This window comes from Phocaeicola coprocola DSM 17136, assembly GCF_000154845.1.
Taxonomy (GTDB): domain Bacteria; phylum Bacteroidota; class Bacteroidia; order Bacteroidales; family Bacteroidaceae; genus Phocaeicola; species Phocaeicola coprocola.
The window spans coordinates 1-90,983 of record NZ_DS981430.1; the positions used below are offsets into that span (position 1 = coordinate 1).

A 90,983-nucleotide genomic window follows, 5' to 3' on the forward strand; every position below is an offset into this window, starting at 1 on the left:
TCAGACAGAACTGCGATGGATATAATAGACCCTATCGGTGATATGTTCAGAAATGAAGACTTGTTCCGCACAATGAAACTCAGCGGTGAGCAGATTAAGGAAAAAAGACTTAAGCTTACGAGACCTATTCTTGAACGTATCCATCATAAGGTGGTCATGATGATGCAGGATACCAAACTCATGGCAAACGAACTGATGAGAAAGGCTGTGAACTATACGATAAACCAGTGGAAATCCCTGAAAAATATCCTCAAGGACGGTTCTGCGGAAATATCGAACAACCTCTGTGAGCAAAGGATGAAACCTGTAAAGCTGCTGCTCAAGAACTGTATGAACATAGGCAGTGAGGATGCAGCAGGAAACTCGGCATTCATCTTTTCTCTGATAGAAAGCTGCAAGCTTAATGATATAGCCCCTCAGGATTACCTGAAGCACTTGTTTGAATGTATTCTTCATGGTAAGGACTGCGACAAGAAGGTCCTTCTGCCATGTTTTTATAAATCGGAATGTTAAAACTAAACTATTTTCTTGCGGACATTTTTATTTTATCGGCTGAAAAACAGCCGATAAAATTGTCGTGGCGGAAAATAGAATGGTTACCCTTTCAATTGCAAAATCAATAGTATTCTTACATCTTCTACTAACTTCATCAGCATAGTTTTCTCTACTGTTTATGTGGGCATTTATGGTGTCGTTTACAGCATTTACAATCGTTTCCTTTATCAATGAATTTAATTCTTGATTGTTCTCTGATTGCTGGGGCTGTTGAATATTCAAATGCTGAATATCTGTCCGTATGGCCTTTATTTCATCTTTAAGTTCATTATATATGGATAGGAGAGCTGCTCCTTCAATTTCTTTCTTGATCATCTTCTTCTACTTCTAATATGTTCACGATTTTTCCTTTTTCTTTCATCATCATCCAACTGGTTACTGTTTCCTCCACCACCTCCTGAAGAAATTACTGCATTAGGCTGAAGGAGTAAATCTGCAACAGCATTTATGATTGAATTATCAGTAGGAGAGGTAACATCATTTTCATATATTTCCTCATGTTCTGTTAGTGTGACTGTATCCTTTTCTTGCTCCTGGATTTTGTCTTGCTGGGTATTTCCTAAGCTGTCCGATGTATCCAGACTGTTCTCATATTTGTTTAGCATATTAGATATTTTAAAATAACTCAGACTACGGTCTATCCTGGAACCGCTGAATGTATATTCGCCACGTGAAAAGACTATACCACATGGCTTACCTTTGCTGTCTGTTCTTATGGTAAAATGAATTTTGTCTCTGCTCAGTTTCTTTTGAAACTCGTTCCAATTATTACTTTTTTCTAAAGCCTTGCGTATGGCAAACATCATTTCATACTTATGCTTGTCTTTGCCACGAAGCCTATTATACTTGACATTCTCTTTACCTTTCGGCATATACAGGCCATATTTTATTGTCAGTTCCCTGCATACTTTGTTGTTTCTTATGCGGTCATTGCTGTCGCTTATGGTTTTCCCGTCATTGTCCACACGGTTTATCACAAGATGTATATGAGGATGTTCTCTGTCGTAATGCCTTACAACAATATATTGTGTGTTTTTGATATTCATCTTTTCCATATATTCCCCGGCAATCTTTACCATAAGGTCGTCAGTCAGTTTCCCCGAATCCTGATTCGAAAAGCTCAATGATATATGATAGACCGGAGTCCTGATTCTTGTATTTAAACTTGCCTGACAACTGAAACTTTCAGCTATATGCTGTTTGCTGTCTGAACGTACTCCTTCGGTAGCAAGTAGCTTGGATTTATTGTTGCCTTTCATCGTATAATTTACAATCTTACCGAAGTCATTCCTTTTCATAATCTTTCCCATCATGCCTTTATCAGTTTAATGATTTTGTCTATTTCATCAGCCAGTTCAGATACGGATTCTGACACTGAAGCATATCCGAAAGTATTTGCATTTTTAGCAAGCTGGTTTAGGTTGTTTGCCATGCCTGAAAGACTCCTTATCAGTTTTACATCTTCAGGTGTAAGGCGTGCTGTTATGTTTCCGTTTATGGCCGTATTTCTTATATACTCACCTAATGTAACACCGGCTGTCATGGCCTTACCGTTTATGATATGCCTCTCCAATACGGTACATTTGAATGATAATATCTCTGTACGTTTTTCCATCTTGTCCAGTGGAGGTCTGCCACCGATAGCCTTATTTTTGTTGTTGTTTTTTTGTTCCATTCTGTTGATTATTTTTTTTCGGTTTATAATTGATTTCTGTTAGGTACTTCTCGGATGGATTCAGAGGTTTTGGTATTACCAAAACATAAACTTGCCAACCGAAAAAACTACATTCCTTTTGTCATTCCGTTTTTTCCTGAATATTGTTGGATATGGGTAACGTAGTTTTATTGAGTACCGAAACCTGACAGCTCCAGGTCGAAAGTCTCGATCAAAAGTTTTAAGGCAGGATTCTTTCTTGTCATGGATTGGAGAACGGCTTCACCTGATTTTACCCTTATAAGATAGTCGGCAATGTCGTATCCGTTCACCCTTTCAACATCATTTGCATTTTCTTCAAGATACTCGGAAATCTCAGTACGGATGTTTCTTTTTCTCATCTGCATACACTTTTCTTTCCATTCCTGTGTCATTCCGATATCAGGGAACAGAACAATATTCCGGCCTTTTAGTACGTCAAAATTCTGCTCGTTAAAGCATCCGTTTTTACCGCCCGTTGCAAGCCAGATATATTCCGGTATATAGAATGAAGCAATGATAGCGGTCTTTTCGCTTTCCACTATGGCAACGGGTTTTCTGCTGTTGTATAATAGATGTTCTCCAAAGTAGCATTGTTGTAAGTGGAATTCCGGTATATCAAGCTCTGTATGTACCCATGAAACATGGGCATATGGTTCTTTTATACGTTTTCCTGTCTCTGCATTATACTGCATGATTTTCCCGGTTCTTATTTTTCCGGATATGTCTGTTTGCCAGAATACCGTAGCATTTTCCCATTTCCTGGCGGTACCTACATGGTAAGTCTTCATCAGACGCAGTGCTGACTCATATCCCAGATGATTGGCAAGATACAGAAACAGGTTATTCTGTTCATAGCATTTCATTGTCTGCTGCATAATTTCATCTGGTATAAAAGATGTGTCGGTAAGCCGCCGTACAGGAGGGAGTCTTGGATGACATACAACAGGGTTCTTGTCTTTTACAACAGGGAATGATTTATTGTACTCTTTACATTCCGGATGTTCATCAAAATACATTGCAGGAGTATAGTGATAACCACAATTATTGATTCTGTTACATTTTCCTACATATTCGGGAAAGGAGATAGCCCCTTGGGTATCGATATAACGGGTGAACTCACGATGCTTTCCGCACGAGGGGCAGGTGTATCTGTTCCTCTGGTGCCTGTTGTACGGCTCCAATATAAATCTGAAGTTTTCCATAATTTTCTGTTTTTAGTGATTGACAAAGTGACAAAGTGATAAAGTCAGCCTTAGTTTGTCACTTTATCACTTTGTCATTGTGCTTTTTTATAATTTCCATATTCGTGATAAAGGTAAGTTCCTGTTGCTTTTTTCAGGAAACGGTCATACGTGCTGGTACTCCAGTTCATTGAGACGGCTACTTCCAATCCTTCAGAACGTGTAAACTTATCCGGCAGCTTTTCCAACAGTTCTGCCTGCTTGGGAGTGAGCATCACACCTTCAATCATGGAGCATATCTGCAGGGCAGTATTTTTAAAATAGGATACCAGACGTATGGATTTCAGTACACTGTCAAGATCGATGCAGTTTTTATCACCTTCATTACATACCCATTTGCACAGTTGTATAATCAGACAGAATCTATGAATGTAAGTCTCAAATTTGCTGTATATACTGCGTCTTTTATCCGATTCCTCCATGTTCAACATATCTGCCCATTGATGCTGCCATTCCATAATCTTTCGTCTGGCTCCAGGTTCATATTCCAGTCTTGTAGGATTTATGTTTCCGTGCTCATCATGTTCTATTTTCATCCTGATGAACGATTGCATAATCGTGTTCCATTCATTGAAATGGCTCATGTCAATATCATCATCTTTCCAGTATAGCTTATCCTGAATTTCAGGTATGGCAAAAAGAATACGGTCAAGGAAACCATTATTGCTTTTACTTCCTTTGAATGTATCGATAAGTATTTCCGGCTGGATTGTACCTATCACATTGGAAAACGGAGAGTCAATCATGATATTGTTTGTATTCATTTTGCGGTCGGAAATATACATGTACCCATTGAACAGTGAAATGTAGAACTGTTCTTCCGAACCTTTGTTATAGCGTGTGAAATTATTGATCCATCCTTGCAGTTCATCCATGTAAAGACAAATGCCGCGCGGATTCTCTGATATAGACTTTGCCATAGCTTCCTGTGTGATATCAGAAACCAGAAATCTGGTGCGCACAGGTTCCTTGGGAAACATATCAAATCCCTGTTCCAGACGTTCCTTTTTACTCAAGCTCATTATTGATTCATACTTTCTGTACTCTTCGTTATATATTTCCTTCTGCTCCTTATCAAATCTGAACAGAGGTTCGAAGGCCGTTTTCAGAGGATGGCTTTTATTAGCACCCGGCCTTCCGACGAGAGCCATATATATGATACACTTGATATCCCATCCCGTTTTGAAATGAAGGATATGTGTATTGCCTATACAAGTGGAAATGGCTGTCATCATGCTGCACGCAGTGTAGTCGATAGGAAATGCCAGGTACTCATACATATTCAGAATGATGTTTCTTATCTTATTGGGGAAAACATCAATAGGAAATGAAGAGTCGTTCATTTTGCCTATCATGCTGACAGCATCATTTATTATACCACTTGGAGTTATTCTACTTTCTCCCATACCTGTTAATCACGGTTTAATACCCTGAAAGACTCAATATGTGCTTCATCAGAGAGTTCATTAATACATTTCTTCTTGTGCATCTTCATCCATTCGAGAATCTCAGACCGGTAGAAATGGAGTGTATTGCCCTGCTTAGAATGAGGAATACTGTTTTGACAAGTATACCGGTAAATGGTACTCACGCTTTTCTTTATAAGAGAACTTACTTCTTCGATGGATATCTCATCATCTTCCACCGATATGTTATTTTTAGAATTCTGAGCCTGTTCCTCCATCATTTTTATGAGGTGCTCTACAGCCTGCGGCAAGTTATCATGTGTAACTTTGCCAAAAACATTGTTTTCGTTTTTCATCATTTGTAAAAATTTGATTTCTCTGCAAAAGAATGGCAAATGATGGATAAAAAAGCATGTCCTCATGAATTCCTCATGCGGTCCTCATGCTTTCCTCAAACTTTTAACAACTACAATGTAATATACTGTAATTCTGCGTGTTTATACTATGATTTATATGTATCCGGCTGACATAAAAAAGATTCCCATAAAACTTTAAATTCAGTTTTACAGGAATCTTCAGTAATAAGGATTTTATTTGTTTCTACTGGATTTCTTTCAGATATTCGCTGAAGAAATTGCTTTTTTTCATATTTATGGCCTCAATACGGGAATTGGTTGCCAATCTTGTACTGTTCTTGAATAATACATTGGCAGTGCAGAAAGAAGCTGATATGAACTTCTGGCACCCATTGAAGAAATCGGTTTTCTTTAGGTCTGTTCTACAATAGTGGCACATTATATAGAGGTTATGAATGAAAGCTCCCAAGTCAGTCTTTGACATTCTGTAGATTTCAGAAATCGGGTATTGTATATCTTCCTCTATTGGCATACCTGTAATTTGAGCAAAGGCATACTTTTTAAAGTATTCAATCTCATAAGGCTTGAGACAATCGTCCAATTCCGTACTGATATAATTATAAATAAAGGAAAACAGTTTGCATAATCTTGTAGATCTGTCATCGGCCGGATTATCATTGCCGTTATTCTCTATTGCATCCAGATAATACTGTAATGGTTTCTGGTCATTTACAAGAAGTTCCTCTATCTTTTCGATTTGCTGTTGATGGCGGTTTTCCTGTTCTTTAAGTCGTACCATCAGCTCTTCGGCTACACTTTCATTGCCTACCTCATTTTTGTATTCTTCCAGCAGTTTTTTCTTGCACCGGTATAGATGTCCGTTTGTCTTGTTATATATCCTCAGATTGACATAGGTAAGTTCTTTATGTAACCATTCCTGATCATCCTTATGCTCATTCAGCACAAGAATGTATTTGTCCAGTTCACTTTGAATCTTCATATCGGAGATTTTCCGCACTATCATAATAATTATCGCTATAAGGCTGATAGCGGCCAAAGAGTAGGAGACAACCGAGAGTATGGGACTGTATTTATACACCTTTGCTCCTGAACAGATAACACCAACGACTAATAGCAGAAGTACTGCTATTAGCCAGATATAACCGATATGCAACTTTTTTGCATATCGGAATGGATTGATTTTAGAAATTGCCTTTTTCATATTGTTCCGTGTTTTGACTGATTGTATTAATGCTTAATCGTTTTGCAGCTTGTTCCTTTAATGGGTTCACGACTTTGGTATATCGCATTGTGGTACTTTCCTGTTTATGTCCGAGTACATTCTTGATAGTAATAATATCTGTACCGAGGGCCAGTGACAGGGTAGCGTATGTATGACGTGTACAATGGAAGTGCAAGTCTTTCTTTATACCTATGCTTTTGAACCATCTTTTCATCGGATAGGTCAGCATATATGTGGTAAGTCCGTTAAATACGAGTCCTTCACCACGTGGGCCGATAACTTCCATGAGATCGTCCCCAATAGGAACGTTTGCCATGTTCTTAGTTTTCTGCATACGTTTGAATACACACCATCCGCCTTTGGGCAATTCTTTGATGTCCTCCCATTTCAAGGCAAGTATGTCACTTCTTCTGAAGCCTGTTATACAGGCGAAAATGATAGCCTTTCGCAATACCGGAATAGGGCATTCATTATTTATGATCAGTCCTAATTCATGTTCTGTCAGATAATTGATTTCTGTTTCCTCTTCCGGAATCCTGTCAAGAAAATCATTAATATTCTCTTTGAGCATTCGTTTCTTATAGGCCTCTTTCAACATTCCTCTGAATGTAGAAAAATATCCGGCAGCCGAGTTCTGTTTCAGCTTTTTACTGTCGTCTCTCAGCTTGGCAGTATTCAGCAGATAGGAACGGAATCTCTGGCAGAGAGCGACATTGATATCTGCAAAAGTACATTTGTTGTTTGTGAAGGCAGCAAAGTGCTGATACACATAAATCCACTTCTTATTGTGCTTGAGTGATTCATTTTTGAAATAATCAAGAAAATCTGTTTTCTCAACAATCTTATCGTAAAAATCGAATTTCTCGTTTATTATCTGCTCCAGTACTCTCAGACGGAATATTTCCATCTTCTGCATAATACTTTTTACATGTTCACGTTCCGCAAATGATTTGGGCTTTTCCGGAAGATGTACATTGAGAAAATAGCGGCGTGTTGTTCTGTTAGTTCCAGGAATGAGAATAGGAGGGTAGAAGTCAAGATATAATGAAACTCTTCCCTTACTTATTTTCTTTTTTCTAAGATATACTTTTGAAATCATGATAATTCGGATCTGATAGGTGATACATTAGCGTTGTTTGTCATAGATTGCCGTTTACTCATGTGCGGCTATGGCAGGCTCATTAACATTATTTATGGCAATGTTTCCTGTACCAAACACCTTTCTGAGTCCTTCAATGCTTATAATGACATTCTTTCCCTTTGTCTTCTTGGGAATGTTGTACCATTTGCATCTGTTGTAGATAGTGTCACGATCTACATTGAACAATGCACAAGCTTCGGGGACGGTTATATATCCGTCCTCTCCAATCCGGGCATTTTTGATTTCATCAACATGTTTCTTGGAATACAAGGTAGTATTCCCGGTCTTTTCCTTTTTCTTGGGAATTTTATACCTTGAGGTAAAGCTGTGTACGGCCTTTACCGTCATCTTGTAGATTTTCTGGATCTGTTCGATTGTGTACCACTCCGTTATTTCTTCAGCCTCCTTATATCCCAACTTCCTGAAATAGCGGTCAATATGTTCCATACTGAACAGCCTCTTTCCTGAAAGAGTGGCTGAAGGAATGTTGTTTTCTTTAGCAATCACATAAAGTCTGCTATAAGAAATCTGGTACTTTTCTTCTATCTCTTTTGCAGAGTAGAAATCAGTAATTGTTTTTGTAGACTTAATAGGTCTCTCTTGCATTGTTTTTACGCTTTTTAAATTCATCATAACCATTTCAACCTCTTTGCGTTTAACAATAATTCTACTACCAATTTGTGAAAAAGGAATTTCATAAATCCGCATGTAAGTATAAATACTTTTTCTGCTTACCCCCAGATAAATGGCGAGTTGTTTCAGGCTGATAAATTCTCTCGCCTGTATAACTTCCAGTTCATCTACAGCCAGACGGATTCTTTTCTTCTTTTCCTCTTTCACTTCTTTTGTGACTGCATTATAGCGGTCACTTCTAATTAACTCCTTGTAATACTTGTCGTTACAAGCCTTACAACAGAAACGTGTCTTGCAGGTCTTTGCTATGAAAGTTTTCCCGCAAAATTCACAGATTCTTTCAATTCTTACCTTGTTACCCATATTTTACTCTCCAAAACTCGCTGCGAAATAGTGTGTAAAGGTGTGTAATGATGTGTAAATACCTTTTGTACTTCGCACACGTTGTTAGTGAAAAATTACTCTAATGAGTCAACAGGTACTTTCGGGGTACAAAAATATGCAAAACCGTGAAAATAAACAATGTTAGCGTAGATTGCTAACATTGTTTAATATATTGATTATTAGACTTTTATTTGTTATTGTTTGCTGGCGTTTTTCATCGTTTTTCAGTCCTTATTTCCCGATGCAAAATGTTCTTTATTTGATGTAATCTATTGGTTTATAAGATGTTTGTAGTTGTGAACGTGAGTGAGAGCAACAAATTAGCAACAAATTTGTAAAAGCACATCTTTTTTTGTGTTGTTCTCAGGTCTCAAAGATACGGATTTTGTTGCTCTCCGCAAAATCATTAATCAAGGTTGGTTTATTCCCGATAACGTGTGTCATAAAGTCGCCCGTTATCTCTGCAAGAAAGAAGATGACTTCACGAAAACAGGGTGTCCGTAACCCGTGAACACCCTGCCTTGCTATCTGAAAGTTATTTTCATCGAATTTTCTGTATGTGCCGCCTAAATCTTTTATCGGTGTAAATTATCGTTGCCGGAATCATCGGGGCACATAGAACGCCATTCGGCGTTGGCTGACTTCTTGATGTTATTTCCGTATGTGTCTTTATTTGATAAATTCAGAAGCAACCCATAAATCTATTTCTTTATCCCAATCAACTTTTACTCGAATTTTATATTTGCCAAATTTAGCCTCAATCAATTTACAATCATTTGTTGGCTTTATTATAAAAACCTTTTCTGATAATATCATTTCTTTCAATCTGCTTTCGTCTTTTCTATTGCATACCTTGTTTAATTCTGCAAAATCATCTTCACTGACAGCGGAAAGACATTCTTGAGCCACATAGACCTTATCTCCAATATTGGGAAGTTTCTTGCCGTTCCCACAAGAAAGGAACAGCCCCATAGATATAATTGATAAAATAATTAACTTCATAATAAATATTTGTTTGCTGCCTCAATCAAAGTGTCGGCATAGTTATAAATGTCATTGATTGAATTTAACTTATACATCTTCTCGCTTTTGTTTTCATCAATGATTGCAAGCCGTTTTCTTGTAGGAGGGTCAAAATAAAAGCGGCAGACGGTCTTCCGAACATTATTGTCTATGGAAACCCCGAAATAAGAACGTGTGTCTTTATAAGTGATTCGTTCAACCGGGAAAACGTTTCTCAGAAGTGATTTCACGATATAGAACGCTTCCAGTTCTTCCGCTGTGGTTACAATGCCGTTGTCGGGTTGTTCTTCATCTGTCGGCTGTTGAACTGTTGTGATGTTATGTTCTGCTGGTTGTTCTTCGTCTTTTATGGCGGCTTTCAATCGGTCTGATATTATATCGCTAACATAGTTGTTGATTGTGCGTTTTACAAGCGTTGAGAACTGTTCAAGCACTTTAGGGGTAAATACCCCATCATATACTTGTTTCCCGAAGAACCGAACAAAATCAGGGGATGGGTTCGTGAACTCTTTCCCGATGACGGTTCTCAGTTCCCCCATATATTTAAGTTCACTCGCTGAACTCAAAATCATATCAACATCAAAATACGATTTGTGGAACTTTTTCAACTCTTCTATTTGCGTGTCTTTCAGGTCAAGCATATTGATTTCCAAAAACGGCTTTTCATCCATAATATTAGGTTCTGAAAGGTCTGTGTAGAATCTATATGTTATACCGTTTGTCAGGACACCGAATTTAGCCTTTGAGACGTTGAAGTAACGCAACAGTTGATTGTCATGCAGGTTCAGGTCTTGCTCCCAATGTTTGCATTCAATAAGTATTATCGGCTCGCCGTCTCTCATTATGGCGTAGTCAATTTTCTCGCCTTTCTTTGTGCCGATGTCACAACACATTTCAGGCAACACCTCCAAAGGGTTGAAGACATCATAACCCAATGCGTTTATAAAAGGCATAATCAAAGCTGTCTTTGTCGCTTCTTCTGTCGGAAGATTGGCTTTGAGGGTATCAATGCGCTCCGAGATTTGTTTAATTGAATCTTTGAAATCCATATATCTGTTATTTAACGGTTCTCTTTATAGTGGTTGCCGTTGTTCACAGATACACACAAAAAACGTGGGCATTCCTCGTAGGTCAGAGGCATCGCCAAACGCCCGAAATCTCACAAGGAAATGCCCACGTATATGACGTGGGCATCTACCATTGCTTTTGAGATTTCTGAATATTGGCGATTTTCTGACCTCAACGGCAATAGCAAACGCTATTTATCTTTTTCAAATGTCGGTTCAAAGATAATCATAATTGCCAAAATTCCGATATAATTTCCGATTTTATTTCTTTATAAGATAATCAGATAAGCCATTTTACAAGGGATAAAATCTTTTTCCTGTAAATAATCACAAGAATGAAAAGAATGACCCAAAAGCCGTAAATCTGTGTTTTCTGCCACCAAGTAAGGTCTCGGGGAACTTTCACGATTTCCGTCTCTGTTACGGTCTTTTTCTTATAAATAACGCTGTCTTTGCGTTCAACGGGCTTTTCAAACTCTACTGGTTTTTTCTGCGGCTTAGTCTTCAAGTTATGGTATAAAGTTCCGTCAGGGTTTATCCGTGCGTCAGACGTTGCGTAATCGTTTTCAAGATGCGATGTACTATCGGCTGTTTCACGTTCTGACGTTTGTGCCGGTATTTCAATAAAGACAGTATCGGGTACGTATTCAATACGGGTTTCAACCCTAATACCAACGCTGTCTTGTTGATGAACGTTTTCAGAAAGGCGGCGGCTTGAAGCACAGCCGCCTATAATGAATGTCAATAGTAAGAGCAAGGGAAGATGTTTCATTTTTCAGATTGTCTTTAAGTAGTTGATAATACCTTTGACATGAAGACAGACAATCGTTTCTTTTCCCGCTTCTGACAGAAGAAACGCCACGTCTTCTTTATTGTCTTGAAAAAGGTTTTCAGTCAGAACGGTGGGGCATTTTGTGTGTTTCAAGATATACAAATGCCCCTCTTTGTCGGGGTCTCCGTCCGTTGTGTCCTTTCTAATTTTGAAGTCTGTTTCCTCTGCCGCCTTATACAGACAGTCTGCCATTTTATCGGCGGCTGTCTGACCGACAGAAGTCCACGCTTCCCATCCACGTGCGTTCATCCATTGAGAACCGTTTCCCGCTGCATTACAATGAATAGAAACGAGAATGACGTTCTTCGTTCCTATTCTGTCACAAATGGAATTTACACGCCGACACCGTTCGGATAGGCTGATGTCGTTTTCTTCTGTGACGATACGTTCAGCGTCAAAGCCTCGTTTCTTCAACTCTGATACAACTTTTTCGGCGATTTCTCTTGTGTATTTGTACTCTCTCAAAGAGCCGTCAGGGGAACGCTTGCCCGCCGTGTCAACCCCGTGACCGTTGTCAATTAGAATTTTCATACTCGTTCTTATTTATATTCGGGTAATAGGTATTGAATATTCATCGCACATCGGTGCATAATCTCTCTCGCTTCATCTTCTGATACATGAATCGGGCGTGTAAACTCACAGAAAATAGAACCGACCCAATCATACTTGTTATCATTTAAACGCTTTACCACAGCCGCCTCGCATCCGTAACTTGATAGGATTGATTTTGCGTATTTGTCTTGAACCTGTGTGTCTATATCCGTGATATACATAAACATGTTTTTAACCATATCAGAACTGAATTTAGCCACGTCTGCGATACGAAGATTTTGTACATGTGGTTTCATTGGCTCAACACCTTTACGCTTTACTTCATAATAGATTGATAACAGACTTTCATTGCCCAACGGGTGGGGCTGAACAATATAAACTCTGTCAGCGTCAAGTTCGTAAAGAATGTTCCATAATTCCCCGTAAACGATAGAAGAATTATCGGCTCGGCGAATGCTTTTGATTTCTTCATCCTTTCTGAACTTCTCAATTTTTAAGTCCGTGAGCTTGTTTTTCGTGTACTGATTATAAGCAAACCATGCGGCGATGATTGTGCCTATTGCGCTGATAATAGCTGGTAAATATTCCATAAGTCTTTGATTTTTATTTGCAAATATATATAAAATGATTATAATGTAATCACTTTTAGAGTTGTTTAATTGTAATCTCTTTTAATTCTGTCTATTGATTACTCTCGCTGTATAGGTCAGGGGATAACCGCCTTTGCTGCCACCTTTACTTGAATCATATATAAGTAACACCGTGAGACTGTCACCTGCTCCCATTGCCAAACTATCCCAATGATCGTTGTCCCAATGTACCAGATTGGGATATTCAGACGTATTCCACGGATAGGTGTTATCACTACTTTCCTTGCTGTTTCTTCCGTATATATCAAAAGTCTTTGAATCAAGGTCTGCGATAATTGTGAATTCCACACAGAACTTAGTGCTGCTTCCTATACTAAGAGCGTCCCTTACCTCTGAAAGTTTCGGCAGAGTGATGCCTGAATTATCCACGCTGCTATAAATTACCCATCGGTTATTATCTTTAAGATTTGAATAACCACTATAAATAGTATTGGCACTTGTCAGATTATATTTGCTGTATTTGTAACCTCCTATCCATCCGTCCAAATTCCCGTTTCCGCTTCCTAAAAAAGCATGGTTATAACGCCCGTTTTTTGCGGAGAACAAAGTTGCTATGTTCCTGTTCAATCCCCACCAATCGGACGTGTCCTCATTCTCAAATCTTGCTACGGCTCTCAATCCTGATGATGTCGGCAGCACGTTTCCTCCGATACCCGCAAAACATTTATGTGCGTCATTACGGAATATCACATACGCATCATTGTTAAACGGGGTATTTGTAAGCCCGTTTCCGCTGACACTGAACCCGGCTATCTTTGAACTCCCGGTAACTGTCAGGTGTTCCGCAACAAGTTCGGTCACTTTGACCAATTTGGCAAGCAAAGCCGCCGTGACAATAAGTTCAGCATTAATCAATGTCGTGTTGATTTTACCTCCTACAATGATGGTTTCATTAGCGGCGGCTTTCTTTTCCAAGTCAGCGAAATTTGTATATCCCAAGTCTTTCGCTATGGCGTTCTTTGCGCTCTCAACGGCGGCGTTGGCGGTGTTGAGAACCGAATCTGAATACCCCTTCAGCGTGTCTTGAATAGCTTTATTGGCGGCTTCTACGGCTGTGTTAAAGTCGGCATACGCACTGTTGAAAGTGGCATATTTGTTATCAACATTGTTTTTTTCGGTTACAGTGGTTCTACCATCGGCGATAGCGGAATTGATTGCGCTGATAAGGTTTTCAATACTGCCCATAAGCGTAACCTTGGCATTCAGAAGCCCGGTTTTTGCCGTTCCCGTAAGATAGGCGTTTGTGTACAGTTTGTTATACGCAGCTTCCACGGCGGCTTTCGTGTTGTTCACTGTGTTGATGTACTTCTCAATCGCTTTCGCTTCCGCTTCCGTAATAATGCCGTCGGCGAACGCACCGTCCACATAGTCGTTTAAATCTCCAACGGCGGTATTGGCGTTCTTTGCGCTCTCAACGGCGGCGTTGGCGGTGTTGAGAACCGAATCTGAATACCCCTTCAGCGTGTCTTGAATAGCTTTATTGGCGGCTTCTACGGCTGTGTTAAAGTCGGCATACGCACTGTTGAAAGTGGCATATTTGTTATCAACATTGTTTTTTTCGGTTACAGTGGTTCTACCATCGGCGATAGCGGAATTGATTGCGCTGATAAGGTTTTCAATACTGCCCATAAGCGTAACCTTGGCATTCAGAAGCCCGGTTTTTGCCGTTCCCGTAAGATAGGCGTTTGTGTACAGTTTGTTATACGCAGCTTCCACGGCGGCTTTCGTGTTGTTCACTGTGTTGATGTACTTCTCAATCGCTTTCGCTTCCGCTTCCGTAATAATGCCGTCGGCGAACGCACCGTCCACATAGTCGTTTAAATCTCCAACGGCGGTATTGGCGTTCTTTGCGCTCTCAACGGCGGCGTTGGCGGTGTTCTGAGCCTGAGTTATCAAACCGTTCACGGCTTCCCATTCATCAAGTTCATATAAGCCCGATGAACCTGATTTGAACTTTATTTGCCCGGATATGATACCTTTCAATAAATCAAAATAAGTGTTCCCGTCTGTGGAAACAATCTTGTCTGTCGTGATACGCCCCGGAAGGATTTCTGTAAAACCGTACAGAGTGACAAAACTCCGTTCTTCATTGTATTCAGAGTTCAGGACACCGACAAGAAGATGATAGAAACCTGAAACACCCTCTAATTTGATTGCGTTTTCAGACAGAATGAAAACACCTGTTTGTGCCGTCTTTGAAACTTTGGCATATAAATAATACTTCTTCTTCCCGTCATCAAGCACTGCGCTTGTGTAGGCTGTCATATCCCAAAATTTGTATTCCGAAACCTTGTGTGATGCACTGACCGTATTGATGCCGAGGGTCATGTGTTGTATGATACCCGCTTCCGCTGTCAGTTGCTTCGTCTCATTGTCATAGACTATTCTGTGCGTAACCGGGACGGGGCTTGTCTTTGAGTTCACAAAACGGAATTGAAGACTTTCATCGCCTACAAGCATTGACATCGTTTGAACGGCAATCGGGTTGATTGAGTTCGTGAAGTTATCGAGCAGGGCTTCTTCCAACATGCTGATTGTTTCCTTTGCATCCCTGAACCGTCTTTTTGTGAATTGAATAGCGTCACGGTGTAGGTCATCAACGATGACTTCCTCACTTTTCAGGTCATTCAATGTTGATGAAACACTGCCGCTTACCGTTGTGTTTGAAAGTTCAATCACGGGGCTATGTGGTTTGTTGATATAATCTTTTATCCCCGTTATACGCACGAGAACACCGTCTTTCTGAAACTGATCGTCAGAGAAACGGATATATCCTCCGAGTTTGATGCGCCCCCCGATGTTTACCCAATCTTTTTTCGACCATATCCCGTCAAGTTCCCCCGTGAAAGTGAATTTCAGGTCTTCATTATCAAACAGGTGTTTTACAGCCGCCCGGAACATATCCCATGATGCGCCTGTTTTCGTGGCGTTATCACAAATGTAAGCCGTGGGAAGCATACATTTGAATACGGCATATTTATCGCCCGATTTAGGGGCGAATGTGGTATTTGGCATGGTTTGCCCGTCTATGTCTGCGGGAACAATCTCAAAACGGCGTGCCGCCTTTCCTTTAACGGCATTATGATAATATTTAACCTCAAACTCCCGTCCGGCAAGCATACCCGTCTGAAAAACAACGGTCATAGTTTCCCCCTCTATCAAGCATTCTTCATAATTCAGTGAAGACGGGATTGACGTGTCAACAATGTCATAAAAGTTGTTTTTCTCATCAACAACTACAACCGTGTTGACCGTACCGACACGTTTCGGGTAAATCTCAGAACAGTCAAGACTATCTTCGGCGAGTGATGACAGTTGTTTGTCATCACGGCGTATTGAAAGCCCTGCTTCATCAACGACATAACGGCGGGCGTTCTTGGCTATGAAGCCGTCTTCATCTTCAAAATGTTCGCCGTCATAAGCGAGTGTTTGGTTCTTGGGAAGAAGAAGCTCGGAAGAACCGTATTTTGACGGGTCTATATTGTCCGTACCGCCTTGAACGAACAAAATTTCCGTTGGCGGGTTGTCTCCCGTATTTGAACGTCCGACACCCGGCTTGAACCCGTTGCCACATCCATAAGACAGCGGGAGGGGGTTACTTTTGTTGTATTCAATCTTACGTAATGACACACGTTTTCCCGTAAACTCGTATTCTGTCTTGAACGTTGAAGCCATGCGGGTTAGAGCGTCAATACAAAAATCATGGTCATAGGCAATCAGGGTTTCAACACCGTCAATACATTCGCCAACCGTCCATCCTTTGTCACGGCGGTTCATATTGTCAACAAACATTTGAAGATGTTCATGCGGCTTTGCAGTCAACGAAAATTTCAAACGTCCGTCAACCGGGTTTCTGAATTTCCAAACTTTTGCGTTTGCTTCGGGCGGGTCAAAAAGCACCGTGTATTCAAACAGTCTTTTATGTTTCATCTTGAAATTCTCCGGGCGTTTGAGCGTGAACGTTTCGCCTTGAAACTCACAGTAAGAGCCTACTGGGATTTCAACGTGTTCAGGGAGCGAATAGTACAACGTTAAACTATGGTCTCCCATGACAGCCCTATTACGATAACTGTTATCGTCAACCTCGATTTCAAGAACCTTGTTCCCGACATTATTGTAAATTATCATATTTCTAAACTTTGAGTTATTTTTCCCGAATTTCCCCGTGGTTGAACTTTCTTTTTAAAATAGTATGATTATATTGTAATCACTTTTTAGGCGTTCTACGGGGCTAAAAAAGGCTTTTTTAAGAATAATAATTCTTCCCGTCACATCTTATGCTTGAATAACGTGACGGGAAGAGGTTTTTACAAGTTACAGAATACCGTATTCAAGACAATCTGCATCCACTTGTGCTTTCAGGGTGGCACGCTCGGAAAGATAGGCTTTGTATGCCTCAATCTTTGCCTTGGCTTCCTCACTTGACTTCGCGCCTCCAATCATACCGAGGTTCGCTGCGTTGAACTCATTCACAAGTTTTTGTTCCCGGTTGTTGTCCCACTTCTCCGTGATAACTGTTTCAGTTATCTTGTTTGAAGAAAGCGGAGCCCACACGGTAACTTCTTCACATTTCCATTGTTCCTGAACTGGGGCTTCATCATCAGAAGCGAGTTCGCTTGGTTCAACGGTGGCGGGTTTTTCAACTTTCTGAATGTTGAAGCGGTAAACGTAACTTCCGTTTCCGACAGCCTCCAATTTGGTCGGCTGATTGTCATAAAATGCTATCATAATAACACGGTTTAATGATTGTTTTTAATAAATGTTTGCTATCACTATGTTTCGCCCAACCGAGCCACGGGGCGACAGCCTGCTTATAAGCCTTTGCGTCAAGCGGAGGTTTGCGGCGGTTCAGCCGTGCTGTGGCGTGGCAAAAATTCTTCTTAATGTTCTTTCGGATAAGTTTCTGTTCACGGAAGAACATATAACCGACATAATCAAGCGCACGCCCGTTTCTATCATAACGGTTCTTTGCGATAGGAAATATCTGATAATTTCCCTTTATTTTCAGCCTCAGTTCTTCTTCAAGTATTCTTTTTATCTCTTTGAACGCTTCCCGCAATTGTTCTTTTGATGTGGCGAAAAATGTGATGTCATCAGCGTATTCGGCTGCGTCAAGTTTCAATACTTCATTCACACGGTGCATGAAATAGCACAAGAACAGGTTTGCGAGATATTGTGAGAGATAGTTCCCGATTGGAAGACCTTGTGCGCTGTCTATGATTTCGTCAAGAAGCCATAAAAGGTCTTTGTCCTTTATCTTCCTGCGCACAATCTTTTTCAAGGTTTCATGGTCTATGGAGGGATAATATTTTGTTATGTCAATTTTGAGACAGTACATGGGCTTTCCTCTGTATTTCTCAATGATTTTATCTATATGACGGGCACATCCCTCAATCCCACGCCCTTTAACGCATGAAAATGTATTGTGCGTGAAAGTCCTGACCCATATCGGTTCAAGAACATTCATAATTGCGTGATGTACTATTCTGTCGGGATAGTACGGAAGACGGAAAATAAGCCTTTCCTTTGGTTCAAAAATCGTGAAGACATCATAAGGAGAGGTTTTGAACGTCTTTGTCAGCAAGGCTTCATGTAAGGCAAGAATATTCGCTTCACGGTTCTTGTCGTGAACCCTGACCCCGTATGTGTGCGTTTTACCCTTGCGAGCCTTTCTGTCAGCTTCCCGCAAGTTCTCAACGGAGATTATGGTCTTATATAAGTTTCCTATTCTTTTCATGCTTCTGCTTTGCTTTTCTTAGTCAGAGTTTTCGGTAGCCCATACAACAGGCGTTCCTACCAACACTTTTAGGAGGTTTGCTTGAATTTTTTTGCCAAGTGGCAAGGCTGTCATTCTTTTATTTTGTTTCATATTGTCAAAACCAATTTTAAAGCATAGGTGAGAACCGATGTTCGCATTCGTATTCGAGGGGGTGTTATTCGAATTCGCATAAGCGAGACCTGCATTCGCACTGTTATTCGCGTTACCGCCGAACAGGACACCACAAGAATGACCCACCTTTTTATTTTGTTATTTCATTGTTTTCTTATTCAAAATAATATCTGTTACCGTTACCCCTCAAAGTAACTTTTCGGGGAAACTTATTCATTTCTTTGATTTTCTTCAAAACATAAAGAATGTCGGATGAACCAGTGAAAAATTTCTTGGCATCTGATTCCAAACTGTCTTTTGATGGCTTGATTTTTACAAGCGTCTGACCTTTTACTCCTTTAGCCTTGCTGAATCTTGTCGGAACTTCTTCAATGAAATCAACCACCCAAAACGTGGTGTTTACGAGTTTTGATTGTGTCGTTTCATCACAATTGAAACTCCTGCTGTTTTCATCTCTCGGGATATTCAGGAAAGCGAGGCTTCCGTCATCTTCTTTTGGTATGTTGTTCATTTCTTCAATCATCGTTTTATACTGTTATTATTTGAACCCTGCCCCACAAAGAGGCAGGGAAAAGGTTATCACTCAAAGCGTGTTACGCTGACGTGGGTATAAAGCAAAGGCGAGAACCGATGTTCGCATTCGCAGCCGAGGGGGCGTTAGTCGAATGCGCACAAGCGAGACCCGCAGACGCACCGTTAGCCGCGCTACCGCCGAACAGGACACCACGTAACACTTCGCCTGAACTTGGTATGTTGGTATAGTGGTAATCACAGAAATAAGTCGTAGAACCGCCTCCGACAACATCAGGGATGATTTCGCCTCCCTCTCCGAAAATGACTGACTTCACATAAGACTCCGTGCGGGCTTCATTGCCGACATGGGAATAACCCGTATAATTGCTGTCATTGAACTTCTCGGGGTCATCTGTGACGAAAACCTTACTCAGCCCTCCTGCGGCGGCTGACTGTATTTGAATGTTGATACCGTCCGTCCACTGCCAAATATGCCCAAACGGGTTTTCAATACCACGATAACGGCACACTTTGACTTTCTTTGAAGAAGCGTCATATTCAGCGGGCATGGTGTATTCTTTTTCGCCTGTTCTGTTACCGAGTTCATCTGTATAGCCACAAGGGATAAAAGGATAATAACCGTTGAACGTGTTCCATTTGCCGCTGTCAAGTGTTGTAACCCCGTCTCCGAGACCGCCTTGTGCGTAGCCGTTGCTGTCTTTTGCGGCGTTGTACGCCTTTTGTGAGTTGAGTGTGGCGTATTCAACGGCAAACAGCCAATAAATGTCTTTCTGAATGTCGTATGTCATACAGTTCCATTCTTTTGTTGACAGCTTTCTTTTCCGGGCGTAGGCACGGAAGTTGGTACGTGAAATAGACGTTGCGGGTCTTCCAAGTACGGAACGGTATGTGTTGTCCCAATCTGACTGATTGCCACCGCCCCTGTAATCCGCACCGTCATTCACAACTGAACATAGTTTGGTTGTTGAACGCTGTACGGAAGCCTCATAAGCCGAAACGTATTTCTTCTTCACTTGATGATAGCCGGGCAGAGGGTATTCAGAGAACTTCACACGGCGTTTGTTACCCTCTGTTTCAAACTTGCGATAATACATCGGAAGTTCAACCATGACTTGCCCACGTGAGCCGTCACGGGTCTGACCCGTCCAATCCGATGGGTTGAGATATTCAACCACGTTCCCGTTGTCATCAAGAAGACAACCTTTCATGCGGTTGTGTACGGGCAGGGATTTATGAAGTGACATATTACCGATACGGGTAACGTCAGGGGATGATACCGTGACATCATATTCAATGCCGTACATACAGTTTTCTTCCATGTAGGGCAACATGGCTGCGAGAGCCGCTTTCTTGCTTTCCCCGTCTTCCAATACTTCACATAACAGTTTGAACGGGTTGTTGCCTGAAACGTCAGGCAGGTCACTCAATCGTTTTCCGTTTGTGAACGCTTCAATGATTTCCCTTACTTTGTTTTCTTCATCTGTTGATAGTGCCATAATTTAAAAGTTTTATTTGTTGAAAAATTATTTTAATTGAACCTGAATTTGCCATTTGCGGTTAGGCGCAAAGTTGATTTCGTGCAAAGCCTGACAGACTGCGGAACGACTTCAATATCAATGGTTCGATAAATGCTTGTGTTTTCTGTCGGAATGACGTGTATTTTGCTTATGCCGACACTGTTCACGGTCAGAAAACCGTCAGGGGCAACGGAAACCGCTTTGTCATCGCCCAAGAAAAGGACATTGTTACCCGTTCCCGCCGGGGATAGGGTAGCTATTACTCTCAGAATGTCTTTGTTCCCTTTTGTTATTTTTTTAGGAAACTCTAATGTCATTCCCGTTGGCTGTTTACGGTCTTTAGCCGTGATTGTCTGTTCCAATTCTTCCAAACGGGCGAGGGCGGCGTTCATTTCAGCCACACTTACCGTTGCTTCTGCCGCCGCTTCTCCTGCGGCTGACGCTTGTTGTTGAGCGTTTGTGGCAGCGGTATTGGCTTGCGTTATTGCGGCATTCACACGCCCAGCCGCCGTATCTGCCGCCACAGCTTTTTCGTTTGCCAATGCAGCCGCATCGTTGGCTTTTTTTGCGGCTTCTGTGGCTTTTGTGCCCCGTGCGAGGCATTTCCACCAAGCGGTTTCAGTGACGGCGTGTCCCTTGTTATTGTCTTGTAACGACAAATAGGAACTGTCTTCCGTGTCAACAAAGTCAAACCGCTTGTAAGTCTTTCCGGCGTTATAAGAACCTGCGTCCGTAAACGCCACTTTTCCTAAAGGTATCTTTGTCATATTCGTGTAACTTTAAGTTATCCAACATTCAAATAAAGTTCTCCCGTCTGTTCATCAAACTTGATAAGTTTGTCGCTTACTTCATCTTCAAATTCCATGTATAGAATCATGTCATCATCGTCTATGCTGAATGTCGGGTACAGCACGCCGCCTTTTGCGAGCACACCTGTATCGACATACTTTTTCTGAGCTTCATCCCATTTCCACCAATTTCCATTGTCTCCCATTTTGGGCGGGTTGTCAGCCTGCTCCTTTGCCCGGTCAGCTTGCGTGTCAGCGTTTCCCGCCGCCGTGTTTGCTTTCGTAGCCGCACTGTTGGCAGAGGAAGCGGCACTGTTGGCTGAGTTGGTGGCGGTCACGGCGGCTTCCTTTATCTCTTCTAAATCTTCACGGGCATTGTCCGCATTGGAAGCGGCGGTATTTGCCTTTGTTGCCGCATTGTTTGCGTTGGTTGTGGCGGTATTTGCTGCTGCGGTTGCCTTGTCAGCGTTTCCCGCCGCCGTGTTTGCTTTCGTAGCCGCACTGTTGGCAGAGGAAGCGGCACTGTTGGCTGAACCCGCTGCGGTGTTCGCACTATTGGCGGCTGTCTCGGCTTTTTTCGTTGCGGCTACGGCATTTTCATAGGCGGTCTGAATGTGTTCCAGACTGACCTTGACGCTCGTTTGAACCCCATTTATCAGCTTAACGCCGATAGTGTATAATCCTTTCAGATTGTCGGAAAGGGTTAATTCGCTGATTTTAATTCTTTTCAATCCCATAATGTCATATTATTTTTCGTAAGTCAATCGCAAACTCCCCGTCTTCTGTCACAACCAAATCCCGTGTTTCCGTGGCAAGCACAAATTCATCGTCTTCAAGCCTGAATGAAATGAAGCATACGGTAACGGTAAATTTGAGCCATATTTTATCAGAGGCGTAAAACTCGGACACGGAACAGCTTTTATAATGGCAGGGGTATTCATATCCCGTTTCATCAGAGTATAACAGCCGTTGTTCAGGACGCACAAGGTCATACAGCAGAGCGTTATAGTTGCGCCACAGTTCAGTCAGTGAGGCGGCTTTCATAAGGCAGTTTATCTTTACGTCCTTTGCCTTATAGGTCACTTTTTCCCCGTCATACAAAGCCCCGTTCAATTTGTTGATATTGCGCAGGAGGCTGGTCTTGACATTCGGCGATTTCTCTATTTCATTAAGCGTTCCCTCCAACACATGAACCCCATAAACAGAGAACGGCTTCCCGTCAAGTTCATAATAATCAGAACCGGGAACAGTGCTTTCAGGTTCTTTGTAGGTGTACCCGTCCAAAGGGAAATCATCGGCAAGCTTTATCGTGATGAAACCGAGATGCGTTGCCAAATCCGTGTTAGGGTTTGACACAAGACGAAGACGGTAAGTACGTCCTATCTCCCTGAAATCAAACGTATGATAGGCTTTGTCTGACAATCGTTCTATGAAGCCTCCCCAACGGTAATCCATGCCTGAGAGAACAATTTTTAAGGAAAATTCCTTCGTGTTCAAGGTAGGTTCTGACAAGTCAGGTTCTATGCCGTCTTCTTCCTGCCAGTCGTTGCTTGTGACCGCTTTCAGAGGCGGGAACGCCACAAGTTCGTTGTAGCCCCCCTCCTGAACATAGATGCCGTACTCTGTGAACGCATCCTTACCGTCTATGTAAAATCGTCCTGACATCATAATATTACCGCATTTCCTGACACGTTACGAATTTGTTGGCAACCCGTTGACCCCTTGACGGAAACAACCGCCCAGCCCGAGGCGTTGATGAACGCTTTAGCCCCGTGAAGAAGAAAAATTTCATGGCGTTCAAGCGTGTCACAGTTTATCGTTGCGTTTGTACGCCCGATAAGAACCGCTTTTCCCGGGTTTCTCAGCGTGATTATACCCGCATCAATGTAAACACCGTACTTCTCGGGGTTGAACGGCTTGAACAGCCTGAAAGTCGCTATATTCGGGAAACGGTGTTTGATACAGAACTCCATACCTTGTGGGCTTGTGAACAGCCGTATAAGGCTCTGTAAATCTTCCGTGCCTTTGAACATATCACACATACGGTATTTCTCTGCCATATTTGGCAGGGAACGGCTATCGCACTCCTGCCGGGCTTGCTCTTTGGCAACCCTCCATTGGGCGTAAACTTGTCTAATAATGTCTTCCATACTTATATCATTTTTATGCCTTTCAAGGCGAAATCGTTAACTGTATCTTTTGTCTCTTTGACTGAGCTTTCAATGCGTTCAATGCGTCCTGCCATGTTTTCGGTGTGTTTCTCAATGTTCAATACTGACTGTAAAATCATGTTCACGACAGAAAGAATGATTTTCGTGTTCTCAGCGATTGAATACGTGTGCCCCTGAATGGCTGTCGCACGTCCGTTCAATTCATCAACACTTTCTTGCGAAGCTGTGGCGATTCCTTTCTGAGAGGCTTCACGGGTTGCGTCTGCTGTTACCTCAAACATTGATTTGACGTTCTCAGGCAGGTTTTCCCATATCTTGGCGAAATCTGTTCCGACAGCGTTCAAGTCAGAAGCGAAACCACTCATGGATTGGATAACAGCGTCAAGACCGATAAACTGACCGTCCTTGAACCATTTAGCCTTGTACTTGTCGAATATCTCCCCAAGAGGTTCTTCAAGAAACTTGGAAACCAACATTCTTTTCATCACGTCAGCCACGATGTCTTTGACCTTATCGCCCCATGCCTCGGCGTAATCTTCGCCAGCCTGAAACGCTTCAAAAAAAGCGTCTCCGAGTTCTTTGGCAATATCGGAACTTGAACCGCCGATGATGTCCTCAACCATGTCATTGATGATGGCGACAGCCTGTGCGCCGAGTTCTTCAATTTTTCTGTTCCATTCATCAATCTTACCGTGGTCTGTTTTTTTCTTGTCTTCTTCATTCCTGATTTGTTCTTGAATAAGAAGTTGCTGCTGGGCGAGGTTTTTAAGCTGTTCTTGGGCGTTGCTGTATTTCTCACCCCCGAGAGCCTTGTCAGCCGTGTAAGCGATATTTGCATACGCCGTGGCGAGTTTTTCTGCGGTCTTTTGAAGCAGTGCTGCGTTGTTTGAAACGTTGCTGAACAGAAGTCGCCAAGCCCCTGCTACGTCATTGACAGCGATTTTATTTCTCAGGAGTTCTTTGTAAGTCTCAGATAAAGCCCGTTTCACACGTTCAACCGCTTTTCCGCTATTTTCTTGTAACCGCACAATATCTGCGTTGTCAAGTTCCCATTGGAGTTGGTCTATTCTATCCTGCAGGGCTTCAATTTCTTCTTGCTTCTTGTCATCATTGTTGAACAGGTTCACAATCTGCATGGCTATTGACATGGCAGCCGATATGATAGTCAGGATGACAGAAGCCTTTTCAACCGTTTGAATGGCTGTTGCTGCCGCTGTCGCTGTTCCCTGAATACCGGTGGCAGACATATTCACAAGCTGAACAATACCGTTTATCATTGACAGAGAAGCGGTCATGATGCTGCCAGCCGTTGAAATGATTTCGCCTGCCACGCCGCCGACCGTGTCGCCAATGCTCTCAAACTCCCGTTCACATTCTTGAAGCGTCTTGTACAAGTCCTCCCATTCTTTGATTGAGCGTTTGCCGGGATTTATATCATTTTTAGCCTGTGCTTTCTCAACATTCTTTTTGGCTGTTGCGACTTTGGCACGGGCAACAGCGATTTTATCAGAAGACCCGCCGTTCTTTTCAAGTTCGGCAAGTTCCTTTTCTGCCTCCGCTAATACATTCTTCAACTGTTTAAGGGTTAGTTCCGCTATTTCATCGCACCATGCCTGATACGTTTCTTCACGTTGTGCGAACTGTTCGTCTATGCCTTTATAGGCTTCCTGTTCAGCACGGTTCAGTTCGTCCACGTTTCCTTGTGTGACACCCTTACGGAGCTTCTTGTTGCCGTCTTTATCTGTTTCATAGAGGCTTTCACGTTTTTTCTCGTATTCCTCTGTTATTTTTAGACGTTGCTGTTCATAGGTCAGAATGTCTTTCATCATATCGTCAAGGGCTTGTTTGTTACCTTTGACTTGAATCTGCCTTGCAACTTCGGCATAAGACTTTAACATTGCTTGCTGCTCGGAAGAAAGGTCAGAGGTTGTCAGGTTCAAGGAAGCCCGGTATTCAAGCTGTTGTTCCTTTGTCGCTTTCGGGTTCTGATTGAGCCATTCAAGCACTTTTTTGTCTTTCAGGTCTTCAATCATTTTCTGCGCCCGTTTATCGTTCTCGGCGATAAGGCGGTCATAGTTCAACTGCACCTGCGCAACGGTCTTTTCATAACCGTCTTCAAGTTCGTTGATTTGAGCCTGACGGATGTCTATCTCGGCTTGTGAAACTGCTTCTGAAACCTTTGCTGAATACTCCTTGATTTTAGCCGTGCGTTGGGCTGTTTCATCGGCGATTTTTTGCTGTTCTTTAGCGAGTCTCTTTTCCTCGTTCTTTTCCTGCGTTGTCTTCTGGCTTGTACCCGCTTGTTCAAACAGTTTTTGAAAGTCAGATGAAACAGAGGTCATTTTCTCGGAATACTTGTTTATACGAGCGTCTATTTCGTTCAGAACAGGGTCATTGGCGATTGTCTGTTTGAACGCTTCGCGGGCTTTTCTCGCACCTGCCTCGGTGTAAACCCATGCTCCGTTGCGGTCAACGTATTCATAGCCTCCTTGTGTCGTGTGTGAATATCCCGGCACTTTGCTTCCCGCCTGAATCTTATCCATTTGGTCTTCAAGAGCCATTTGGCGTTCAACCCTCTTTGCGTAGGCTTCATCAAGACGGGATTGCCATGCGGCGGCTTCCGCACGTTTCTGAAATGCTTTCATCATCAAGGAAGTGTTCTTGACAAAGATGTTTTCAGCATCATTGACGCTGTTGACGGCAATTCCCAATTCTTTGAACTTCGTCTGACTTTCTTTTATCCACTCACGCTTTTCATGGGCTGACTTGCATTTCTTGTATTCGTCTTGAAGACGTTTATACGTTGAAATGGCTTTGCCCGCTGATTCGCTAACCTGTTTGTTGAACGCTTCGGCTTCCTCACGTTCCTTTTTCAGAGCGTCAGCGGCTTCGTCCGTTGATTTTCTGAAAGCAAGGAAAGCTGTCACGGCGGCTGCAAGAACAGACAGAACCAAACCAAGCGGATTTGCTTTTACAGCCATGTTGAAAAGCAACATAGCGTCTTTGGCTGAACGTATAGAGGTTGTTAGAGACAGAAAAGCACTAACAGTTCCCCAAATGTTCATCAATTTATGTGCGGCTGCGACAGCGATAACGGCGGCTTTATATGCCCCGTATGTAGCGATGATTGTCAAAAGGATGTTACCGACTGTTTCCCAGTTCTCAATCAGGGTTGAGACAAGACCAAGAGAGGTGTTTATTACCCCCTCCTGTGACTGACCTATGGCATTGAACATTGTGTCGATTGCGTCCTCAATGTTTGAAATCTGCCCTGTGATTGTTTTTGACTGAGCTTCCATAAGACCGCCGAACTTACCGCCCTCGTTGGTCAGGTTCTCAATGGCTTTCTGAACTTCGGGGAATCCGACTTTTCCGTCTTCTACAAGTTGTTTGACCTGATTTTCAGCTACGCCGAACTGTTTTGCGAGTTCTTCCATAAGAGGAATACCACGCCCCAAGAATTGGTTCAGGTCTTGTGTGTACAAACGTCCTTGAACCATTGTCGTTCCGTACAGATAGGCAAGGTCGTTGATAGGGATTGAAAGCCCGGCGGCGATGTCCCCGAGGCGTATCAAAGTGCTGTTCACGTCATTTGCGGCGACACCGTATGCAAGAAGCTGTTTTGCGGCTTGACCGATGTCTTTCAGACCGAACGGAGTTGTGGCGGCTGTCTTGACAAGCTGGGTCATCAAAACATCTGCCTGACCCGCAGAGCCGAGCATGGTTTTGAAAGCGATTTCAAGCTGTTGGAATTCTCCACGGACAGTCGCAACGTGCGTGATGAAATCTTTTATCTGAGACACGGCAAACACGCCTGCGACAGTCCTGCCGATTCTTTTGAATGAATCGTCAATCCTTGCGCCTTCGTCAACCGCTGTCTGCCCTATGCCTTGGAGCAAACGCCGTGATTCGGCTACTCCTACCCTTAACTGGGAGTTGTCAAGCCCGACACCGTAATTCAGTCTTCCTTTATCGTTGTTCATTGTTTCTGCCTTTAATCACAGGTTTCAAAAAATTTCCTTACTTCTTCTTTGTTTCTTGGGTCATCTGCCTTGATAACTTTTTGTCCTTCATCCTTTTTTCCGTCATTTTTCTTTTTATCGTATGTCGGGAGAATAGCCCCGTACATTATCATGTTCGTATAGCTGATATTGTACAAAACATAGTCAAAGGTCAGATTGTAGCCTTTTGCAAAACCGCCTACGACAGCCCAAATGCTGTCATTTAGTTCTCCACTTTCCTCGGATGAAGAAGATTGAGTTCTGCAAGGAAAGTGGTAAGCCCGAAAAAATCGGCTATCTGCATTCTTGATAAGATTTGGCTTACAATCAGGTTCAGTTCCCTCGGGGAGACATCTTCAAGAAGCTCTTTTGCGAGTTCCGCTTTCTTGTCAATGGTAATTTCAACTTCAACCGTGTATGGTCGGCGAATAAGCCCGCACAGATACCGTTTTTCTTTGATTTGCGGAACTTTTTTCTTTTCTGTGATGTTCTTTGCACCAAGAATGAGAATAGCCGCTATATCTCCGAGAATACGGCAGTCTTTCGCTACGGATAATGTTTCTTCAACGACCTTCTCCGTGTCAAGCGCAATATGTGGAAGTTGTGAAATCGCTTCTGAGACAAGTATGAGGGTTGCCGTGCTTGCGGAGGCAACCTGATATGACTTTTCGCCTACCTTGACTTCAAAAGGTTGTTCAAGGATGGTTTCAGCAACCGTTTGTTCTATTGTCTTATTCATATCTGACGAATTTCTAAGTTATGATTAGAGACGGGGGTCGGAATCGAACCGACATGCAACCGGGAAATGCGTTCAGGCTTCACGGTGGATAAACCAGTGTATCAACCCCGCTGAAAATTCTTACTCACTCCCTTTTGTGTAAGGCTTAACGGTTTTGCCCGTCTTGGGTTTCAGGCAACGTGCAACGTAATGAAGCATTTTACCGTCAGCGGTTGAATAGCTTTCATCACAACGAACCACGGAACGGTCAATCTGTGCGCCCTCGCATTCTTCGTCTTCGGGAGTTATGCGGAAAGCGTGTTCTCCTGCGATTAACCCGTCATTGTCTTCAAACGGGCGTTCCGTACCTTTTTTGACAAACATGTCAAATTCGAGTGTATAAGTATTCTTTCCGTAACGGACATCAACAAGTTCGCCGCCCTCCTCTGTGGCGGTCTTCTCGGTTCCCGCCGTGGGGGTGATTTTCGTTGTGTCTTCTTTCGGCGTGTCAAGGGCTTTCCAAGCCTCCGGGGAAGTGGGTGCGCCATTTGTTGACGGGGTTGTTTCAATCTTACATTTACCCCATGATAAAACTGCCATAACTTCTTCGTTTTTAATGTTCTACAATTTATTTGATATTTAGAGGCGCATCATCGCTGCCGAAGAACTCGTAATGAAGTTTCACAACGATGAAATGCTGATTGATGTCAGGTTCAGCCTCCGTGTAAATGGTTTGTTGAAGCCTGAATTTATAACAGGACTTATCGGCGGTCAGGCTGTTGACCCAATCATTGGCGAGACGCTCAATTTCTTCTGTCCGTTGACCATCTTCAACGAGAACTCCGTTTCCGTACAAGTCAGTATCGGGTACATAGATATTCACGGTAACGACACCTGTCTGAACTTCGTCAGGCAAGCCCGTTGTGAAGATTACCACCGCATCTTCTCTGTTACTGTCACGTGGGCGGTAACCGCTTCTGTAAACCTCGCCTGAAATCATTCCCGAAAGAACGCTGTCTTGCAGTAGTCGGTACACATCCCCTTGAATCTGTTTTGAAGTCTTAGCCATATAAATTCTGTTTAATGAAATCCGAGTTGCTTCAACATTTGCGGTACAAGACGCTCGGCAAGAAGTTCTGAACTGTCAAGAACGTCAAGCCCTTTTGCGGACACATAAGAAGCGTAGTTCATACCAGCCACGACAATAAGGCAAATCCCCTGCGGGAATTTTCTTGCGAGGCTTTTCACATACGCTGCCCCCTTTGAAGAACCGTCCTTGCCTTGTTTCACGGTTTGGAAGCTGGATGAATGGATTATTCGCCCGTCAACCGTGATAACGTAGCCGATTGAACTTCTCAGGTTGCCCGTGCGGTCTTTGTAAGAATTGGTTGAACGTGCCCTGTTCAAGACTGTCTCCCCGATATACATCAGGTTTCGGATAAGAACTTGTTTCAGCCTTTCAAGCTGCTGTTCCGTGTATCTGTCAATCTCCGACATCGGTGTTAGTTGTGTGATAGGCATATTCTTCTCAGTTATTTTTTGCGAAATCGGCGCATGTGGCGTTTACTTTTCTTATTGGTATGTTTGACCGGGTTGAAAAAGAAAAGCCGACATACAGCCGCACATCGCTTTAGACCAAAATTCTTACTTCGCACACGGCTTCAAGCGGTTCTGCCTGAATGATTGAAAACGTGCCAATCTCTTTTCCTGACAAGTCTTTCAAGCGTAGCTGTTCCGATGGAACGGGCTGTTCTTCAATCAGGATTTCATAGGAAGCCACTGTGAAGTGTTCCCCCTTGATAATTCCGAGTTGGTTGAACTTCTTCGCCTTGAATTGACATGGAACAGGTTCGCCCCATGCCACGGAAGACGGTTTGACGGGATAACCCGTTTCAGGGTCAATCCCGCCCGCTGTCTTTGTCTTGAATTCGATTGTTCCGTTTTGAATAATCATAGCCGAGAACCTTTATATCCGTAAATAGGTTTGTTTGCGCTGCCGCTGTCATCGTCAAAGTCTTTGTACAAGGCTTTAGCGTGATTGCGGAGTTGCGTTCTTTGTTCGTCCGTGAATGAATAGGACTGACCGCCCTGAGACACGTCAGGGGCGAAAGACAGCCACAGAAAGATGTCAGCGGCGGCAAGGTTGTATGCCTTTCCTTTCAGGATTTCCGCTGTCGTTTCCGTGTCAAGGTTCAGCCCCCGTTTCTCCGCTGTTTCAACGAGCGTGCGGAGAGGAACGGGGTACGAGTTCAGCCCTTTCAATGCTTCGATAACTTTTGCCATAGGTCAACCGTCTTTAATCCCAATCTTGTGCGTCCGTTCTCACGTAGATGTTACGGTAAGCCGTATCAAATACGGGAATAGCGTCAGCCTGACCGATTGTAACCTCGCTCTTAGGCTCAATCGTGCCGTACTTCTTCACGACTGTATGGGCACGCACGGCTCTCAGAATTGTTTCTTCATTTTCCTGAAGAATGTCATACTGCGTGGAACCGAGTATTTCACTTTCTGACAAAATCATACGGCTGTTCTCAAACGGGTTGCCAGAAGTCTGTGAACCGTCTGAAAATTCACGGGTGATGGTTTGGTCGATAACACGCAGTTGAATACCGTTCAGCCATGCTTGTTTTGCGAGCATGGTATTTACAGCAGCCAAGTCAGGTGTTTGAGAGATACCGAGGGCGTTGGCGGCGAAAGAAGCGCACTGTTTAATAATTTGTTCCGCAGAACAGATTTTGTACAGTTCATCCAAATTGATGAAAGCGTACTTCAAGTTCAGGTTATGCTCCTTACCCAACTTCACGAATTTAGCAAGGTCGCCGATAATGTCAGCAGTTGACTTGCTGTTCCAATCAACGGATGATTTGGTTTTCATCTCATCATCCACGTCATAGTCAAGGTCAAATTCATTGGCATAGGTTGCGTTCGTGGTGGTTGTGAATTTAAGCACGCCAGCGTTTGAAGCAAGTTTCCATGCAATGTATTCTTCCTCAGACTGAACGCCGTTGAAACAGAAGTCAACATCATTGCCCCAATATTCAACAAGTTTGGTCGCATCTTCATCCTGAGCGAAAGCCAAAGCCGTTTGATAATCTTTGATTTCAGAACGTGAAAGTTCACGGCTGATAGAGATAAACGGAATATCTCCACGTGCGCTCTCGAATATCGGGCGGCGTTTACGCATGATAGTTCCGTTATCGGTATGCAGGTCGGCGGCGACATTCTTCTTTTCAAGCTGGTTCGTTAAGGTTTTCCAGTTGAAGCCGTTGACTTTCTTAACGGGGAAGTGTTTCCCGAAAAGGAAGCCCGAAGCGTCAGCCGAGTTCAGACGGGCTTGAACCATTTGTTCGGTCAAACCCTGAATCATTGTATTTACAATAGTTCCCATAAATTACTTACGATTAATAGTTTATGATACCTTTGAGGTGTTTCATCACGCATTCAGGAAGCGGGTTGCCCTTTGTCACGCCAATAAGCCAAGCGTCCGTGTCAAGGTTTGAGTTTTGCACGATGGGCTTGCCTGTTCCGACAAGTGAAAGCGGGGTGTATTTCAGTTTTGAGGTTTTCTCTGCCGATTCCGCTGCGGCTTCAATGATAAAGCCGCCTTTCTCAATCTTCACGCCGAGAGTGGTTCCGACCTTGATTGTGTCATGGGTTTTCTCTGTGGTTGTAATAGATGTGATAGCGTAAGCCTTGCCGCCCTCATCAGCCATGACGAAATCGCCTACTTTGAAATTGTGACCTTTATTTACTTTGATGTCAGTTGCGGTATCTGTCGCTTCTGCCGACAGAACGGCAATCTTCACAGCGTGGCAAATGCCGTTGTCGGGTGCGCTTAGTACTGCGCCCTCATTCAGAAAATCGCCGCCGAGTTCAGAAACCTTGACCGAAACACCGCCACGAATATCCGCTACTTTGTGCATAAAGACACGGGGGGTGCGGGTGTCCTTACGTCTTTGAACTGTCATTCCCATTTTGGTAAATTTTGAATGTTAAATATTAGAACGGCTGACCGTCAGCGGGCTTGTTATCACGGTGTGATATAGCCTCTATTTGCTCTTTTGTCAGTTCGTTCCCTTGACTTGATGAACCGCCGTTCTGTGCGGCAGGTCTTCCGAAAACAGCCCCTTTTGCCCGTGTGTCATTGACAATGCCGTCCACTTCGGTAGTGATTTCGCCGACGAGCGTGTTGAACTGTTCATCGGTCAGACCGTCAACAGGTGTACGCTCGTAAGCCTTGCGTAGATTTTCAGGCAGTTTTTCAATGATTGTGGAAAGTTGTTGCTTGCGGGTTGCAGTTGTACGGTCACCATCCATTTTGTTCAAACGCTCGGTTATCGTCTTGTTGCTTTCGATAAGAGCCTGTGCCCAAGCCGGAACTTGCTCGACCCCTGCGGATTGTGTCTGAACGGTTTGCGTTCCTCCTTGCTGACCGCCCTGAGAGCCGCCACCGTTATCAATCTTTTGCCCGTCTTTCAGACCGTATTTGGTTTCATAGGTTTGTACGGCTGTCTGTTGGGCTTCTGTCGCACGGCTGTCGCCGTAGCTTTCAATGATTTCGATGAACTCTTTTGTCACCCCTGCAATAGCAGTTGTTACTTGTTCATCTGTGGTTACAGTCTTGGCGAGTTTATCGGCAATCCTGTTCAATACATTTGCGTTGACCCCCGGGAATTTGGCTTTCAACGCCTCTAAAATCTTTTGTTTCATAATGAATGCTTTGTTTAACTGAAAAGTTTACGCAACAAAGGTATGCTTTATTTCTTAAAGTGATTACAATATACTCATAAAAATAATGCTTTTTTCTTGTTTGTCTCAGTTTTTATGCTATAAAATATGCTTTTAAGCTATTTTGAGGCTGTTTTTGAGATAATGGAGTTAAATACTACGGAAGTGGAGTTAAGTGGGGTTAAAAATAATCTGTCAAGTTAATTTTTATCCGAAAAAGTTGATTATTCCCAAAATACTTAACTTATATTTGCAACGTGATTAAGATGTAATCACTTTTAAACCTCAAAAAAACAGAAATATGAAGACAGTGAGTTTAGCATACAGCACAAGAGAAATCAACCGTAATTTCAGAATTAAGGTTTCAGGCGTTGACGGCGAGGGAAACAAGGTTCACAAGCTGGTTGGCGTTTCAGGGGCTATCGCTCTTATCGGTGTTGAAATGTTCAATAAACTTTTGAAGCGGGCTTTCAGCAGCGTTGAAGACAAATGCGTATGCAAACTCAGAAGAGGTATCAAATTTTCATTCTATATCAAATAATCGGGAGGACAGAATTATGATAGCAAGATTTCACTACAACATTCCGAGACATCACGGGAAATACGGAACAGCCGTTTCAGTTTTCAATAACAGAGAGGAAATGCGCAACTGCGAACAGCCGGTTGCATATTATAAAACTTATAAGCATCAGACCCCTGACGAAGAACGGGTTTGCGATGGCGACCGCCAAATTGAGGACTTAAAAGCAAAAGTTTTGAAGAATTTCCCAAACGTTGAATTTATAAATCTTTGAACCATGAAAGAAATCATTGAAGCAGCTTATATGTCAGGCTTTGAACCAAGTTCGGAAGACTTGACAGAAACCGCCTTGTATGAGGAAGCAAAGGCGTATTTAGAAAAATCAATTCAGTATTAACCCAAATAAAATTTTCAAGTATGGAAACAATGACAGTGACAAACGAAAAGACCCTGCAACAGGGTTTGAATGATGTTGTAATCAACAAGGTTCAGAGAATGATAGACGGTAAATCCGTTGGGGTTCAAGCTACAATGGAGCGTCTTATCAGCGAGGGAAAGATAGCGCAGGACTATATCGCCCCGATAGGCGTTAACCTGAGACAGAAAGACCACAGCCCCGTGATAACATTCAACGGGGGAGAACGTCTGATGATGAATATGCCTGACGGTCAGTTCTCACTCCATGATAACGCCATAGGTCAGCTTGCCGACAGAATGGGAGTTCCGCAACGTTATCTCAGACAGCTTGCGCAAGGGGCTACATGGGCGAAAAGCCTTGCCGCAGAAATCCTGAACGAGCATAGCGGTTGGACGGAAAGAAGCCGTGTTCTTGTCAGAACCGTAGGGGAACAGGTTCGGGGCGTTCTCTCTGACAGTTATCGCCGTTTGAACAGTGTTGAAATCCTGACCGCCTTTGTTCAGGAAGCGGCAAAGCAAGGAGCGGTTATTTCGGACGCTTATATGAACGACACAAAGGTTTGGGCTGAAACAATCCTGCCACAGCCACTTGTTATCCCGACAGCGAAGAACGGCGATGTTATTATATTCGCTGGCGCACGCTTCTCAACTTCTGATTACGGGGACGGGGCGGTTGATATGCGGGCGTTTCTTTTGAACGGGGCTTGTCTCAATGGCATGGTTCGTGAAAGCGTGATGAAACAGGTTCACTTGGGTTCTAAACTGCCGGACAACCTGAAACTATCCAACAAAACGTATGAACTTGACACGAAGACCACAGTTTCAGCGGTCAAAGACTTGACAAAGGGACTGTTCAGCAAAGAGAACCTGATGAAGAAAGCCTACGAGATACAGGGGGCTTCCGAAATTGATGTTGACTTCGAGCATGAGTTGAAGAACCTGACGAAGAACGGAAGTCTTCTGAAACAGGAGGGGAAAGAGGTTGAAAAGATATTGATGCGCAATGACCCAGATGACGGCGTTCAGGGCGGTTCAACCCTTTGGAAACTCACTCAGGCAATCACGGCTCACGCCCGTGAACTGACACCCGAAAGAAGCCGTGAACTACATGAAATTTCAGGGGCACTTCTCAACCGAGTGAAATTACAAGCATAAATTAACAATCTCCCGTGAACCTGTCAAAAGCGGCTTTGCGGGCTTAAAAATAGAATGCAATGAAAAAGACAGATTTGACATTTATCGGTATTGACTGTTGGGACAGACCCGTTTACAGAGACACCAACGGCAAATTATGGAAAGACATTACGCTTGGGAGCGATACGCCTGAATTATATTCAGCTTGCAATAATGACTTTGAGGGAGAACCTGATATGCCTATTGAAATGACTTATCCCGATTTTGAATAGTTGACATGATGTTTAACCACGCCCGACAGAGAGCCGTAAAAGCCCTGTGTCGGGTTTAATAACTGAGAAACAACGATGACAGACGAAAAGAAATTTGAGTTCAATGAAGATATTGAAAATGATTGTTTAATGACATGGAAGAACGCCCGGACTTTGGGACGTTATAAGGCTCTCTGTAATGAACGTGATTCGGTTGATGTGAAGAAATACGATTGCTTCTTCGCTTTCGGTAATGAATCATTCGCAAGGGGTATGAAAGGAATACGCCCTTTGAATGACGGGGAGAAGATTTACAGTTTCGGCGCAGGGGGCTATGGTACAAAAGACGGTATAGAACGCCTGTTCAAGTTTTACGAAGACATGGAAGCCCGAATAAAGAATGAATGTGACCCGCAGGAGGTTTATTGCTATGAATACAATAACCATGAATGTTGCATTGCCTTTGACGGGGATATAGAAGCTATCAGGCTTGTTGCCGGGATATGGGGTGTAGAGACAGCGAAAACAATCAAACGGAGGTCGGCTTTTTATAGGGTTGAAGAGTTTTTCAATTGAAAAAGTAATGTTTTCTACGAGATAATATATGTTTTCTCGTAGAAAACTCTGTTTAATTAGTGTTTTCTGCGCAAGAAACCTCTAAAGGAGAGGAAAGAAAAGAATATAGAAAAAATACTACTAACGTAGTATAAAAAAGACCCTGACGGGTCAGGCGCACACGCCGTTTTTTGGAGGGGTTCGCCTGACACAAGGTTTGGGGCGTTAAACAGAAAAAGACTATGGCGAAAGAGCAAAAGACGATTTACCGGGTTCAGTTCAAAGAACCGCCATTGAACGATGACGAAAGAACAGAGTTCTTCTTCACGTCACTTGCGGCGATTTATGATGTCTTCACGGCAGAACAAATCGGCTGTAAGGTCAATCGCTTGTACAACATCGGTCTGCCTGACGGTACGCCGTATGACGGGAAACGTTGCCTGATAACTCAGGAGGCGATTCACAGTAAGGCGCAAAAAAGCCCGTTCACAGGCTGATGATGAAAACAAGCCCAAATAAGCCGATTTAAGACGTGATTTTAGGTTGGCTTATAACTTGTACGAAATTGGATGCGAAAATTCAATAGCGGGGCTAAAAACGGGCAAATCGGGGTTGTTTGTGATTATGGTGTAATCATGTTGTTCGGTTTACCCGTTTGAGGCTTCAAAAAAATATTCGCTTTTTTTGCGAACTCTCAGAAAAAGAACTTATCTTTGCCGTAGAAAAAGAACTGAATATGGAAATAATCTTCAATGAAGAATATCTTCGGGAAATGTATAATACCGGGCGAACGGATAAGAAACACCGTTTTCAGCCTCAAATTATACGGAAATATATTCGTGTGATAGATTTGATGCGGGACACTTCAAATGTCTTGGGGTTAATGCGATACAACGCATTGAATTACGAGAAATTGAAAGACGATAAAGCGGGGCTTTCTTCTGTGAGAGTGAATGACCAATATCGCATTGAATTCGAGGAACATACCAAAGACGGGGAAACCGTTGCCACGATATGCAATATAACAGATTTGTCAAACCATTATAAATGATTGATTATGATAACAATACCGGGAGTTGACCCAAAAATGATTGCTAACAATCTTGAACCTGCGTTTCCCACGCATCCGGGGGAAATCTTGAAAGAAGAAATCGAATACAGGGGGATTTCTCAACGCAAGTTGGCAGAACGGATGGGCATAGGCTATTCTGTTCTGAATGAGATATTGAACGCCCGCCGACCTGTCACTGAAAAAACAGCGATGATGTTTGAGGCTGCGCTGGGGGTTGAAGCTGAACCGTTGATGCGTCTTCAAATGAGATACAATGTGCGTATCGCCCAAAAAGACAAATCTTTCATGCAGCGTTTGGATAATATCCGCAAAATTGCCGCCGTTCTTTAGTGGCGTTGCTATTGCGCCCGAATGCCGGGCGATAATTTAAAACGTGAAGACTTACACCAATTTGGAAAGTAAAGCGTTTGTACGTCAAATTCGGAGAAAATAACTTAACAAATCAGAGTATGGAAACAGTTTTTGATTATAACATAACAGACAAAGAGCGTGAAGACATCGGAATATCTGACAAGGAGCGTTATTTGGCTATTGTGGGGGAAGATACTGCAAATTTAGACCTTGCCACCCTTTTTCATACCCGAGGGGATAATAACAGGATGGCAAGGTACGCTGATAAACTTCCGCTTGATATGAAGTTGGATTTTTATCGGACGGTTACGCACCCTTGATGTTTCTTAGTGTTTCTGCAAATTCGCTTGAAGACATTCTGAGATTTTTAACAAGTTCTTTTGCTGTTTTCAAGTCATATTTACTTTTCGCTTGAACAAACTTCACGATTTCCTCGTGGATTTCTTCATACGGGGTTTTCAGAATGATGTCTTTGAAATGGGCGTGCGCTTCTGCTTGTGTGACGTTTATATGCTTCAATAGGTTTTGAAAATTAGAAACGAAACGCCCATAACCATAACCTCGTTCAATGATTTCTTTAGCGTTGACCGCCTTTCCTCCGAGGCTTTTCACAAAGTCACGGTATGAATGACGTGCGCAGAACTGATTGATAGTTTCCATTGAACGGCTTCTTAAATCAGTTTTGTTTCTCAGGTTTTTCCAACCGACAGCTTGCGCATGGCGTATTTCATGCCATAGGCTTTCAAGGGCGTATTCTTGTTTGAATGTCATATCAACACCCGTGGATATGGCTTTTAAAGCCCCCTTGACTTCTTCAAGCGGGTTGAATATCTCGCCGCTGACAAGCCTGAATTCCCGGTTAGCAATCTTGATTGTGTTCCCCGCCATGTTATAAGCCCCTGTGGAGTTCAGATAAGACCGGGAGTTTGCCATAAAGAAACTTACGCCTTTAGCCCGTGTTATCACGACATCTGTCAACCCGCCGAGGAATAAATCGGGGTTGTTCTGGGCAAAGGTCTTAATCGTGTTCTGAACCTCTTTGCCCGTGATATAGTTCGGGTCTTTGAGTTTCAGAAAGGCTTCTTTCAGGTTCTCAATAAGCCCCGCATCCTGACCGCCTTTCAGTGTCCCCATGTTCTGAATGAACCTTTCAGGAATAAACTTCACGTTATCACGGATGAAGTACGGAACAGATGACATACGTTTCGCCCGGTCTTCATTATCAGCAAGCCATTGTTTGAAATTGTCGGGTACATCTTTGACCTCGTTCTTGCTTCCTTGAACGGGTTCTTCTCCCGCCATAATACGGCGGTTGTCCTCTGCCATTTCTTCCTCGGTCTTCAATACTGTTTCGGCATGACAGCGGCAATGTGGATGCCACCCTGTGAACTTGAACGTTTTCGGGTAAAGCCCTTTCAGTTCATCGCAAATATCCCTGAACGCAATGCCGTTCAAAGTGTGGTTATTACTCAGCTTGATTTCAATCCCGACAACGAAATCAAGGTCTTGCCAGCGGGTATAGTCAGCCGTTCGATAAGCGATGTTCGTTTCTGTGGCGGCGAGGCGGCGGGCGTTCTTGAATGAAGAACGGTAAACGCCCTGACCGGGATGAAAAGTCGCCGCCCGCTTGGATAGCTGCAAAACCCCGTGTTCATCCCTGACACGTCTGAACAGTTTGTCGGGGAATTTAAGGTATTGACGCAGTTCTTTTGTCATGTCCTCGGCAGATACGCCGTTTCTCAAACTGACATCAAGCCCGAGTTCTATTTCCTCCTTGAACTGGTTCGTATAGTTCCATACGCGGTCTGATAGGTTCAGCCCGTTTGTCTTTCTCTGAATGAACGCTTCACGGGCTTCATCGTTCGTGGAGAAATAACGGCGGTATTTAGCCTGAGAGAGTTTTCCCACGTTATCCCCGAAGACCTGACGGGCGAGTTCGTTGTTCTTGTTGTTTGATAGCGTCCAAGCGGAGTTTATGCCGTTGACTATCGCCGCCGACAACCCGCTTTTTAGCCCCGACAACAGCTTTTCTATTCTTTTGCGTGTAATTGGATAGTCGCTGAAAGAAAAAAGCCTGTCGGGGTTAAAATCGCTTATGGTCGCACCGATACGTGCGGCTTCCTTGACAGCAGCCTCGTAAATCTGTTCTATGCGTTTGTCAAGGGCTGACAGGTCTTTCAGGTGTTGACGTTCCCATTTATTCAACCTTGCCATTGTTTACCTCCCGTTTGATGAAGTGTTCGCACTGAGGGGCTGAAAGAAAGCGACAGAACTTGCCTCCCGTGTAGAACGGGCAACGGCACATGAACGGTTTCCCGTTTGCTCCTATCTCATGCCAATCATAGCTGTGCCCGCAGTCACGGCATTGAAATTTCGGTTGTTCTTCGGTCTTTGGCGGTTGTCTTCTTCTTGATATAGCCATAATCTCCCCCTTTCTTGTTATTCAGTCATTTCAAGGTTATCGTACATTTCCTCTTCCTTAATTTCTTTTAGCGTCTTGTCAACGTCATCAGATTGCCCGTAACGCTCAATGGATTCACGCTGAGACATAAGAGGCTTGCCACCGTTGGCTGTCATCAGGTTGTTGATGTCATCCTTTTCATCCGATATTGTGAACGGGGTAATGATGATTTCAGCTTTCAGAGCGTCAATGTCGGCGGCGTAGCTTTCCCCGAAGACAATCTTTGCGTAAGCCTTGATAACGTTTATTTCACGGTCGAAGAACTCAATCAGCGGTCCTTTTTCATCGTTGACTTTCAGTTGTGCATCAATGAACAGTTGTTTCCGGCTCTCTCCTGACAAGGCGACTTGCGACATCTTCTCATAAGACCAATCAGGGAGTTGAAGCATTGTGAAATAGAGGTTTCTCAACTCTGAGACGTGGAATTTCAGGTTCTCAACGGCTTGTTGCCAAGTGACATACTGCGCCGTTGAGCCTTTCGGGTATTGCATGACGGCACGGGCTTCCTTATCAGGGCTTTTTTCATCGCCGTAACTTATCGCTTCATCAGCGAAGACACAGAACAGTGGCTTTGAGTTCTCACGGATGTAATTACCGTTACGGCTCAAAGACCATTCAATTTCGTAAACGGTATCTGACGTGAATTCCCAAATCGGGAAAGGACGGCAGGCGTAAATTGCGGGGATTTTCAAAAGCGTTATATCTTCATTCTCAATCTCCTGCCATGAACCGCTTTCAGAAGACCATTTGATGTGCTTGTTTGCCGTGTATGCGTCAAAGAACTTCACGTTCTTTCTCCCTTTCTTCCTTTGATAGCCGACTGACATTGCTATCATGTCGCCGTATTCATCAAAAAGGGGGTATAGGTCATCGCCGAGCATGGGGGAGAACGTGCGACAACGGATTTTCAGGGGGCTTTTTCTTCCGTAAAGCGTGTTGTTCTGTTCAAGGGCGTACCATAACGTCATAATCTCGCAGCCGGCAAAGAACCTGTTCACACGGTCTATGTCAACGCTGTCGATGCGGTTCTTGTCGAGGACGCTTGTGATGAATGTCGCCACTTCTTTCTGTTTGTCGTTCTCAGGCTTGAACACACGCTTGACAGGTATAGCCGTAACCAGCTCTGTCATTCTCTTTGATGCGAGTTTCTGAAAGCCGAGCGCAATGCGGGTCACGGGCTGAATCCCGTCTTCGTTCACGATGTCGGGGTATTTCTGTCTATCCATGACGGGATGAAACTTCGGGTTATACTCCATTTCAAGCCCTTTTCTGCCGCCCCAAACAGGGACGTTCACGGTCTTTTCACTCAGGGCGGCTATCTTCTGTTCTGCCGTCATGTCCGAATTTAAAATTTCTTCGATTGTCATTTTTGATATTTTTTGAATTGAACATTCTGTTTGTTATCTCCGTATCATTTTCGCAATTCTGTTCACGTTGATAGGTTTCGCATACCGAACGGGATAGAACGTGTTAGCCAAAGCGTCAAACTTATCAGGGCTTCGCCCGAGGCGTTCTTTGATGTCTTCTTTCGGCTCAATATAAAGTTTGCCGTTTGACTTTACCGAGAACTTTATTTCCGTGGCTTCTTCGTCAAACTTGTCATCCGGAGGCAGCATGGCTCCCGTGTTGTTTCTTGGGTTCAGCCAATCACGGACAGCCCAAAACAGATAAGCACGCATATTGAAGAACTTGTTTTGCCCCGTGATGTCACTCAGTTCACGCCCGTTAGGGGTCTTTGCGCTCTCTGAATACTTGCAACTCAGGATATAATGGGGCTCGTCTTCAAGTTCAACGCAGCGGCTATAAACGCCCGCACCCTCTCCGATTGTGTCAATGCTGACGTAAAGACCGATGTTCTGTCGGCGGGCAACCATGATTTTACCAGCCACTTTCATGTGGTCTGCCACGCCGCCTGAATTGTGTGTGTCAAAGGAAGCCACCCAGTTGTCACGGCGAAGAACATAGCACGTTGCGTCACGCCCCATGCCCGCCACGTCAACACCGAGAATATTGAGGTCAGCCCGAAGCGGTTCACGCCCTTTGGCTTGTTTCCAACGTTCATGCGCTTCTTCAAGCCATTGACGGGGGATAAGCGTGTCTTCATCGACTTTCGGGAACAGACCGAGGACTTTCTTTCTGAACAGGTCTTCCGGGCGATACCATTGTCCCTCGAACTCAAAGTCATCCATTTCTGATATGATTTCATCAGGGGATATTTTCTCACACCAATTTTCAAGTTTATCCAACACCCAATCGTAATCAACCTGACCGGGGATAATAATCTTCTTGCTCGCGATATTCGGGGCTGTCAGGCTGTTCAGACGGTATTTGTGCCAACGGTCGCCTTTCTGAGACTTGGCGGCATAACCTACCGTCTTGTTTGGGTTGAAGACAAGAAGAATACGGCTGTCGCCCTGCAGGTTTCCCTCTATGGCGGCAAACGTGTCATCCCCGATACCTGTTGCCTCGGTTACGACAAACATCGTGTGAACCGCATGAAAGCCTGACCACGCTTCATGGTTGTGTTCATCAGCCTTGAAGCCCGTCAGAAACCATTCATCGTTGTTTGTTCTTATGTCATAGGCGTTCAGTTTTCCGATAAGTTCAACGCCACGGGCTTTGGCTCTGTTGAAAAGGCGGCTTATCTCAGGCATCATAATGTTTTTTACTTGACGGTCTGTTGGAGCAGTCAAAGCGACCTTGGTGTTTTCAACAAGTTCAATTTCTCCCAAACTGTTCTTTCTCCAACGAGGTGTGAGATACAAGAAACAGATAGCGGCACAAGCCGCCACGAAGTCTTTTCCACGGGCTGTCCCCGATGCAACCGATGTTCGCCTGTTGTATTGAACGCTTGACAGTATTTCTTGCTGTTCTTTGTCAAGGGTCACTCCGAGGGCTTCACGGACAAACCTGTTCCAGTCTGCCCGCCATAGGTTCATCAGTTCAAGACCTTTCTTGCGGAGAATATCTTTATTCTGTTTCTTCATTGAGTTATTTTTTGCTGATTCGCCCTGTGCCGGGCTTTCGTTTTCAAATGGTAACTTTATACGAGTGAATGATTTCAGAGCCACATTCGGGCGCAATCGGTGTTATTCTGCTTCGTCCTGCGTTTCGGGTTCATCCAACAAGCCGCTTTCAATCAGCAGAGAGGCGAAAGATACGTTTCCGTTGATGTCTTTCTTTTCGGGAGCGTAAAGACCAAGCAGCTTACGCCGTTCTTCAAGTTGTTTCCTGATTTCGGCGATATATGACGGGTCTCCGAGCATGATAACCTCTGTTTCCGTCCTTTCTGTCTGATACGTCCTGATTGAAGTCTGCCCCGTCTCGTTGTCACGGGCGGGAGAGCCTTTCTGCTTGCGTTGTGTCTTGTTGTAATCAGTCTTTGACTTTTCCCACTGTTCCCATAGTTCCCGGCAGGTTTCGTCAATGCGTTCAAGTTCAAGCGTCAGAGCAGCGTCCATATCTTCAATTCTGTTTTCCCGCCATTCGTCAAGAAGCGTCTGCACGTCTTTGTGAACCGTGGCGAGGGAATAAGAAGACAGTTCAAGCCGCTTCACGACTTCTGATTGAATTTTTCTGAGGCTGTAACCCCGCTTGTACATTCCCGCCACGATTTCGAGACGGGCTTGTTTCAGTTGGTTTCTTTTCTTTTCCTGTGCCTTGCTCATAGTTCTTTTGTCATTGAAAGAAAGTTCAGATAAAAGTCAAGGTTGCAGCTTGACAGTTCGATGTATGTTCGCCCGAACTCAGGAAACGTATGAACGGCAAAGTGGCTCTCGGAAAGCAGCCATAAAGCCGTGTAACCTTGTGGGCTGAAATGATGTTCCGTGCAACTCAGAACATTGAAACCCGCTTTACGAAGAAGTTCGTCAAACATTCCCCGCAGTGCTATCGGGTCGGTCTCTTTGACCCATTGGGCGTGATTCCAGATTTTTGCTTGCATGGTCTTATTCATTTTCAGTTGTTTCACTCTCGGAAGAAGTTTCAGTGGCTTCAAACTGAACCATGTCTTCTTCTGTGTACTCAATTTTCGGGTATTCTTTCTTTATGTCTTTCGGGTTGCCTTTGAAGAACACGAGAATGTGCTGGTGCGTCTTTGCGACCTTTCTTGTCTCCATATACCGGGCGGCTCTCAGGGCTGTTGAAGCGGTTTGTTCAACAAGGATGATTTCATTATACAGAAGAACGCCCGCTTCTTTGAATATCCGCTTGATGTCGCCGCAGAAGTCATAATAAAAGCCCGTCTTCCGGTCACGGACATCGCCCACACAGATAACGGCGAAACGGTTATTTTTCAGACAGCCGACAGCCGCCGTGAAAGCGTTCTTCAATATCTGAATGAAGTCTTCATAGCTGTCCTGATTGCTTGCGTCATTCGGGAGGTCTGAATACTTTTCAAGGTCAAAATATGGGGGACAACTGAACAGCAGGTCTTGGCTCTCGGGGTTGATGTGTTTTGCCACATTCTGACCGTCATCGCAAATGTAACGGGCTGTCATATCAGCCACACGCTCGTTGTTCAAGCTCGCTTGCTGTTCCCTGAGTTCAATACCCGTGAAGTCATTACCAAGATAAGCTGACACAAAGCCGAAGACACTATCGCCCGCAAAACAGTCAAACGTCTGACAGTTCTTGAACCCGAACCAACGGCAGACGATTTCAGCCATAACGGGGTCAAGGATAGAAACGCCCTGAGCAACGATTTTCGACTGTTCCCGTTCAAGCTCTTCTTTCGGAACGTACTTTTCGATGTACTCTTTGAATGAAATGCCAAGTTCTTTCCTGTGTTCACGGGTTCTTTGATACAAGTCTTTGTACTTGATTTCAAGGCTTGTCACAAGCGTATCATTACGGCTTTCTCCCATATCCCCGATGATGTCGTACCACTTCTTCTTGCGGTCTTGCCAATAGCCTTTACGTGTGTCAAGGATAGAGAACGGGGGAACGACAAAGCGGTCAAACAATGATGATTCGGGTGCGCTGTTCGGCAGGGAAGAAGAACTGTTCCCGCTTTCGCTATCTGATTTGTCTTCCCACAGGTCTAAGCCCCAATCAACAAGTTCTTCCGTGTCCCATTCATTGGCGAGAGCGTCCATGTCCCACTCTCCATACCCCACGTTGTCTTTGATGATGAACTCCCGCTGTTCTGCGTCTGTCAGTTCAGAAGCCTTGATAACATGGGCTGTTGGTCTGTCAAGCCACTTTTCCCAATGACTGCGTAAAAGGTCTCGTTCTGCTTCTGTTTTCTGTGCGTATCCTGAACATTCCCCAAGCCGGGTGTTTATTTCAGCGGGAGACATTTCAGCGATAGCGGACAAAGCCCGAAGACGCATATTCCCACCAAGAACCGTGAACGTGTTGTCAACGACTATCGGGCGAAGTTCAAGCATCTTCGGGAGAATTAGAATAGACCTAATCAACTTTTCAAACTTGTCATTCTTGATTGTACGGGGATTCGCCCCGTTAACCTGAATTTGTGAAAGATGAATCGTTTCTGTTTTCATACTCTTTTTGCTTAGTGATTACATTGTACGCACAAAAATATGAAAAAGTGAGTATAAGGTAATCGCTTTTAGGCAAAAAAGGGGCTTTTTAAGGGGCAAAATCATTCAAAATGGCTGATTTCATCAAATCAAGGGTCTTTTTCTTGTACAAATCATCAGGCGTTGTTCTGAACACACGCCAGCCCATAAGTGTAGCTGTATTATACTTCTCAATGTCTCCGAGAAAACCTTTTGGGGAAGTGTGCCGCCCGCCCGTCCATACACCGCCCTCAACTTCAAGGGCGATTTTGTGTTCAGGCACGGCGTAATCAAACCGCCACTTCCTGACGGGGTGAAATTTGAACTCTTTTACGCACTCTACTTTTAAATCGGTCTTACAAATAACCGTGAAAACGTCACGCAGGGGCGGTTTTGCCGCTGTCTGTCGGCTTTTCTTTGTTTTTGCGATACTTTTATCAGCTTTCATGTTTTAATGTGATTTTTGGGCTTGTTTAAAGGCAAGGAAAACAGAAAGGGGATTGCTCCCCTTTGCCTGTGTTTATTCTCATTTCATCAGAATGGCAGGTCATCCGTATTTTCCACAGCTTGCGCCCCGTCAAAGGTTGAACCGACATTCATCTGTGGGGCGGCTTTCTTCACAAGCGGTCTCATGCCGCCGATAATCGGGAGGGCTTGCCTCTGTTCTTCTGATAAGGCTTCGTATATCTCCTTGTCAAGTGACTGTTTGATACAGTGTGTTTCTTTATACTGCGGGTTCTCCATTTCTATGGCTGTTAGGTTCAGATAAACGCCTTTTTCCCCGACATAAAGCCCGCTGTCATCAACCGGGATGACAAGACAGCGTTTTGTTTCCGTGCGCCCTTTGAAGTTTGTTATGAACGCCCCTTTCAGTTTCAGAAGGTCTTCTTTGATTGAAAAATTACCCATAATTTCTTGTTTTTTATTCGATTAAATATCCGTTTTCTGTAATAAGTTCACTTCATTTGCGTTCAGGCTCTCAGGCTTAATGATAGCCTTTTTTCTTCGGGTTGCTCCGGGTTCTGAGCCAATAGGGTTTCCGTTGCCAGTGCTTCCGGGGATGCAGCCGTTCCCTATATGGAGGGTAGGGGTCACGCTCTGCTGGTTCAGAACAGATTTTATAATCTTCAAGGCTTATTTTTTTCAGTTCATATTCCAAGCTGCGTTCAATAACTTGCTCCATCAGACATTCAGCCCCGAGCCTTGATATTTGTTCGATAGCCCGTTCAATCTCAGCGATAGACATTCCTAAAGATTCCTGAGCGTTTATCAAAGCCTCTTTTAACTCTTTTACCGCTTCATCAAGGAGACCCAACTTTTCTTGAAGACGGTCACAAACGTCATTCAGGCTGTTTCCCATAAGTCAGCCCTCTTTTTCGTAAGCCCATCCGAGAAGACGGTCAAAGGGAAGCCCTATGCGATGATGTGTGTCTTTTTTTGAAAGACAGAAATCCCCGTCATCGTCAACCTCTCCGTCCGTGCATCCTCTGTAAATTTGCCCGTTATTGAAGACGAATAATGCCGTGCGGTTGCTGTCAATGCCGCCGATGTCTTCCGGGTCTCTCAATGTATAACGCTGACCGTTTGAAAGCGTTATTTTACACCGTGTCACGTTTTTCATACTTGTTTCTCCTTTCTTGTTTCTTGTGTGTCAGATGTTGTTCTGTCCTCGTATGAAAGCGTGATACCCGTCAGAACCCAGTTATCGTCACGTTTGAACAGAGCACGTTCAAGGTATATGCCTCCCTGCTCGAACTGTCTGTTAGAGGCTTCAAGAAAGCCCCTGACTTCTTCAATGTTTATTTTCCTGCCCATTGTTGTTACACATTGTTTGAACCTTGACATTTTTTGTTGCTTTTCCAACCCTCTTTTGATAACTGTATTGAACATCGCCCGTTCTGTTTGTGAAGTAAACGTAACGGTCATTGTCACGGAAACGATAAACCGTGATACCGTCAACCGTGAACAGTTTTTCAACGGGGTATGATTGGTTAGAACTCGCCTTGACTTCTTCAACTTGTTTTGATTCGCACGCTGTCAGGGCTAAGAGTGCGATTGAAATGATGATAATCTTTTTCATGTTTATTAAATTATTTCTTTATAAAAAATTACTGCTATAAACCACTCTTGTGCGAAGAAACTCTGTTCCACGGCTTTTATATCTACCTGAATAATCTCTATGTTTGTCCTATTTACAAATTCTTCAAGTTCCACGGAACTTGTTATTATTTTTATCCGTTTCATTTTGTTGGTATTTTAGTGTTAAACACATCTTTGAGCCACTGTTTATATGGGCTTACCGGCTTACCGTAGAAAGCCATATTAGCTTTGTAATTCTCATACATCTGTTTGCGGAAATCCGCAGGAATTTGTTTTTTCTGTTTTTGCATTTTCATGTTTATATCAGTTTTTATAAGTGAATAAATTCAGTTGTACAGGTCTGTTCTTGACCGTTCTTTCATATATTGGGCAGCGGTCTTTGTAAAAGCAACAACCGTTTTTTGCGGCTGAGAACCTTTCATCCCAAAGCCGCTTGCATTCATCTGTCCCCATTTCGGCTTCTGTGTTCAGAAACTGAACCAGCTTTATACAGAAGAAGCCCCGTTCTTCTTGCTTTTCATCGTGAAGCGGTATCAAGCCGTTTCCTTTCGGTCTCATGGTCTCAACTGTTTAAGAAGTCTTTCAAGACCCCGCCCGTCCTTTATGCTTTTTCCTGTTGCCCATCCGCTGTACGGGAAGAATGTCACTGTTTGCCCTTTGTGAATGAACTGTATCTGAGTGTTGTCACGCTGAACAATTTCAAAGCCGAGTTCCTGAATACGGCTGACAGCATATTCAATGCGTGTCGGTTCAAGCCGTTTTTGCCTTTCAATGTCTAATCTTGCCATAACTTTATCGATTTATCCATTCTTTAACCCTGTTTATGTATGTTGGAGGAACATAGTAGTTAAACTTCCCCTGTTCAAGAGCGTTTATTTCACTTTGTACGGTTTGAATTTTACTGTCTTGTTCCTGTTTAGCGTAGTTGAACAAGTCGTTCTGTACAGGCTTGTTTTGAAGCGTTTTCAGCTTTGTTCGCTTCGCTTTAAGTAGTGTTTTGCTTTTTTCTTCAATATATTCTTCCCCTTGCAGAAGTGTCTGAGGACAAATCGTTAGCTCTGTTTTACGGAGAGGGTTATTAACTTTGATAAGGGCTGCAAGGTATTCAAAATACCACCTCCATTTCTCAATCATAGAGACAGATAATTTGTTCCGATAATAAACCACTTCATCAGCGTGATGACCTTTGAATATGGTTATCTTTACGCAAATCGGATTTTCAATCAATCTTACCATAACTTTGGGTTCTGTTTTTCGTGAATAATTCTTTGAACTCTTTCTATTTCGTCATCAATGACCCGTTCAAGTCTCTTGCTTTCTGTCAGGGCTGAACTTGTCTTGGTCTTGAAATATTCCCGCTGTTTTTCTCTCATTCGGACAACAGCGTCAAAAAATTCTTTCGGCTTCATGTCAATACCTGAATTTTGTGAAGTGAATAATCGCCATAGGCTGTTTTAAATCATAACTTTTAAACCAATCATACCAATCGTTGAACGATAAGCCGTCATTCGCCGCCAAATCAGGCAATTCAACCCTGTTTCCGTTTATCGTTGTGGGTCTGAATAAATCAATCATTTTCAGTTCTTGAATTCCAAGCCCGTCTTCATTTGTCAGTATGGCTATTTCTTCTTGCGGGCTTCTGTATGGTTTTCCCGTCCATTGTCTGACAGAGAGAACCGCCTTCCCGGCTTGAACCTCTGTGATGCGTTTCAGCCATAGCGGATAGTTTGACCGTATCGTGTGCTTCTTTGGGTGTCTGTATAAACACGCTGAACCTCTGTTGAAAACCTGTCCCGCATTGAAAGCGTCACGAAATGATGTCGGTTCTCCCTTGCGTATGTGTGTGGAGGGGAAGAACTTCGATAGTGTAAGAACATAAGTTTTAATCTTTTCCATTGTCTGTAAATTTATTTTGCTGTTAAATGGTTAAAACGGGCATTCTTCATCGGATGGCTGAAAGTCATCCCAGTTGAATTGAGAGGCTTCAAAGGCTTCCTGCTCACGCCGTTTGATTTCTTCCTGTAAATGGTTGCTGTTATCCCAAACGGGTTCTGTTCCGTTGACAAAGGGGCTGTAACGCCCGTTGTTCAAGTTATATTTGAACAGAGCCATTCCGCACTCTCCGAGGTGTCTGAACTTCACTTTCTTCACGTAGATTTCAACCGTGTTTTCAAGTCGGTTTCTGTGAACGACAATACCGAAATCAGCCTTGTTGTAGAAGTTAGCCGAGCCGCTGATGTCATAAAGTGTCGGTATCTCAGGCTCGCCGTCTTTGTTCTTCTGCATCTTTGTTGGGTGCGCCATAAGGATAACCAACACATCGTGCTGCTGTGCGAAGTTTGTCAGTTTGTCAAGCAGCCTTGATATGTATTTAGTCTCGTTCTTGCCCTCGCTTTCATCTTCAAGCCTGTTATATGGGTCAATAACGAGAACTTTAATCCCCTTGCGTCTGACAAGGAATTTCGCCCTTTCGAGAATTGCGTCAACCCTGAAATCGCTTTTCGGGGATATGAAGAAGAAATTTGTTTCAAGGTGTTGTTTCACTTGTTTGTACTCCCCGTATGTCAGGTGTTCTTTGTCAAACTGTTTGCCCGTGAACTTCTCAATCAGTTTTGAGGCGTGATATTCCAGCGGGGCGTTCTCCGGGCTGAAATAAGCGAAACGCCAGCCGTAGCGGATATTCAATCGTTCTGCAATTTCGTCAATAAATTCAGACTTACCCGAACTCGGAACGCCCGTGATGATACACAGACGCTTCGTTTCAAAAGAGCACAATCGGTCGAAGTTGTCATGCCCGATTGTTACCCCTTTCTGCAAGCCATGCTCAAACAGAGCGTCAAGGGATTGTTCAAAGTCTGACAGCGTGAAAACGCCTTCAATCTTTATTTCGGGAGCGTCAGCGATACATTTCAGAAGACTTTCACGCCCGTACTTCTGCAGGTGTTCGTTAGCGTCCTTGCATCCGTCCCCGTATTCAATTATCCGGCAACGTTCAGCCCCGAAACGCCTTATCAGTTCTTCTTTCAGAACAACGCCTTTCGTGTCCGTGTCGGATGCGATGTATATTGTCTCTTTGTCATCAAAGTATTCTTCGAGATAATCATCAAGGTAGTCAAGGTTTGAGTTAGCCCCGTTCGGAACGCTCACAACATCTGTCCGTCCGCATTCAAAGAATGACAGAGCGTCCATTTCGCCCTCTGTGATGATACATTCTTTCGTACCTTTGATGTTGTCAATCCCGTATGGGAGAAGTTCTGCGCCTGAACAGAGTTTGAAACATTTGTCTCCCGTTCTGAATTTCGTGTTGACAAGTTCCCCGTTATGGTAGTAGTTGAACTGAACCGTATTCGCTTTGCCGTTCTTCTGTGGCATCCATTCAAGCCCCTCGGTTACTTTCATCGCAGTCAGGGTCTTTTCGCTGATACCCCGTCCCTTGAACCATTCAAGGGCTTTCCCTGAGATTGAAGAACAGTCCTGACGTGGGGCGGGTTTCTTGTAAACGGGTTTCTCGCGGCGTATGGGGGCGGCGTTGCGCCACGGGCGGTCTTCTTTTTCCCAAGGCTCTTTTTCCGCTGCACAGCCCGAGAAGCCGCAGTAATGACAGTTGAATTCGCCTGTTTCAAGGTTGATAGAAAGACTTTTGTCACGTTTGTCGTGACGCTGGTCATGGCACTGTGGGCAGAAAACCTTTCTGTTTCCTGAACGCCCGTAGGGGGCTTTTATCCCGTATCTTTCCCAATTTATGCTCATAATAAAATCCAAGTGTTTGATGATGAATCCCAAGCGTGTCTGTCAGACGGACGGGGTGGGGCTGTAGGAGGTATTATTGCCTTACCTGAACCGTATGTCCTTCGCCCTGAGTTGTCATAGAACTCGCCGACACCGAGTTGAACCTTTGTGACTTTTGAACCGTTCTGAACGCCGCTGCCTTTATCGTTGTCGTAGTTGCCCTCTTGAACCTTTATCCAGTTTGAACCGTTCTCAAAAATCCAATCGAATGTCGCCGTCCACGCCCTTTTGTTGGATTGCCGCCCGGTCAGGAAGTCGGAAGCCTGAACACGCTTGAAGATGTCTTCTGCGGTCTGTATCCAAGTCTCACGGCTTTTGCCCCATTCGTCACAACGGCATTTTATTTTTGTTCGCCTGTTGTCATTGAGTTTTTGAACTTTCGGCAGAGAAACACAGATTGAGTGCCACAAGGCGCATATATCCTGATAAGGATATTTTTCTTTGCTCTCCTTTTCTTTACTTTCCTCTCCTTTAGGGGTTTCTTGCGCAGAAAACCGTTCTTCATCCTGTGTTTTCTCGGAAGAAACTTTCTGTTCAGGCTGTTTCTTGTCTTCAAAACTGGGTTTTGACGGGAGGTTGGTGTTACGGGTTCTGTAAACATCTGAAAGGTTTCTGACAAAATTCGCAATCCATAAAACACGATGTTCGTTCCATAGCTCAATGTCAATTTTGTTTAGATTTATCAAGACGTTGATAATGTCTTTCGCCTTTTCCTCTGTGACACGTGTTTTGGCAAGAAGATACTCCCAATTTGAAGCGTTTGAACAATCATAGAAATGCCCCTCACTTTCCCCGAGAATTTCAAGGAGTTTGAACCAAAACGCATATCCGTCATTCCCGAACTTATTTTCAAGGATGAAAATCGTGCGCCCGCCCTTGACGAAGTGCGGGAAATAATCAACGGTTTGTTTTTTCGGTCTTGCCATAGCCTGATGGATTTATAGGGTTGTAAGAATTGATTTGCGGAGTTTCTCGTTCCTTGCGTTCCATTCAAAGGAGCGTATCATCCATTGACGGTAATCAAGGGGAATGTCCGCTATTCTGTTCCCCTTATATTTGCCGAAAGGCATGATTTCAATCGGGGCTTCTGCCCGAGCGTCTATCGCCCGTGTGTCTTCACGGGTGTAATGACCGATGTCCGAAATGGGTATGCCTGACAGAAGCCGCCCGCCCGTTCCGAACATTCGCCACATTTTACCCTGCTCAAACGTGATGTCTTCAACACGCCCGAAACGTTCAACATTGCCGCCGAGGTCAACAATCAAAGCGTCCGTTTTCTCGGGGTCAATACGTGTCGCACGTCCGATAATCTGATAATACAAGGCGATAGAAGCCGTAGAAACGCCTAAAACGATGCAGTCGATACCTGTATAGTCAAAGCCTGTCGAAAGCACTCTGACGTTAAATATGACCCGTATTTCGCCCGCCCTGAAACGTGTGATGACCTGAGAACGTTCCGTCTTATCCATTTCCCCGTAAATCACGGCTGAGTTTGGGTATTTCTTTGAAAGCGTTATAGCGTCCTCAACAGAGGGAACGAAGACAAGAATATGGCGGCGGTCTGAATGTCTGTCAAGGGCTTGAACAATCTGTTCAGACCCTCCGTTCGCATCATACGCCCGCTGAACGCTTTCTTCCGTGTATTCAGATTTTGAACTGTTGAAGACAAGAAGACTGCTGTCGAATCCCGTTGTCTCATATTGAAGCGGAGACCAAAAGCCGAGGCGAACCATTTCAGCCACCTGTCCGACATGAATGATTTCTTTGAAGAAGTTGCCTTTTTTTGAACGGGAGGTCAGCATGACAAGTTTTGAGAAGTTCTGCCCGTCCTTATCCCGGTTCGTTTGCAGCTTCACGGGGGTAGCCGTGATTCCGAGAACGTGGGTTATACCGCTTTCTTTCAGGAAACGCCCGAGCATACTGTCAGCCTCACGGGGATAAAGGTGCGCTTCATCAATCAACATTTTTGTAAACCCGAGAGACTTGAATTTAGCCCCGAGGCTCTTTATTGAGCCTATCGTAGCGTAAGTTATATGGGCGATGTCCTTTCGCCCGAAACTTGCGCTGTAAATACCCGCATTCAAGGCGAAATTCCCGCATAGCGAGCAATATTTCAAATAGTTTTGTTCGAGCAACTCTTTCGAGGGTTGAAGAACAATCATTTTATCGTTGCTGTTCTTTGCGACAAAAGCCGTCAGTATTGATTTTCCCCAAGCGGTCGGGAGAACAATCAAACTCGGCTTCGGTTTCTTTTCCGTGAAGAACTGAATAGCCTTGTTTATCGGCTCTGTTTGGTTTTCTCTGAGTGTTATCATATTTGAGAGAATAAAACTCCGTATTTAGGGCTAACCACGCATAACAGCAAGCGTTTGAAAACCTTTCGGATGTTCAACCCATGTACGGAGTTTATATCGTTGTTTAACTGTCTTTTCATTTCGGTTATTGCAAAGATAAGTGATTACATTGTACTCACTTCAAATCATGAAGATTTTTTTTAAGGCTCTCAGAAAGTTCAGGCTTTGAAAGCGGCTGTTTCGCTTTCAGTTTCTTCACAAGGATATTTGCGAGGCGAACCTTGTTATAAGTCCGGGTGTCCTTTTCTTCAACCTGAACCCCGTCTTTCCATGCTTCGATATAGCTGATTATATCTTCCATTTGCTTATTTGAAATGATATACATAACCGTCTGACCTTTCTTTGTTGATTGAACCTTATTTTAACAGGAAGCGGCGTGCCCCCTGAACCTCCCTTGAGAACTCGGAAACCATTTCAGGGTGTGCGGCTTTGAAAGCCTTGTCATCAAACTTCATTGACGGCTTGGGGGCTTTCCATGTGGCGAGCGTCTGACCTCCGTAGCTGATAGCCTCTGCGTCTCCGAAGCCGAGTTTAATGCGTTCTTCCAACTCTGTCTTGATTTCATCAAGTTTATCCATCTCTTTCTTGACTTCTTTCAACTTTTGATAGTCTGAGAAAATAGCGTCATTCACTTCAACGATTTTCCCGTCCGTGTGACGGTTGAATTTCAGCAGAATGTCTTGAACCGATGTCGCTTCGGGTTCTTTCTTCCCTTGAATGTTGTCACGCCAAAACTTTTCAACTTCTTCAACTATCCATGCGTAGAAGTCAGGAACAAAAGACAGGTCTTTGTAGCCGAACTCACGTCCTGAACAGAGCCAAGCCAAACTGCCCTCTTTCAATTCTGCAACCCCGAGTTGATATTGAACCTGACAGAACCAATGCTTCGGCAGATCGTCAGAGGAAATTTTCATTTGGGTGGTCTTACATTCCAAAACACCTTTGTTTGAAGCGTTCTTCTTTTCTCCTGCGAGCCAATATGTACGGTCAGGGCTGACCTGTAGATAGGGGCGTTCATTATTTCTTATCAGCCAGTCCCCGGCTGATGACTTGATTATTTCACGTCCCGTATCGTCATGCCAAAACTGCGCAACAGCGTCTTCGAGATAATGACCCGCTTTCATAGCAAATGTCTCTGTTTTAGGTTCATCAAGACCAACCTTGCGTCTCCAAAGCTGATAAGGGGTTTCCCACGGGTTCAACCCGAGAATAGTTGCAACCTCACTGCTCCCGATACCTGACTTTCTATGTTCAAGCCATTCGTTACGGTCTTTCGGTCTGATAATCGTGTAGCTCATTTTCTTTCCTCCTGCTCTTTTGTGTTCAATACTGATTTCATCAAAGAATCAAGCATACTTAGAGAAGCAGCCCTCTTTAACAACTCACGTCCTTGGGGTTGTCTTATAAACCCGACTAAAGCGTGAACGACTTCTTCTTCATTTCCCATGATAGACCCGGTTTGACGTGAGCTTTCCCCGTTTTCGTCAGGCTCAGAGGCGATGATAATTAAGGCGTGTCTCTTATCAGACTTTTCTATAAACTTCTGCATTTCTTCTGAAAATGCGTCAACCTGTGACATAAATTCGCTGTTATTTTTAGTTTCCATAAACTGTTGATATTTGAATGTTAAACATTTGTTGTTACTCACTTGCGGATAAGACAGAAGTATGCCCAGATGTTGATGAACTGTTTCCCGCAGTAAACGGCGAGCGTGTCGCTCTTTAAGCAAAGGCGAGAACCGAAGGCCGCAATCGTACTCGAGGGGGCGTAATGCGAACCCGCACAAGCGAGACCCGCATAACCTGTTTGATATTCGCCTGTTGACATTAAGCGGCGGTCTGTTTTTTCGTCTTCATCCATGTCATTGATTTCTTTCTGAGTATAGAGCCAAAACCAAGGATAATAACGCCATTCGTCCTCTGTGAATTGAGGCTCCCAGCCCTCGTTCAAGGCGGCGCAGATGATACGGAGTTTGAGGTATGCAAGTATGTCCGTATCGTTTTTATTGTTTTCGTGGATGTTGTTTGTATAACCGTTATATGACCTTACAAATGGGTGTTCTTCCCCAAGTTCACGGCAAGCGTCTTCAAAGGTCTTTACACGCTCCATGATGTCTTTGGGTTTGAATGTATCTTCCCCGAAAACCTTGTGCATTTCGTTCTGAACCTGTTCTTTTGAAATTGCCGGGTAATTGGTTAATACCTGATAAAGTTCCCGCAAATCGTCTCTTTTGACTTCAATTACTTCTTTCATAATGTTTTACTTTTTAGATGTTGATGTTTTCTTTGACTTTTCTTCTTTGATTTCACCCGTTTCAGGGTCAACGTTGGCGGGTATCTCTCCCGTTGCTTGTGCGATAGCCGCTGCCGCCTTGTCAGCCGCCGAAGCGGTCTTTTTATTGGCTTCTTCTTGTGCTTTGGCTTCAAGTTGTGGTTTGACAAAGGTTTCCTGAACGGTTGTCGTTCCCTCTTTGATTGCGTTCCAAGTGGCTCTCAGTTCAAACAGACGTTCTTTGTCTATGTCTGCGATAGTCTTGATACCGAGATATTGGCAAATCATGGCTTCCGTCACACCCGCTTTTGCGAAGTTTGCCAAACAGTTCTTGCGTGATGTCTCAACGTCAATTGCCTGACCGAGCGCAACCTTTTTAACTTCATTGATGACACGTTTTGTAACGGCTTTCGGTATGACCGCCAAGACTGCATTTCTGAAAGCGATTGAAGAGGCAGCGTTGCCTGTTACAACCTGCATATCGTCACTGTATGTTTTGCCCGTTTTCGTTGTTATCCGGCGGTCAACGGTCTTGCATACGGCGTAGTTTGTTTCAAGGTCATGGCAGACAGCCTGAGCCGTGATTTTACGCCCGTCATTCCCGATTATACGGGTCTGAACTCTCAGGTTTCCCCAAGCCCCTGCGATAATTTCTGCCATACGGATTGAAAGCCCTTCAATGGTGTTGTCATTACCGTTTGCGTCCTTTCTTCTGAGAACATAGAAGCAGTCTTCTGCCGTTTCCTTATCCATTGTGGCATAGGTGGCGATTTTGTTTAAGACTGTATTCAGGTCACGGGGATATTGCTTCGCCGTAGCAATCTGAATGTCAATTTCTGACCGGGTAATTCCCGCAAGCATTTCAGCTTGTTTGATTTCAATAATGTCATTTTCCATAATGATGAAATTTGATTGTTAATAAAATGATTGATTTAAATTTTATGGGTTGCTAAATATGTTGTAGCCTGACTTTGAATTTCTTCTTCTGTCGGTATGCGCCGTTCAAGCATCCATTCTTCCAATTCTGACTTCTTGAAATATAGTTTGCGGTTTTTCTTGAAGTATGGTATTTGTCGGTTGCTTGTCAGGCGGTAAAGGTGTCCTTTGCTCAATCCCGTGAACAGAATCGTTTCTTCAAAGTCAAGAACCGTTTTTGAACTGATAAGCGTCAACCGTGAAAGGTTGTCTATCTTTTCGTTGAGTTGTTCCAAAGTGATTTCCATATTCAATCCTCCTGCATGTTTATTTCCGGTAAAAGACCCTTTTTTGAGAGCCATTTCCCGCATAGAATACAACCTGAAAAACTTGTTATCGCAAGGGCTTTAATCAGAAAGAAATCGCCCAATGTCATACATACCTCGGGGGCTTCTTCTCCTGCGAGAACCATGAATGAAACCATTCCCCAAAGACCGAGAACGGTCATCAGCCCCCATTGAATAATTTTCTTTTTCATAATGACCTACAGTTTTCGATGTCAAACATTATCGCTTTCAATCCCGTTCTTACGATGTCTTGATATTTAATCAAGAGTTTTTGAAGACGGGCGTTTTCCGTGTTTATGGTCTTGTTAGCCGTTTCAAGAGCTTTGATATACTGTGCGTCAGACTGTCCGTTCCGGGAGACCGTTACCTCCGTGACGTGCGGTTCAGGAAAAAGCCATTCAAAAAGTTCTGTTTCTTTGACTGTAACGGTGCTCACAGTCTTTGTCGTTCTTTTTGTTGTCACAGTCTTTGTCTTTTCTGCCGCCGCTTTGGTCTCGTTTTTTCTCTTTTCAGCTTTGCGCTCCCAATATCTTTCCATGTACTTTTTATTGTACTCGGTCTTGATTTTTTGCGCCTCTTTACTTAGTGCCATTTATACCCCCTTTCTGCGCTTCCAATTTCTTCTCCACACGGCGGCGAATCAAGTAAATAGTTCCTGCGCTGTGTATGTTATATTTCTTCATCAGGTGTTCTGTTACGAGCGTTTTACTCTGTCCCTCAACGGCAATCAGGGCGTTATACTCGTTGTAAATAGCCAAGTCACGGGTTTCCCGTTCTGTTTGGCAAGGTGTCTTAAAAATCATTGTTTCCATATCGTCATTTGTTTGAAATTGCTTTTCTGTATGTCACGTCTTCCATACCATTTGATAGGGATAAAATGCGCATGAGTTCTTCAAGGTCTATTTCCTTGTCGCTTGCCTTGTCATCATCGTTAGGGGTACAGTCAAAGATGTTATGTTTGTTGACGAAAGCGTGGAGAATGTCTTTCATTAGGCGTTTTTTCTCTTTGTTAAACTGAGACTTGAAGAACGCAACCATGTCGGATATTTCAGCATATTCCAAGTCTGTCAGGTCTATGTAGATTGTCTTCTTTGAAGCACTGTAAGTTGACCCATTAAATGCTTCGCTCTTGCTACCAAGAACCGATAGGAAGACTTGAATGATAATCGTGCGTTCTTCTTTGTTCCTATACTTGAATGTCCTGCGTGAAATATTGTTTTCGCAGATGTCTTCAAGCGTCATACCGTATTTTCTCAGATGTTCTTCAAGAAGACGGCGGGCGTTCTCTGCCTCCCCACCGCATCCCCGTTCTGCGAGAGCGAGAAGTTTTTTGAGTTTGTCAGTAATTCTTTCCATATCAAAAATTTACTTATCAGTTTATTCCGATTTTATTTATTATTTCGTATATTTGTCCGCATACAAAATTGTATGACGATGCAAATATAAACAAAGTAATTATTTTAAAAGAGTAAATCGAAATTAAATTTATAATTTAACAATAATTATATTTACTAATGGAACATCTTAGACGATTGAGAAAAGTTATAAATTGGCTTATTTTCAAGGAAATAGCGGAAAATGAAAGGGCTTTGGCTGAAACTCTGGGATATACAAAGTCTTCTTTCTCTCAGATTGCTACGGGTAAAGTACCTCTTTCTGAGAAGTTTATGAAGCGAATTTGTTCCCTTGATGAAAATATAAACTTTGTTTGGCTTCAATCAGGCGAGGGAGAAATGTTCCTTTCTAATAATCTGAACAGTGAAGACGGCGGGGTGGCTGTTCCTAAAGATGCTTGGGAAATCATCAAGCAGCAAGCGGAAAGCCTTTCAGCCCGTGACAAGCAAATAGATGAATTAATGGAAATGCTGAAAGAACAGATTCAGGAAAACAAAAAAATCAATGCCCGCCGGGAAGGGAATGCAAGCTCTGCCGTTGCCGTATAGCGGTTGTCGGGAAAAGTGTTTTCAAAATACCTAAATATGGATATGAATAGAAGACTTCAAGATATTATAAAGTATAAGACTGGCGGGAGACAGACCGCCTTTGCAGCCCTTTTGAATTGGTCGCCGCAATATCTGTCTAAACTTCTGAAAGGTGTTGATTTCGGCTTGCAACCCGTGGTCTCAATCATTGAGGCTTTGCCCGAGATAAACGCCCGTTGGTTCTTGACGGGGCAGGGGGAAATGCTGAGTGATGAGAAACAAGCGGACTTGCGCCGTGAAGCCCTTGAACACGTTTTTCAGGTCATGGAACTTGAACGTTTCATTCCCGTTATGACACCCGATGAACTCCGCATGTTTGAACGTCAAGTAAGAGAGGGGGAGAAAGCCGATTTCAGCCCCGACACGCTTCAATCATGGAGGGAACGCCTTAATCTCCGGGAGAGAGAAATTAACACCAAATTTGCAACCGCAGCCGCTAAATCAGATGAATTATGCAGACAGAAGACAGCCAAAAGGTAGTACGCCGTTTTTTTGAAGCTCTTTACCGCCTGAAAGATGACGGGAAGATAAGAGGAAAACAGACTTTTACACGTGAGTTTGATATAAATCGTTGGAATTTGAACAAACTTGAAAAGAACTTGGCAAGTGACATTTTTCAACCCGCTTGGTTGACTTATATAGTGAAAGAATACAAGGTTTCCGCACGCTGGCTTCTGACAGGCGAGGGGGATTTCTATGAAACGAGGACGGGGGCAAAGCCGTGAAGCTGCCCCCGTCCCTTATTCCTTGTTGTCATCAGCCCCGAAAATATCGGGTATCATCGCAACCGCCTCCTGCTTTTTCTTATCAAGGATTTTCGCGTAAATCTGTGTTGTTGAAAGTTCCTTGTGCCCGAGAAGTTTCTGAACCGTGTAGATTTCTGCGCCGAGGTCAAGCATGAGGACAGCGAATGTGTGCCGCCCTGAATGGAACGTGATGTCTTTTGTTATTCCCGCCCTATTTGCCCACATCCTTAACTCAGCTATCATATAGGCACTGTATTTGAAACCGACAAAAACCCGGTCATCAGGTTCACGGCGAACCCCCATGTATTGAACCGCTTGTTTATTGATGTCAAGGTATTCTTGCCCGCCCGTCTTCTTCTGTTTGAAGATTATCCGGGTAAAGTCTCCTTGCTGCTGAACTTCACGCCAACGGAGTTTCTCAATGTCTGATTTGCGAAGACCTGTCAGGCATGAGAACATGAACGCATTTTTCAAGGCTGGGTATTTGCATTGGGCAGCAGCCATCGCCTTGACTTCTTCCAATGTCAGATAACTTCTTTCCGTTTCAGCTTGTTTGAAACCCTCAATGCCACGAAGTGGGTTATGCGGTATTATCCTGTCTTCAAATGCTTGGTTGATGCAGGCACGGAGTTTGTTGAAGTAACTGACCTTGCTGTTTTGTGAAAGCGGCTTTGTCACTTCTTCCGTTGTGATAATCTTCCGTTTGTCTCTGCAACGGGCGTTCTTGTCAAGGTGTTCACGAAAACCGATTATCCATTCAGGTGTTATGTCCTTGAATGTGGTGTTAGGCTTGCAATACCGTTCAAGGTGTTTGAGGCAGCTATACCAATTACCCCAGTTTCCCCGGCTCTCGGGGTTGCCGTGACGTTTCTCACACATAGCCCGGTAATAGTCAAGAAAGTTCGTTTCAAGTTTGTAGGCGGCGTTAAAACCGTATTCTCCGTTTTGAAGTTCAACAACCCGCTTGGCTTTTATCGCCTCGGCGAGTTGAAGCGTCTGACGGTTCTTCTCCTTATCCTTTCTGTTCGTTTCAGGGATAAGATAGAGTTTCAAGTATTCATAAGACCTTTTCCCGTTCAGGTAGATGTCGAGGTATAACGTGATATTCCCCGAAGCGGTCTTTCTCTGTCTGAGCCTTATCGGTTCTTTCGATTTTCCCATAATTTTTGTTGCTTTTGTTGCTGTTTTCGATACGAGCAACAAAATAACAACAAAAAAATAATAAAACGAGTATAATCAGAGAAAAATTTTATATAAGTTTATATGGTGTGTAAAACATTGATTGATTAACTGTTATCTATCATTGATTACACCCGTTTTGTATGCCTTTTGCTTTCCGTTTTACTTACTTTACTTTCCGATGCAGAAGTGTTTAAATATATTCCCCAACACCTCATCGTTAGTGATTTCTCCACCAACAATTTCAGCCAGATGGAAAAGACATTCACGTAAATCCTGACTTACCAAATCACCAGAAAGTTGCATGGTCAGTCCATCTTGTACGCGATGAATCGCTTCCAGTGCACGACTTAGTGCTTCATAGTGACGAATGTTGCTGACTACCACATCATTTTGTGAAAGGTCGGGTAGGGCAGCGAAGTCCACCAACTGCTTCTGAAGTAGAGAAAGGCCCTCTTTCTGCTTGGCTGAAAGGGAAATGACACAAGCATCTTCAGGCAAATCAGGAAGAATAGCTTTCAGATCATCTATTGGCTTATGCATCGATGCCGTAGTATCGGTTACTGAACAAGATAAACTTTTTTCTGTTAACGGAAGCAGATCCGTCTTGTTGAGTACAATTACCAGGTGCTTGCCTTGGCAGCGTGGTAGAATCTTTTCGGCCAATTGGTGGTATTGTTCTTCTGCACAGGTTGCATCGATAACCCATAGTACGATATTTGCCTGTTCCAGTTTCTGGAAACTTCGTTCAATTCCTAAACTTTCGATGGTATCAGTCGTTTCACGGATACCGGCTGTATCGATGAAGCGGAAAGTGACACCACCTAAATTCATAGTGTCCTCGATAACATCACGTGTTGTACCGTGGATGTCGCTCACGATAGCACGCTCTTCATTCAGGAGAGCATTCAATAGGGTAGACTTTCCTGCATTGGTTTCTCCTACGATGGCAACCGGTACACCATTTTTCAGAGCATTACCGACACTAAATGTATCTACCAGATGGCTGATAACTTGTTCAATTTGTTGAGCTATTTCTTCCAGTTCTGAACGATCTGCAAATTCCAGTTCTTCGTGGTCGCTAAAGTCCAACTCCAACTCCATGAGTGAAGTCAGATGGAGCAGTTTCTCTCTTAAAGCAGATAATTCACGACTGAATCCTCCACGCATCTGATTCATTGCCATACGATGTGTAGCGGCAGAAGTCGAGGCAATCAGGTCTGCAACTGCTTCAGCCTGACTCAAGTCCATTTTACCATTCAAAAAGGCACGTTGGGTATATTCACCTGGTCCCGCAGCACGACATCCATTCTTAATAAGGAGCTGCATTACTTGTTGCAGAATATATGATGATCCATGACAAGATATTTCTACTGAATCTTCACCTGTATAAGAATGAGGAACACGAAAAAGACTTACCAATACTTCATCTATTATCTCACCTGCAGGCGAAAGAATATGTCCGAATGTCAGGGTATATGGCTTACGTTCTGTCAGAGGTTTTCCCGATATTGGAGTAAAAATACGGTCGGTTATGGCTATAGCCTGAGCCCCCGAAACACGGATCGTACCGATTGCTCCGCCTTGTGCGGTAGCAATGGCACAAATAGTATCTTCTGTTTGTTGTATATTCATGATGTCTTTTGCTTTTAAATCATACAAAGATACGGCTTTTCAGCTTATATCCGGAAAAGTTTGGGTGATAATTATTCTTGAGTGTAAAGTTCTCTGATAAGAAGGTCTACTACTTTTTCAAGGTAAACCCGGTCAGTTTCATCGAACGTAGAAAGCTGATCACTGTCGATATCCAATACTCCTTTTACTTCTCCATTCACTATGATCGGAACGACAATTTCCGAACGGGAAAGCGAACTACAGGCGATATGTCCTGGGAATTGATCTACATCGGGGACAACTTGTGTACGGGCTTCCGACCATGCCGTGCCGCATACTCCACGTCCTTTTTTAATACGATAACATGCTACACTGCCCTGAAAAGGCCCCAAATGAAGTTCACCGTCATGTACCAGATAGAAACCTACCCAGAAAAAGCCGAAAGCTTCCTTTAAGGCCGCACTGGTATTCGCCAATACACTGATTTCGTTTCTTTCACCTTCTATAAGGGATGTAAGTTGTGTAAGAAAAAATTGATATCTTTCTGCTTTGTTTAGTTTGCTATCTTGTTTAAAACTTGCTTCCATAAATATTCTAAATAGCTGTTGTTTTTTTGACAAAACAGGTTCCTCTGCAATAAACAGAGGAACCTGTATATATAAAAAAAAGAAGAATTATAAATATCAGATTCGCTCAAGCACTGTCTTTATCAGGTCGTCTATTTTGTTTTTATATCCTGTATTGGCTTCTTTGGCTACGCGATTGGCTATAACCATGCAGACAGTGGTAGCTTTATGTCCTTGCAGACGTGCAAGCCCTGCAAGTGCTGAACTTTCCATTTCGAAGTTGGTTATGCGATGACCCTGATATTCGAAACTTTCAATCTTTTCATTCTGGTGAGGGTCGGCAAGTGGAATGCGGAGCTGTCTGCCTTGTGGACCGAAGAAACCTCCACAAGCTACTGTAACGCCGCGTACCATATCTGTTCCGGCAATACGCTCAACCAGTTCCTTGTTGGCATGGATAACGTAAGGAGCCGGTGCACAGAGGTTTCCGCTCCATCCCAAGTGATTTAAAAGGGCACGTTCCATCGGAAGGTCGCAAACTGCATTCCTTCCTTCGTAGAAGTTTAGCAGTCCGTCGAACCCTACAGAGATTTCAGAGCATATATAAGTTCCCACGGGAGTATAAGGTTGCAATCCTCCACAAGTACCGATACGTACGATTTCCAGTTGCCGGAAGTTGTCATTTTCTTCACGAGTCTGAAAGTTGATATTAGCCAATGCATCCAGTTCGTTCATAACAATATCTACGTTGTCGCATCCGATACCGGTAGAAGTGACTGTAATACGTTTCCCTTTATATGTTCCGGTTATGGTACGGAATTCACGGCTTTCTACCTCACATTCCTTTGTTTCGAAATGCGATGCTACTAGAGCTACTCGTCCGGGGTCTCCCACAAGGATAACTTTATCGGCCAGATGTTCCGGCTTTACGTGAAGATGAAATACCGAACCATCTTCATTTATAATCAGTTCTGAGGGTGGAAAGTACTTTTTCATAATATTCTTTTTTATTTAGTTAGTTGAGTTTTTGCTATTATATGATAATGATTATTTACCTATCGGTTCATGTCCTGCAGGATTTGCATCCGGGCGGGCGATACTGCTTCTCATATCTGTATCTGCCTGAATATTTTTCATCCGGTAATAATCCATGATTCCCAAATTGCCGGTACGGAAAGCTTCTGCCATAGCCTTTGGAACTTCGGCTTCAGCCTGTATTACATTGGCACGGGCTTCTTCTGCTTTTGCTTTCATTTCCTGTTCCAAGGCAACAGCCATTGCACGGCGTTCCTCAGCTTTGGCTTGTGCAATATTTTTATCAGCATTGGCCTGGTCTATCTGTAAAGATGCTCCAATATTACGACCTATATCGATATCGGCAATATCAATAGATAAAATTTCGAATGCAGTCCCTGCATCCAGTCCTTTTCGTAGTACAAGTTTGGAAATAGAATCCGGATTTTCAAGTACCGATTTATGATTTTCCGATGAACCGATAGATGAAACAATACCTTCGCCTACGCGTGCCAGGACTGTATCCTCACCAGCTCCACCTACCAACTGGCGGATATTGGCACGTACAGTTACACGTGCTTTCGCAATAAGCTGGATACCATCTTTGGCAACGGCGGTGACAGGAGGCGTATCAATAACTTTCGGATTGACAGACATCTGTACGGCTTCAAACACATCACGTCCTGCAAGGTCGATACCGGTAGCCATCTGGAACGACAAATCGATATTGGCTTTTGATGCTGAAACCAGTGCATGAACTACCTTTTCCACATGACCGCCTGCCATATAATGAGCTTCCAGTTCATCGCGTGTAATAGTGCTTAAACCAGCCTTGTGGGCTTCAATCATTGCAGGTACGATAACATATGGCGGAACATTACGAATACGCATCAGAAAAAGCTGAACCAGCGAAATACGTACACCTGATACTTTGGCAGAAAGCCAAAGAAAGAAAGGCACGTAATGGAAGAAGACTGCCAGTAAGACAACTCCTCCAGCCGCTAAAATGAACGGAAGATAGTTAGGGTCAATCATAGGTAATTGATATTTTAAGGTTTAAAAAAATTACTGTTGTATGTAGCGTGTCACATATACAGTTCCATTATTTATACGAGTTACTTGTATGGGAGTACGCTCTTCGATAAATCCATCAGCTGATTGCACTTCGATGATATGGCCGTTTATCTCGGCATTTCCTATCAAGGTAAGGCGTGTCAATGACATGCCTGTATCACCAGCCTGAATATTGATTCCTTTCAGCGGTTCTGGTTTATAGTCGAGTGTCTGTTTGAGCGAAAGACGGTCTACTGTCTTGGAGCGCATGAACCAAATGGTTATACCGATTATTCCAACGGCTTCAACGGCAAGCGTAATAAATCCGGCCTGTGTTCCTACGGAATGAAAAGCATAACAAATGGCATAAAGCAGACTGATTCCCGATGCTATTCCTGCAAGGGTAATGCCGGGGACTAGAAATACTTCCACAGCAAAAAGTAAAAGTCCCGCCAAAATAAGTGCAATAATAATCAGTGTTTCCATATCTGCTCGTATAAAAATGGTGTCTATTTTTTACTGTTTCAATGCTTTAAGCTCTGCATTGCGCACAGATAAAGTCAGTTGTTCCAGCTCATGTCGTAACTCGTTGGTACGTTTTTCTTTATCTAATATACCGGGAGCCATTTTTTCTTTTCCTGCTTTGTTCGATTGCTGATAGGCAGTACGAAGATTTGTCAATGATTCTTCCAATGATGCAAGATCTTTCTCTTTCTGCAAGAATGAAGCATACATCTGCCGTGCTTCTTTAGAACGAAAATCTGATAATGTATGATAAACAGCATTATCGTCTACGACAAAACGGAAGTCACTCTTTTTCTTTTCTGTACTTCCGCCATACAATACCTGAGCCAGATGTTGTCTGGCAATACGTACTTTATCGGGATCACTCCATGTCTTCTTTATTTCTTTTAGTGTAGCAGCATCAATAATAGCTTGCGGGTCAGCTGTTTCGTAGTCGTATACCTGTTTTGTCGAGTTAGGAACGAAAACATATACACAAACTTTTCCTTCTGGCTGATAACGATCAGAAGCAAACCACCCTAAATTGTTCAAGTCATCTAATGCATACATATAATCATTGTATGGAGAGTTAAACGGCATACCGATGTTATCCGGACGGAGATACGTATTGTCATCCGAATCATAACGGGTTACGAAGATATCGTATCCTCCCATACTTTCATCTCCTTCGGCTCCAAAATAAAGTGTGATACCATCTGATGCCATAAACGGATAATTTTGGTTATGTCCTGATTCGTCCAGACCGCTTAATGGCTTGGCATCTTCCCACTTGTCTATCAACTTGAAGCGTGAGTATAAACTCGTTTCTCCGTCTTCAGACGCTTGTGTAAAAATCATTTTATCACCCAGCTCATTTGTAAATGAAGTTCCTGAGCCATCTTCGGTAAGAGAAATGTTTCCCGACTCCTTACTTAATTTATATGCCGAAAGAAAATTATTTTTATCTACTACAAAGCTGTCAATTACAGCTACATTCTCAGTTCCTCTTAACATGCGTGCAGCCTGACGGCAACGGTCTAATTCTTTCTCTGCTGCAGAAGTATCACGCTTCTTTTTTTCCAGCCATTGGATATGCTCTTCAATATTTTCGGTCGCTTCATCAAAGCTATACATTGCATAATATAGTTTTCCCAAATATAGATAAGCATTTATTACTTTGCGTGCAGCACTTTTTTCAAGGTAGGGTTGTGATTCCTGTAATTCACCGGTTTCATAGCAGCATGCTCCGTACCAGAAATTGTAATTTGCATTCGATGGAGCCTGTTTTACTAATTTCTGGAAAACGGGTTTGGCTTCGGCAAACTTGCCTTCTTCAAACCATTGTTTTGCCTGAGTGAGTGATTGGGCGAAAGTTCCTCCCATGCTGCATAAAGCGATAAGTGCTAGCGTATATTTCTTATTCATAATTTTTCGTGTTGTTTCGATGATGTTATTTTCAAAAATACAAAGTTTCTTTGAAATTTTGATTATTTCGGCATTCTAATTTTTCAAAATCTTTCGAGAATCGTTCTTTTGGTGTAATTTTACCCCGTTTTTAAGATTATCGGAAGAAATGGGAAAATTGACAGAAGAAGATAAATTGATGCGACGCATAGAAAAACGCTTTAACAAAGGTGTAGTGCAATATGGACTAATAGAAGATGGTGATAAGATACTGGTAGGGTTGTCGGGAGGAAAAGATTCACTTGCTTTACTGGAACTACTTGCCCGCCGTTCGCGTATTTACAAGCCTCGTTTTTCAGTCGTTGCTGCACATGTCGTGATGACGAATATAGCTTACGAATCGGACATGGATTACCTTCGTTCCTTTGCCGAAAATCTGGGAGTGCCGTTCGTACGCTACGAAACGTCTTTCGATCCTTCTACTGATACCCGCAAGTCGCCATGCTTCCTCTGTTCGTGGAATCGCCGTAAAGCTCTTTTTACAGTAGCAAAAGAACAGGGATGTAATAAGATAGCCTTGGGACACCACATGGATGATATACTGGAAACGTTGCTTATGAATATGGCATTTCAGGGAGCATTCAGTACGATGCCTCCGCGTCTGGTAATGCGAAAGTTTGATATGACCATTATCCGTCCGATGTGTCTGGTACATGAGGCCGATCTGATAGAAATGGCTCAGGCGAAAGGTTATCGTAAACAGATCAAAAATTGTCCGTACGAAAAAGATTCTCATCGCTCGGATATGAAAGAAGTGCTCCGTACGCTGGAACGCATGAATCCTGAAGCTCGGTATAGTTTATGGGGAAGCATGAATAATATTCAGACTGATCTTCTTCCGGAAGAGGTTGATTTATAGCATCTTAATTGGATTTATCTTCCAAAGGCTAAATGATTATGATATGTCGTCAAAAAATTCAGCATATTTCTGAAAAAATATCATCATCTTTTTTAAAAAATTGTACAAAAAACAAGTAAATATCTTGATGTTTTTTTGAGAAGATTCTTTATGATTCATCAATCCTGCTGATATCTACTTTTAAGGCGGAATTATACAGCTTTATAGAACATTTTATATTCGTTTTTTGTTTATTTTAGTATAATTGGAATATGGGGGATAATTCCCTATATCATGTGTTAGCTTTAATATCCAAGAACCATAAATATAATAAGATGAAAAGCAGCTTTATTTATTTACTATTTTTGGAAGAATCACATAATCCGCTAAGAATAAAAAGTTTATGCGGATTATCAAAAAACGAGGTAACGAGTTGGCAACCGTTCTGGTTTCTACATACTTGCATCAATTGCGTTGATGTGCAACTCACTTTATGCAAAGGTACGATTTTTTACGGAACATGCAAAACACCTTTGATTTTTCTTTTCAGCAACCGTCAAAAACAATCTTCCGGTTTCGTACCCCGTTCAAAAGGATAGTACAGGCAGTTAGGAAAAGTGAAAAAAATCAGGCATGATTGAAACAGACTGTTACGGTCGTGTCCGCTGCGATTCAAGATAGCCCGTACTTTCCGACAGGAGGCAAGGTCAGGCGGCATAGCCGTTGCGTGGCAAATCTTCCACGGCTTCGCCGAGCGTATTTGCCACGCAAACCCTTGCCCCCGTCGAAAGTCCGGGCAAGATAACGTGTACAGCGGAAACGACCGATCCGATGGGAACAGTCAGAAAAGGATTACATACAGGAATTGCAGTCTGATACCGGGCAGGGGACGACTTTGTGCCAAAGTCCAAAAAGAGGTTCTTTTTTCCAGACGGCAAACTCCCTCACCTCAAAGAAACAGTCTGTGGCTGGCGCACGAAAACATCCGGCCTTATGCGGACTTAACGTCCGCAACCTGCACATGTACGTAATAGAAAGGGAAATGTAATCTTCATCCGCTTTCCCGCATCTTGCCTACACCCTGTATTCCCGGTTCAACACCTGCTCGATCTCGCTCCTCTTGTACAAGACCTTGCCGCCGAGGACATAGTAAGGCAGTGTGCCGTTGCTCCGGTACTCTCCCAGTGTTCTGCGGCTGACTTTCAGCATACAAGCCACCTCCTTGTCGCACAGGTACACGTCTTCTTTTGGCGGAACCGCGCCATCTCTGGAAATGCCGTCAATCATCGCCGACAGCCGGTCGATACGCTCGTGGACGGACTGCATCCACGCGTCGTCTTTCGTCTTCAATTCATTATACATACTCATTGTCTTTAGTTGATACCTCTGTTCAATCCCTTCAAATGGTGCGCCCCCTGTAGCGTGCATCCTTGCGTCTGTCCTCCACTTTCGTGACGACACGCTCCACGTCTTCCGGCAGGTAGTAGGTACGGTTGCCTATCTTGGTATAGGCGAGCGTGCCGTTATCACGCAAGGTCTGCAAGGTGCGCTTGCTGATTCTCAGCTTCAGGCAGACATCCTGGTGGTCGAGCCAGCCGTCCGTTCCTTTCACGCCTTTCAGATTCAGATGGGGGATTTCCTCCACCCTCTGTATGAACCGTTCGATCTTCATGGCAAATTCCTCGAACGCCTTCCTTTCAAAACATACGATTTCCATAACAATCCGATTTTATGTTGATACTCCAAATTCATACCATCCGGAGAAACGTTCGCTTGTGTGCCGGTATCACCATATCAGGCAGTTCCGCACCGTCCCCAACTGTTTCCCCGTTGCAAATAAAAGCAGGAAGAACCGTATTACAATGGAGCTGTCCGCACATGTCATCTCCTGACATAATGTTTCATGGCGGATGATATGACTGCATGTCAAAACCTTCATTCCGGAGGATGTAACGGGGGCGGATGATTTTTTCAGAAGGACACGACACCCCCGTTTCTTTGAAGCAAAGGTAGCCGTCCCCCACCGGAGCGCAAGGCCGGGCCCTTCGGGTCGGCGGGGAAAAAATCATCCTCACGCTCCGCGCTCCGGTATTTTTTCCTGCCGAGCCTTGACGCCGTTCCGGCGGGAGAACGGCGTCAAGGCATACAAAGAAACAGGAGTGCCTGCACAACAGGCCGGATGTATAACCGATAAAATGAAAGAGATATGGCAATGAAAGACTTCAACGAATGGTTCAACCGTTCATACGCGAGACTGAAGGAGAGAATCTCCATCTACCACAGGAAAACAGACGAGGACGTGTTCCACGACGCCTACCTGGCAGTCAGGAAGCAGGTGATGTTCTCAAGGGAAGGGATTGAGAACTGGGAATCCTATTTTTTCGGCTGTTACCGGAAAATGGTGCAGGCCGGAACGAGGGATAACAGCCGCTACTCCTGCCCCGGTGACGAGTATTTCATCACGCTGGGAGAAACGGACGACAGGGAAGAGACGGAAGAGCGGGAAGAGATGCTTACCGGGTGCGACATGCTGGTAAGGGACATACAGAAGTTCCTCAGGCGGCATTTCTCCTACGAAGATTATAGAATGTTCATGCTGCGCTTCTACGAGACGGGCAGCTCGTTCCGTACCATCGCCAGGCACATGGGCGAGAAGACATCGGTGATAACCCGCCGGGCACAGGTCATGCTGGAATCCGTCCGCGCCAACCGGACGTTCACAGCCCGGAGGAGGATGATAGCAGCCGGAGACGCGGCATGATGATGACTATATAATAATGTATAACGAACCAATTAAAAAAAAGTTCCTATGAAACTGACAGTTTACAACAAGAGCAACTCCCACTCGGCACTGACCTACAAGGGCAAGCGGGTGATCACGGTATGCCGCGACGGCAGCATGTACCTCAGCAGGATATTGAGCAACGATCTCAGCCTTCACGCCGGCAACCGGCTGTGCATCGCCCATGACGAGGACAGGCCGAAGGACTGGTACATGTTCGTCTCCGACGACGAGAACGGCTTCACAATCTGGAACGACCCGCGTTGCGCCCGTTTCTCCAACAGCTTCATCGCCGGGATGATACTCGACGTGGCGAAAATGGAGAAATGCGCGGGATTCATGGTGGCGAGGGATCCGGTAAGGGTGGACGGCAAGCTCTGCTACAGAATCATCCTCGACAACCCGATACCGAAGGGATTGAAGGTCATCGGCGCGAGATAGGCACCGGACCACGACAAAAAAAGCGGAAGGGGCATCCGGCAGCAGGTAGAAATACCCGTTGTCGAATGTCCCTTTTCTCGTGCACCTGAAAAAACATAATAACATAATAAAATATGAGGCTGTCCTTATAACGAACTAACCAACCAACATTATAACGACCTTATAACTGCCCGTTCAACCTGGGCAGAACCGGGAAGCCGTCACCGTTCCTGAACCTGTCTATAAAGCAACGCCTCACATAATAGCCAGCCTAAGCCCAATAATTTGTACCTGAGCATGATATGCGTTTCTTTTGCAGCCGACAATGGTCATGTTGTGTTGGCAACATCGACCTCTTTATTAACCATTCAAAAATCAAAGGATAATGAAAAAGAGACAAGAAGCAGAAGCAAGTGGCGGGCAGCGCAGGCTCCCGCCGGAGGAGTACCGCAACACCTTCATGCGGCCCTACAGGATTGAAGACCGCAAGCCGGTTCTCATCAGCCGGAAATTACGTGACACGCTTGAACGTTTCGCCTGCAAGATTGGCGGAAACCGCATGAGCTTTTTAGGTTTATTGGAGAATACCGTCCGGCATCACATCAGGTTCTATACTGGGGATTTTGAGTTTTGTAAGAAGTTGCAAGTCCTTATTTTCATTCAATTAAAAAAGCATTTTGGCGAGATTTCTTTTTCGGGGGTCCTAAAAATGGAAACTTTCATTTTTGGGGGTAGCAAGTTTATGTTTTGGTCTGACCAAAACCGCCTCCTTCCACTCCCGGAGGTCCCGAAGGGGCACATCCCGTTGGTCTATAAAGTGAGTAAAGTAGGAACTGTAAACAAAAAACGTAACCGGATGATACAGAAGAATGATACCGACAAAAACAAGGGTGGACGCCCGGCAAAGGGGCTGTCCGAGAAACGCAAGTACCGCATCACGGTAAAGATGGCAACCGGGGAATACTACGCCCTGAAGTCGAAAGCCAGGAAGGCCGGTGTCTCGGCAAGCGAGATGGTGAGGCAGGCGGTGGACGGGTGCGTGGTAAGGGAGAGGCTCACCACCGAGCAGGCGGACTTCATCCGCAAGCTCTGCGGCATGGCGAACAACCTGAACCAGCTGACCCGGAGGGCACACAGGGAGGGTGTAAGGCTGCATTCCGGACAATGCCGACACCTGCTGCTTTCGCTGGAAACACTCATAGACCGTATCAGCCTATGATTGCAAAGATTGTAAAAGGCGCGGGAGCCAAAGGGATTGTGGATTACATCCTTGACAGGGAAAAAAAGGCTTCGCTTATCGACCACGACGGAGTTTTAGTTTCCGACAACGGCTCGATAGCACGCAGTTTCATCGCCCAGTCCCGGCTTAATCCGAAGGTAGGAAAGTTCATCGGGCATGTCTCGCTCAGCTTCTCCGGGCAGGACCTGCCACGCTTAACCGATGAGCTGATGGTGCGGATAAGCCGGGAATACATGATGAAAATGGGCATCCGCGATACGCAGTATATCATCGGAAGGCATCACGACAAGGAGCATCCGCACGTGCATATAGCCTTCAACCGCATCGACAACAACGGCAGGACTATCAGTGACAGGAACGACCGCTACCGCAGCGAACGCGTCTGCAAGGAGCTTACCCGCAAGTACGGGCTGTACTTCGCGGAGGGCAAGGAGCAGGTGAACACGGACCGGCTGAAAGAGCCGGACAGGACGAGATACGAACTGTATTTTCTTCTTAAAACGGAAGTGGGAAGGTGCGGTGACTGGGACACGCTTATCGCCAATCTGCGGAAACAAGGGGTGGAAGTACGCTTCAAGCACAAGGGGCGGACAGACGGAATCCAGGGCGTGGTGTTCGGTAAGAACGGCTATCCCTTCAACGGCTCGAAGATTGACCGTCAGTTCAGCTACTCCAAGATAGCCGCAGCCTTGAACCGTAACAGTCCTCAGGAACGGCAGGCACAATCCTTCCGGCAAGGCATCAGCCCGGCTTCAGGCGGTGGCGGGGAGCTTATCAGCGGTTCATTGGGGCTGCTGGACCTCATCCCATCATCCTGCACCGAGACTCCGGAGGAAGCCGAGTTCCGCCGGCTGATGCAGCGGAAGAAGAAAAAGAAGAACAACAAGGGATTCAGAATTTAACAACAACTTAAAAAAATCAAGATGAAAGAAAACACAGAAACCATCATTGCCATGCTGGAAGAACTGCTGACCGTCAGCAAGAGCCGGCAGGCATCACAAAGCGGCTGTACAAACATGGATATTACCTCCATCAAGGCCTTAATTGAGGAAGCCGGCCGCCGTAACCACGAACGCACAGAGGCTGAACTGGCGAAGTTCGCCCACGGTATTGTGGACTGCCTGAATACGGTCAACAACCGGATAGACAGGATTGCCCGGGGGGAACAGCCTGATTTCGGGGAAATCAGAAAACTGCTGGAGCAGGCCGTCAAAAAGACGGGCGGGGCAGATGTCCGGCACACCATCAGCGAGACCCGGCACTCGTTCGCTCTTGAGAACAGATGGGACTGGGCGGTTGTTATCGGTATAGTCCTTCTGATGGCATTGTTAGCCTCGGCGCTCTATTTCGAGAGAAGACAGAATTACGACCGCACAAACAATGACCTGAAGTACCGCTACATCAGGATGAAGGGCGAAGCATCGCCCGAAAGCATCTCCGGGCTGGAAAACCTCTTTGAATTCAACCGGGACAACGGGAAAATCAAACAGATGCGCAAGGATGTGGAAACCTACGAGGAGGCGGTACGCCGGCAGGCCGCCCTCATCGAGCAGGCACGTCTGAAAGAACGGGCGGCAAGGGAACAGGAGGTCAGGGCCGATACCCGGTCCGTACATTATGCCCTGCCGTGGAAAACGTCCGGTCATACGGCAGTCCTTCCCATGCCCCGTACCGTTCCGGACATTTCCATGCATTGCAGGTTAAGACAATGAAAAATCATCAATCAAGAAAATACAAGCATGGCTACAGTAAAAGTTAAATTCCGTGCATCTTCCGTCGGAACGGGAGAAGGCACACTGGTTTATAAGGTGACGCACAGACGGGTGACAAGACAGATTACCACCGGCTACAGGCTTTATCCGCAGGAGTGGGATGGAGCGCATTCGAAGGTTGTCATTCCCTCAGACAGGGACAGTAGGCGTCAGGCTTACCTGAAGGCGTTGGAAGAGAAGATTGCGGATGACATGACCCTCTTTCGGGAAATCATCGCACTGCTGGACTGCACAGGCGGGCATTACACGGCGGACGAGGTGGTGGGACAATACCGTATCCCTCCGGAAACCGGCGGCTTCATGTGTTTTGCCAGGAGCCTGACCACGGAACTGAAACGTACAGGCCGGGAACGTACGGCCGAGCGGTACACCACTGTTCTGAACAGTTTCAGACGTTTTCTGGCGGAACGCGGCGACATCCCTCTTAACCGGATAGAATCCGCACTGATGGTGGAGTACGAGAGCCATCTGAAAGCGGAAGGCATCTGCCCCAACAGTTCCTCCTTTTACATGCGGGGGTTGCGGGCGGTTTACAACCGGGCGGTGGAGAAGGGGCTGACCGTACAGCGGAATCCCTTCAGGCATGTCTATACCGGAATAGACAAGACGGTCAAACGCGCCATCCCGCTGAAAGCCGTAAGGCAGATCAGGGACCAAGACCTGAGGCTGGAGCCGACCATGGATTGGGCAAGAGACCTTTTCATGTTCTCGTTCTACACACGCGGCATGTCGTTCATCGACATGGCATACCTGAAGAAATCCGACCTGAAGAACGGAGTCCTGTCATACCGCAGACAGAAGACCGGACAGCGGCTGTTCATCAAATGGGAGAAACCCATGCAGGAAATTGTCAGCAGGTACGACACCTCCGGGACACCTTACCTGCTGCCTGTCATCAGGGATATGCGGACAGACGGAAGAAAGCAGTACAAGTCTGCCGCCCACAGGGTGAACCGTCTCCTGAAAAAACTGGGGATGCGGCTCGGACTGGCAATCCCCCTCACCATGTATGTCGCCCGCCACGGATGGGCCAGCATTGCCAAAAGCAGGAACATCCCGGTTTCCATTATCAGCGAGGCGATGGGGCATGATTCGGAAAAGACCACACTGATCTATCTGGCTTCATTGGATACATCCGCGATAGACAAGGCCAACAGCCTTATCCTGAAAGCATTGTAGGATGAAACATAGAGAAAGACCGGGATATTGTCGGACAAATCCGGCTTTCTCTCCGGAAGAGAAATTACTGTAGTAAAATTATGAAAAAAGTTGCAGACAGACAACAAAAAACAATAAAAAAATCAATCCGCGATATAAAAACATCGGGCATCCGTCCGTCAAACGGGCTTCCATGCTCGATATTATCTCATTTATTACCCTGATTGTCAGTAGTATATCACATGTATATTTCTCTTCCGGAGAGAAATACAAGCCATGAGCCTCCATGCGCCTTTGCGTATGTCCTTCCCGCCTGATGCGGGAATGTTTAACGAAACCTTTGCAATAACGACAGACCGGCCTGTCAATACTAATGAGACAACAAGAAAAAGAAAAAATATGAAAAAACTGATCCTCGGTGTTTTCCTTGCCGTTTGCTGGTGTACAGGCACCGCCAACGCGCAGGATATAGCAGCAAAGACCAATCTATTGTATTGGTCAACCACAACGCCCAACTTGAGCCTGGAATTCGGGTTGGGTCAACGCACGACCCTCGACCTCACGGGTGCCTACAACCCATGGACGCTGGACAAGGACAAGAACAAGAAAATCAGGCACTGGCTGGTCATGCCTGAGTTCCGCTACTGGCTCTGTGAACGCTATAATGGCCACTTCTTCGGTCTGCACAGCGGCTATGCCTTCTACAACATCAGCGGCGTGAGAATCCCTTTCCAGAGCAAATCCACCAAGGACCACCGCTACCAGGGATGGGCCACGGGTGTCGGGCTTTCATACGGATACTCCTGGATTCTGGGCAAGCGTTGGAACCTCGAAGCCACGATCGGCCTGGGCTACATCTACACGAATTACGACAAGTACGAGTGCGCCACCTGCGGCAAGTTCAAGGGCAGTCAGGACAAACACTACTTCGGCCCGACCAAGGCGGGTATCTCCCTGATATACATAATCAAATAACAAGGAAATGACTATGAGACGCTTATATATCATACTATTGCTGATATTGGCAGGTAGTCCCGTGATGCTACATGCCGAGAACGAAACCAGTTACCTGCCCTCGATCGGAATCCGTCAGGGAGGTGTCGTCAAGCAGGGCCGCACGGTCGAGCTGACGATGTCCGTGGATTTGAGCAAGGCCAAAATCCGCACGCAGCACACCGTGGCGCTGACGCCCGTGCTCGTGTCGGCGGACGGAAACCGGGAGATAGCCTTTCCCCCGATTGTCATCGACGGCAAGACCCGCCACAAGGTCTATCTGAGGGCGCAACGCCTCGAAAGCGTGGAACTCCCGCCTTTTCACGACGATTCGTCACAGGTAATCATACGCCACGGCAGCAAGAACCAACAATACGACTACGCGGCTGCCGTGCCCTACGAGCGGTGGATGCTCGACGGGCGGGTCGAGCTCCGCGAGGAGGTACACGGCTGCACCAACTGCGGCGAGGGCAAGGCCGAACAAGGCCTGTGGAGCGGCATCCTGCCCACCTTTATCCCCGATTACCGTCTCGATTCCATAGCCCCGGAACCCGAACCGGTGAAGGTGCGTGCCGAGACCCGTACCGCGCGGTTGCAGTTCCGGCAGGACAGCTACAATATCCTGCCCGGGTTCAAGGACAACCGTGCCGAACTGGACACCGTTTCCAACTCCATCGAACTGGTAAAGAAGAATGCCGACGTCAGGATTATCGGTATCTACATCACCGGTTACGCCTCTCCCGAGGGCAGCATGGCGCATAACATGACCCTCTCCGAGAACCGCGCCAAGGCACTGGCCGACTATATCCGCCGCCACGATGCCATATCGCCCGACATGCTCCACGTGGACTGGAAGGGCGAGGACTGGGAAGGCTTCATCCGTGCGCTCGGCGACTTCCCGAACCTGCTCAAGCGCGACGAGGTGTATGAGGTCATCGAACGCTATCCCGACGAACGGGACTTCTGCGAGTTGCAGCTCCAGAAACTCGTGCCGCCAACCATTTACCACAGGCTGCTCACCGAGATATACCCCGCGTTGCGCCGCAATGAGTACCGCATCGAGTACAACGTGCGCAACTTCAACCTCGAAGAGGCACGCCGCATGGTCGATGAGCGTCCCGACCTCCTGAGTCTGTCGGAAATGTACAAGGTGGCCGGCTCCTACGGGAAAGGCACGCCCGGGTACGACAAGGTGATGGCCACCGCGGTACGCTATTTCCCCGCTTCGCCCGCCGCGCTCAACGAGAATGCCGTGAACGCCATCTCACGTAAGGAGTACGCCAAGGCAGTGGAACTGCTCGAAAAGTCGGAAGTCACCGCGAAATCTGCCGAACTGCTGACTACGCTCGGCGTGGCATACGCCGGAGCGGGACAGTATGACAAGGCCGAAGATGCTTTCCGGCGTGCCGCGGAGGCCGGCTCCGAGACGGCCCGGCACAACCTCGAAGAGGTGCGGCAGGTCATCGACCAGTTATAGACGAAAACCATAAGCGAGAAGTTATAAAAACCATTTTATTAATTTTTTAAACAACAAAAAGATGAAAGTCAAGAGTTTTTTATTGACAGCTTTAGCAGCGTCAATGACGTTTGTTGCATGTGACAACAACGACAATGAAATGGGACAGCTGGACAACACTCCCAAGAGTGTGAGCATCAACCTGTCCAATGTGATCTCAACCAGAGGTGCCGGTCAAGCGATAAAAGACGACTCAAAGGTTTCTTTGGCAGATTTACAGGTATTCTTTACAAACGGAACGACCCTGTATAAAGGAAAGACAGTAAGCGGAACTGAGGCAGTCCACTACTTTTCCACTAAAGGCGGTTTTGACAGTCGTGACGATCGGGTATTCCATTTTTTACCTGCCGAGGTGAACAAGGTAATCGTTGTAGGTAACAACGGTAGTGAAATAACTGAAGCTACTACTTATGAAGATTTACAAAAAAAACTGGCAATCGCCGAGCAGCAAGATCCGCAAAAACTTGACCTTTACAAAGAAGTTGAATTGACTTCTGTGGAGGGGCAAGACGATTTAGGACACCCGCTTTACAAAGCGAATGTGGTGCTTGAACCGCGTGTATCCAGAATCGAAATCGGCGCATTCAAGTATAATGCTATTGCTGAAGGCACCCCACGTAAGTATACGAGCATTGAGGTTCAACAGGTTATGTTGAACAACTATTTTACAACAGCTGATTTTCAAGTTGGAACAGCCAGTACCGTATCCAAGGAAGAAATCACAGCAGCTTCTGTGTTCGGTATTTTCGACAAAGCTGCCCAAGCAGGCGCAACAAACCCCGTATGGTATAGCGACGTGTTCAGTGCTGACGAATCTGTAGATCCTGTAACCAAATTGCAAGTAATTACATTGGATGCAGCTGCACAGTATGAGCATGCTTACACAGAAAGAAATGTCCGCCCTGCATATCACTTCTTCCCTAAAGATGATGCGATTGGCACCACCAACCATCCTCAGGTACTTGTAAAATTGATCGGTACAAAGTCTGATGGAACTAAGGAACCTCTTTACCTGGCTACCAGTACATTCAATCCGGCTGTTACAGCAGATTTCGCCAAGATTTACGTCATGAACTTTGAATTTGATGATGAAGACTTGGATAATCCTCAAAAATGTGTGGAGGTAACTGTTGACGTCATGAGCTGGGATGTAGTTCCCGTCACTCCTGAATTTTAATAATTGATAACCCGATACAGAGGGCTAAAGTTCCGCCCTTTGTATCCTTTAACACTTCAATCACATATATATATGAAATTGACGAATATTGTTTTCTGCCTGACGTTGCTCGCCGGAGCCGCCACATCCTGCATCCGTGAGGATCTGGACGACTGCCTGAGCACGAACAAGTTGTTGCTCAGTTACAAGGGCGACGGCACCACGGAGATATTCCCCGACAAGATCTGCCGGGTGGAGATGTTCATATTCGATGCAGAGAATCGATGCGTCAATTCGAGTATCTTACCAGAGGAACAAGTTAAGGGCCGCACGGCTATGCTTCCCCCGCTCGCTGCCGGTGATTACCGGATTGTCTGCTTGGGGAACACCCACCACACGAAGGTCGATGGCATCGCCACGGGCGATTTCGGCCGGATGCTCTTTGCCGCCGGGGATTATTTCGACGAGAAACAGGTTGCCGGCAACGATTCGCTTTACTATGCAGCCACCTCTTATACCGTACTGCCTTACAGCGGTCGTGAAGAGGAGAACCAGACCAAAACCATAGAGTTCGCCAGCTCTCACTACGATTTGTTGGTGGAAGTGGCCGGAGTTCCCGCCACAGGAAACCGAGCAGGCTCGCTGCCTGTGCTTGAGATATGCGGAGTCTCACCCTGTACCGATTTCAAGAACCGGACCTGCGGGGAGGCGACCGACTATTTGCTTGAAACAGAATACGAGGCCGGGAAAGCGTTGCTCACAGCCCGTACCAATATAATGCGTCACAAGGATCACGAGAACGTGAATATCCGCTTGAGCGCCGTTCCGAACGGAGAGACGCTGGCCGAAGTCAACCTCGCCGAGTTCCTTGCCGACAATCCCGTCATAGACTGTTCCAAACACGAAGTGATCATCCCGATACGTATCGAGTTCAAGTCGGGAGAAATCACGGTAGGCGTCCCCGAATGGTACATCGAACAAGTGAAACCTGAGTTTTAAGATCGAACCCAAAAGAATATGCTGAACACAAGAAAAATATTATACTGGGCGGTTACAGCGGTATGCTGTGGCTTGTTGCCTTTCGGGTGTGTCAAGGAGGATGCCGCATCGCTCGGCGAACGGCACGATGTGGCGGTGCGGCTCAATGTGGGGACACGTGCCGTCAGCGAAACCGACGGTACGCCTACCGATGCAGAGTCTGCCATCCATACACTTCGTGTCTATGCTTTCGTAGGCGGCCAGCCTGCGGGCCATTACTTTACAGACGATGTGGAAAACCTTCCGCACACGTTCTTCATGGATCTTACTTTTTATTCGACTACAACGCAGCAAGTGGACTTCTACGTCGTGGCAAACGAAGGAGCCATGTTGGTTCAAGGTTCGGGTGCCCCCGAGTCTCTGTCTGAGACAACATCGGAAAACCAGTTGAAGGCATATTGGTTCACTGAATTGCGGGACGTAACGACCTACGGCCTTCCGATGTTCTGTGAACAGCAGGCAACACTCGACTTCACGCATGTAAGCGATGAAATCCCGACTGATCCCGAACATACCGGACATACCCTGCTTGATTACGACATCACGTTCGAGTTGCAACGCCCCGTGGGGAAACTCGGCGTATTTGCAGCCAAGCCGCAAGGCGAGACCGGAGAGTTGCGGATAACAGGACTGACAATGCTGTCTTCCGGTACACTTACACGTAACTACCTTATGCCGCAGACCGATGAAACGCTGAAGGACATAACGAGCATCGTCGGAGACTTTGAGTTGGAAGTGGTCGGGGAAGCGGTAACTAAAGAGTTGGCTAACGGCATCAGCGAAGATGAACGGAAGAATCCGGAAAATTATACCGCTGTGCTGAATGTGCCTTTCTACCCGTTTGAGAACCCGTGGGGCAGCAGCGCTTGGAATGCCAAGGGCGATGAGAAAGGCAACGTTCTTCAAATCGATTACTCATTCGGCGAAGGGAATGCACGCACCGGGTTGGTTTACCTGCCCCCGATTGTGAGAAACCGCTATTACACGGTGTGCTGCCTGATGCACAATGACGGCAAGATAACAGTTGAATATACGGTAGCCGACTGGGAAGGTGTAACATATCCGCTCGAATTTGACTATCCGAGTTACGAGAACCCTATCACACCGGCAAACGGCACTTCACTTCCCGGAGGAGGGAAATATCCTCAGCCGACAGTCTGGTTTAACTCTGATCCTGATTCCCCACTCGGAAGTTACTCGTTCAGTTTCAAGATGACAGGTCCCACCGGACAGAAGTGGACTCCCACGTTGCTCAACAATCCCGGAAAATTCAAGGTGTCGGTTTACCAGAATGGGACGGAGATTGCGGATGCCGACAAATGGGTGGCTTCCCCGGACGCTTATGAAATACGGGTCAGGGCAGTGTCAGCCGAGAATGTAGGTGACACCGTAAGTCTGGGTATCAGTTATAAACCGACTTGGAGCGAAGCAAGTTCGCTGCTGTTGATTAACGGACTGACCAACGACCTGAAATGGGAAGAAAGCACGCTTGCCGAAACTATTGTGATAAAACAAATAGAAATACCTCAAAATTGACGAGCTATGAAACAGCTATTACATCATATTGTTTTCTGCTGCATGGTGGTTTTGTGTTTTACCGCCTGCGACAAGGATGACGCCTTGTGCGTTTCCGGATCGGGAGGAGACGGCAACAGTATCATACTCGACCTTGCATCCGCATCGTTACCCGTGACCCGTGCGACCGTCCAAGCTACAGGTGCGGAAATCGCGGTCAGCCATCTTGATGTGCTGATTTTCAAGGAAGACGAAACGAAAGTATGGCACGAACGGGTAAGAGGCAGTGCGGGTGGTAGCGGTAAAATCACCTTGTCCGCCAAGAGAAGCGATTTTGCTGCAGATGAGGCATATTGGGTATATCTGATAGCCAACAGCACAGCGGATGTCAGCGTGTTCGAAACCAAAGACTTCGATTTAGGCGATCTCAAAGGAATGGTGCAGGAAGACGAACGTATCCACGTAACCGGACTGGACGTCATCGGTGCTCCACAAACATTCCTGATGGACGGCGTCGCCTATCCGAAAGAGACGAACGAGCCTGAAACCGTGGCTCCCGTCGTGCTGAACAACGGAACGGAGGCCGACAACACGGAGTTGCAGGTGGTTCTGCGCCGTGCGGCAGCCAAGATTGTGGTCAAGATAAGCAAAGGTCAATACGTGGAGTTTGATAACAGCCCGGCAGCCAGTAACGCAGGATACTACTTGCGAAACATGCCTTACACTACATCTGTGGTACCACCCGTGAGTATGGATGAAGACTATGCCAAGCTGAGAACCCCTGATTTGTTCAACGGCGACTATTTTGATTGGACACCAGAGGTAATTACCGTGACGGCTTATGCTTATGCCCATGTTTGGGAAGATGCAAGTACCCTGGAAAAGGAGGTGCGCCTGATTGTAAACATCCCGATGAATTATACGCCTCACAATGAAGACGGTTCTACCGGAGATCCGCAATTCATGGAGAGCAGCTATTACCAGATTCCGGTCAGTGCGGCCAAGAAATTGAACCGCAATACCTGTTACGAAGTCTTGGTTACGGTCAATGCCCCGGGAGGCAGCAACCCGTTGAAACCGGTTGAATTGACAGATATAGCGTACTCAGTATACGATTGGGAGAAAGAACAGATAAATGTCGGTGGCGAAGACAACCGTCCCGCATATCTCACGCTGAACGAGTACGAGATGGAGATGCACAACATGGAAGAGGACAATACAACACTGGAGTTTGCCTCTTCATCGGAAGTGACAGCAGAAATCACTAAAGTATATTATATCAACAAGTTCGGACAGGAGCAGGAGTTGGAAAAAACCAATAACAGAAGCAATCCGGATGAATGGGGCGAGCAAGACGGCTGGGATTACAAAAACCGCTGTACGATTAAGATTACACCTGATGAAAACATCACGGGTAATATCAATATCTATGGTGACATTCCAGGCAACAATGCTGTGAGGTTCATCGAGTTCACGGTTAGAAATAAGGAAGGTATTTCCCGCCCTGTCACGGTGGCACAGTATCCGTTGACCTATATCACGAATGTGGAAGGATATTATTCTTATCGCGATGACTTTGTGAGCACAGCTTCAGATGGAACCAGAGGTGTCACTACATGGGAACTTCTGGCAGGAAAGGAAGTAAACAAGGGACAGCAGTATTCTTCCGAACAGGTTCCATATGACGAAAGCACAGCTTGGATATGCGGATGTTCTTGGAACAGAAATAGATGGTCCTACAGCAAGAATGGAACGGGATTCTTCGGTTCTAAAATTGCACAAAAATTTAATAGTGAGACAGGTTTGTGTACTATTTATTATGCACGTTGGTCTGAATCCAGAACTCGGAGGCCTTACAAATATACTTACAATACAACTACGGGTAGTGTTAATGGTCTTAACAATCACCGTATGTACCATGTGACCATCACAGCAACTTCGGACGAATACACCTTGGGGCGTCCCCGTATTACAGATGGCAAGACAGATCCGGGTGAAGACAATGCCGTGGTGGTATCACCGTCGTTCATGCTTGCCTCCCAATTAGGGGCGGTGATGGCTGCCGACAATGTAAATATGGCTGCTGAGCACTGCGAACGATACGTGGAGGTGGCAAGGGACGGAACGGTATATGATGACTGGCGCTTACCAACAAGGGCTGAGATAGAGATTATTTATAAATACCAGAATGATTCGGATGTGATGGACGAAGTGCTTGCTGGCGATAGGTATTGGAGCGCGTCAGGTCGTGTTCCCAAACCGGGCATTGGCCAAACTGAGGACCAAGCTATCCGCTGCATACGTGATGCCTATGACAAGAAAACCGGTAAATAGAAAGGAGGATGTATATGGATAAGAATATGATACAAAGATGGATACATACGGGCATGGTTCTGGTTGCGATAGCTGTTCTGTTGGTTTCCTGCCGACAGGATGAGTGGTTGGACCCGTCACCCGCAGCCCGCGAAGGCTACGTGGCGCTCAGGTTCAGCGCAGATATTCCTGCCATGGAGAAAGTGACCACCCGTGCGGTCGACCCCGATGGTGGCGGCGTGCAGGACATGACGCTGTTCTGTTTCGACAGTTACGGTCTTTTCATCACGACTGTAGATGCAAATGTCAACGAGGAAACGGTCAACACGGGAACGTTCCAGGCCGAAGTGCCCGAGAATACCCGGACCGTACATTTTGTTGCCAATCAGGTGATGACGGATTTCGAGCAGGACCAGTTCCGCAACAAGTCGGAATCGGAAGTGATGGCACTGCTCGAAGGTTCTTCCGGACGTATGATTTGCTGGGCGCGTTTCGCATGTGACAATTCCACCGATGAGTTGAAGAAACAGGACATAGCCCAGCAGATGAGCACTGCGGGAAACAATATTAAAATGCTCCGTAACCATGCCAAGGTATCTGTCAATAATCCTAAAGACAATGGCTATTTTACCGTGAACGGCTTTGCCGTTTATAATACAAATGCCTTCGGTACGGTGGCCCCGTTCCATCCGGAAAAAGGCTTTGATTTCACCGAGGCCGACTGGCAGGCTGATGACTTCGTCACGATTCCGGCTAATGATGCCAAGTTGAGCGATGTGACGGACGTGACCACGAATATGGGACAGTACATTTTCGAGAGTGAGAACAGTGCGGACGATCCGGTCAGCATCATCTTGTACGGACGTAATGAGGGAGATACGGAAGACCGCTATTACCGCGTGATGCTGGTGAATGAAGAAGGAGACCAGATACCCATTCGCCGGAATCACGATTACCAGTTGAATATTACGGGCAGACTCTCTTTCGGGCAGGCTACTTTTACCGAAGCGTTGGAGGCGGCTGCCACGAACAACGTGTGGATTTCCATTTCCGACCGCGTGAACGAGGTGGAGGACAGCGAATATATCCTCGCAGTGGCTCAGACAGACCATGTACTTGGCTCGGAACTTGCCGGTCATACATACACGCTTTCATATACCGTCAAAGGTAAAGACGAGAAAGAAATAACAGCAGCTGATAGGGCAGATGTGACATGGATAGACAACCTCGTGGCCCAGCAGAAAATTAGAAATGATTTCGAGATTGGCGACGATGGCGTAGGCAGAGGCACGATTTTTATTAATCTGCTTTCAATGGGTGCCAACGAAAAACTGGAGGGTACCCTGCTCGTGAAACACGGACGGTTGCAACGTAAGATCAAGGTCATCATGGTGAAGGAACAATCATTTGTTCCCTCATGGGTAGGTACACAGATTTATGGAGGAATGAACCCGACAGATCCAACCAAAGACCGTTCACACGTAACGGTAATGTTTACTGTTCCGGAGACTTGCCCGAAGGAACTCTTTCCGATGAAGGTCTATATCTCTGTCGGCGGACTGGACATTCGTCCGGAATCGGGCATGGCTCTTACTCTGGTTCGTGATGGCGAGAAAGACTGGTACAGTAGCGGTGACATCAATCCGGAACCGGACTATAAATATCTCTACATCGCGGAACAGCCCGGTGTGCAGCGTGTTTATTTCGAGAACATCCTGTCTCAAAACGAAGACTATCAAGGCAGGCTTTATATTGAAGCTGACCACTTCGAGACTATGGAACGGGTGTTTACCTACTCGGATGACAGGAACTCCATTACAGTAACCGGCCTGAGTGCCTACAATGCCGATGGGGGTGGTATTGAAGGATACCCTGAGGACGAATTGATTCTTTATCGCCTGGTGCCACAGAAAAAACATGCCAACGTGCAGTTTGACCTGCAGTTGATTACAAAAGTGGGCGACGGAGTGGAGGGTGACTTGCTGGGAACTCCGTTCAATGCAGGAGGAAAGGATGAATTTCTGCTCTATTCGCAATATTTGGATTATTATGAGGATGGTGAAGAGGGCAAGGCCGGTGTGACGGAGTTCGACTGTAATTTCTACCCCGAAGAATCGGACTTGTGGTGGCGTGAGAATAATCCCAATGGTGGACGTATGCTGATGTTCAAGCCGAGACCCAAAATAATCAATCGACCCGCCCCGAATGTAGGAAAATACTCCATCTATATGAAATCCAACCGTCCCAAGAGTGCCGAGGTAGTACGTATCGCCTCCAATGTGCCCGGCAGGGATGCTGTGCTGTCGGAAGACGACAATGGTGTTAATAATGAATATGGCGGCAATTCCTACCGCAGTGTCACCTTCGAGTTGGCAAACTACAATCCGTTCCGCTTCGGGGCAAGGCTGAAATATGACAATGGAAGTGAGCAAGGAAAAGAACCGGACCGTGCGACGAATCCGAATGCGGATGTCCCCGAACTTCTCACGCCGTTGGAGTGGACTTACGAACCCGGTAAACCGGTGAACATAGCCATTGACATAACCAGTTTCGCCGGTTCGGACGGCAAGTCCGTGGACCCGTTCGGCGAGGAGTTCGAAATCTATATCGACGCCCCCATGCTGGCTTTGGGCAGCAATCCCGGTCTGGACGGCAAACTCTACGAGGCAAGTCCGGGACGCTTTGTCTATAAGGTGGATGCCGACCGCGATAAGGAACGGAATTCTTTCCCGGGTTCGAATGTCGTCAATAAGGACAATACTCCTGATGCAAACGTGAACCAGACTGGCGAACGCAAGACCCTGCACTTCACCACGAAGAGCATCGTGAGCGCGGGCGACATCGTCATCTCTTCCAACGAGGAAAAGGTCGTGTTCTACTCCAAGACCTTCCGCGTGACGAACAAGTCGATGGGCGGGAACATCTACTACGAGGATGAATCCGGCAGCCGGCAACCGATCCCTTCCAGTGCGTTCGTCGCGTTCGAGCGCGTCAGCAACAGCAGCCGTATCGGTGCCGTCACCGTGACTGCCGATGGTCGGTACGAACTGCGTCTGCGCAAGGAGTACACCTTCGACTGGTACACCAATCCGGTGCAGTTCCATTACAAACTAGGCGGCAAGGTTTACCACCGCACATACGAAAGTTTGTCTGACTTGTTCGATAATCAGGGAGATGTGGTACTCACCTTGGAGAACTGAGAGGTTGAATGATACAAACGGAAACTCCGGGCGCTTCCACGTTCGGAGTTTTTCATAACACGATACGAAACATGAAAATTTTGAACCTTGCCTTTTTCGCGTGTCTCTTCTGTGCAGGAATCGTATCCTGCGCGTATGCCCAAAAGCAGCAGGAGAAGACAAAGGAATTCCGTCTGCCCGACGTGCCCGTCACGTTGACGGCACCCGAAGACCGTGCCGCTTACCTTTCCCTGCACTACTGGGACCACTTCGACTTTGCCGACACGTCACTCATATCCCGCCCCGAAATCACCGAGCAGGCGTTTGTGGACTTCATCAGCATACTGCCCCATACTCCCAAGGCGCAGGAAGCGGTCGACACCCTTTTCCGCCGCGCCCTGGCCGACAGGGAAATGCTCTATCATTTCATCTCGCTGGGCGACAAGTACCTGTACGAACCCAACTCTCCCATGCACGACGAGGAACTGCATATCCTCTTTCTGCGTGCCTTGGTCAACCATCCCGGACTGGAAGAGACGGACAGGATACGTCCCCGTCACCTGTTGGAAATGGCGTTGAAAAACCGCTCGGGAGACGTGGCGGCGGATTTCACCGTTGTTTGCCGCGACGGCAGCAGCAGACGGCTTTCCGACATAAAGGCCGGTTACGTGCTCGTCTATTTTAACGACCCCGATTGCGAGGACTGCCGCCGGGTGAAGGAATTGCTCTCCCAGTCCCCGGTTGTGAACGGCCTGTTGGAGTCCGGTCGCCTGAAACTCCTCTCCGTGTGCGTGGAGGGCAAGACCCCCGCGTGGGAAAAGGCGGAATTTCCCGCCGGTTGGATAGACGGCTATGACGACGGTCAGCGGCTTACCCGTGAACAGGTGTACGACCTCAAGGCGATGCCCACCCTTTACCTGCTCGATGCGGAAAAGCGGGTGATACTCAAGGACGCTTCGTTCGGGCAGGTGGAAGAACGGTTGTCCTGAAACATGCCTCATGAAAAGGAGCCTGTGGGGACATCCGGAAAAGACAGTAAGGAAAACAACCGTTTCAGGGGCTTTCACCGCCCCTGGAATGTTCACACATCCGCTTTTGCTGATGATTATAATCATTCTTTCCATTACATCGCTATTGAAATTTCATGGAACGACCGGTTAAGACGGTCAGCGAACATCGTCAGGTACTTGTCGATATTCTCGGTGGTAATCTTACAGTACTTTTGGGTGGTGGTTATGTTCGTGTGACCCAATACCCGGCTCACACTTTCAATGGGGACACCCTTGCTCAAGGCCAGCGTTGCGAATCCATGACGGCTCGAATGGAATGAGATGTTCTTGCTTATCCCGCATTCCCTTATCATCTGTTTCAACGGCTTGCAGATTGACCAATAGTTCAGGCTGGGAAACACAAGCCCGTTCTTCTGGAACCTCTCGTAACGTTTGATGATCTGCAGGGGAATATCCAGCAGCTTCACCTGGAAATTCACTTTCGTCTTATGCCGCTTTGATAATATCCATGTCTCACCGTTCACTTCCGCAATGTCATCGGTGGTCAGCTCCTTTATATCCACGAAGGACAGCAAATGGGTTTCTCGGTGTCAGCCCGTTGTAATGGGCCTTGGCTACGATTGTTTTCAGCCACATGCAGTTTGACCACACACTGGCGTTATGAAGCCCCGCATCAGTGGAGAGATAGATTTCATACTCCTTGATGAAGTCGGGGGTAAGCTCAAGCATGGAAATGTCACTCCGCCTGTAGCATTTCCTTATGAACGCAGCCAGATGGTTCCTTGACCTTACCCGCACTTGATACGAACCTTTTGCCCGGTCTATGCCGATGCGCTTCTTGAAGCTCTCATTATCCTTGTCGAACGCACCGAGCAGGGTTTCGTATTCCGTACCGAGTCCCTGAAAGGCGTTACATACCATTTCAGCCGTAACGAACGCTTCCCTGTCCGAAAGGCGCTGATAATGCCTGATGATTTGAGCCTTGATGTTGTCAAGGGCGAGATTAATGTCCCGCGCCTCCCTGCTCTTCCCTTTCGCCCGGTTGCCCTTTGCGTCCCAAAGCTCTTTGGCGATGGTCTGCTTGCAACTGAACTGGGCTACGGAACCGTTGATTGTCACCCGTCCCATAACCGGGACAATACCGTTTTTCTCCTTGCTGCCGTTCACGTAGAACAGCACTTTGAATGTACTTCTCATAATCCATTTTTCTTTCGATACAAAATTAGTTATCAGCGAGTTATACATTGCTATGCAAAATGAGGCAAGTAGTGGAAACAATCTCCGATGACCTATGAATTAATCCGGTTACCGGGTAATGATTTGAAAACCGTTCGCCTTCGTTACCTTTCGTTTTCCTGCATTTTGGCATTGGAGAGGTCTTCATCGGTTTTCCTCATAAATCATTGATTATCAGTTTTACCATCATCATTTATTCGTTTCTGATTGATTTTTCCAGAGATATAGATTATTCTTGTACATTATATTCATTCTTTGGGGGTGTGGTGAGAAAGAAAAGACAGGGAATCTGGGAGAAACAAAATTGTATTTCGACGAACGTCTTTCTTCAATATCAGCCGATGGTGATTCTGCTTTCTGGATAGGCAGCGAAGCCGGTGATATATGGTATATGAAGCAACGTCGGCTTCAGCCTTATAATATAGGGGCCGACCGTATATATAAGGTTGTAACAGATTCGGTTCTTTCTGATGTCCGCATTTGCTGGATAGGCATTCGGAACTCAGGTTTGCAGAAATGGGCGCTTGGTGAAGAAAATGTTCGCCTTGTTGAGAAATATCCTATATGTAACAAAGGATGTAATTATTCGGTATATGATATTCTCTTAACCGACAAAAAGGTTTATGTAGCTACCAGTCAAGGCTTGTATGCTATGTCACATTCGGAGAAAGACAGTTTAAAGTTGATTTTCCTTCAGATAACAGTGAAACTGCACGTTCCGGTAAGCCGTTTATCGTAAACAACATCCGTAAATACGAATCGGATTATTTGCTGTGTGCTACCCAGAATGGACTGATCCGAATAAACCTGGCCAATGGCAAAATGGAAGTTACCCATCAGGATGAGCATATTTACAGTGTTTCTGTATATGATAATAAGGTGTATTTGCTTGCCGACAAGAAGTTGTATGTAGAGGATATTTCGGCACAGTTGCAAATATCCGTGGCTTATTTTTGTAGTATAGGTCTCTATTTTCTTGTTTAATGCTTAAATGTTTATAAGAAGCATTACCTTTGCACTCATGAGTAAGCAATCAGCATTTGACTATAAGATTCTGGCAAGTTACCTTCTTCCCAAAGGCATACTTAAGTTCTTCGACGTTACAGCCGTTAACGAAGACCACACTGGCATTATTGAAGAGACTGGTAATGAGCGCGTCCTTCTTCACATCTATCTTGACGAAAAAGATGCACGGGAAGAAGAGTGGCACGACCTTAAGCCCAATGGTTTCACGGAAAGCCGTCAGGTTAACGACTTTCCTATCCGTGATCACAAGGTCGTTCTTCATGTCAGACGTCGCAGACGGTTAACGGCAGAAGGCAGAACATAATCCTTGACAGGTACTCGTTGCTTGCTGATAACACCAGCTACTCTAAGGAGTTTGCTGATGTCTTAAAAAAAATATTTGGATACTACCGATACGCCCGCTCGCGGGCTATACTTACGGTAGATGGCATAACCTGGAACGTGGCTTACAAGGATCATCTGGAGCCGTTTCGTTATTGGGGAC

104 protein-coding genes, 1 tRNA gene and 3 pseudogenes are annotated in these 90,983 nt (G+C 45.2%); 30 read left to right on the top strand and 78 right to left on the bottom strand.

Translation table 11 applies throughout. From position 1 onward, the window contains the following. The coding region (locus BACCOP_RS00395; protein ID WP_007564936.1) for an IS66 family transposase at positions 1 to 513 on the top strand (513 nt) is incomplete at its 5' end. Between the two features lie 27 nt (positions 514 to 540). Here BACCOP_RS00395 and BACCOP_RS20320 read toward each other — a convergent pair. The 34 genes from BACCOP_RS20320 to BACCOP_RS00565 all read right to left on the bottom strand — a co-directional run bounded on the left by BACCOP_RS20320 (position 541) and on the right by BACCOP_RS00565 (position 33,108). Then, the gene (locus tag BACCOP_RS20320) at positions 541 to 870 is read right to left on the bottom strand and encodes a hypothetical protein (protein ID WP_007564939.1); all 330 of its coding nucleotides are present in this window, start codon (positions 868 to 870) and stop codon (positions 541 to 543) included. Further along, positions 867 to 1,868 carry a relaxase/mobilization nuclease domain-containing protein gene (locus tag BACCOP_RS00405; RefSeq protein WP_007564941.1) on the bottom strand — a complete coding sequence of 334 codons (1,002 nt, stop codon included), beginning with the start codon at positions 1,866 to 1,868 and terminating at the stop codon, positions 867 to 869. The genes BACCOP_RS20320 and BACCOP_RS00405 overlap by 4 nt, the downstream gene beginning before the upstream one ends. Further along, positions 1,865 to 2,230: a plasmid mobilization protein gene (locus BACCOP_RS00410; protein WP_007564943.1), complete on the bottom strand. Its 366-nt coding sequence runs from the start codon at positions 2,228 to 2,230 to the stop codon at positions 1,865 to 1,867. Before BACCOP_RS00410 ends, BACCOP_RS00405 begins: the two co-directional genes overlap by 4 nt. Positions 2,231 to 2,397: 167 nt before the next feature. Continuing rightward, on the bottom strand, positions 2,398 to 3,453 hold the full coding sequence (locus tag BACCOP_RS00415; RefSeq protein WP_040311662.1) for a DUF6371 domain-containing protein: 1,056 nt from the start codon (positions 3,451 to 3,453) through the stop codon (positions 2,398 to 2,400). A 74-nt stretch (positions 3,454 to 3,527) separates the two neighbouring features. After that, on the bottom strand, positions 3,528 to 4,898 hold the full coding sequence (locus tag BACCOP_RS00420; RefSeq protein WP_007564948.1) for a DUF3987 domain-containing protein: 1,371 nt from the start codon (positions 4,896 to 4,898) through the stop codon (positions 3,528 to 3,530). A gap of 5 nt (positions 4,899 to 4,903) precedes the next feature. Continuing rightward, positions 4,904 to 5,257, bottom strand: a complete 354-nt coding sequence (locus tag BACCOP_RS00425) for a helix-turn-helix domain-containing protein (RefSeq protein WP_007564950.1) — start codon at positions 5,255 to 5,257, stop codon at positions 4,904 to 4,906. A 241-nt stretch (positions 5,258 to 5,498) separates the two neighbouring features. After that, positions 5,499 to 6,476 (bottom strand): hypothetical protein, encoded by a 978-nt coding sequence (locus tag BACCOP_RS00430; RefSeq protein ID WP_007564951.1) that lies wholly within the window; start codon positions 6,474 to 6,476, stop codon positions 5,499 to 5,501. Beyond that, on the bottom strand, positions 6,457 to 7,596 hold the full coding sequence (locus BACCOP_RS00435; protein ID WP_007564953.1) for a site-specific integrase: 1,140 nt from the start codon (positions 7,594 to 7,596) through the stop codon (positions 6,457 to 6,459). The genes BACCOP_RS00430 and BACCOP_RS00435 overlap by 20 nt, the downstream gene beginning before the upstream one ends. Before the next feature lie 54 nt (positions 7,597 to 7,650). Beyond that, a complete protein-coding gene (locus tag BACCOP_RS19145) occupies positions 7,651 to 8,634 on the bottom strand; it encodes a helix-turn-helix domain-containing protein (protein ID WP_007564955.1) in 984 nt (327 codons plus the stop codon). A gap of 690 nt (positions 8,635 to 9,324) precedes the next feature. Beyond that, positions 9,325 to 9,657: a hypothetical protein gene (locus BACCOP_RS00445; protein WP_007564956.1), complete on the bottom strand. Its 333-nt coding sequence runs from the start codon at positions 9,655 to 9,657 to the stop codon at positions 9,325 to 9,327. Further along, complete coding sequence (locus BACCOP_RS00450) at positions 9,654 to 10,727, bottom strand: type I restriction endonuclease (protein WP_007564958.1); 1,074 nt, start codon at positions 10,725 to 10,727, stop codon at positions 9,654 to 9,656. The genes BACCOP_RS00445 and BACCOP_RS00450 overlap by 4 nt, the downstream gene beginning before the upstream one ends. Positions 10,728 to 11,025: 298 nt before the next feature. Continuing rightward, positions 11,026 to 11,517 (bottom strand): hypothetical protein, encoded by a 492-nt coding sequence (locus BACCOP_RS00455; protein ID WP_007564963.1) that lies wholly within the window; start codon positions 11,515 to 11,517, stop codon positions 11,026 to 11,028. 3 nt (positions 11,518 to 11,520) lie between these two features. Next, complete coding sequence (locus tag BACCOP_RS00460) at positions 11,521 to 12,108, bottom strand: N-acetylmuramoyl-L-alanine amidase (RefSeq protein ID WP_007564965.1); 588 nt, start codon at positions 12,106 to 12,108, stop codon at positions 11,521 to 11,523. An 8-nt stretch (positions 12,109 to 12,116) separates the two neighbouring features. Further along, positions 12,117 to 12,719 carry a hypothetical protein gene (locus tag BACCOP_RS00465; RefSeq protein WP_007564967.1) on the bottom strand — a complete coding sequence of 201 codons (603 nt, stop codon included), beginning with the start codon at positions 12,717 to 12,719 and terminating at the stop codon, positions 12,117 to 12,119. Positions 12,720 to 12,800: 81 nt separating this feature from the next. Further along, positions 12,801 to 16,907: an autotransporter outer membrane beta-barrel domain-containing protein gene (locus tag BACCOP_RS19150; RefSeq protein WP_007564969.1), complete on the bottom strand. Its 4,107-nt coding sequence runs from the start codon at positions 16,905 to 16,907 to the stop codon at positions 12,801 to 12,803. Between the two features lie 186 nt (positions 16,908 to 17,093). Further along, the gene (locus tag BACCOP_RS00475; RefSeq protein ID WP_007564971.1) at positions 17,094 to 17,507 is read right to left on the bottom strand and encodes a hypothetical protein; all 414 of its coding nucleotides are present in this window, start codon (positions 17,505 to 17,507) and stop codon (positions 17,094 to 17,096) included. Further along, positions 17,491 to 18,516, bottom strand: a complete 1,026-nt coding sequence (locus BACCOP_RS00480) for an RNA-directed DNA polymerase (protein ID WP_007564973.1) — start codon at positions 18,514 to 18,516, stop codon at positions 17,491 to 17,493. Before BACCOP_RS00480 ends, BACCOP_RS00475 begins: the two co-directional genes overlap by 17 nt. Before the next feature lie 307 nt (positions 18,517 to 18,823). Beyond that, positions 18,824 to 19,192, bottom strand: a complete 369-nt coding sequence (locus BACCOP_RS00490; RefSeq protein WP_007564976.1) for a hypothetical protein — start codon at positions 19,190 to 19,192, stop codon at positions 18,824 to 18,826. A 70-nt stretch (positions 19,193 to 19,262) separates the two neighbouring features. Then, complete coding sequence (locus tag BACCOP_RS00495; protein WP_007564978.1) at positions 19,263 to 20,699, bottom strand: hypothetical protein; 1,437 nt, start codon at positions 20,697 to 20,699, stop codon at positions 19,263 to 19,265. Between the two features lie 32 nt (positions 20,700 to 20,731). Next, positions 20,732 to 21,487, bottom strand: a complete 756-nt coding sequence (locus BACCOP_RS00500) for a hypothetical protein (protein ID WP_007564980.1) — start codon at positions 21,485 to 21,487, stop codon at positions 20,732 to 20,734. Positions 21,488 to 21,504: 17 nt separating this feature from the next. Continuing rightward, on the bottom strand, positions 21,505 to 22,245 hold the full coding sequence (locus BACCOP_RS00505; protein WP_007564982.1) for a hypothetical protein: 741 nt from the start codon (positions 22,243 to 22,245) through the stop codon (positions 21,505 to 21,507). A 4-nt stretch (positions 22,246 to 22,249) separates the two neighbouring features. Further along, positions 22,250 to 23,176 carry a hypothetical protein gene (locus BACCOP_RS00510; RefSeq protein ID WP_007564984.1) on the bottom strand — a complete coding sequence of 309 codons (927 nt, stop codon included), beginning with the start codon at positions 23,174 to 23,176 and terminating at the stop codon, positions 22,250 to 22,252. Beyond that, on the bottom strand, positions 23,173 to 23,658 hold the full coding sequence (locus BACCOP_RS00515) for a hypothetical protein (RefSeq protein ID WP_007564986.1): 486 nt from the start codon (positions 23,656 to 23,658) through the stop codon (positions 23,173 to 23,175). Before BACCOP_RS00515 ends, BACCOP_RS00510 begins: the two co-directional genes overlap by 4 nt. Before the next feature lie 2 nt (positions 23,659 to 23,660). After that, the gene (locus BACCOP_RS00520; protein WP_007564988.1) at positions 23,661 to 27,662 is read right to left on the bottom strand and encodes a tape measure protein; all 4,002 of its coding nucleotides are present in this window, start codon (positions 27,660 to 27,662) and stop codon (positions 23,661 to 23,663) included. Between the two features lie 241 nt (positions 27,663 to 27,903). After that, positions 27,904 to 28,419 (bottom strand): hypothetical protein, encoded by a 516-nt coding sequence (locus BACCOP_RS00525; protein ID WP_007564991.1) that lies wholly within the window; start codon positions 28,417 to 28,419, stop codon positions 27,904 to 27,906. A gap of 28 nt (positions 28,420 to 28,447) precedes the next feature. Next, positions 28,448 to 28,530, bottom strand: a tRNA-OTHER gene (locus tag BACCOP_RS20325). A gap of 9 nt (positions 28,531 to 28,539) precedes the next feature. Then, positions 28,540 to 28,998, bottom strand: coding sequence for a hypothetical protein (locus BACCOP_RS00530; RefSeq protein WP_007564993.1), 459 nt, complete (start codon positions 28,996 to 28,998; stop codon positions 28,540 to 28,542). A gap of 28 nt (positions 28,999 to 29,026) precedes the next feature. Next, the gene (locus BACCOP_RS19155; protein WP_007564995.1) at positions 29,027 to 29,467 is read right to left on the bottom strand and encodes a hypothetical protein; all 441 of its coding nucleotides are present in this window, start codon (positions 29,465 to 29,467) and stop codon (positions 29,027 to 29,029) included. Positions 29,468 to 29,478: 11 nt separating this feature from the next. Beyond that, a complete protein-coding gene (locus tag BACCOP_RS00540; RefSeq protein ID WP_007564998.1) occupies positions 29,479 to 29,919 on the bottom strand; it encodes a hypothetical protein in 441 nt (146 codons plus the stop codon). Positions 29,920 to 30,028: 109 nt separating this feature from the next. After that, positions 30,029 to 30,352 (bottom strand): hypothetical protein, encoded by a 324-nt coding sequence (locus BACCOP_RS00545; RefSeq protein ID WP_007565002.1) that lies wholly within the window; start codon positions 30,350 to 30,352, stop codon positions 30,029 to 30,031. Next, positions 30,349 to 30,681, bottom strand: coding sequence for a hypothetical protein (locus BACCOP_RS00550; RefSeq protein ID WP_007565004.1), 333 nt, complete (start codon positions 30,679 to 30,681; stop codon positions 30,349 to 30,351). The genes BACCOP_RS00545 and BACCOP_RS00550 overlap by 4 nt, the downstream gene beginning before the upstream one ends. Before the next feature lie 13 nt (positions 30,682 to 30,694). After that, complete coding sequence (locus BACCOP_RS00555; protein WP_007565006.1) at positions 30,695 to 31,786, bottom strand: hypothetical protein; 1,092 nt, start codon at positions 31,784 to 31,786, stop codon at positions 30,695 to 30,697. A 13-nt stretch (positions 31,787 to 31,799) separates the two neighbouring features. Next, on the bottom strand, positions 31,800 to 32,372 hold the full coding sequence (locus BACCOP_RS00560; RefSeq protein WP_007565007.1) for a hypothetical protein: 573 nt from the start codon (positions 32,370 to 32,372) through the stop codon (positions 31,800 to 31,802). Between the two features lie 25 nt (positions 32,373 to 32,397). Continuing rightward, on the bottom strand, positions 32,398 to 33,108 hold the full coding sequence (locus tag BACCOP_RS00565) for a hypothetical protein (protein WP_007565009.1): 711 nt from the start codon (positions 33,106 to 33,108) through the stop codon (positions 32,398 to 32,400). A gap of 319 nt (positions 33,109 to 33,427) precedes the next feature. Between BACCOP_RS00565 and BACCOP_RS00570 the strand changes: the two genes are divergently transcribed. From BACCOP_RS00570 to BACCOP_RS00610, 8 genes are all read left to right on the top strand, one after another. Beyond that, entirely contained in the window at positions 33,428 to 33,667 is a 240-nt protein-coding gene (locus tag BACCOP_RS00570) for a hypothetical protein (RefSeq protein WP_007565010.1), read from the top strand. Positions 33,668 to 34,063: 396 nt separating this feature from the next. Beyond that, complete coding sequence (locus tag BACCOP_RS00580; RefSeq protein WP_007565017.1) at positions 34,064 to 35,218, top strand: hypothetical protein; 1,155 nt, start codon at positions 34,064 to 34,066, stop codon at positions 35,216 to 35,218. Between the two features lie 59 nt (positions 35,219 to 35,277). Continuing rightward, positions 35,278 to 35,469, top strand: a complete 192-nt coding sequence (locus BACCOP_RS00585; RefSeq protein WP_007565019.1) for a hypothetical protein — start codon at positions 35,278 to 35,280, stop codon at positions 35,467 to 35,469. Between the two features lie 75 nt (positions 35,470 to 35,544). Next, positions 35,545 to 36,024 (top strand): DUF7659 family protein, encoded by a 480-nt coding sequence (locus tag BACCOP_RS00590; protein WP_007565021.1) that lies wholly within the window; start codon positions 35,545 to 35,547, stop codon positions 36,022 to 36,024. Between the two features lie 221 nt (positions 36,025 to 36,245). Next, positions 36,246 to 36,500 carry a hypothetical protein gene (locus BACCOP_RS00595; RefSeq protein ID WP_007565023.1) on the top strand — a complete coding sequence of 85 codons (255 nt, stop codon included), beginning with the start codon at positions 36,246 to 36,248 and terminating at the stop codon, positions 36,498 to 36,500. Positions 36,501 to 36,739: 239 nt separating this feature from the next. Further along, the gene (locus BACCOP_RS00600; protein WP_038607017.1) at positions 36,740 to 37,054 is read left to right on the top strand and encodes a type II toxin-antitoxin system RelE/ParE family toxin; all 315 of its coding nucleotides are present in this window, start codon (positions 36,740 to 36,742) and stop codon (positions 37,052 to 37,054) included. A gap of 6 nt (positions 37,055 to 37,060) precedes the next feature. Beyond that, the gene (locus BACCOP_RS00605) at positions 37,061 to 37,405 is read left to right on the top strand and encodes a HigA family addiction module antitoxin (protein ID WP_007565027.1); all 345 of its coding nucleotides are present in this window, start codon (positions 37,061 to 37,063) and stop codon (positions 37,403 to 37,405) included. Between the two features lie 119 nt (positions 37,406 to 37,524). Next, complete coding sequence (locus BACCOP_RS00610) at positions 37,525 to 37,746, top strand: hypothetical protein (RefSeq protein ID WP_007565029.1); 222 nt, start codon at positions 37,525 to 37,527, stop codon at positions 37,744 to 37,746. Here BACCOP_RS00610 and BACCOP_RS19160 read toward each other — a convergent pair. The 33 genes from BACCOP_RS19160 to BACCOP_RS00765 all read right to left on the bottom strand — a co-directional run bounded on the left by BACCOP_RS19160 (position 37,733) and on the right by BACCOP_RS00765 (position 58,541). Then, positions 37,733 to 39,640 carry a hypothetical protein gene (locus BACCOP_RS19160; protein ID WP_007565031.1) on the bottom strand — a complete coding sequence of 636 codons (1,908 nt, stop codon included), beginning with the start codon at positions 39,638 to 39,640 and terminating at the stop codon, positions 37,733 to 37,735. The genes BACCOP_RS00610 and BACCOP_RS19160 overlap by 14 nt on opposite strands. After that, a complete protein-coding gene (locus tag BACCOP_RS19355; RefSeq protein WP_007565033.1) occupies positions 39,624 to 39,848 on the bottom strand; it encodes a hypothetical protein in 225 nt (74 codons plus the stop codon). The genes BACCOP_RS19160 and BACCOP_RS19355 overlap by 17 nt, the downstream gene beginning before the upstream one ends. Before the next feature lie 17 nt (positions 39,849 to 39,865). After that, positions 39,866 to 41,254, bottom strand: a complete 1,389-nt coding sequence (locus BACCOP_RS00620) for a phage portal protein (RefSeq protein ID WP_007565035.1) — start codon at positions 41,252 to 41,254, stop codon at positions 39,866 to 39,868. Positions 41,255 to 41,287: 33 nt separating this feature from the next. After that, positions 41,288 to 42,874: a hypothetical protein gene (locus tag BACCOP_RS00625; protein ID WP_235776933.1), complete on the bottom strand. Its 1,587-nt coding sequence runs from the start codon at positions 42,872 to 42,874 to the stop codon at positions 41,288 to 41,290. 102 nt (positions 42,875 to 42,976) lie between these two features. After that, on the bottom strand, positions 42,977 to 43,555 hold the full coding sequence (locus tag BACCOP_RS00630; protein WP_007565040.1) for a hypothetical protein: 579 nt from the start codon (positions 43,553 to 43,555) through the stop codon (positions 42,977 to 42,979). Further along, positions 43,552 to 43,857 (bottom strand): S-adenosylmethionine decarboxylase family protein, encoded by a 306-nt coding sequence (locus BACCOP_RS00635; RefSeq protein WP_218958482.1) that lies wholly within the window; start codon positions 43,855 to 43,857, stop codon positions 43,552 to 43,554. Before BACCOP_RS00635 ends, BACCOP_RS00630 begins: the two co-directional genes overlap by 4 nt. Beyond that, entirely contained in the window at positions 43,835 to 45,391 is a 1,557-nt protein-coding gene (locus tag BACCOP_RS00640) for a DNA methyltransferase (protein WP_007565044.1), read from the bottom strand. The genes BACCOP_RS00635 and BACCOP_RS00640 overlap by 23 nt, the downstream gene beginning before the upstream one ends. Before the next feature lie 88 nt (positions 45,392 to 45,479). Continuing rightward, positions 45,480 to 45,857 carry a PDDEXK family nuclease gene (locus BACCOP_RS00645; protein ID WP_007565046.1) on the bottom strand — a complete coding sequence of 126 codons (378 nt, stop codon included), beginning with the start codon at positions 45,855 to 45,857 and terminating at the stop codon, positions 45,480 to 45,482. 86 nt (positions 45,858 to 45,943) lie between these two features. After that, positions 45,944 to 46,318, bottom strand: coding sequence for a hypothetical protein (locus tag BACCOP_RS00650; protein WP_007565048.1), 375 nt, complete (start codon positions 46,316 to 46,318; stop codon positions 45,944 to 45,946). A gap of 76 nt (positions 46,319 to 46,394) precedes the next feature. Next, positions 46,395 to 46,769, bottom strand: coding sequence for a hypothetical protein (locus tag BACCOP_RS00655; protein ID WP_007565050.1), 375 nt, complete (start codon positions 46,767 to 46,769; stop codon positions 46,395 to 46,397). A 3-nt stretch (positions 46,770 to 46,772) separates the two neighbouring features. Further along, complete coding sequence (locus BACCOP_RS00660; protein WP_007565052.1) at positions 46,773 to 47,030, bottom strand: hypothetical protein; 258 nt, start codon at positions 47,028 to 47,030, stop codon at positions 46,773 to 46,775. After that, the gene (locus BACCOP_RS00665) at positions 47,027 to 47,224 is read right to left on the bottom strand and encodes a hypothetical protein (protein WP_007565054.1); all 198 of its coding nucleotides are present in this window, start codon (positions 47,222 to 47,224) and stop codon (positions 47,027 to 47,029) included. The genes BACCOP_RS00660 and BACCOP_RS00665 overlap by 4 nt, the downstream gene beginning before the upstream one ends. Continuing rightward, the gene (locus BACCOP_RS00670) at positions 47,202 to 47,489 is read right to left on the bottom strand and encodes a DUF4884 domain-containing protein (RefSeq protein ID WP_007565056.1); all 288 of its coding nucleotides are present in this window, start codon (positions 47,487 to 47,489) and stop codon (positions 47,202 to 47,204) included. The genes BACCOP_RS00665 and BACCOP_RS00670 overlap by 23 nt, the downstream gene beginning before the upstream one ends. Before the next feature lie 5 nt (positions 47,490 to 47,494). Next, positions 47,495 to 47,653 carry a hypothetical protein gene (locus BACCOP_RS20330; protein ID WP_007565059.1) on the bottom strand — a complete coding sequence of 53 codons (159 nt, stop codon included), beginning with the start codon at positions 47,651 to 47,653 and terminating at the stop codon, positions 47,495 to 47,497. Continuing rightward, positions 47,650 to 47,805: a hypothetical protein gene (locus BACCOP_RS20560; RefSeq protein ID WP_007565061.1), complete on the bottom strand. Its 156-nt coding sequence runs from the start codon at positions 47,803 to 47,805 to the stop codon at positions 47,650 to 47,652. Before BACCOP_RS20560 ends, BACCOP_RS20330 begins: the two co-directional genes overlap by 4 nt. Before the next feature lie 7 nt (positions 47,806 to 47,812). Beyond that, the gene (locus tag BACCOP_RS00675; protein ID WP_007565062.1) at positions 47,813 to 48,067 is read right to left on the bottom strand and encodes a hypothetical protein; all 255 of its coding nucleotides are present in this window, start codon (positions 48,065 to 48,067) and stop codon (positions 47,813 to 47,815) included. Then, positions 48,064 to 48,297, bottom strand: coding sequence for a hypothetical protein (locus BACCOP_RS00680; protein WP_007565064.1), 234 nt, complete (start codon positions 48,295 to 48,297; stop codon positions 48,064 to 48,066). Before BACCOP_RS00680 ends, BACCOP_RS00675 begins: the two co-directional genes overlap by 4 nt. 4 nt (positions 48,298 to 48,301) lie before the next feature. Continuing rightward, a complete protein-coding gene (locus BACCOP_RS00685; RefSeq protein WP_007565066.1) occupies positions 48,302 to 48,745 on the bottom strand; it encodes a hypothetical protein in 444 nt (147 codons plus the stop codon). Beyond that, the gene (locus tag BACCOP_RS00690) at positions 48,739 to 48,918 is read right to left on the bottom strand and encodes a hypothetical protein (protein WP_007565068.1); all 180 of its coding nucleotides are present in this window, start codon (positions 48,916 to 48,918) and stop codon (positions 48,739 to 48,741) included. Before BACCOP_RS00690 ends, BACCOP_RS00685 begins: the two co-directional genes overlap by 7 nt. Before the next feature lies 1 nt (position 48,919). Then, positions 48,920 to 49,405 (bottom strand): hypothetical protein, encoded by a 486-nt coding sequence (locus tag BACCOP_RS00695; RefSeq protein WP_007565070.1) that lies wholly within the window; start codon positions 49,403 to 49,405, stop codon positions 48,920 to 48,922. 30 nt (positions 49,406 to 49,435) lie between these two features. Next, positions 49,436 to 51,259: a bifunctional DNA primase/helicase gene (locus BACCOP_RS00700; protein ID WP_007565072.1), complete on the bottom strand. Its 1,824-nt coding sequence runs from the start codon at positions 51,257 to 51,259 to the stop codon at positions 49,436 to 49,438. Next, positions 51,256 to 52,224 (bottom strand): DUF4373 domain-containing protein, encoded by a 969-nt coding sequence (locus BACCOP_RS19165; protein WP_007565075.1) that lies wholly within the window; start codon positions 52,222 to 52,224, stop codon positions 51,256 to 51,258. Before BACCOP_RS19165 ends, BACCOP_RS00700 begins: the two co-directional genes overlap by 4 nt. Positions 52,225 to 52,236: 12 nt before the next feature. Beyond that, on the bottom strand, positions 52,237 to 53,613 hold the full coding sequence (locus tag BACCOP_RS00715) for a putative quorum-sensing-regulated virulence factor (protein ID WP_007565077.1): 1,377 nt from the start codon (positions 53,611 to 53,613) through the stop codon (positions 52,237 to 52,239). 154 nt (positions 53,614 to 53,767) lie between these two features. Continuing rightward, positions 53,768 to 53,953, bottom strand: a complete 186-nt coding sequence (locus tag BACCOP_RS00720) for a hypothetical protein (protein ID WP_148315657.1) — start codon at positions 53,951 to 53,953, stop codon at positions 53,768 to 53,770. 55 nt (positions 53,954 to 54,008) lie between these two features. Then, on the bottom strand, positions 54,009 to 54,950 hold the full coding sequence (locus BACCOP_RS00725) for a YqaJ viral recombinase family nuclease (protein ID WP_007565082.1): 942 nt from the start codon (positions 54,948 to 54,950) through the stop codon (positions 54,009 to 54,011). After that, on the bottom strand, positions 54,947 to 55,258 hold the full coding sequence (locus BACCOP_RS00730; protein WP_040311663.1) for a hypothetical protein: 312 nt from the start codon (positions 55,256 to 55,258) through the stop codon (positions 54,947 to 54,949). The genes BACCOP_RS00725 and BACCOP_RS00730 overlap by 4 nt, the downstream gene beginning before the upstream one ends. Positions 55,259 to 55,296: 38 nt before the next feature. Next, positions 55,297 to 55,905 carry a hypothetical protein gene (locus tag BACCOP_RS00735; protein ID WP_007565085.1) on the bottom strand — a complete coding sequence of 203 codons (609 nt, stop codon included), beginning with the start codon at positions 55,903 to 55,905 and terminating at the stop codon, positions 55,297 to 55,299. Positions 55,906 to 55,911: 6 nt separating this feature from the next. Continuing rightward, positions 55,912 to 56,820, bottom strand: coding sequence for a hypothetical protein (locus BACCOP_RS00740; protein WP_007565088.1), 909 nt, complete (start codon positions 56,818 to 56,820; stop codon positions 55,912 to 55,914). A 35-nt stretch (positions 56,821 to 56,855) separates the two neighbouring features. Beyond that, the gene (locus tag BACCOP_RS00745; RefSeq protein ID WP_007565090.1) at positions 56,856 to 57,146 is read right to left on the bottom strand and encodes a helix-turn-helix domain-containing protein; all 291 of its coding nucleotides are present in this window, start codon (positions 57,144 to 57,146) and stop codon (positions 56,856 to 56,858) included. 2 nt (positions 57,147 to 57,148) lie between these two features. After that, on the bottom strand, positions 57,149 to 57,376 hold the full coding sequence (locus BACCOP_RS00750) for a hypothetical protein (RefSeq protein WP_007565092.1): 228 nt from the start codon (positions 57,374 to 57,376) through the stop codon (positions 57,149 to 57,151). Next, positions 57,373 to 57,777, bottom strand: a complete 405-nt coding sequence (locus BACCOP_RS00755; RefSeq protein ID WP_007565093.1) for a hypothetical protein — start codon at positions 57,775 to 57,777, stop codon at positions 57,373 to 57,375. The genes BACCOP_RS00750 and BACCOP_RS00755 overlap by 4 nt, the downstream gene beginning before the upstream one ends. Continuing rightward, positions 57,764 to 57,997 (bottom strand): hypothetical protein, encoded by a 234-nt coding sequence (locus tag BACCOP_RS00760; protein ID WP_007565095.1) that lies wholly within the window; start codon positions 57,995 to 57,997, stop codon positions 57,764 to 57,766. Before BACCOP_RS00760 ends, BACCOP_RS00755 begins: the two co-directional genes overlap by 14 nt. Before the next feature lie 4 nt (positions 57,998 to 58,001). After that, positions 58,002 to 58,541, bottom strand: a complete 540-nt coding sequence (locus BACCOP_RS00765; protein ID WP_007565097.1) for a DUF2786 domain-containing protein — start codon at positions 58,539 to 58,541, stop codon at positions 58,002 to 58,004. A gap of 158 nt (positions 58,542 to 58,699) precedes the next feature. On the opposite strand from BACCOP_RS00765, the gene BACCOP_RS00770 reads away from it, so the two are divergent. The 3 genes from BACCOP_RS00770 to BACCOP_RS00780 are packed head-to-tail and all read left to right on the top strand — an operon-like array spanning position 58,700 to position 59,892. After that, complete coding sequence (locus BACCOP_RS00770; protein ID WP_007565100.1) at positions 58,700 to 59,128, top strand: helix-turn-helix domain-containing protein; 429 nt, start codon at positions 58,700 to 58,702, stop codon at positions 59,126 to 59,128. A 36-nt stretch (positions 59,129 to 59,164) separates the two neighbouring features. After that, complete coding sequence (locus BACCOP_RS00775; protein WP_007565101.1) at positions 59,165 to 59,647, top strand: hypothetical protein; 483 nt, start codon at positions 59,165 to 59,167, stop codon at positions 59,645 to 59,647. After that, the gene (locus BACCOP_RS00780; RefSeq protein ID WP_007565103.1) at positions 59,620 to 59,892 is read left to right on the top strand and encodes a hypothetical protein; all 273 of its coding nucleotides are present in this window, start codon (positions 59,620 to 59,622) and stop codon (positions 59,890 to 59,892) included. Before BACCOP_RS00775 ends, BACCOP_RS00780 begins: the two co-directional genes overlap by 28 nt. 15 nt (positions 59,893 to 59,907) lie before the next feature. Here BACCOP_RS00780 and BACCOP_RS00785 read toward each other — a convergent pair whose 3' ends face one another. From BACCOP_RS00785 to BACCOP_RS00815, 7 genes are all read right to left on the bottom strand, one after another. Beyond that, the gene (locus BACCOP_RS00785; protein WP_007565105.1) at positions 59,908 to 61,074 is read right to left on the bottom strand and encodes a site-specific integrase; all 1,167 of its coding nucleotides are present in this window, start codon (positions 61,072 to 61,074) and stop codon (positions 59,908 to 59,910) included. Positions 61,075 to 61,263: 189 nt separating this feature from the next. Beyond that, a complete protein-coding gene (gene mnmE / locus BACCOP_RS00790) occupies positions 61,264 to 62,727 on the bottom strand; it encodes a tRNA uridine-5-carboxymethylaminomethyl(34) synthesis GTPase MnmE (protein ID WP_007565108.1) in 1,464 nt (487 codons plus the stop codon). A 71-nt stretch (positions 62,728 to 62,798) separates the two neighbouring features. Continuing rightward, positions 62,799 to 63,293 carry a GAF domain-containing protein gene (locus tag BACCOP_RS00795; protein ID WP_007565109.1) on the bottom strand — a complete coding sequence of 165 codons (495 nt, stop codon included), beginning with the start codon at positions 63,291 to 63,293 and terminating at the stop codon, positions 62,799 to 62,801. Between the two features lie 96 nt (positions 63,294 to 63,389). Then, positions 63,390 to 64,268: a nucleoside phosphorylase gene (locus BACCOP_RS00800; RefSeq protein ID WP_007565111.1), complete on the bottom strand. Its 879-nt coding sequence runs from the start codon at positions 64,266 to 64,268 to the stop codon at positions 63,390 to 63,392. 51 nt (positions 64,269 to 64,319) lie between these two features. After that, positions 64,320 to 65,321: a flotillin-like protein FloA gene (gene floA, locus BACCOP_RS00805; RefSeq protein ID WP_007565113.1), complete on the bottom strand. Its 1,002-nt coding sequence runs from the start codon at positions 65,319 to 65,321 to the stop codon at positions 64,320 to 64,322. Between the two features lie 30 nt (positions 65,322 to 65,351). Beyond that, positions 65,352 to 65,825, bottom strand: coding sequence for an NfeD family protein (locus tag BACCOP_RS00810; protein ID WP_007565115.1), 474 nt, complete (start codon positions 65,823 to 65,825; stop codon positions 65,352 to 65,354). 30 nt (positions 65,826 to 65,855) lie between these two features. Beyond that, positions 65,856 to 67,268, bottom strand: a complete 1,413-nt coding sequence (locus BACCOP_RS00815; RefSeq protein WP_007565118.1) for a tetratricopeptide repeat protein — start codon at positions 67,266 to 67,268, stop codon at positions 65,856 to 65,858. A 148-nt stretch (positions 67,269 to 67,416) separates the two neighbouring features. On the opposite strand from BACCOP_RS00815, the gene BACCOP_RS00820 reads away from it, so the two are divergent. Then, on the top strand, positions 67,417 to 68,166 hold the full coding sequence (locus tag BACCOP_RS00820; RefSeq protein ID WP_007565120.1) for an ATP-binding protein: 750 nt from the start codon (positions 67,417 to 67,419) through the stop codon (positions 68,164 to 68,166). Positions 68,167 to 68,852: 686 nt separating this feature from the next. Here the strand turns inward: BACCOP_RS00820 and BACCOP_RS00825 are convergent. The 3 genes and pseudogenes from BACCOP_RS00825 to BACCOP_RS00835 all read right to left on the bottom strand — a co-directional run bounded on the left by BACCOP_RS00825 (position 68,853) and on the right by BACCOP_RS00835 (position 69,862). Next, entirely contained in the window at positions 68,853 to 69,056 is a 204-nt protein-coding gene (locus tag BACCOP_RS00825) for a hypothetical protein (protein WP_040311664.1), read from the bottom strand. A gap of 140 nt (positions 69,057 to 69,196) precedes the next feature. After that, positions 69,197 to 69,507: pseudogene (locus BACCOP_RS00830) on the bottom strand (helix-turn-helix domain-containing protein). Between the two features lie 37 nt (positions 69,508 to 69,544). After that, a complete protein-coding gene (locus BACCOP_RS00835; protein ID WP_007565127.1) occupies positions 69,545 to 69,862 on the bottom strand; it encodes a helix-turn-helix domain-containing protein in 318 nt (105 codons plus the stop codon). 489 nt (positions 69,863 to 70,351) lie between these two features. On the opposite strand from BACCOP_RS00835, the gene BACCOP_RS00840 reads away from it, so the two are divergent. The 15 genes and pseudogenes from BACCOP_RS00840 to BACCOP_RS19370 all read left to right on the top strand — a co-directional run bounded on the left by BACCOP_RS00840 (position 70,352) and on the right by BACCOP_RS19370 (position 88,216). Beyond that, positions 70,352 to 70,906 carry a helix-turn-helix domain-containing protein gene (locus tag BACCOP_RS00840; protein ID WP_007565129.1) on the top strand — a complete coding sequence of 185 codons (555 nt, stop codon included), beginning with the start codon at positions 70,352 to 70,354 and terminating at the stop codon, positions 70,904 to 70,906. 48 nt (positions 70,907 to 70,954) lie between these two features. Further along, positions 70,955 to 71,368: a hypothetical protein gene (locus BACCOP_RS19360; protein ID WP_083779521.1), complete on the top strand. Its 414-nt coding sequence runs from the start codon at positions 70,955 to 70,957 to the stop codon at positions 71,366 to 71,368. Positions 71,369 to 71,732: 364 nt separating this feature from the next. Then, positions 71,733 to 71,960 (top strand): annotated as a pseudogene (locus BACCOP_RS19365) (DUF3408 domain-containing protein); the annotation flags it as partial. A 243-nt stretch (positions 71,961 to 72,203) separates the two neighbouring features. Next, positions 72,204 to 72,566 (top strand): plasmid mobilization protein, encoded by a 363-nt coding sequence (locus BACCOP_RS00850; protein WP_040311685.1) that lies wholly within the window; start codon positions 72,204 to 72,206, stop codon positions 72,564 to 72,566. Next, on the top strand, positions 72,563 to 73,489 hold the full coding sequence (locus tag BACCOP_RS00855; protein ID WP_007565132.1) for a relaxase/mobilization nuclease domain-containing protein: 927 nt from the start codon (positions 72,563 to 72,565) through the stop codon (positions 73,487 to 73,489). Before BACCOP_RS00850 ends, BACCOP_RS00855 begins: the two co-directional genes overlap by 4 nt. A 21-nt stretch (positions 73,490 to 73,510) precedes the next feature. Next, positions 73,511 to 74,299: a hypothetical protein gene (locus tag BACCOP_RS19170; protein ID WP_007565133.1), complete on the top strand. Its 789-nt coding sequence runs from the start codon at positions 73,511 to 73,513 to the stop codon at positions 74,297 to 74,299. A gap of 27 nt (positions 74,300 to 74,326) precedes the next feature. Continuing rightward, the gene (locus BACCOP_RS00865) at positions 74,327 to 75,538 is read left to right on the top strand and encodes a tyrosine-type recombinase/integrase (RefSeq protein WP_007565134.1); all 1,212 of its coding nucleotides are present in this window, start codon (positions 74,327 to 74,329) and stop codon (positions 75,536 to 75,538) included. A 378-nt stretch (positions 75,539 to 75,916) separates the two neighbouring features. After that, positions 75,917 to 76,492, top strand: a complete 576-nt coding sequence (locus BACCOP_RS00875) for a DUF3575 domain-containing protein (protein ID WP_040311687.1) — start codon at positions 75,917 to 75,919, stop codon at positions 76,490 to 76,492. A gap of 13 nt (positions 76,493 to 76,505) precedes the next feature. After that, entirely contained in the window at positions 76,506 to 77,987 is a 1,482-nt protein-coding gene (locus BACCOP_RS00880) for a DUF3868 domain-containing protein (protein ID WP_007750251.1), read from the top strand. A 61-nt stretch (positions 77,988 to 78,048) separates the two neighbouring features. Further along, complete coding sequence (locus BACCOP_RS00885) at positions 78,049 to 79,203, top strand: hypothetical protein (RefSeq protein ID WP_007565141.1); 1,155 nt, start codon at positions 78,049 to 78,051, stop codon at positions 79,201 to 79,203. 72 nt (positions 79,204 to 79,275) lie between these two features. After that, positions 79,276 to 80,181 (top strand): FimB/Mfa2 family fimbrial subunit, encoded by a 906-nt coding sequence (locus tag BACCOP_RS00890; protein ID WP_007565142.1) that lies wholly within the window; start codon positions 79,276 to 79,278, stop codon positions 80,179 to 80,181. A gap of 18 nt (positions 80,182 to 80,199) precedes the next feature. Continuing rightward, positions 80,200 to 81,756 (top strand): fimbrial protein, encoded by a 1,557-nt coding sequence (locus BACCOP_RS00895; protein ID WP_007565144.1) that lies wholly within the window; start codon positions 80,200 to 80,202, stop codon positions 81,754 to 81,756. Between the two features lie 6 nt (positions 81,757 to 81,762). Then, complete coding sequence (gene fimD, locus BACCOP_RS00900) at positions 81,763 to 84,069, top strand: fimbrial tip adhesin FimD (protein ID WP_040311666.1); 2,307 nt, start codon at positions 81,763 to 81,765, stop codon at positions 84,067 to 84,069. 14 nt (positions 84,070 to 84,083) lie between these two features. Further along, entirely contained in the window at positions 84,084 to 87,248 is a 3,165-nt protein-coding gene (locus BACCOP_RS00905; RefSeq protein ID WP_235776934.1) for a hypothetical protein, read from the top strand. Positions 87,249 to 87,319: 71 nt separating this feature from the next. Beyond that, a complete protein-coding gene (locus tag BACCOP_RS19370) occupies positions 87,320 to 88,216 on the top strand; it encodes a DUF5106 domain-containing protein (protein ID WP_083779523.1) in 897 nt (298 codons plus the stop codon). A gap of 134 nt (positions 88,217 to 88,350) precedes the next feature. On the opposite strand, the pseudogene BACCOP_RS00915 reads toward BACCOP_RS19370, so the two are convergent. Next, a pseudogene (locus BACCOP_RS00915) lies at positions 88,351 to 89,437 on the bottom strand (site-specific integrase). 271 nt (positions 89,438 to 89,708) lie between these two features. On the opposite strand from BACCOP_RS00915, the gene BACCOP_RS00920 reads away from it, so the two are divergent. After that, positions 89,709 to 90,212, top strand: a complete 504-nt coding sequence (locus BACCOP_RS00920) for a hypothetical protein (protein WP_007565159.1) — start codon at positions 89,709 to 89,711, stop codon at positions 90,210 to 90,212. A 282-nt stretch (positions 90,213 to 90,494) separates the two neighbouring features. After that, a complete protein-coding gene (locus BACCOP_RS00930; protein ID WP_235776935.1) occupies positions 90,495 to 90,803 on the top strand; it encodes an ISAon1 family transposase N-terminal region protein in 309 nt (102 codons plus the stop codon). The last annotated feature ends 180 nt before the right edge of the window (positions 90,804 to 90,983 follow it).

What these genes read in the sequence shown, in the direction of transcription:
- BACCOP_RS00585 (WP_007565019.1), top strand. Translation starts at nt 35,278, where the DNA reads ATGAAAAAGACAGATTTGACATTTATCGGTATTGACTGTTGGGACAGA.
- BACCOP_RS19160 (WP_007565031.1), bottom strand. Translation starts at nt 39,640, where the DNA reads ATGGCAAGGTTGAATAAATGGGAACGTCAACACCTGAAAGACCTGTCA.
- BACCOP_RS00880 (WP_007750251.1), top strand. Translation starts at nt 76,506, where the DNA reads ATGAGACGCTTATATATCATACTATTGCTGATATTGGCAGGTAGTCCC.
- BACCOP_RS00750 (WP_007565092.1), bottom strand. Translation starts at nt 57,376, where the DNA reads ATGAAAAAGAAAATTATTCAATGGGGGCTGATGACCGTTCTCGGTCTT.
- BACCOP_RS00510 (WP_007564984.1), bottom strand. Translation starts at nt 23,176, where the DNA reads ATGATGTCAGGACGATTTTACATAGACGGTAAGGATGCGTTCACAGAG.
- BACCOP_RS00530 (WP_007564993.1), bottom strand. Translation starts at nt 28,998, where the DNA reads ATGGCAGTTTTATCATGGGGTAAATGTAAGATTGAAACAACCCCGTCA.
- BACCOP_RS00905 (WP_235776934.1), top strand. Translation starts at nt 84,084, where the DNA reads ATGGATAAGAATATGATACAAAGATGGATACATACGGGCATGGTTCTG.
- BACCOP_RS00650 (WP_007565048.1), bottom strand. Translation starts at nt 46,318, where the DNA reads ATGGGTAATTTTTCAATCAAAGAAGACCTTCTGAAACTGAAAGGGGCG.
- BACCOP_RS00490 (WP_007564976.1), bottom strand. Translation starts at nt 19,192, where the DNA reads ATGATTGAAGAAATGAACAACATACCAAAAGAAGATGACGGAAGCCTC.
- BACCOP_RS00565 (WP_007565009.1), bottom strand. Translation starts at nt 33,108, where the DNA reads ATGAAACAAAAGATTTTAGAGGCGTTGAAAGCCAAATTCCCGGGGGTC.
- BACCOP_RS00590 (WP_007565021.1), top strand. Translation starts at nt 35,545, where the DNA reads ATGACAGACGAAAAGAAATTTGAGTTCAATGAAGATATTGAAAATGAT.
- BACCOP_RS00545 (WP_007565002.1), bottom strand. Translation starts at nt 30,352, where the DNA reads ATGATTATTCAAAACGGAACAATCGAATTCAAGACAAAGACAGCGGGC.
- BACCOP_RS19370 (WP_083779523.1), top strand. Translation starts at nt 87,320, where the DNA reads ATGAAAATTTTGAACCTTGCCTTTTTCGCGTGTCTCTTCTGTGCAGGA.
- BACCOP_RS00735 (WP_007565085.1), bottom strand. Translation starts at nt 55,905, where the DNA reads ATGAAAGAAGTAATTGAAGTCAAAAGAGACGATTTGCGGGAACTTTAT.
- BACCOP_RS00430 (WP_007564951.1), bottom strand. Translation starts at nt 6,476, where the DNA reads ATGAAAAAGGCAATTTCTAAAATCAATCCATTCCGATATGCAAAAAAG.
- BACCOP_RS00525 (WP_007564991.1), bottom strand. Translation starts at nt 28,419, where the DNA reads ATGAATAAGACAATAGAACAAACGGTTGCTGAAACCATCCTTGAACAA.
- BACCOP_RS00850 (WP_040311685.1), top strand. Translation starts at nt 72,204, where the DNA reads ATGATACAGAAGAATGATACCGACAAAAACAAGGGTGGACGCCCGGCA.
- BACCOP_RS00700 (WP_007565072.1), bottom strand. Translation starts at nt 51,259, where the DNA reads ATGAGCATAAATTGGGAAAGATACGGGATAAAAGCCCCCTACGGGCGT.
- BACCOP_RS00820 (WP_007565120.1), top strand. Translation starts at nt 67,417, where the DNA reads ATGGGAAAATTGACAGAAGAAGATAAATTGATGCGACGCATAGAAAAA.
- BACCOP_RS00515 (WP_007564986.1), bottom strand. Translation starts at nt 23,658, where the DNA reads ATGGAAGACATTATTAGACAAGTTTACGCCCAATGGAGGGTTGCCAAA.
- BACCOP_RS00580 (WP_007565017.1), top strand. Translation starts at nt 34,064, where the DNA reads ATGGAAACAATGACAGTGACAAACGAAAAGACCCTGCAACAGGGTTTG.
- BACCOP_RS00840 (WP_007565129.1), top strand. Translation starts at nt 70,352, where the DNA reads ATGGCAATGAAAGACTTCAACGAATGGTTCAACCGTTCATACGCGAGA.
- BACCOP_RS00715 (WP_007565077.1), bottom strand. Translation starts at nt 53,613, where the DNA reads ATGATAACACTCAGAGAAAACCAAACAGAGCCGATAAACAAGGCTATT.
- BACCOP_RS00885 (WP_007565141.1), top strand. Translation starts at nt 78,049, where the DNA reads ATGAAAGTCAAGAGTTTTTTATTGACAGCTTTAGCAGCGTCAATGACG.
- BACCOP_RS19150 (WP_007564969.1), bottom strand. Translation starts at nt 16,907, where the DNA reads ATGATAATTTACAATAATGTCGGGAACAAGGTTCTTGAAATCGAGGTT.
- BACCOP_RS00665 (WP_007565054.1), bottom strand. Translation starts at nt 47,224, where the DNA reads ATGGGCAGGAAAATAAACATTGAAGAAGTCAGGGGCTTTCTTGAAGCC.
- BACCOP_RS00680 (WP_007565064.1), bottom strand. Translation starts at nt 48,297, where the DNA reads ATGGCAAGATTAGACATTGAAAGGCAAAAACGGCTTGAACCGACACGC.
- BACCOP_RS00410 (WP_007564943.1), bottom strand. Translation starts at nt 2,230, where the DNA reads ATGGAACAAAAAAACAACAACAAAAATAAGGCTATCGGTGGCAGACCT.
- BACCOP_RS00865 (WP_007565134.1), top strand. Translation starts at nt 74,327, where the DNA reads ATGGCTACAGTAAAAGTTAAATTCCGTGCATCTTCCGTCGGAACGGGA.
- mnmE (WP_007565108.1), bottom strand. Translation starts at nt 62,727, where the DNA reads ATGAATATACAACAAACAGAAGATACTATTTGTGCCATTGCTACCGCA.
- BACCOP_RS19170 (WP_007565133.1), top strand. Translation starts at nt 73,511, where the DNA reads ATGAAAGAAAACACAGAAACCATCATTGCCATGCTGGAAGAACTGCTG.
- BACCOP_RS00640 (WP_007565044.1), bottom strand. Translation starts at nt 45,391, where the DNA reads ATGAAAACAGAAACGATTCATCTTTCACAAATTCAGGTTAACGGGGCG.
- BACCOP_RS19360 (WP_083779521.1), top strand. Translation starts at nt 70,955, where the DNA reads ATGAAACTGACAGTTTACAACAAGAGCAACTCCCACTCGGCACTGACC.
- BACCOP_RS00630 (WP_007565040.1), bottom strand. Translation starts at nt 43,555, where the DNA reads ATGAGCAAGGCACAGGAAAAGAAAAGAAACCAACTGAAACAAGCCCGT.
- BACCOP_RS00720 (WP_148315657.1), bottom strand. Translation starts at nt 53,953, where the DNA reads ATGGAAGATATAATCAGCTATATCGAAGCATGGAAAGACGGGGTTCAG.
- BACCOP_RS00690 (WP_007565068.1), bottom strand. Translation starts at nt 48,918, where the DNA reads ATGAAGCCGAAAGAATTTTTTGACGCTGTTGTCCGAATGAGAGAAAAA.
- BACCOP_RS00730 (WP_040311663.1), bottom strand. Translation starts at nt 55,258, where the DNA reads ATGGAAACTAAAAATAACAGCGAATTTATGTCACAGGTTGACGCATTT.
- BACCOP_RS00890 (WP_007565142.1), top strand. Translation starts at nt 79,276, where the DNA reads ATGAAATTGACGAATATTGTTTTCTGCCTGACGTTGCTCGCCGGAGCC.
- BACCOP_RS00775 (WP_007565101.1), top strand. Translation starts at nt 59,165, where the DNA reads ATGGATATGAATAGAAGACTTCAAGATATTATAAAGTATAAGACTGGC.
- BACCOP_RS00610 (WP_007565029.1), top strand. Translation starts at nt 37,525, where the DNA reads ATGGAAACAGTTTTTGATTATAACATAACAGACAAAGAGCGTGAAGAC.
- BACCOP_RS00435 (WP_007564953.1), bottom strand. Translation starts at nt 7,596, where the DNA reads ATGATTTCAAAAGTATATCTTAGAAAAAAGAAAATAAGTAAGGGAAGA.
- BACCOP_RS00875 (WP_040311687.1), top strand. Translation starts at nt 75,917, where the DNA reads ATGAAAAAACTGATCCTCGGTGTTTTCCTTGCCGTTTGCTGGTGTACA.
- BACCOP_RS00405 (WP_007564941.1), bottom strand. Translation starts at nt 1,868, where the DNA reads ATGATGGGAAAGATTATGAAAAGGAATGACTTCGGTAAGATTGTAAAT.
- BACCOP_RS00785 (WP_007565105.1), bottom strand. Translation starts at nt 61,074, where the DNA reads ATGGGAAAATCGAAAGAACCGATAAGGCTCAGACAGAGAAAGACCGCT.
- BACCOP_RS00780 (WP_007565103.1), top strand. Translation starts at nt 59,620, where the DNA reads ATGCAGACAGAAGACAGCCAAAAGGTAGTACGCCGTTTTTTTGAAGCT.
- BACCOP_RS19355 (WP_007565033.1), bottom strand. Translation starts at nt 39,848, where the DNA reads ATGGCTATATCAAGAAGAAGACAACCGCCAAAGACCGAAGAACAACCG.
- BACCOP_RS00495 (WP_007564978.1), bottom strand. Translation starts at nt 20,699, where the DNA reads ATGGCACTATCAACAGATGAAGAAAACAAAGTAAGGGAAATCATTGAA.
- BACCOP_RS00670 (WP_007565056.1), bottom strand. Translation starts at nt 47,489, where the DNA reads ATGAAAAAGATTATCATCATTTCAATCGCACTCTTAGCCCTGACAGCG.
- BACCOP_RS00555 (WP_007565006.1), bottom strand. Translation starts at nt 31,786, where the DNA reads ATGGGAACTATTGTAAATACAATGATTCAGGGTTTGACCGAACAAATG.
- BACCOP_RS19165 (WP_007565075.1), bottom strand. Translation starts at nt 52,224, where the DNA reads ATGGCAAGACCGAAAAAACAAACCGTTGATTATTTCCCGCACTTCGTC.
- floA (WP_007565113.1), bottom strand. Translation starts at nt 65,321, where the DNA reads ATGATTGACCCTAACTATCTTCCGTTCATTTTAGCGGCTGGAGGAGTT.
- BACCOP_RS00560 (WP_007565007.1), bottom strand. Translation starts at nt 32,372, where the DNA reads ATGGGAATGACAGTTCAAAGACGTAAGGACACCCGCACCCCCCGTGTC.
- BACCOP_RS20560 (WP_007565061.1), bottom strand. Translation starts at nt 47,805, where the DNA reads ATGAAAATGCAAAAACAGAAAAAACAAATTCCTGCGGATTTCCGCAAA.
- BACCOP_RS00450 (WP_007564958.1), bottom strand. Translation starts at nt 10,727, where the DNA reads ATGGATTTCAAAGATTCAATTAAACAAATCTCGGAGCGCATTGATACC.
- BACCOP_RS00420 (WP_007564948.1), bottom strand. Translation starts at nt 4,898, where the DNA reads ATGGGAGAAAGTAGAATAACTCCAAGTGGTATAATAAATGATGCTGTC.
- BACCOP_RS00465 (WP_007564967.1), bottom strand. Translation starts at nt 12,719, where the DNA reads ATGGAATATTTACCAGCTATTATCAGCGCAATAGGCACAATCATCGCC.
- BACCOP_RS00835 (WP_007565127.1), bottom strand. Translation starts at nt 69,862, where the DNA reads ATGGAAATCGTATGTTTTGAAAGGAAGGCGTTCGAGGAATTTGCCATG.
- BACCOP_RS00570 (WP_007565010.1), top strand. Translation starts at nt 33,428, where the DNA reads ATGAAGACAGTGAGTTTAGCATACAGCACAAGAGAAATCAACCGTAAT.
- BACCOP_RS00675 (WP_007565062.1), bottom strand. Translation starts at nt 48,067, where the DNA reads ATGAGACCGAAAGGAAACGGCTTGATACCGCTTCACGATGAAAAGCAA.
- BACCOP_RS00540 (WP_007564998.1), bottom strand. Translation starts at nt 29,919, where the DNA reads ATGCCTATCACACAACTAACACCGATGTCGGAGATTGACAGATACACG.
- BACCOP_RS00500 (WP_007564980.1), bottom strand. Translation starts at nt 21,487, where the DNA reads ATGACAAAGATACCTTTAGGAAAAGTGGCGTTTACGGACGCAGGTTCT.
- fimD (WP_040311666.1), top strand. Translation starts at nt 81,763, where the DNA reads ATGAAACAGCTATTACATCATATTGTTTTCTGCTGCATGGTGGTTTTG.
- BACCOP_RS00625 (WP_235776933.1), bottom strand. Translation starts at nt 42,874, where the DNA reads ATGAAGAAACAGAATAAAGATATTCTCCGCAAGAAAGGTCTTGAACTG.
- BACCOP_RS00445 (WP_007564956.1), bottom strand. Translation starts at nt 9,657, where the DNA reads ATGAAGTTAATTATTTTATCAATTATATCTATGGGGCTGTTCCTTTCT.
- BACCOP_RS00600 (WP_038607017.1), top strand. Translation starts at nt 36,740, where the DNA reads ATGGAAATAATCTTCAATGAAGAATATCTTCGGGAAATGTATAATACC.
- BACCOP_RS00520 (WP_007564988.1), bottom strand. Translation starts at nt 27,662, where the DNA reads ATGAACAACGATAAAGGAAGACTGAATTACGGTGTCGGGCTTGACAAC.
- BACCOP_RS00810 (WP_007565115.1), bottom strand. Translation starts at nt 65,825, where the DNA reads ATGGAAACACTGATTATTATTGCACTTATTTTGGCGGGACTTTTACTT.
- BACCOP_RS00760 (WP_007565095.1), bottom strand. Translation starts at nt 57,997, where the DNA reads ATGGAAACAATGATTTTTAAGACACCTTGCCAAACAGAACGGGAAACC.
- BACCOP_RS00415 (WP_040311662.1), bottom strand. Translation starts at nt 3,453, where the DNA reads ATGGAAAACTTCAGATTTATATTGGAGCCGTACAACAGGCACCAGAGG.
- BACCOP_RS19155 (WP_007564995.1), bottom strand. Translation starts at nt 29,467, where the DNA reads ATGGCTAAGACTTCAAAACAGATTCAAGGGGATGTGTACCGACTACTG.
- BACCOP_RS00595 (WP_007565023.1), top strand. Translation starts at nt 36,246, where the DNA reads ATGGCGAAAGAGCAAAAGACGATTTACCGGGTTCAGTTCAAAGAACCG.
- BACCOP_RS00695 (WP_007565070.1), bottom strand. Translation starts at nt 49,405, where the DNA reads ATGGAAAAGATTAAAACTTATGTTCTTACACTATCGAAGTTCTTCCCC.
- BACCOP_RS00930 (WP_235776935.1), top strand. Translation starts at nt 90,495, where the DNA reads ATGAGTAAGCAATCAGCATTTGACTATAAGATTCTGGCAAGTTACCTT.
- BACCOP_RS20330 (WP_007565059.1), bottom strand. Translation starts at nt 47,653, where the DNA reads ATGAAACGGATAAAAATAATAACAAGTTCCGTGGAACTTGAAGAATTT.
- BACCOP_RS00800 (WP_007565111.1), bottom strand. Translation starts at nt 64,268, where the DNA reads ATGAAAAAGTACTTTCCACCCTCAGAACTGATTATAAATGAAGATGGT.
- BACCOP_RS00740 (WP_007565088.1), bottom strand. Translation starts at nt 56,820, where the DNA reads ATGGAAAATGACATTATTGAAATCAAACAAGCTGAAATGCTTGCGGGA.
- BACCOP_RS00765 (WP_007565097.1), bottom strand. Translation starts at nt 58,541, where the DNA reads ATGGAAAGAATTACTGACAAACTCAAAAAACTTCTCGCTCTCGCAGAA.
- BACCOP_RS00755 (WP_007565093.1), bottom strand. Translation starts at nt 57,777, where the DNA reads ATGGCACTAAGTAAAGAGGCGCAAAAAATCAAGACCGAGTACAATAAA.
- BACCOP_RS00460 (WP_007564965.1), bottom strand. Translation starts at nt 12,108, where the DNA reads ATGAAAATTCTAATTGACAACGGTCACGGGGTTGACACGGCGGGCAAG.
- BACCOP_RS00605 (WP_007565027.1), top strand. Translation starts at nt 37,061, where the DNA reads ATGATAACAATACCGGGAGTTGACCCAAAAATGATTGCTAACAATCTT.
- BACCOP_RS00745 (WP_007565090.1), bottom strand. Translation starts at nt 57,146, where the DNA reads ATGGAAATCACTTTGGAACAACTCAACGAAAAGATAGACAACCTTTCA.
- BACCOP_RS00795 (WP_007565109.1), bottom strand. Translation starts at nt 63,293, where the DNA reads ATGGAAGCAAGTTTTAAACAAGATAGCAAACTAAACAAAGCAGAAAGA.
- BACCOP_RS00660 (WP_007565052.1), bottom strand. Translation starts at nt 47,030, where the DNA reads ATGAAAAACGTGACACGGTGTAAAATAACGCTTTCAAACGGTCAGCGT.
- BACCOP_RS00685 (WP_007565066.1), bottom strand. Translation starts at nt 48,745, where the DNA reads ATGGTAAGATTGATTGAAAATCCGATTTGCGTAAAGATAACCATATTC.
- BACCOP_RS00620 (WP_007565035.1), bottom strand. Translation starts at nt 41,254, where the DNA reads ATGACAATCGAAGAAATTTTAAATTCGGACATGACGGCAGAACAGAAG.
- BACCOP_RS00815 (WP_007565118.1), bottom strand. Translation starts at nt 67,268, where the DNA reads ATGAATAAGAAATATACGCTAGCACTTATCGCTTTATGCAGCATGGGA.
- BACCOP_RS19145 (WP_007564955.1), bottom strand. Translation starts at nt 8,634, where the DNA reads ATGGGTAACAAGGTAAGAATTGAAAGAATCTGTGAATTTTGCGGGAAA.
- BACCOP_RS00425 (WP_007564950.1), bottom strand. Translation starts at nt 5,257, where the DNA reads ATGATGAAAAACGAAAACAATGTTTTTGGCAAAGTTACACATGATAAC.
- BACCOP_RS00770 (WP_007565100.1), top strand. Translation starts at nt 58,700, where the DNA reads ATGGAACATCTTAGACGATTGAGAAAAGTTATAAATTGGCTTATTTTC.
- BACCOP_RS00505 (WP_007564982.1), bottom strand. Translation starts at nt 22,245, where the DNA reads ATGGGATTGAAAAGAATTAAAATCAGCGAATTAACCCTTTCCGACAAT.
- BACCOP_RS00645 (WP_007565046.1), bottom strand. Translation starts at nt 45,857, where the DNA reads ATGAAAGCTGATAAAAGTATCGCAAAAACAAAGAAAAGCCGACAGACA.
- BACCOP_RS00895 (WP_007565144.1), top strand. Translation starts at nt 80,200, where the DNA reads ATGCTGAACACAAGAAAAATATTATACTGGGCGGTTACAGCGGTATGC.
- BACCOP_RS00475 (WP_007564971.1), bottom strand. Translation starts at nt 17,507, where the DNA reads ATGATAGCATTTTATGACAATCAGCCGACCAAATTGGAGGCTGTCGGA.
- BACCOP_RS00655 (WP_007565050.1), bottom strand. Translation starts at nt 46,769, where the DNA reads ATGGGAAACAGCCTGAATGACGTTTGTGACCGTCTTCAAGAAAAGTTG.
- BACCOP_RS20320 (WP_007564939.1), bottom strand. Translation starts at nt 870, where the DNA reads ATGATCAAGAAAGAAATTGAAGGAGCAGCTCTCCTATCCATATATAAT.
- BACCOP_RS00855 (WP_007565132.1), top strand. Translation starts at nt 72,563, where the DNA reads ATGATTGCAAAGATTGTAAAAGGCGCGGGAGCCAAAGGGATTGTGGAT.
- BACCOP_RS00455 (WP_007564963.1), bottom strand. Translation starts at nt 11,517, where the DNA reads ATGAAACATCTTCCCTTGCTCTTACTATTGACATTCATTATAGGCGGC.
- BACCOP_RS00480 (WP_007564973.1), bottom strand. Translation starts at nt 18,516, where the DNA reads ATGAAAAGAATAGGAAACTTATATAAGACCATAATCTCCGTTGAGAAC.
- BACCOP_RS00725 (WP_007565082.1), bottom strand. Translation starts at nt 54,950, where the DNA reads ATGAGCTACACGATTATCAGACCGAAAGACCGTAACGAATGGCTTGAA.
- BACCOP_RS00550 (WP_007565004.1), bottom strand. Translation starts at nt 30,681, where the DNA reads ATGGCAAAAGTTATCGAAGCATTGAAAGGGCTGAACTCGTACCCCGTT.